We start from the raw sequence: 113,463 nt of genomic DNA on the forward strand, positions 1-113,463 counted from the left end.
CCGAGGACCACCGGGCCACGGCGGAGGCTGCCCTGACCCGCCTCGGCGCCGACCTGCGCGCCGCCGTCGAACGGCAGGAGGCCGGATCCCGTGCGTGACCTGCACCTGACCCGAGGCCGGGTCGTCGGCCTCGGCGTGGCCGGCGTCGCGCTGGTCGCGCTCGTCCTCGTCCGCGGCGTCGTCGTGCTCGCGGCGGCCGCGGCGGTCGTCCTCGTCGTCTCGCTCATCGGGCTGCTCGTGCCCCTGCAGCGCGACGACGGCGTCGACTGGGACTGGCTCCCCCGCCGGGCCGACGAGGTCCCGCCCGAGCCCGGGATCGGTGCCCTCCGCCGGCTGCTGGCCCCGAACCGGACGGACACGAGCGCCCCGGCCGAGCTCCAGGAGCTCGTGCGCTCGTTGACCGCCGAGCGGCTCGGCGCAGCCGCGGGCCGCCCCGTGACCCCGCCCGACGGAGCCCTCGCCCGCTACCTCGCGGCGCCACCGCGCCGCCTGACCCCCCAGGACGCCGAGGCGGTCATCGCCGACCTCGAGTCGCTGCGCCCGACGCAGACCGTGACCCCGACGAAGGAGACCGCATGACCGACCTCGCCACGACCCACCGACGCGCCGTCGCCGTCCTCGACGAGGTCGACACCGTCGTCGTCGGCAAGCGGGCGGCCACCGAGGTCGTCGTCGCGGCGGTCCTCGCGGGCGGGCACGTCCTCCTCGAGGACTACCCCGGGCTCGGCAAGACGCTCGCGGCGCGCACCCTCGCGCAGGCGCTCGGCCTCGACTTCACCCGGGCGCAGTTCACCCCCGACCTGCTGCCCTCCGACCTCACCGGCAGCTTCGTCTACGACCAGGGCGAGCGGCGCTTCGAGTTCCGTCAGGGCCCGGTCTTCACCGGCCTGCTGCTCGCCGACGAGATCAACCGGACGCCCCCGAAGACGCAGGCCGCGCTGCTCGAGGCGATGCAGGAGGGGCAGGTCACCGTCGAGGGCCAGACCTTCCGGCTGCCGCGGCCGTTCCACGTGCTCGCGACCGCCAACCCCGTCGAGTACGAGGGCACCTACCCGCTGCCCGAGGCGCAGCTGGACCGCTTCCTCGTCCGGGTCGCCTTCGGCTACCCCGACGCCGACGAGGAGTGGCAGGTCCTCGGCCGTCGCCTCGAGCGACGCCGCGAGGAGCAGGAGGCCCGCCGCGTCGTCGACGCCGCCGAGCTGCTCGAGCTGCAGGCCTCCCTCGAGGACGTCACCGTCTCGCCCGAGGTCGGGCGGTACTGCGTCGCCCTCGCCCGGGCCACCCGTGAGCACGAGCACGTGCTGATGGGCTCCTCCCCCCGTGGCTCGCTCGGCCTCATGCTCGTGGCGCGCGGCCTGGCCGTCGTCCGCGGCCGTGACTACGTCGCCCCCGACGACGTCAAGGCCGTCGCCCCCGCCGTCCTCGAGCACCGCGTCGTCGTCCGGCCCGAGCTGTGGATGGGCGAGGTCACCTCGGCCACCGTCGTCGCGGACGTCCTGCGCACCGTCCGCACCCCGCGCACGACGGCCCGCACGGCGTGACCGGCGGGTGGCGCCCCACCCGAGCGCTCGGTCGGGCCCTGCTCGTCGGGCTGCTCGTGCTCGTCGTGGGCGTCGCGTTCGGGCGCGGTGACCTCGTCGTCGTCGGCGTGCCGCTCCTCGGGGCGGCCGCGTGGTCGCTCGTCACGCGCCCCCGCCGGGCGCCCCGGGTGCAGTCGTCGGTCGACCCGCTCGTGGTGCGCGAGGGCGAGTCGTTCGTGTGGCGGCTGGACCTCGCGCCCGTCCCCGGGCTGCGCGACGTCGTCGCCCACCTGCCCGCCGACCGCTGGGGGCGCTCGACGCCTCGGCACGGTCACGTGGCCGCGGCGACCGAGGGCCTGCAGCCGCACGAGCTGGTGCCGCTCGGGGTCGAGGTCGAGGCGCTGCGGTGGGGCTCGCGCCGGGTCGGACCCGCCCAGGTCGCCGGCTTCGGCGACCTCGGCGGACTCGTGTGGCTCTCGCCCGAGCAGCTGCGCGGGGCCGTGACCGTCGTGCCGCACCCGGGCCGGTTCTCCTCGCGTGCCGGCCTGCCGCACCCGTCCGGCCTCGTCGGGCAGCACCGCTCGAACCGGCAGGGCTCCGGCACCGAGCTCGCCGACCTGCGCCCGTTCCGCACCGGCGACCGGCTGCGCCGCATCAGCTGGCCGGTGTCGCTGCGGACCGGCACCCTCCACGTCACGACGACCCACGCCGACCAGGACGCCGAGGTCCGCCTCCTCGTCGACGCGCTGCGCGACGTCGGCGTGCCCGACACCGACACCGGTCGCCGCTCGAGCCTCGACGTCGCGGTCGACGCCGCCGGTGCGCTCGCCGCCCACTACCTCTCGACCGGCGACCGGGTGGGCGTGTCGGTCCTCGGGGGCGGCGGGGTCGTCGACGTCCCGGCGGTCGGCGGGCACCACCAGCTGACCCGCATCCTCCTCGGCGTCGGCCGGGCCGAGCCCTCCGGCGGCTCGGTCGGTGAGGAGCGCGCCCTGCGGGCCCAGCTGCGCCGGTCGGTGCCACCCGGCGCCGTCGTCGTCATCCTCTCGGCGCTCGTGTCGGCCGAGCCGCTCGCTCACGCCGTCCGCCTGGCCCGCAGCGGGCACGTCGTCCTCGTCGTCGACACCCTGCCGGGGCACCTGGCGACCCCCGACGCCGACCCCGCCGCGCTCGTCGCCGCCACGGGCATCGAGGACCCGCGGCTGGCGTCCCTCACGTGGCGGCTGCGGCTGCTGGAGCGTGAGCGGGAGGCCCACCGCTGCGCGCGGGCCGGGGTGCCGGTCGTCCCCTGGGGCGCCGACGGCGCCCTCGACACGGTGCTGCGCGGCATCGGACGTCGGCCCCGCACGGCAGGAGCAGCCCGATGACCCCCGCGCGCCGCTGGCGGTCGCTCGCCGCCCTCCTCGTCGTCGTCGCCGACGTCCTGCTCCTCGGGCTCGCCGCGCTCTCGACCCCGGTCACGGCTGCCGTCCTCGCGCTCCCGCTCGCCGGCCTCACGTGGTGGGGGCTGCGCCGGCCGGGTCGCTGGGGGGCGACGCTGCTGCTCGTCGGCCAGGTGGTCGTCGTCGGGACGAGCGGCGTGACACCGACGGACGTCGGCGGCTGGGCCGTTGCGGTGCTCGTCGCGACGCTCGTGCTGGCGACACACCTGTGCCTCGCCCTGCTCGCCGCCTTCCCGCCCGGCGCCGGGCTGCCCCGGGCGACCCTGCGCCGCTGGGCGACCCAGGGCGGGCTGCTCGCGACCGCGGGAGCGGGCGCGGCGATCGTCGGGCTCCTCGGCACCCGGACCCCGTCGGCCTGGGGCACCGCCGTCGTGACCCTCGCCCTCGCCGGGCTGGCCGCCACCGCGGTCCTCGCCTGGCGGGCGGCCCGCACCGGCTGACCCGGCCGGCCGCACCGCCCGAGCCCCCGAACGCCCGCGAGCCCGGACCGACCGGTCCGGGCTCGCGACGTGGCGGGGGTGCGCCGTCAGGCGGAGCGCTTGCGCGGCGTGCGCTTGCGGCCGCCCTCGTCGTCGTGGCGCACGATCGTCGGGTTGACGTTGCGCAGGACGACGTCGCGGGTGACGACGACCTTGGCGATCTCGTCGTCGCTCGGCACGTCGAACATCACCGGGAGGAGGACCTCCTCCATGATCGCCCGCAGGCCGCGGGCGCCGGTGCCGCGGGCGAGCGCCTGCTCGGCGACGGCCTCGATCGCGTCGTCGCTGAACTCGAGGACGACGCCGTCGATGTCGAACATCTTCTGGTACTGCTTGACGAGCGCGTTGCGGGGCTCGGTGAGGATGCGCACGAGCGCCTCGACGTCGAGCGGCGCGACCGTCGTGATGACCGGGAGGCGACCGATGAACTCGGGGATGAGCCCGAACTTCATGAGGTCCTCGGGCATCACCTCGTGGATGCTCTCGATGAGGTCCTTCGGCGTGTGGAGCTCGGAGCCGAAGCCGAGGCCCTTCTTGCCGTTGCGCGACTCGATGAGCTTCTCGAGCCCGGCGAACGCCCCGCCCACGATGAACAGCACGTTCGTCGTGTCGATCTGGATGAACTCCTGGTGCGGGTGCTTGCGGCCGCCCTGCGGGGGCACCGACGCGGTCGTGCCCTCGAGGATCTTCAGCAGCGCCTGCTGCACGCCCTCGCCGGAGACGTCCCGGGTGATGCTCGGGTTCTCGGACTTGCGGGCGATCTTGTCGACCTCGTCGATGTAGATGATGCCCGTCTCGGCCTTCTTGACGTCGTAGTCGGCGGCCTGGATGAGCTTGAGGAGGATGTTCTCGACGTCCTCGCCGACGTAGCCGGCCTCGGTCAGGGCCGTCGCGTCGGCGATGGCGAACGGGACGTTGAGCATCTTCGCGAGCGTCTGCGCGAGGTAGGTCTTGCCACAGCCCGTCGGGCCGATGAGCAGGATGTTCGACTTCGCGATGTCGACGTGGTCGGCGTCCTTCTTGGAGCCGGCCTCCCCCGCCTGGATGCGCTTGTAGTGGTTGTAGACGGCGACGGCGAGCGCGCGCTTGGCGACGTCCTGGCCGACGACGTAGTTCTCGAGGAAGTCGAAGATCTCGCGCGGCTTGGGCAGCTCGTCGAGGCCGAGGTCGCCGGTCTCGGCGAGCTCCTCCTCGATGATCTCGTTGCACAGGTCGATGCACTCGTCGCAGATGTAGACGCCGGGGCCGGCGATCAGCTTCTTGACCTGCTTCTGCGACTTGCCGCAGAAGGAGCACTTCAGCAGGTCGCTGGTCTCTCCCACTCGTGCCACGGAACGTCCTCCACCTCGGCTCGACAACGCCCCCGACGCTACCCGCCGACGGTTTCCGCCGCACCCATTGAAGCCCCCGCGGGCCCGGCGCGTCGCGTGGGTTCGCTGTCAGCGCAACGCGAGGTCGGTCCCGGTGGCCCCGGGTCCCTCGTGGTCGGCCCCCGGAGCCGCCACCCGCACGAGCAGCGCGGCCACGCGCAGCTGCTCGCGTGACGGCCGTCGCACACGTGCCGCGGAGGTCAGCGACACGTGTCCCACGACGCCCCGGGGCGAGGTGGCGACGACGGACGTGATGCGGTCGGTCGGCAGCCCCTCGCGCTCCGGCTCCCGCACCCGGCCGTCGACACGGGGCAGGCGGAGGCGGCCTGGGCCCGCTGGCCCCGGATCGCGACCTCGCTCACCGCGAGCCCGACGAGGACGAGCGCCACGACGAGCTCGACGTCGGCCGGTGAGGCGATCGTCGGGCTGAGGAAGGGGCGCGTGAAGAACACGTCGTAGCCGAGCGCCGCGCTGAGGGCGGCGACGACCCCGGAGAGCCGGTCGCCGGCCGCCGCGACCGCGACGACCGCGAGGACGAGCACGAGGGCGACGACGATGGGCGTCAGCGCGTCCCGGGCGAGGCCGAGCAGCGCGGCGAGCAGGACCGGGCCGAAGGCGGAGGCGGCGTGCAGGAGGGTCAGGTCACTTCGGGCGGACATGCCCCCCAGCGCAGCACCCCTGCGCCTCGTGGAGGGGTCGCCAACGCCGTGTTGACGGCGTCCTGACGCCATCCTGACGCCGGGTCAGCGCCCCCCGACGGCGGACGCCCGCGGCGCGACGTCCGAGACCTTCGGCGCCTCGACGGCCGGGCCCTTGACGACGGGCGCGGCGACGGCGGAGCCCGTGGACCCGAGGACGAACGGCACCCCGGCGATCGTGTCGGGGAGCTGGGGGAAGCCCTCGAAGGTGCCCGACACGTCCATCACCGCCTCCACCGAGCCGGAGGCGTTGTGCAGCCTGAACCCGTTGCCGGTGTCGAGCCCGGGCCACGCGGAGTTGGCCCGGGTGGCCCCGCGCATGAGGTTGAGGTTGCTCGCCGTCGGGCGGGCACCGGCGTCCCAGGCCGTGAGGTAGGTGTTCGTCGAGGGGGCGACGCCGGTGAGGTTGCCCACGAGGCTGTAGGTGTCGCGGCCCGCCACGGAGGTCGGCACCTGCACGCGCTGGACCTTGCCCGCCCCGAGGCTCGCCACGCCGAGGTCGCGGCGGGTGTCGACCACGCGGGTCGGCGCCAGGGAGCGGTAGCGCAGGCCGTAGTCACCGTCCTGCGGCGTGGCGAAGAAGCCGACGACGTCGATGACGACGTGGGTGCTCGCGGAGCCGGTGTTGGCGACCCACACGGTCGGCACGCGCAGCGAGGTGGACGTCGCGGCGACCCGGGGCACCACGGCCATGTTCGCGGCGGTCAGGCCCTTCGTGTAGTTGAGGGTCGAGGTCGAGGGCGGCGCGTTGCGCGGCTCGATGTCGGTGGCGCTGAGGTAGGAGGTCCCCGTCGTGCCGGTCGCCGTCACGTTGAGCACGAGCGCCTCGACGCGGCCGTTCATCGCGGCGCCGTAGTCGGCCCGCACGGCGAAGTACTCGTTCGGGCCCAGCCGTTCCTTCCACACCGTGCGCGAGTCGAACAGTCGGGTCGGCTCGTGGGGGTAGAAGTCGGTGGTGCGGCCCAGGCTCGTGAACGGGCCGGTCGAGTAGATGCCGACGAGGTCGGCCACGAGGTGCGCCGACCCCGCGTTGTTGAAGAACGAGACCGAGCCGTTGCTGCCGATCGGGACGGTCACGAGGTTCGCGCCGGTCCAGCCGGTCGGGAAGTTGATGTTCGAGGCGGTCGGTCGGGTCGACCCGGCCGGGTAGGCCGTGACGTGGCCGGCGCGGGTGGTCCCGGTGACGGTGAGGTTGAGGACGGCGGCCGCGGTGCCGCTCGCCGGGACGACGCCCCGGCCGGCGACCTTGAGCGTGACCGTGCCGCCGGGCCCGACCGCCCCCTTGCGCACCCCGAGGCCCTTGCGGGTGTCCATGACCCGCCCCGTCATCGGGGTGTACTGCCCGCGCTGCGACATCGAGACGCCCTCGTCGCGCAGGGACGTCAGGCCGGTCGCCCCGTCGGCCGTGCCGAGGAGGAGTCCGTGGCTCCCGCTGGTGTAGCGGGGCGCCGTGGGGGCGGGTCGCAGCCGGATGGTGCAGGTCTGGAGGTGCGTGAGCGTTCGGCCGGTGCACCCGTCCCCACCGTGGAGGACGACGTACTGGGGCTCCTGGCCCGCCTCCGCGGCCACCGCGACGCTCGTGACGACCGGCGCCTGCGTCCCGCGCGCCCGGACGACGAGGGAGGTCGCCGGCGGGATCTCGCCCATCGTCACCCGCCCGAAGTCCAGCGCCTCGGGGACGTCGAGGCCCCCGTAGGCCACGTCGGAGGCGACCCGGACCTGGCCGGAGGTCGCGGTGCCGCAGCGTCCCTCCCAGTCGACGGCCAGGCTCGTGGGGGCGCCGGTGTCGTCGAAGGCCAGCTGGCGGACGAACACCGTGCCCTCGACGTGGCAGCTCGAGCGCAACCCCTCGCCGACGAGCAGCGAGAGCGGACCCGACGCCGAGACCTCGTGCGTCCCTTCCGTGGGCAGCGCCGCGGCCGCACCCGGCGAGAAGAACCAGGCGTAGCTGTCGTTGCTGCCGTCGGGGTGAGTCCCCGTGACGATGACGGCCGAGCGGTCGCCCCGCCAGGTGATCGTGCTGTTCGAGGCGTCGTCCACCCAGGCGTTGCTGTCGGTGCCGCCGGAGACGACGATCGCGCTGCCGGTCACCTCCTTGGCGGCGGCGCCGGGGGCCGCCCCGACGACGCCTGCCCCGACCATCGCCACGACGACCGCGACGACCCACCCACGACGACGACGAGCCACCACGGCCCCCCTCCTGCTCGGCAACTGCGCGAAGCCTAGGGCCGCGGGCCGGTGCACGCCGCACGTTCTGCGACAACTCGCAGACGGGACCCGGGCGGACGGGCCGAGGCCCCCACGGCCGGGGGCACGACGACGCCGCCCGGTCCTCGCGGAGCCGGGCGGCGTCGGTGGTGCGGGGTGCGGCGGACCTCAGACGGTCGAGGCCTTGCGCGAGGCGAGCACCTCGTCGATGAGGCCGTACTCCTTCGCGCCCTCGGCCGAGAGGATCTTGTCGCGGTCGATGTCCTTGCGGACGAGGTCGAGCTCGCGGCCGGAGTGCTTGGCGATCGTCTCCTCGAGCCACCCGCGCATCCGGATGATCTCGTTCGCGTGGATCTCGAGGTCGGAGGCCATGCCGCCCGTCCCCTCGATCGCCGGCTGGTGGATGAGGACCCGGGCGTTCGGCAGGGCGAAGCGCTTGCCGGGGGCGCCGGCGCCGAGCAGGACCGCCGCGGCCGACGCGGCCTGCCCGATGACGAACGTCTGCACGTCCGGGCGGATGTACTGCATCGTGTCGTAGATGGCCGTCATCGCCGTGAACGAGCCACCGGGGCTGTTGATGTACATGAGGATGTCGCGGTCGGGGTCCTGGGACTCCAGCACGATCAGCTGCGCGATGACGTCGTCGGCGGACGCGTCGTCGACCTGCACCCCGAGGAAGATGATGCGGTCCTCGAAGAGCTTGGTGTACGGGTCGAGGCGCTTCATCCCGTAGGAGGTGCGCTCCTCGAACTGCGGCAGGATGTAGCGGCTGCTCGGGCCGGGCACGTGGAGGCGGCCGGTCAGGTCTGCGTTCATGTCTCTCTCTCGCGTCGTCTCGGCCGGGGTCAGTCGCCGGTCACCGGGTTGTCGGCACGGCGTCCCGCCATGTCGGCCTTGGTGATGACGTGGTCGACGAAGCCGTACTCCTTGGCCTCGGCCGCGGTGAACCAGCGGTCGCGGTCGGAGTCGGTCTCGATCTGCTCGACGGTCTGCCCGGTGTGCTCGGCGATCAGCTCGGCCATCTGCTTCTTGATGTGCAGCAGCTGCTCGGCCTGGATCTTGATGTCGGACGCCGTGCCCCCGATGCCGCCCGAGGGCTGGTGCATCATGACGCGCGCGTGCGGGGTGGCGTAGCGCTTGCCCGGGGTGCCGGCCGACAGGAGGAACTGCCCCATCGAGGCGGCCATGCCCATCGCGACGGTGGCGACGTCGTTCGAGACCCACTGCATGGTGTCGAAGATCGCCATGCCCGCGGTGACCGAGCCGCCGGGGCTGTTGATGTAGAGCCAGATGTCCTTCTCGGGGTCCTCGGCCGCGAGGAGCAGCATCTGCGCGCAGATCGCGTTCGCGTTGTCGTCGCGCACGTCGGACCCGAGGAAGATGATCCGCTCCTTGAGGAGTCGGTTGTAGATGGAGTCGTCGAGGCCGGCCTTCTGGCCCTCGCCCGCGGCGACGATCTCGGTGCTGGTCACGCTGGGATGCTCCTCGCTCGTGGTGGGTCGTTCCTGTCAGTGACCCTAACGCCCGGCCACCCCGCCGCACTCCACTGCCGGTCCCGTGTTCGCCGTGAGCACAACGCGCGAGGGCGGGCCCGCGCACGAGGGTGCGCGGGCCCGCCCCGGGTTCCCCCGGGCCGGGTCAGCCGACCGGGCTGCCCGCGGCGGGGTCGTGGGGCCGCTCCCCCACCGGCCGACCGTCCGGCTCGCGGACGGCGGTGACGACGGAGAGGGCGAGGATGGCCAGCGCGCCGACGACGAGCAGGGCGTGGAGCACGCCGACCCGGTCGCCGAGGAAGCCCAGGAGCGGCGGGCCGGCGATGAAGGCGACGTAGCCGATCGTCGCGACGACGGACATCCGGGCGGCGGCGCGCCGGGGGTCGTCGGCCGAGGCGCTCATCCCGACGGGGAAGCCGAGCGCGGCCCCGACACCCCAGACGGCGGCGCCGACGAACGCGAGCCAGTCGGCCCCGAAGATGACGAGCGCGGCGCCGACGACGGCCAGGCCGAAGCTGACCCGCAGGACCGGGACGCGCCCGTGCGTGTCGAGCAGGCGCGTGCCGAGCAGCCGCCCGACCGTCATGAACGTGAGGAACGTGGCGAACGCGAGGACGCCGGCCCACGTCGGGAGCTCGTGGCCCTCGACGAACGCGACCGCCAGCCAGTCGTTCGCGGTGCCCTCGGTGAAGGCGGCGGCGAGGACGACGACGCCGATGAGCAGGGTGCGCGGCTCGAGCCAGGCCGAGCGCTCGCGCGCGCCACCCGCGACGGCCTCGCCCGGCTCCTCGAGCTCGAGGCCCTGCGGCAGGAAGCGCGGCAGCGCCCACGCGGCGCCGACGACGGTGACGACGACGGCCCCGGCGAAGTGCAGGCTGAGCGGCACGCCGGCGGCCGACATCCCGGCCCCGACGAGGGCCGAGAGCACCGTCCCGCCGGAGAACGCGGCGTGGAAGTGCGGCATGACCGAGGTGGCGAGCTCGCGCTCGACGGCGGCGCCCTCGAGGTTCATCGACACGTCCCAGAGGCCGACGCCGAGGCCGACGAGGAAGAGCCCGACCATGACGAACCCGCGCGAGGCGCCGGCGTCGACGACGGCCCCGGTGCCGATCAGCCCGACGAGCGAGACGGCCATCCCGATCATCACGGTGCGGCCGGCGCCGAGCCGGTTGCTGACCCGGCCGGCGAGCGGCAGCCCGGTGACCGACCCGACGCTCGCGGCGAGCAGCGTCGCGCCGAGCTCGCCGGCGCTGAGGCCGAGCGCGACCTTGGTGTCGGCGATGCGGGCCGCCCACGAGGCGAAGACGAGCCCGGCGAGCGCGAACACGACGAACACGGCCGTGCGGGCGCTCGTGACGCGGGTTCGGGACAGGGGCGGGGCGGTCATGGCGGAGGTCACGGGTCGCTCTCGGGTCGTGGTGGTCGTGGGTGTCCGTGACGCGGTCGTGACCCGCGTCGAATCGATTCGATCGAATCGATTCGATATTGTCGGCCGCATGAGCCAGCCACGTCAAGCCGGGGACCGCCGCCCCACCCTGCGCGACGTGGCCGAGCTGGCCGGGGTCTCGACCTCCACCGCCTCCCTCGTGTTCAGCGGCAAGGGGCCGGTCTCGCCGGGCACCGCCGACCGGGTGCGCGCGGCGGCCGAGGAGCTGGGCTTCGCTGGCCCCGACCCCCTCGCCTCCTCCCTGCGGCAGGGCCGCGTCGGCACCGTGGCGGTCGTCGTCGAGGCCCCGCTGCGCGACGCGTTCCGCGACCCCTTCGCGCTCGCCGTCCTCGACGGCCTCGCCGAGGAGCTCGAGGCCGCCGGCCGCTCGATGCTGCTCGTCGCCCAGCCGGCCGACGACCCGGTCCGGGCCGTCGGGCAGCTCGCAACCCAGGCCGTCGACGCGGCCGTCTTCCCCCTCTGCGGCCTGCGTGACAACCCCGTCGTCGCCCACCTCGGCGCCCGCGGCATCCCGCTCGTCGGCGCCGGCTCGCCCGGCGACCCCGGCGTCGCGCACGTCCGGGTCGACGAGGCCGGCGCGATCGGCCTGACGACCCGGCACGTCCTCGGGCTCGGGCACACCCGGGTCGCGTCGGTCGCGATGGCGCTGCACCCCGCGGCCACGACCCGCGCCGTGACGGCCGCCGACCTCGACGGCGCGCTCTACCCGGACGCCGGCGGCCGCCTGCGCGGCTTCTGGGACCTCGTGGGCCCGGACGCCCCCGTCGTCCAGGCCGCCGCCCTCACCGTCGGCGCAGGCGAGGCGGCGGGCCGCCTCCTCCTCGACCGCCCAGCGGCGGAGCGCCCGACCGCCGTCGTCGTCCAGGCCGACCTGCTCGCGGCCGGCGTCGTCCGCGCGGCCCAGGCCCTCGGGCTCGACGTCCCGGGCGACGTGTCCGTCACCGGCTTCGACGGGGTCGACCTGCCGTGGCTCGACCAGACGCTGACCACCGTCGTCCAGCCCGGGGCCGAGAAGGGCCGCGCCCTCGGCCGGCTCGTGCGCGCGGCCCTCGACGGCGAGCCGGTCGCCGACGTCGACTTCGAGGTCTCGCTGCGGGTCGGCACGACGACCGCTCCCCCGCCCGCCGCCTGACGCCGTCGCGCCGGACCCCCGACGCCCTCCCCCCCGGACGACGCACGGCGCCGCACCCCGGTCGGGGTGCGGCGCCGTGTGGTCGCTGCTGCGGGAGGCGTCAGGCCTTCGCCGACTCCTGCTCCGCCTGCTCGTCCGCGGGGGCCTCGTCGGCCACGGCCTCGGTCTCGTCGGCCGCCTCGTCACCCTCGGCGTCCGGCACGAGCTCGTCGAGGTCGACCGCGTTGCCGCTGGCGTCGGTGACGGTCGCGTCGTCGAGGACGGCCGCGAGCGCCTTGCGGCGGGCGACCTCCTGGACCATCGCGGGGACCTGGCCCTGCTGGTCGAGCGCCTGGGCGAACTGGTTCGGGTCCATCCCGTACTGCTGCGCGCTCATCACGAGGTACTCGATGAGCTCGGGCTGCTCGACGCGGACCTCGAGCTTCTCGGCGATGGCGTCGAGGAGGAACTGGGCCTTGAGCGCCTTGCGGGTCGACTCGTCGACCTCCGCGCGGTGCTCGTCGTCGTCCATCCGGTTCTCGCCCTCGAGGTGGGCGTCGACCTCGGCCTTGACGATGCCCTCGGGGACGGGGACCTCGACGGTCTCGAGGAGGTGCTCGAGGACCTTGTCGCGGGCCTGGATGCCCTGCTCGTACTTCTTGGCCTGCTCGGCCTGGGTCACGACGTCGGCGCGCAGCTCGTCCATCGTGTCGAACTGGGAGGCGAGCTGGGCGAACTCGTCGTCGAGCTCGGGGAGCTCACGGACCTTGACGGACTGGACGGTGACGGTGCACTCGGCGTCCTCGCCCTCGTGGTCGCCGCCGGCCAGCGGAGCGGTGAAGGTCTTGGTCTCGCCCGCGGTCATGCCGGCGAGCGCCTCGTCCATCCCGGGGAGCATGTTGCCGCTGCCGACCTCGTAGGAGATGCCGGTGACGGAGTCGATCTCCTCGCCGCCGATCTCGGCGCGCAGGTCGATGGAGACGTGGTCGCCGTCCTCGACGGCGCGGTCGACGCCGACGAGGGTGCCGAAGCGCTCGCGCAGCGAGGTCATCCGCTCCTCGACGTCCTCGTCGGAGACGGCGACGTCGTCGACGCTCACGGCGATGCCGGTGAGCTCCGGGAGCTCGATGGTCGGGCGCACGTCGGTCTCGACCGTGAAGGTGAGCTCCTGGCCGTCCTCGAGCGGCACGGCGGTGACGTCGACCTCGGGCTGGCCGATGGCGCGGACGTCCTCGGCCTCGGCGGCCTCGGCGAAGAAGCGCGGGAGGGCCTCGTTGACGGCCTCCTGCACGACGGCGCCACGGCCGACGCGCTGGTCGATGATCCGGGCCGGGACCTTGCCCTTGCGGAAGCCGGGGACCTGGATCTGGCCACCGATGGTCCGGTACGCGTCGTCGAGCAGCGGCTTCAGCTCGTCGAACGGGACCTCAACGGTCAGCTTGACCCGGGTCGGGCTCAGGGTCTCGACGGCACTCTTCACTTCGGGCACTCCACCTGGGGTGTCGGGGTTGACGGTCACGGGTCGCGGGGCCGGTCACACCGGCCGCACCCGGGCCGCGCATGGCGCCGGTGCCCGGGGACGACACCAAAGGCCCATGCTAGCGGCCCGTCGCGGCGCGGCCGAATCGCCCTCCGGGCATCCCGGGGGCTCGAGACCTCCCGCCGGACGTCGGGGGCGGGCTGCTCGGCTGGGCGTACTTCCCGAAGGGCTACAACGGGCGCGACCACATCGACGGCGTCGTCATGCTCGACGAGTCGATGCCCGGCGGCACGGCGGGCAAGGACGCCCTCGGCGACACCCTGACCCACGAGGTCAGGCGCTGGCTGATGCTCGAGCACACGTTCACCCACGGGTGCGCGGCCTCCGGCGACCACGTAACCGACACCCCGAAGGAGGCGCAGCCGCAGTTCGACTGCCCGGTCGGGGCCGACACCTGCAGCGCCCCGGGCCCGGACCCCATCCACAACGTCATGGACTGCACGCAGGACTCCTGCATGGACATTTCACCCGCGGGCAGGCCGAGCGGATGAGGGACGCGTGGGTCGCGTTCCGCGCGGGCGGCAACGGCGGCAAGTGACGCGATGACGGCATCGTGCCGGTGCACACTGGCGCGGTGCTGTCACTGCGGATCTCCGTCCCCGGGTCGCTGACCGACGACGTCCTCGCGCTGCTGGAGTCCGACGACTACGTCACCGGTCTCGCCGTGCACCGCGGCGCCTCGCGCATCCCCCCGGGCGACGTCATCACCGCCGACATCGCCCGCGAGGGCGCCAACCCGGTCATCGACGGGCTGCGCGCGCTCGGGGTGCACGAGGAGGGGACGATCCGCGTCGAGACGGTCGACACGTGGCTCTCGCGCTCGGGCCTGGAGGCCGAGCGGCTCGCGCCCGGGGCCAGCGCCGACGCGGTCGTGTGGACCGAGGTCGGCCACCGGGCCTACTCGGAGGCCGAGCTCAACTGGACCTACCTGTCGTTCATGGGGCTCGCGACGCTCATCGCCGGTGTCGCCATCGTCCTCGACTCCCCGATCCTCGTCATCGGCGCGATGGTGCTCGGGCCGGAGTTCGGCCCGGTGGCGGCCATCGGGCTGGCGATCGTCCGCCGCAAGGCGGGGCTGCTCGGCATCGCGACGCGCACGCTCGTGCTCGGCTTCCTCGCCGGGATGCTGGTGACGGCGCTGGCCGGCCTGCTCGGGCGGGCGCTCGGCTGGGTGACGTACGAGGACATCGTCGGTGAGCGCCCGGCGACGGCCTTCATCTACACCCCGGACCGGTGGAGCTTCGTCGTCGCGGTCATCGCGGCGGCGGCGGGCGTGCTGTCGCTGACCTCCGCGCGCACCGGCGGGCTGTCGGGCGTCTTCATCTCGGTGACGACGGTGCCGGCGGCCGCGAACGTCTCGCTCGGTGCGGCGTTCGGCGCCTGGCACGAGGTGACCGGGTCGCTCGCGCAGCTCGGTCTCAACCTCGCGGGGATGGCGGTCGCCGGCGCCCTCACGCTCGCGCTGCAGCAGGCGGTGTGGTCCCGGGTGCCGGCGCGGCGGCGGACGCTGGTGCGCGGTCGCGGGGTGCTCGGGCACCCCGACTACTGAGGGCCCATGTGGCCGTGGAGCGGGCGACGGGAATCGAACCCGCGTAGTCAGTTTGGAAGACTGGGGCTCTACCATTGAGCTACGCCCGCGCACCTCGTCGGCGTGCACCGCGAGGGCACCGCTAGCCTAGGGCGGCTCGCGCAGGATCCGGAAATCGACGAGGACGCCCGCGCGTCACGGGGTATGGCGCAGCTTGGTAGCGCGTCCGCTTTGGGAGCGGAAGGCCGCCGGTTCGAATCCGGCTACCCCGACGCCGAACCGCCCGATGCGCTCCGCGCGTCGGGCCGTTCGGCGTCGACGAGCAGGATGACGGGAGCCGGAGCCGGTCCCGCGACGGAGGAGCGGGAGCGGCGACGGCGGGTGCGGCGACCCCGACCCAGCTCTCCCAGCGCTCAGGGACGCAGGGTGCAGCGGAACTCGTGGACCGACCGCCCGGCCCGCCGGCCCTTGGCCTCGAAGCCGTCATCGGGGCGCCAGTCGGGCCGTTCCCCCTCGACGACGTCGTAGCCGCCGTGCGCGGCGAGCTGCTCGCGGCAGTGCTCGGCGTACGAGGCGATGTCCGTCGCGACGAGCAGGTGACCGCCCGGGCGCAGCCGCGAGGCGACGAGCGTCAGGGTGTGCTGCTGGACGAAGCGCCGCTTCGCGTGGCGGGACTTCGGCCACGGGTCCGGGAAGAACAGGTGCACCGCGTCGAGCGTGCCGGGGGCGATGCGGTCGGTGAGCAGCGGCAGGACGTCACCGGGGTGCACCCAGAGGTTGCGCAGGCCGGCCTCCTCGGCGGAGGCGAGCATCCGGGCGACACCGGGGACGTGGACGTCGACCGCGACGAGGTCGGCCTCGGGGTGGGCGCGGCAGAACGCGACCGCGGCCGCGCCGTGGCCGGAGCCGATCTCGAGGACGACGGGGCCGGTCCGGCCGAACGCGGCGGGCGGGTCGAGCGGGCCGTCGGGCAGCGCCCGGGCGGGCAGCAGGGTTGCCATCCGCTCGTCGGTCAGCGGGCTGTTGCGCCAGCGCGGGGTGAAGGTGCGCACGCCCTCGCGGGGCTCGTGGTCGAGGACCGGGCCGGGTGCCACGGGTCGGGCCTTTCGGGTCGGGGAGGCGGGCCGGCCGCCTGCTCGCCGGGCCTCAGCCGCGGTGGACCGAGAAGGCGGACCGGTCGTCATCCTGCCCCGAACGCGCCATCGCGCACACATCGCGGGCGATGTCGCCACCTCGGACGACGGAGGCGGCGGCGACCCCGAGCATCCGGTCGACGCCGTCGGTGAGGTCGCGTCCCCGGGCCTCGATGACGCCGTCGGAGTACACGAGCAGCGCGTCGCCACGGTCGAGGCGGCCGGTCGCGCGGGGGAAGTCGACGTCCGGGACGACGCCGAGCAGCGGGCCGTGCAGCCCCTCGAGGACGGTCCACCGGCCGCGGCCGGCGGTGAACAGGGCCGGGGCGGGGTGGCCGGCGTTGCCGATCGAGAAGGCTCCGGTTCGAAGGTCGAGGTCGAGGTGCACGGCGGTCGCGAACCCCTCGTCCCAGCCCTGCCGCACGAGGTAGTCGTTGGCGGCACGCAGGAACCCGTCGGCGGAGACCGACCCGAGCAGGCCGCCGAGCGCGCCGGACAGCAGGAGCGAGCGCACCCCGGCGCCCGTGCCCTTGCCGCTGACGTCGACGAGCGCCACCTGGAGCCGGTCGTGCGCCGGCGAGAGGTTGGCGATGACGAAGTCACCCGAGAAACGGTCGCCGTGCGCCGAGAGGATGCTCGAGGAGGCGTGCCAGCCGGCCGGCAGTGCCGGCACGCGCCCGACCTGGTCGATGCGGTCGCGCAGGTCGGCGAACATCCGGTCGGCGCCGAGCCCCCGGGTGCCGACGAGCGCCCGCGAGCGCGAGATGACGACCGTCTGCGCCATGACGAGCGCGACCGCGACGTACACCCCGACGACGCGCGCGACGCTCAGCTGCGCGAGCGGGCCCCACAGCAGGACGACGGCGCCGGCGGCCGCGAGGACGATGCCGTGCCGCTGCGGCTCGAGGACCAGCCCGGAGACCACGATCAGCGGGAAGACGAACGAGATGGCCACGAGCTCGGGGTCGAAGACGACACCGATGCCGAGCAGCGTCACGACGGTGACGAGGCCCCAGGTCAGGGCGCGCCCCTGGTCGACGCCGGAGAACCGGCCGGCGACCATCCGGTGGCGCGTGACCTCGGGGTCGTGGCGCGGGACGCCGGGGAGCTCGACTCCTGTGGCCATGCTCACCCCCTGCGTCGTCGTCCGGGCAGCGCCACAGTAGGCGATCGCCCTGACACGCGGCGACCGTTGCGGGCGACGCGCCGGTCAGGGGGCGGGCGGCAGGGTCCCGTCCGCCTCGAAGGCCTCGATCATCCGCAGGCGGCGCACGTGCCGCTCCTCGCCGCTGAAGGGGGTCGCGACGAAGGTCCGCACCATGGTGCGCGCCAGCTCGGGGTCGGTCATCCGGGCGCCGATCGAGATGACGCGGGCGTCGTTGTGCTCGCGCGCCAGGCGGGCGAGCTCCTCGTCGTAGCAGAGGGCGGCGCGCAGGCCGGGGACCTTGTTGGCCGCCATCTGCTCGCCGTTGCCCGACCCGCCGAGCACGACCCCGAGCGCCTCGGGGTCGGCCGCGACGGCCTGCGCCGCGCGCAGGACGAAGACCGGGTAGTCGTCGAGCGCGTCGTAGGTGTGCGGGCCGTGGTTGGTCACCTCGTGCCCCTCGGCCTCGAGGAAGGCCGCGAGGTCGTTCAGCATCTCGAAGGCCGCGTGGTCGGCGCCGAGGTGGACGCGGGCCACCGCTCAGCCCTCGGTGTCGAAGATCGGGCCCTGCGTCCGCGAGCGCTTGAGCTCGTAGAAGCCCGGGGTGCGGGCGACGAGGACGCAGCCGTCCCAGAGCAGGCCGGCGGCCTCGCCCTTCGGGGCGGGGGTGACGACCGGGCCGAAGAACGCGACGCCGTCGACGGCGACGACCGGCGTGCCCACGTCGTCGCCGACGAGGTCGATCGCGCGCTGGTGGCTCGCGCGCAGCTCGGCGTCGTGCGCGTCGGAGGTCGCGGCGTCCGCGAGCTCCGCCGGCAGGCCGAGCTCCTCGAGCGCCCCGGCGATGGCGGTGTCGTAGTCCTGCTCCTCGTGGTGGATGCGGCTCCCGATCGCGTCGTAGAGCGGCTTGACGACGTCGTCCCCGTGCGCGGCGCGGGCGGCGACGACGACTCGCACCGGCCCCCAGCCCTTCTCCATCAGCGCGCGGTACTCCTCGGGCAGGTCGCGCCCCTCGTTGAGGACCGACAGGCTCATGACCGACCAGGTGACGTCGACGTCGCGGACCTTCTCGACCTCGCCCATCCAGCGGGAGGTCATCCAGGCCCAGGGGCACAGGGGGTCGAACCAGAACTCGGCGGAGGCGCGGGCGGTGGGGGTGGTCTCGGTGCTCACCCGCGTCATCCTGCCACCGCGACCCCGCCGCCCGGTCCAGAGGTGGCGGCCCGTGACAGGATGGTCCTCGGGGCGCCCGTGGACGGGCGCCCTTCCACGCTTGCGAACGACAGGAGCACCCGTGCCCGGCACGAACCTCACGCGCGACGAGGCAGCGGCCCGATCGGCCCTCGTCTCCGTCGACACCCACGACGTCGTCCTCGACGTGGCGTCGAGCGAGGCGACCTTCCCGACCCGGAGCACCATCCGGTTCACGTGCACGCAGCCCGGCGCCGAGACCTTCCTCGACTTCGTCGGTGCCTCCGTCGAGTCCATCACGGTCAACGGCACCTCGCTGGACCCGGCCACCCACTTCGCCGACAGCCGCATCCGGCTGACCGGCCTCGCCGAGCAGAACGAGGTCGTCGTCGAGGCGACCGGGCGCTTCACGAACACCGGCGAGGGCCTGCACCGCTTCGTCGACCCGGTCGACGACGAGGTCTACCTCTACACGCAGTTCGAGGTCCCGGACAGCCGCCGGATGTACCCCGTCTTCGAGCAGCCCGACCTCAAGGCGGAGTTCGCCTTCACGGTCACGGCGCCGGCGCACTGGCAGGTCGTCTCCAACTCCCCCACGCCGCAGCCGCAGCCGGCCGGCGAGGGCACCGCGACGTGGGCGTTCGAGCGCACCCCGCGGATCTCCAGCTACATCACGGCGCTCGTCGCCGGCCCGTACGACGTCGTCCGCGACACCGCCACGACGCGCGGCGGCGAGGTGCCGCTCGGCATCTTCTGCCGGAAGTCGCTGACGCCCTACCTCGACGCCGACAACCTCTTCGCGCTGACCAAGAAGGGCTTCACGTTCTTCGAGGAGGAGTTCGACTGCGCGTACCCGTTCGCCAAGTACGACCAGCTGTTCTCGCCGGAGTACAACATGGGCGCGATGGAGAACGCGGGCTGCGTCACCATCGCCGAGGTCTACGTCTTCCGGTCCAAGGTGCCCGAGGCGCTCGTCGAGCGCCGCGCCCTCACCGTCCTCCACGAGCTCGCCCACATGTGGTTCGGCGACCTCGTGACGATGCGCTGGTGGGACGACCTGTGGCTCAACGAGTCCTTCGCCGAGTGGGCCTCGACGACCTGCCAGGCCGAGGCCACCGAGTGGGTCGACGCGTGGACGACCTTCGGCACGTACGAGAAGGACTGGGCCTACCGCCAGGACCAGCTCTCGACGACGCACCCGATCGTCGCCGAGATCAACGACCTGCAGGACGTCGAGGTCAACTTCGACGGCATCACCTACGCCAAGGGCGCGTCGGTGCTCAAGCAGCTCGTCGCGTACGTCGGCCGGGACGCGTTCCGTGAGGGCCTGCGCACCTACTTCCGCAAGCACGCGTGGGGCAACACGACGCTCGACGACCTGCTCACCGAGCTCGAGGCCACCTCGGGCCGCGACCTGCGCGCCTGGTCGCGCCTGTGGCTCGAGACCGCCGGCGTCAACACGCTGCGCCCGGTCGTCGACGTCGACGAGTACGGCCGCATCACGTCGGCCGTGGTCGAGCAGACCTTCGCCGAGGGTTACGAGACGCTGCGCCCGCACCGCCTCGGCATCGGCCTCTACGAGGAGCGCGACGGCGAGCTGCACCGCACCGACCTCCTCGAGGTCGACGTCGACGGCGAGCGCACCGAGGTGCCCGCGCTCGTCGGCCGGCAGCAGCCCGACCTGCTCCTGGTCAACGACGACGACCTCGCGTACGCCAAGATCCGGCTCGACGAGCGCTCGCTCGCGACGGCGCTGGCCCACCCGCGGGGCTTCACCTCCTCGCTCCCCCGGGCCCTCGTCCTCGCCTCGGCGTGGGACATGACCCGCGACGGCGAGATGGGCGCGCGCCGCTTCGCCGACCTCGTGCTCGCCAGCCTTCCGGGCGAGAGCGACTCGACCCTGCTGCGCACGCTGCTCATGCAGCTGCGCACGGCGGTGCTGTCGTACACGGCTCCCGCGCACCGCGACCCGATGCGTGCCGCGACCCGCGACCGGCTGTGGGAGATCGCCCGCGCCGCTGCTCCCGGCAGCGACGCGCAGCTCCAGCTCGTCACCGCCGCAGCCGGGCTCACCTCCGCCGGCGACGACGCCACGACGCTGCGCGGGCTCTACGAGGGCACCGAGGTGCTCGACGGTCTCGACGTCGACTTCGAGATGCGCTGGACGCTGCTCACCGCGCTGGCCGCGGCCGGGGCGTCGTCCGAGGACGAGGTCGCCGCCGAGCTGCGCCGCGAGGACACCGCGACCGCGCGTGAGCGCGCGGCCCGCACCCTCGCCGCGGTGCCGACGTCCGAGGCCAAGGAGCGCGCCTGGCGCGAGTCGGTCGACGAGACCGGCCGCCCCAACGCGATCGTCGACGCCAGCGGGATGGGCTTCGCCCGCCCCGGCACCCCGGCCGAGCTCCTCGCACCGTTCGTGGAGCGCTACCACGCGATGCTCGACACGGTGCAGCAGAAGGGTTCCCACGCCCTCGTCGAGTCGGTCGTCGCCGGCTTCTACCCACACCCGCTCGTCGACGCCCACCTGCTGGAGGCCACGCAGGCCTGGCTCGACGGCAACCCCGACGCCCCCGCCGCGCTGCGCCGCCTCGTCGCCGAGAACCGTGACCCGGTGGCGCGCGCCCTCGCCGCCCAGGAGCGCGATGCCCGTGACTGACCTGCTCTCCCTGCTCCACGCCGCCACCCCCACCGTCGAGGAGGTGAGCACCTACTGGGACAAGTTCCAGCAGTGGGCGCTCACCAACGGCGTGAAGATCGTCCTCGTCCTCGTCCTCGGGTTCGTCGCCCGCTGGGCGGCGCACCGGCTCATCGGCCGGGTCGTCGCGACGATGACCTCGCGGACCGCCAGCCGGCTGGCGACGGGCGGCGGGGCGGGGCGGGTCCTCGCCAACGCGACCGGCATCGCCAACGAGCGGCACCGCCAGCGCGTGGAGACGATGGGGTCGCTGCTGCGCAGCATCTCGACCTTCGTGCTGGCGATCATCACGGCGCTGACGGTGATGGCGCTGCTCGGGCTCCCGCTCGGCCCGCTGCTGGCCTCGGCCGGCGTCGGCGGTGTGGCCATCGGCTTCGGGGCCCAGAGCCTGGTCAAGGACTTCCTCTCGGGGATCTTCATGATCCTCGAGGACCAGTACGGGGTCGGTGACGTCATCGACACGGGCGAGGCGATCGGCACGGTCGAGGAGGTCACGCTGCGGGTCACCCGGCTGCGCGACGCCAACGGCGTGACCTGGTACGTCCGCAACGGCGAGGTCATCCGGATCGGCAACCTCTCGCAGGGGTACGCGGCGGCGTGGATCGACATGCCCGTCTCCTACCTCGAGCCGATCGAGAAGGTGCTCGAGGTCGTGCGGCGCACGACCGAGGACTTCGGCAACGACCCGGAGTGGGAGCCGAAGATCACCGAGCCGCCGGCCGTGCTCGGCGTCGACGCGATCACCGGCCAAACGGTCACGGTGCGGGTGCTCGTCAAGTGCCTGCCCGGCGAGAACTTCGGGGTGCAGCGCGAGCTGCGGCTGCGCCTCAAGGACGCGTTCGACGCGGCCGGCATCCAGGGCCCGCCGCTGCCGCCGTTCGCGACGGGGGCGCACTCGTGAGCGTCTACGAGGAGGTCGGGGGCGCGCCGACGTTCGAGCGGCTGGTCCACGCGTTCTACGAGAACGTGCGCGCGGACGAGCCGCTGCGCGCGCTCTATCCCGAGGAGGACCTCGCGGCGGCGGAGCGGCGGCTGCGGATGTTCCTCGAGCAGTACTTCGGCGGGCCGACGACCTACAGCCAGGAGCGCGGCCACCCGCGGCTGAGGATGCGGCACGTGCCGTTCGCGGTGACGCTCGACATGCGCGACCGGTGGATGCGGGCGATGCTCGGCGCGGTCGAGGCGGCCGGCATCCCCGAGCCGCAGGCCGAGCAGATGCGCGACTACTTCCTGCGCGCTGCGCACATGCTCGTCAACACCGACGACGGGCACGGGCACCCGCCCCTCACACCCTGACACCGGAGCCGCGGGGCGACGCGTCCACGAACCTGAGAGGGGCCGTGAGACATGTACTCCCCCAGCCTCCTGTCAGTCCGGAAGGTTTCCCTTCCACCCCGCAAGGTTTCCCTTCCACCCCGCAAGGTTTCCCTTCCACCTCGCAAGGTTTCCCTTCCACCTCGCAATCAAGTCACTGCGCCGGGGAAGGGAAACCTTCCAGCAGCAACTGATTCCTTGCGGAGCGCAAGGTAAACCTCGCATCGGCAAGGAGGCTGGGAGAGCACCTACCGCCCGGCCGGACGGGACGGTTCGGCGACCGGGGTGGGGGCGGACCTGGTTCCACCCGGCCCGCCCTGCGAGACACGCCGACCTCGTTTCGCGCCGGCCGCCGCTGTTTGCGAGCATGGGCACGGTGAGCGCGCAGACCTCCCGCAGCCCCCTGACCGCCCCCGGCACGACGGTCCACCCGGCCGACGCCCCCGGCGCCCCGTGGTGGCACGACGCCGTCATCTACCAGGTCTACCCGCGCAGCTGGGCCGACGCCGACGGCGACGGCATCGGCGACCTCCCCGGCATCACCGCGCGCCTGCCCCACCTGCGCGACCTCGGCGTCGACGCCGTGTGGCTCAGCCCCTTCTACGTCTCGCCGATGAACGACGCGGGCTACGACGTCGCCGACTACCGCGACATCGACCCGCTCTTCGGCTCCCTCGAGGACGCCGACCGCCTCCTCGCCACCGCCCACGACCTCGGGCTCAAGGTCCTCGTCGACCTCGTCCCCAACCACACGAGCAGCGAGCACGCCTGGTTCCGCGCAGCCCTCGCCGCCGGCCCCGGCAGCCCCGAGCGCGACCGCTACGTCTTCCGCGACGGCCGCGGCCCGAACGGCGACGAGCCGCCGAACAACTGGCCCAGCGTGTTCGGCGGAAAGGGCTGGACCCGCGTCACCGAGGCCGACGGCACCCCCGGCCAGTGGTACCTGCACATCTTCGACGTGACGCAGCCCGACCTGAACTGGCAGAACCCCGAGGTCCGCGAGGAGCTCGAGTCGATCCTGCGCTTCTGGTGCGACCGGGGCGTCGACGGCTTCCGCGTCGACGTCGCCCACGGCCTGGTCAAGGAGGAGGGCCTTCCCGACTGGCACGGCGCGGTCGGCCTCTACGACGAGGTCCTCACCGAGGACGGCCCGCAGGACGGCGCCGATGCCGACGCCGTCCCCGACGCCGACGGCCCCGTGCTCGACCACACCGGCACCGGCCGCGCCCCGATGTGGGACCAGGACGGCGTCCACGAGATCTACCGTTCCTGGCGCACGGTCCTCGACTCCTACGGCGAGCCCGACCGCATCCTCTGCGCCGAGGCGTGGGTCAAGCCCGAGGAGCGCCTCGCCCTCTACGTCCGCCCCGACGAGATGCACCAGGCGTTCAACTTCGACTTCCTTGAGACGCCGTGGCACGCAGGCGAGCTCGCGGCCGTCATCGAGTCCTCCCTGCGCTCCAACGACGCCGTCGGCGCCCCCACGACGTGGGTCCTCTCCAACCACGACGTCGTCCGCCACGCCTCGCGCCTCGGCCTGCCCCAGGACGGCCCGCGGCCCAACGGCATCGCCGCCGACGACCCCCAGCCCGACGCCGAGCTGGGCCTGCGTCGCGCCCGCGCCGCGACCGCGCTGATGCTCGGCCTGCCCGGCGGCGCGTACCTCTACCAGGGCGAGGAGCTCGGCCTGCCCGAGCACACGACGATGCCCCACGACGTGCGCCAGGACCCGACCTTCCACCACACCAAGGGCGAGGTTGTCGGCCGCGACGGATGCCGCGTCCCGATGCCGTGGACCGCCGACGGCCCGAGCCTCGGCTTCGGCCCGGGTGACCACCCGTGGCTCCCCCAGCCCGAGGCCTACGCCGCGCTGGCGGTGGACCGGCAGGAGGGCGTCGAGGGCTCGACCCTCGAGCTCTACCGGACCCTCCTGCACCTGCGCCGCGAGCTCGGCCTCGGCGGCAACGCCCTCACCTGGGACGACCTGACCGACGGCGACGTCGTGGCCTACCGCTCCGGCGAGGGCGCCGACGCCGTGCTGGTCGTGACGAACACCGGCGAGGCGCCGGTCCCCCTGCCGGACGGCGAGGTCCTCGTCGCCTCCGGTCCGCTCGAGCACCCGGGGTCGCTCCCGGCCGACACGACCGTCTGGCTGCGCCCCACCGCTCGCTGACCGTGCGGGCCGCCGACCACGCCTATCTCTCGGACCCGACGCCCCTGGCGCTGGCCCACCGCGGGGGCTCGCTCCTGCCCGCCAACGTCGGGCTCGAGAACACCCGGGCCGCGTTCGCCCGCGCCGTCGCCCTCGGGTACCGCTACCTCGAGACCGACGTGCACGCCACCCGCGACGGGCAGGTCGTCGCGTTCCACGACACCGTCCTCGACCGCGTGACGGACGCCCGCGGCGCCGTCGCGGACCTGACCTGGGACGAGGTCTGCGTGGCGCGCGTCGGCGGCACGGAGCCCGTCCCGCTGCTGGGCGACCTCCTCGAGGCGTTCCCGACCACCCGCTTCAACATCGACGTCAAGGCCGACGCGGCGCTCGAGCCGACCGTCGCCGTCCTGCGCGAGCACGACGCCCTCGACCGGGTCTGCCTCGGGTCGTTCTCGCCGCGCCGCATCCGGGCGCTGCGCCGCGCCCTCGGCCCCCGCGTCGCCACCGCCGCCGGCCAGGTCGGCACCGCCGCGCTGCGCTTCTCCCCGGCCCTGCTCGCCCGGATGCTGCACACGCCGGCGCCGGTCCTGCAGATCCCGGCCGTGCACCACGTCGCCGGCCGGAGCCTCGTCCTCGTGACGCCCGGGCTCGTCCGGCGGGCGCACGACCTCGGCAAGCAGGTGCACGTCTGGTTCCACGACGGCCGTCGCGAGGACGCCGCCGAGTTCCACCGCCTGCTCGACCTCGGGGTCGACGGCCTCGTGGCCGATCGGATCGACGTGCTCGCCGATGTGCTGGCGCAGCGGGGTTCCCCCCTCCTGCCGCAGGCCGGGGGGCTACTGTGACGACGATGCGCACGACGGGGAGCGGCACGACCACGGGTGGGCCGCTCAGTCGGTCCTACCTCGAGGTCACCCTCGCCGTCCTCGCCCTCGTGACGATCGTCGCGTTCGAGTCGATGGCCGTCTCGACCGCGATGCCCGACGTCGCCCGCGAGCTGAACGCCGTGCGCTCCTACGGCTTCGCCTTCTCGGTGATGCTCACCGCGCAGCTCCTCGGCATCGTCCTCGCCGGCGTCTGGACCGACCGGTCCGGTCCGCTGCCCGGCACGTTCGTCGGTCAGGCGCTGCTCGCCGTCGGCGCCGCGACCTGCGGCTGCGCGACCCGCCTCGACGTCTTCCTCGTCGGCCGCGCGCTGACCGGCCTCGGCGGCGGCCTGCTCGTCGTCATGCTCTACGTCATCGCCGGCCGGATCTATCCCGAGGCGATCCGTCCGCGCCTGTTCACGTACATCTCCGCCGCGTGGGTCGTCCCCTCGCTCGCCGGGCCGCCGCTGTCGGCCTGGCTGACCGAGAACATCTCGTGGCGCTGGGTGTTCTGGATCGTCGTCGCCCCCGTCATCGTCACGGGGATCTCGCTGTGGCGCGCCCAGCGCCGCGTCGACGTCAGCCGGCTCCAGGAGGCGGTGTCCAACCGCGACCACGGCACGCACGTCCGCACCGCCTGGGCCGGCCTCGCCGTCGCCCTGGCCGCCGGCGCGCTCCAGGTCGGCACGCACGAGCTCGTCATCACGTGGTCGTGGAAGACGGTGGTCGCCGTCGTCGGGCTCGTCGGCGTCGTCGTCGTCGCGCCGCGCCTGCTGCCGACCGGCACCTTCGTCATGCGCCACGGCGTCCCGAGCGTCGTCCTCGCGCGGGCGCTGCTCTGCGCCGCCTTCTACGGCGGCATCACCTACGTCCCGCTCTTCCTCGCCGGCCAACGCGGCGCCAGCCTCCAGGTGGCCGGGCTCGCCCTCGCGGTGGGCGCCGTCGGCTGGGCGCTCGGCGCGCTCTACCAGGGCCACGACGCGCTGCACCTGCCGCGCCACCGGCTCATCGAGGTGGGAGGGCTCGTGCTCGCCGTCGGGCTCGGCTGGCTCTCGCTCGTCGCCTGGGTCAACCTGCCGGCGTGGCTCAGCGTCTTCGCGCTGCTGCTCGCCGGCTTCGCGATGGGCACCGGCGTCACGACGACGACCATCCTCGCGCTCGAGCTGAGCCCGGTCGAGGCGCACGGCGAGACCTCGTCGTCCATCCAGCTGTCCGACGTCCTCGGCAGCGTGCTCGGCATCGCGGGCGCGACCGCCGCGTTCGCCGCGGCGCACGACCCCGGCGAGGACAACGCGCTCTTCGGGGCGATCTTCCTCGGGCTGGCGGTCGTCGCCGCGGTGGTCTACCCGACGGGTCAGCGCATCAGGACGTGACCGCCGGCGCAGCTGAGCCGGGTCCACCGGTTCGCGCGCAGCACGAGCACGCTCGACCCGGGCGCGAGGAAGCCGAGCGAGAACGCGGCGAAGGCACCGCCCGCGCGCACGCCCTCGACGTCACGCCCCCACACGCGGTCGCGCACGAAGCCGGCGGCCGCCCCGCGCTCGCGGACGGCCGCTCCGACCTCGACGAGACCGCTGCGGGCGGCCTCGGCGAGGGTGTCGGCCGGCAGCTCGCCGGCGGGCTCCCAGCCGGAGCGCGGCGGGGTGACGGCCGACCAGGCGGCGAGCGCCCGCGTCGGGGGCAGCGGGAAGGTCGCGTCGCGGCCGGGCCTCGAGGTCCGGTCGGTCACCGCCCCGAGCGGGACGACGGCGTCGCACGTGGCGGGCTCGGCGAGGGCGAAGGTCCGCAGCCCGAGCACGGCGCCCTCGGAGAGGATGCCGCTGCCCGGCAGCACGCCGACCCACGCGGCGAGGACGTCGCCGGAGGCCTGCAGCCGCATGGCGCCCTGCTCGTCGAGCGAGCGCGCCCGGCCGGCGAAGCGCCCGAGGTCGCCGAGCGCGGCGACGTCGACGAGGTGGAGCACGTCGCTCATCGGCCACCCCACCGGAAGGCCACCGGCTCGCCGACGTGCCCGGCGAGTGCCTCGCGGGCCGCGGCCTCGAGCCGGCGCGGGCGGGCGGTCGCGAAGTCGTAGAGGACGAGACCGGTCTCGGCGACGGCGTAGACGGCCTCGCCGACCGACGCGGGGTCGCGCACGACGTACCCGAGGTCGAACCCGGCGCCGTGGACGCGGGTCACCCACATGTCGACCTCGACGGGCTCGGGCCGGTAGGTCAGCGGGGCGCGGTACTCGATGGCGTGCCGGGAGACGACGATCCCCTCGTCGAGCAGCGTCGGCCGGTCCGGGAACCACTCGCGGAAGCCGATGACGCGGGCGTCCTCGAGCAGGCGGAGGTACTGGACGTTGTTGACGTGCCCGTAGGCGTCCATGTCGGACCAGCGCAGCGGGACCTCGACGACGTAGCGGTCGGCCATGCGGGCCATCCTCGCAGCCACCGCCCGGGAGCGCGGTCCTAGGGTGGCCGGGTGACCGTCCTCCCCCGCACCGCCGCCCTGCTCGACCACCGCCTCGCGACCGCCCAGCGCGAGGGACGGCTGCCCTCGGTCGCGGCCGGGCTGGTCCGCGACGGAGGGCTCGCGTGGAGCGGTGCCGTCGGCACGCTCGACGGCCGGGCGGACGGCGAGCCGGCCGACGCCGACACGCAGTACCGGATGGGCTCGATCACCAAGACCTTCGTCGCCGTCTGCGTGCTGCGGCTGCGCGACGCGGGGCGCCTGGACCTCACCGACCGCTTCGAGCAGCACGTGCCCGGCTCGGCCCTCGGCGGGGTCACCGTCGAGCAGCTGCTGACGCACGCGGCCGGCACCCAGGCGGAGACCGACGGCCCCTGGTGGGAGCGGACGCCCGGGGGCGACTGGGACCACCTCGTGGGTGCCGGTGCCGGGCAGCGCTTCCGGGCCGGCCGTCGCTTCCACTACTCCAACGTCGGCTACGGCGCGCTCGGCCGCCTGCTCGAGGTGGCCCACGGCACCGGCTGGGCCGAGGTCGTGCGCGCCGAGCTCCTCGAGCCGCTCGGGATGACCCGGACGACGACCCGGCCGGACGGGCGCGCCGCGCAGGGGCTGGCCGTCCACCCCTTCGCCGACGTCCTCCTGCGCGAGCCGGAGCACGACGGCGGGGCGATGGCTCCCGCCGGCCAGCTGTGGACGACGGTCGAGGACCTCGCCCGCTGGGCCACGTTCCTCGGCGGCGACACGGCGGGTCTGCTCTCCGCCGACACCCTCGCCGAGATGTGCGAGCCGCACCACGTCGTCGACGAGCCGGGGCAGCCGTGGACCGGCGCGCACGGGCTCGGCTGGCAGGTCTGGAACGTCGACGGCGTCCGGTACGCCGGCCACGGTGGCTCGATGCCGGGCTTCCTCGCTGGGCTGAGGGTGCGGCTCGACGGCGGCGACGGCGTCGTCACGCTGACCAACACCACCGCGTCCCCGGCGCTCAAGGGCCTCGGGGACGACCTGCTCGAGGTCCTGCGCACCGAGGAGCCGCCGGCCGTCGAGCCCTGGTCGGCCGACGGGGACCCGGCGCTGCTCGAGCTCGTCGGGACGTGGCACTGGGGCGCGTCGACGACGACGGCGAAGGTCGTCGGCGAGCACCTCGTCCTCGGCGAGCCCGGGCAGGGCCGCGGGTCACGCTTCGCGCCGGTCGGGGCCGACGCCTGGGTCGGGCTCGACGGGTACCACACCGGTGAGCCGCTGCGGGTCGTGCGCCGCGCGGACGGCACCGTCTCGCACCTCGACCTCGCGTCGTTCCGCTTCTCGCGCACCCCCTACGCGCCCGACAGCGACGTGCCCGGCGGCGTCGACGACCGCGGCTGGCACTGACCCCCGCCCTCGCCGCGCCCCGAGCCCTCCGCCCTCACGACGCCCCTCCCGCCCCACGCGTATCGGGTGACCCGATACGGGCGCGCTCCACCCGAGTTCGGTACCCCCGCGAAGCGCACACTTCCCGGGTCAAGCCCGCCCGCACGAGCGCCGCCGCCCCGCCGATCCCCACTCGCCCCACGCGTATCGGGTGACCCGATACGGCCGCGCTCCACCCGAGTTCGGTACCCCCGCGAAGCGCACCCTTCCCCAGCGAGGCCGGGTCGTCCCGGTGCGCCGTCATTCGCACGCCGGCCTGTGGACGGCGGGCGACCCGGTGTCGGCCGGGGTGCGTACGGTGGGCGGACCATGACGACACCGGCCCAGGTCCTCGCTCCCCCGTCCCCCGAGGTCGCCGACCGCGCCCGCACGGCGCTGCGGCCGCTCGTCGGCCGCGACGACGTCGACTTCCGCGACGGCCAGCTCGAGGCCGTCTCGGCGCTCGTCGAGCACCGCTCGCGCGTCCTCGTCGTCCAGCGCACCGGATGGGGCAAGTCGGCCGTCTACTTCGTCGCCACGGCGCTGCGCCGGGCCGAGGGTGCCGGGCCGACGGTCATCATCAGCCCGCTGCTCGCGCTGATGCGCGACCAGATCGCCGCCGCCGGCCGCGCCGGCATCCGCGCCGTGACGATGAACTCGGCGAACGCGCAGGACTGGGACGAGGTGCGCGCCGCTCTCGCCGAGGACGCCGTCGACGTCCTCCTCGTCAGCCCCGAGCGCCTCAACAACCCACGCTTCCGCGACGAGCAGCTGCGCGACCTCGCCCGGCGCTGCGGCCTGCTCGTCGTCGACGAGGCGCACTGCGTCAGCGACTGGGGGCACGACTTCCGCCCCGACTACCGGCGCATCCGGGACCTCCTCGACGGCCTGCCCGCCGACGTCCCGGTGCTCGCGACGACCGCGACGGCCAACGCCCGTGTCGTCCACGACGTCGAGGAGCAGCTGTCCACCGGCGGCCGGCCGGTGCTCACGGTGCGCGGCGGCCTGGCCCGCGACTCGCTGCGCCTCGGGGTGCTGCGCTCGATGTCGCCCGAGCAGCGGCTCGGCTGGCTGCTGGCACACCTCGGCGAGCTGCCCGGCTCGGGCATCGTCTACGCGCTGACCGTCTCGGCGGCCGAGGACGTCGCGGCGTCCCTGCGCGAGGCCGGTCACGCCGTCGCGCCGTACACCGGCCGCACCGACCCGGCCGACCGCGAGCGCCTCGAGGAGGCGTTGCGGCACAACGAGGTCAAGGCCCTCGTCGCCACCTCCGCGCTGGGGATGGGCTTCGACAAGCCCGACCTCGGCTTCGTCGTGCACCTCGGCGCGCCGAGCAGCCCGGTCGCCTACTACCAGCAGGTCGGTCGCGCCGGGCGCGCCACCGACCGCGCCGACGTCCTCCTCCTGCCCGGCCCCGAGGACCGCGACATCTGGCGCTACTTCGCGAGCGTCTCGATGCCGCGCGAGGAGCAGGCCGCCGCCGTGCTCACCGCGCTCGCCGAGGCGGGACGCCCCCTGTCGACCGCCGCCCTCGAGACGATCGTCGACGTCCGCCGCACCCGCCTCGAGCTGCTGCTCAAGGTCCTCGACGTCGACGGCGCCGTGCAGCGCGTCTCCGGTGGCTGGGCCTCGACGGGCGTCCCGTGGACCTACGACGCTGAGCGCTACGACCGGGTCGCCGCGGCCCGGCAGGACGAACAGCAGCTGATGGCCGACTACGAGCGCACCGACGCGTGCCGGATGGCCTTCCTCCAGGAGTGCCTCGACGACGACAGCGCCGTCCCCTGCGGCCGCTGCGACGGCTGCGCCGGGCCCTGGTACCCGACCGACGTCCCCGACACCGTCGTCGGTGCCGCCCGCGAGCGCCTCCGGAAGGTCGGCACCGTCATCGACCCGCGCGCCCAGTGGCCCTCGGGGATGGACCGTCTCGGCGTGCCGGTCAAGGGCCGGATCGCCGCCGACGAGCAGCTCGAGCCCGGCCGCGCGCTCGCCCGCCTGTCCGACCTCGGATGGGGGCAGCGGCTGCGCGAGGTGCTCCGCGAGGACGCCCCCGCCTCCCCCGAGCTCCTGCGGGCCTGCGTCCCGGTCCTCGCCGAGTGGGGCTGGGCACAGCGCCCGGTGGCCGTGGTCGCGATGCCCTCGCGCTCGCACCCGCAGCTCGTCCGGTCGCTCGCGGCCGGGCTGGCGCAGATGGGGCGCCTGCGCGACCTCGGCACCCTCGACCTCGCCCACGGTGGGCCGACCGGCGAGATGGGTGGCAACAGCGCCTACCGCTTGGCCGGCGTCTGGGACCGCCTCGTCGTCGGCCCGGACCTCGCGGCGCAGCTGGCCGACTGCCCGGGGCCGGTGCTCCTCGTCGACGACGTCGTCTCCTCGCGCTGGAGCCTCACCGTCGCCGGGCGGGCGCTGCGGCAGGCCGGGGCTCCGGCGGTGCTGCCGCTCGTCCTCGCCATCGACGGCTGAGGCGCCACCCGCACGGGTCCCCCCGATGCCCGGACCCCGCGTCGGTCACACCCCGTCGCCGAGGCGTTCCATCGCGGCCACGAGCTCCTGGAGCGCATCCCGCACCTCCCGTGCGCGCCGCTCCCCCAGCTCGTCGACGAGCCGCCGGGCCGCGGCGCGCTGCTGGGGCGCGATGTCGCGGACGGCCGCCAGGCCCGCCGGGATCACCTCGACGAGCTTGGCCCGGCGGTGCGCCGGGTTGTCGCGGTAGGCGGCGAAGCCACGCTCGACGAGCAGGTCGGCGATGCGCTGGACGCTCTGCCGGGTCAGGCCCATCTCGCGCGCGATCCCGCTGACCGGCAGGGGTGTCGGCAGGACGGCGCCGAGCACCTGCCACCACGCCGCCGTGAGGCCGGCCGGCCGGGCCAGCTCCTCGGCGAGGGCGAGGAACTGGCCGTTGAGCCGGAAGACCGCGAGCGCGCTGTCGGCCAGCAGGGTCTGCTCGGGGGTCGGCTCCGCGCGCCGGCCGCTCACGCGCTCTCCAGCTCGAAGTACCCCGCCGGGTCGTGGTCGGCGTACAGCCGCCCGTAGGAGTCGATCCGCTCCGCGGGGTGGGCCCCGAGCCGCCGGAAGACCGCCATCGCGAAGTGCACCGGGTCGATGCCCGTCGCCGTGACGACGTCGCCGTCGACGACCGCGGGCTCGTGCACGTAGCGCTCGCCGCCGGCGTACCCGCTGGAGGCCAGGAAACCGGGGTCGTTGCTCGTGTGGCGCACGTCGTCGAGCAGCCCCGCCGCGGCGAGCGCCCACGTGGCGCCGCAGACGGCCGCGACGGGCACCCGGGCCGCGAGGTGCGCGCGGGCCGCGTCGACGAACGGGCCGGCGACCTCGGGATCCGTCCAGGTCCGGCCCCCGGGCAGGACGAGCATCGCGGAGTCGGCGGGGTCGAGGTCGGCGAGCACGAGGTCGGGCAGCACCGTGAGGCCGCCCATCGTGCGCACCGGGCCCGGCCGGGCGGCGACGGTCGCGAGGGTGAAGCCGCCGACGGGGCTCTGCCCGCCGAGGTGTCGCAGGTGCGCGGCGAGGTGGCCGACCTCCCAGTCGGCCATGGTGTCGAGGACGGCGAGGTGGACGGTGGTGGAAGTCATGACAGCATCCTGCATTTTTGACAGCCTGTTGTCAATACCTTCCGTGACCTTCGCGCTCCATCCGCTCGCCGCGCACCCGACGGCGTCACCGGCCCCGACGGCCCCTAGCGTGGAGCGGTGAGCCAGGAGACCGAGGAACGCGCCGAGACCACCCGCGACGACGCGCCCGACCCCCGGCGCTGGCGCATCCTCGGCGTCACCCTCGTCGTCGGGTTCATGGTGCTGCTCGACGTGACGATCGTGAACGTCGCCATCCCCTCCATCCGGACCGGGCTCGACACCTCGGCGGGCAGCGTCCAGTGGGTCGTGTCCGGCTACGCCCTCGCCCTCGGGCTGATGCTCGTCATCGGCGGGCGCCTCGGTGACGCGCACGGCCGCCGGGCGATCATGCTGCTCGGCCTCGGCGGCTTCGTCGTCGCGAGCGCGGCCGCGGGGTTCGCGCCGAACATCGGCGTCCTCGTCGCGGCGCGCCTCGTCCAGGGGTTCGCCGCCGGCATCCTCACGCCGCAGAGCTCGGGGCTCATCCAGTCGCTGTTCCAGGGGCGCGAGCGCGGGACCGCCTTCGGGCTGTTCGGGTTCACCGTCTCGGTGTCGTCGGCCGTCGGGCCGGTGCTGGGCGGGCTGCTCATCGCCGCGTTCGGCGAGGAGAGCGGCTGGCGCTGGATCTTCCTCGTCAACGTGCCGATCGGCCTCGTGCTCCTCCTGGGCATCGCCCGGCTCGTCCCCGGCCGCACCGACGACACGACCGGTGACACCCACCTCGACCTCCCCGGCGCGGCGCTCCTCGGGGTGACGGTCCTCGCGCTCCTCTACCCGATCGTCAGCCTCGAGTCCGGCAGCCGCTGGCCGCTCCTGCTCCTCGCCCTCGTGCCGCTGGCCGGCGCCGCCTTCGTCCGCCACGAGCGGCGCGTCGTGCGCGACGGCGGCGCGCCGCTGCTCGACCTCGGCCTGCTGCGCGAGACGCCCGGGTACGCCAGCGGCATCGTCATCGGCAGCCTCTACTTCACCGGGTTCACGGGGATCTTCCTCGTGCTCAGCGTGTTCCTTCAGGACGGGCTCGGGTTCACGCCGCTGCACGCCGGGCTCCTCCTCACGCCCTTCGCCGTCGGGTCGGCCGTCGCGAGCCCGTTGGCCGGCCGGGCGGTCAGCCGCGTCGGCCGCCCGCTGACGGTCGTCGCGCTCACCGTGATGGTGGTCGGCCTCGTCGCCCTCGCGGCCGTCGTCCCGGCGGCCGACCGCGACCTGCCGTGGTGGCTGCTCGCCCTCCCCCTGCTCGTCGCCGGCCTCGGCGGAGGCGCCGTCGTCTCGCCGAACATCACGCTCTCGCTCGCCGAGGTCCCGCCGTCGATGGGTGGTGCCGCGGGTGGGGCCCTCCAGACCGGCCAGCGGATCGGTGCCGCCATCGGCGCGGCCGTGCTCATGACGACCTACCAGGTCGCGGTGGGCCGCACCGAGGACCCCGGTACCGCGCTGCGCTGGGCGCTCGGCGCCTCTGTCGTCCTGCTGCTCACGGCCTGGGCGGCGGCCGTCTGGTCCTGGCGGCGCGAGCCCGACGCCCGGGTCGGCTGACCTGTCGTCCCCGGGTGAGGATGGGGCCATGGCCCACCCCGCCTACACCTACGTCGAGGAGCACGCGCGCCGGTCGCTGACGGTGCTCGTGTTCGTCCTCGCCCTGTCCGTCCTCGCCGCCGGAGCGCTGCTGCGCAGCCGCGACGGCGGGCTCGACGTCACCCCGGACGGCCCGCTCGACTGGCTCGTCGCGGTCCTCGCCCTCGCCGCCGTCCCGGCCTGGCTCGTCCTCGGCGACGGCGCGTGGGGCGACTGGCCACAGCCGTCCGGCCTGGCGGTCGGCGCGGACCGGCTCGTCGTCGACGAGGTGACCTTCGGCTTCGCGGAGCTCGCCGACGGCACGGCCACCCTGCCGGACGCGCCGCCCGGCCGGCGGGCCGTGGTCGAGGTCCCGCTCGCCGCCGGCGGTTCGCTCACCCTGCGCCCGCACGACGCGGGCGCCTTCACCCGCTCCCTCGTCAGCGGGTACCGCGCGTGGGCGGCGGGTCGACCCGCAGCGTGAGCAACGGCAGGAAGAGCTGGACGACCGGCCCGATGAGCAGCGCGTAGACGAGCGTCCCGAGGCCCACCACCCCGCCGAGCAGCCAGCCGAGGACGACGACGGTCACCTCGAGCGAGGTCCGCACGAGGCGCACCGAGCGGCCGGTGCGGCGGGTCAGGCCGGTCATCAGCCCGTCGCGCGGCCCCGGCCCGAGCTGGCTGCCGATGTACATCGCGCCGGCCACGCCGTTGCCGACGACGCCGAGCAGCATGACGAGGACGCGCCAGCCGAGGCCCTCGACCGGCGGGACGACGGCGAGCGTGGCGTCCGTCGCGAGGCCGATGACGACCGCGTTGGCCACCGTCCCGACACCCGGCCACTGACGCAGCGGCAGCCAGAGCAGGAGCACGACGAACGAGGTGGCGATGACCATCTCGCCGTAGGTGATCGGCACGTAGCGAATGAGCCCCGTCGTGAGGACGCCCCACGGCTCGACCCCGAGTCCGGCGCGCAGCATCAGCCCCATCGTCACGCCGAACAGCCCGAGCCCGACGAACAGCTGCGCGAGCCGGTGCGGCAGCCGCCCGGCCCGCAGCTGCTCGAGCGGGGTCATCGGGACGAGGGGGACCCGGCGGGTCATCCCGCGGCGGGCCAGCTGGAGCGGTGACATGCCGCCCATCCTGCCGCGGGATTGGCCTGTGAATCGAGGGCCAATCGTGCGACAGTGGCCACGTGAGCACCGTCCCCAGCGTCAGCGCCGCGCGCACCGCCCGGCTCGTCGGCGACCTCGGGGCCACCCGCCCCGCGTACCGCGGCCTCGCCGACGGGCTGCGCCTCGCCGTCGCCGACGGCCGGATCGCCGTCGGGACCCGGCTGCCGAGCGAGCGCGACCTCACGACCCACCTCGGGGTGAGCCGCACGACGGTGACGCGCGCCTACGACGTGCTGCGCGAGCTCGGCTACCTCACCTCGCGGCAGGGCTCCGGCTCGGTCGCGACCCTCCCCGACGGCGCCCGCCGACGTGGCACCGGGGGCCTGTTCCCGGCCGACGTCGCCGACGACGTCCTCGACCTCACCTGCGCCGCCACCCGCGCGCCCGCCGGGGTGCTCGAGGCCTACGAGCGGGCGCTCGAGCGCCTGCCCTCCTACCTGTGCGGCGCCGGCTACCTCACCTACGGCGTTCCCGAGCTGCGCGAGGCGGTCGCCGACCGCTACACCGCCCGCGGCCTGCCGACGAGCCCCGACGACGTGCTCGTCACCTCCGGGGCCGTCGCCGGGCTCGCCGTCGTCGTCCGCGCGCTCCTGCGGCCGGGCGAGCGCGTCGTCGTCGAGGACCCGAGCTACCCGAACACCCTCGACGCCCTGCGCGGCGCCGGCGCGCGGCTGCGCGGGCTGCCGGTCGACCCGACCGGCTGGGACGTCGACGAGGCGGTGCGCGCGGTCGCGACGGCCGGGGCGCGGGCCGCCGTCCTCATCCCGGACTTCCACAACCCGACCGGCGCCCTGCTCGCCGACGAGGACCGCGCCCGGCTGGGTCGCGCCCTCGCCGCGGCCGGCACGGTGCCGGTCGTCGACGAGACGATCGTCGAGATCGACCTCGAGGGCGGGGCGATGCCGCTGCCCTTCGCGGCCCACGCGCCGACCGCGGTGAGCATCGGCAGCTCCTCGAAGTCGCACTGGGGCGGCCTGCGCACGGGATGGGTCCGCGCCCCCCGCGGCGCGCTGCGGTCGCTCGTCGAGGCCCGGGTCACGAGCGACCTCGGCGCCCCGGTCCTCGAGCAGCTCGTCCTCGTCGAGCTGATGCGCCGCTCCCCCGGTGTCACCACCGAGCGTCGCGACGCGATCGTCGCCGCGCGCGACGCCCTGGCCGCGGGGCTGCGGGCGCACCTTCCCGAGGCGTCCTTCCGGGTGCCGCGCGGCGGCCTCTCGCTCTGGTGCGAGCTGCCGGCCGACCTGCCCTCGAGCAGCCTGGCGGCCGCCGCCGAGGACGAGGGCCTGCTCGTCGCCGCCGGCCCGCGCTTCGCGCTCGACGGAGGCCTCGACCGCTGGCTGCGCCTGCCGCACGTGCTGCCGCCGGAGACGATGGCCGAGGCGGCCGTCCGCCTCGGCCGCGCCGCGGAGCGGGTGCGGGGCGGTCGCACCGGGCGGGCGCGCCCCGGCCGCCCGCTCGTCGCCTGACGCGCGCTGGCTATCGTTTCCCCGTGACCGACCCGCACCCGGACCCGCTCGTCGACCTCCTCCAGACCCTCGACCTCGAGGAGCTCGGCTCGGCGCAGGTGAGCGTGCAGCCGCGCAGCCTCGCGGCGGCGCCCGGCGTCGAGCTGCCCGACACCTTCGCCGAGGACGTCACCCTCTTCCGCGGCTCGAGCCAGAAGCAGCCGCACGGCCGCGTGTTCGGCGGCCAGGTCCTCGCGCAGGGCGTCGTCGCGTCCGGGCGCACCGTCGCCGGGGTCGGTGACGTGCCGCGGCGGCTGCACTCGCTCCACGCCTACTTCATGCGCCCCGGCGACGACACGCAGCCGATCACCTTCAGCGTCGAGCGGATGCGCGACGGCCGCTCGTTCTCGACGCGGCGCGTGCACGCCGTCCAGCACGGGCACCCCATCCTCTCGATGAGCACCTCGTGGCAGGCCCCCGACGGCGGCCTGGACCACCAGGACACCGCCCCGCAGGTGCCCGACCCCGAATCGGTCCCGTCCCTCGCCGAGCTCTTCGCCGGGCTGGACGACCCTCGCGCACAGCACATCTCGCGTCGCGCCATCGAGCTGCGCCACGTCGAGGGCAACCTGTTCGCCGGGCCGCCGGCCGAGCAGGTCGCCGAGCAGCACGTGTGGATGCGCGCGGTCGGCCGCCTGCCCGACGACCCGCTCGTCCACGACGCCGTCCTCGCCTACGCGTCCGACTACAGCCTGCTCGAGCCGGTCCTGCGCCGGCACGGCCTGCCGTGGACGACCCGGGGCCTGAAGATGGCCAGCCTCGACCACGCGATGTGGTTCCACCGTCCGGCACGCGCCGACGAGTGGGTGCTCTACTCGCAGGAGTCGCCGTCGGCGCAGGGCGGCCGCGGCCTCGGCATCGGCCGGATGTTCTCCGCGGACGGCACGCTCGTCGCGACCGTCGCCCAGGAGGGGATGGTCCGCGTCCCCGAGTGACCCTGGGTCGAGGTGATGTCCGACCCTGTCGTGGTCGGGTTTCACCTCCACCCGCTCAGCCGGCGTCGACGAGGTGGCCGTCGGCGATCTCGACCACGCGGTCGGCCACGGCGAGCAGGGCGGGGTCGTGCGTCGTCACCAGCGTCGTCATCGTCCGCTCCTTCGCGAGGCGCGCGATGAGCCGCATGATGTCGCGGCCGGTCTCGGAGTCGAGCTGACCGGTCGGCTCGTCGGCGAGGAGCAGCCCGGGCTCGGCGACGAGCGCCCGCGCGAGGCCGACGCGCTGCTGCTGGCCGCCGGACAGCTCGTCCGGGCGGTGCTCGGTGTGCCCGCCGAGGCCGACGTGCTCGAGCGCCTCGGTGACGCGGCGCTCGCGCTCGGCGGGGTCGACCGCGCGCAGCCGCAGGGGGACGCCGACGTTCTCGCGGGCGGTGAGCACCGGCACGAGGCCGAAGGACTGGAACACGTACGACACGGGCCCGCGGCGCAGCGCGAGGAGGTCGGCGTCGGTCATCGTCGTCACCTCGAGGTCGCCGAGGTGCACGGTGCCGGCGTCCGGCCGGTCGAGCCCGCCGATGACGTTGAGCAGGCTCGTCTTGCCCGAGCCCGAGCGGCCCCGCAGCGCGACGAGCTCGCCCGGCGCGACGTCGAGCGAGACCCCGCGCAGCGCGTGGACGGCCGTCTCCCCCGACCCGAACGTGCGGTGCACCTCGCGCACCCGCAGCGGCTCCCCGGTCATCCCTGCTCCTCGTCCTCGCTGGTCGGTCGCACCGCGATGTGGTCCGGCTCGAGCCCGAGCCGCACGCGGTCACGCATCCCGAGGGCGCCGGTGAATGCGGCGGGCAGCTGCAGGCGCCCGGCGCGGTCGAGCACCGCGAACTCCTCGACGACCCGGCCGGTCTCGCCGTCCGCGCCGACGGCGTCGCGCCGCAGCACCTCCGTGGCCGTGCGGCCGTCGCGGATGCCGACGGTGCGAGACACCTGCTCGCTGACGTGCGCGTCGTGGGTGACGACGAGGGTGGTCGTCCCGAGCTCGGTGTTGGCGCGGCGGATGGCCTCGAAGACCTCGTCGCTGCTGCGGGTGTCGAGCTCGCCGGTGGGCTCGTCGGCGAGCAGGACGCTCGGCCGGTTGGCGACGGCCACCCCGAGCGCGACCCGCTGCTGCTGGCCGCCCGACAGCTCACCGGGCCGCCGGTCGGCGCACTCGGGGATGCCGAGGACGCCGAGGGTCTCGCGGGCCCGGCGCGCGCGCTCCCCCGACCGGACGCCGGCGAGCATCATCGGCAGCTCGACGTTCTCGGCGGCGCTCAGGTAGGGCAGCAGGTTGGCGGCGGCCTGCTGGAAGAGGAAGCCGACCGTCCGCCGCCGGTACTCCAGCCGCTCGCGCCGCTGCATCGCCCCGAGGTCGTGCCCCGCGACCCGGGCCACGCCGGCACTCGGCCGGTCCAGCCCCGAGAGGATGCCGAGCAGGGTCGACTTGCCCGACCCCGACGCGCCGACGAGGGCGACGAGCTCGCCCCGGGTCACCCGCAGGTCGAGGCCCTGCAGGGCGACGACCTCGATGCCCTCGGCCCGGTAGATGCGGACGAGGTTCTCGCAGAGGATGTCCGGGCCGTCCGGGCGGCCGGAGTCGCGGCGGCGGCGGGGCGTGGTGGTCGTGGTCATGCCGTGTCTCCCGTGCGCAGGTGGTCGGCGAGGTGGCCGCGGCGGGCCGCCGCGGCGTCGAGGACGAGGGCGAGCGCCCCCAGGACGAGGACGAGCAGCGCGGCGCCCGCGGCGGCCGGGAGGCTGGGGTCGACCGGCGGGAAGGGCGCGGAGCCCGTGAACGGCGCGAGGTCGACCGCGGGACCCACGAGGGCGGGCGCGAGGGCGCCGGCGGCCGCCCCCGCCAGGGCCGCGACGGCGACGACCGGGAGGACCTCGGTCCAGGCCAGGCGCCGCTCGAGCCCGTGCGGCAGGCCCATCGTCCGCAGCCGGACGACGAGGGCCGCGCGGTCGGGACGCGTGGCGACGAGGAGGAGCGCGAGGGCGAGCAGCGTGAGGACCCCTGCGAGGACGGCACCCACGGAGTAGGTGAGCGCCACGAGCCGGGAGAGCGCGCGGTCGGCGACGCGGTCCTGCGCGGCGAGGACCGAGTCGACGGAACCGACCCGGCCGCTCGGGGTCGCCGCCCCGGGGTCTCGCAGGGCGGTCAAGGCTCGTGCGGCGGACGCGTCGGCCGCGACGAAGGCGGTCTGCGGGGTCGCCGCCGGCGCCAGGGCGGTCAGCCGGTCGAGCGGCACGAGCACCGCCGGGACCTGACGACCGGCCTCGAGCCGCACCAGGCCGGGATCGACCACGGTGCGACCCAACGGGATCCGCTCGCCGCGCACCACCACCTCCGCACCGTCGCCGGCGTCGACCCCGGGGCCCACCACGGCGACGAGCCCCTGACCGGACGCTGCAGGCGGGCTCTGCACGGCGAGCGGCGTGCCGGCGACGAGGTCGGCGTAGGCGCCCGGGTCGGTGGCCACGAGGACGACCGGCGTGGCCCGGCTCCCGGACGAGACGGTGGCGTCCGCGACGTAGGCCGCCACGACCCCCCGGACCCCCGGACGCGCGGCGAGCGCCCGCACGTCGTCGTCGCCGACCCGGACCGCGTCGACCCGCACGTCCGCCCCCACCTGCCGCTGGGCGGAGACCTCGCGCTGGTCCTGCACCGCGAGGGTGAGCGACGCCAGCAGGGCGAGCATCGCCGCGCCGACGACGACCGCGAGGACGGGCGCCGTGGCACTGGCCCCGGTGCGCGCCGCCCGCGCGAGCCCGACGAACGTCACGAGTCCCTCTCTGCGTGAAGCGAACCGGGCGAGCGCGCGCAGCGGGGCGGGCAGCAGGCGGAGGACGAGGAGCGCGGCGACCGCGGCGGCGAGGTCGGGGGCGAGCGCGGCCCACCAGTCGGTCGTCCCCGCCGCGATCTCCGCGCCCCGACGGCGGACCGTCGCGACGGCGGCCACCGCGAGGGCCAGGACCGCGAGCTCGGCGACCACCCGCCGGGCCGCGCGCACGAGCCGTCGCCGGCGGACCGACTCCTCGGACGAGTCGTCGCGCTCGACGGCGCCGACCCGCAGGAGGACCGCCACCGACCCGGCGAGCACGGGGACGAGCGAGACGGCGACCACCTCGAGCCACGAGCCGATGCCGAGCCGCCCGGGGACGAGGAGCACCGCGAGGACGGCCCCGAGCCCGGCGGCGACGAGCGCGGGCAGGGCGCTGCCCGCGACGACCTGTCCGACCACCTGGCCCACGGTCCCCCCACGCGCCCGCACGAGGGCGACCTCGGGTCCACGCCGCGCCACGGCGACGACCGCGGTGAGCGCGAGGACGAGCACGGCCAGCGCGGTGAGGCCCGCCGTGGCGAAGGTCGTCATCACGTCGGTCGCCCGGACCGAGGCCTCGTAGTCGTCGAGCACGGAGGCGAGCCCGGTCGAGACCTCGAGGGGCGAGAGCCCCGGGCGGTCGAGGCGGGAGTCGGTGTCGAGGCGGACGAGGGCGTCACGCAGCGGGGCGACGTCGGCGGCGCGCAGCCGGGCGGCGTCGAGGGGGTAGCGCCACGACGCCGCGAGCACGGTCGAGTCGCCGGCGAGGACCACGCCGGGGACGGGCCGGGCCATCCCGTCGGACACCGCCCCGTAGGAGGAGGCGTCCGCGACGACGGCGCCCTCGGTGACGACGCCGCCCTGCGGGGTCGCGATCCGCGCGAGGCCGGTCATCCGCGGTTCGGCCTGCCAGAAGCCGTCGGTGGGGTCGACGGGGTCGAAGGTGCCGGTGACGACGACGGCGAGGGGCAGCAACCGGTCTCCGGGTTGCACGACGAGCCGGTCGCCGGTGCGGACACCCCAGAAGCGGGCGGTCGCGTCGGCGAGCGCGACCGGGACCTCGGCCGTCACGTGGCCGCGCAGGACGGGCGCGAGGGAGCGCGTACCGCTCGGGGCGCCGGGGGCGGCACCCGAGGTCCACCGGACGTGGGCGTCGAGCCCGCTCTGCACCCGGACGACGGCCCGCGAGCCGTCGGGGCGCAGCGTGGTCCCGTCGGTGCGGGTCAGCGTGGTCGAGCCGCTCTGCGCCGCCCACGTGGGGTCGGCGAGCAGGCGCCCGACCGTGGGTCCGAGGACGCTGCGCACGGCCTCGTCGACCGCGGTGAAGGGCGCCGCCGGCCCGTCACCGGGTGTCTCCGAGGGGGACGGGACGTCGTACGAGGGGGCTGCGGCAGCGCGCACCCCCACCTCGCGCGCTTGGGCCCGGGCGGCCGCCACGGTGTCGCCCACGGCGTCGTCCGTGGCCACCGAGACGGCCCGGGGGGTGGCGACGAGGTAGGCGGCCGTCAGTGCGGCCAGCAGCGCGAGGACGACGGCGGGGGCCCGCGAGGTCGCCAGCGCCCGCAGCGCGAGCGCGCGGGCGCCGAGGGCCGCCACCCCCTCGGCGCGGCCGCCCCGGGTGGTGACGTGCCGGCCCGGTGCCGTGCGGCCGCTCACGGCGACTCCCCCCACCGCAGCTCACCCGCGAGGTCGCGGCTGGTGCTGCGCAGCACGGCGGCGCCCACCGCCGAGAGGGCGAGGACGAGCAGGAGCACGTACCCCGTGAGCAGGCCGGCCGGCAGCTCGACGCGCACCGGCGGCACCTGCGGGTGCCCGTCGCCACCGACGAGCAGCGGCACGACGGTGACGGCCGCGACGACACCCAGCACGAGGCCCACGACGACGGTGACGGCCACGACGAGGACGCGCTCGAGGACGAGCACGGCCCGGATGCGCTCCGGCGGTGAGCCGAGCGCGAGGAGGACGGCGTTCTCGTGCCGCCGGGCCCGCCCGAGCGCCGCGGTGCTCGCCGCGAACCCGACCCCGGCCAAGAGGACCGACGCGAGGGTGACGAGGAGCATCGCCGAGCGCATCCCCGCGTTGACGGGGTCGCGCAGGCGCTGTGCGGCCAGCTCGTCCTCCACCTCGAGGCTCGTCCCGTAGGGCAGCCCGGCGCGCACGGCGGACGCCGCCTGCACTGGGTCCGCCGGGGCGGCCCACCACTCCTGGGGCTCGAGCACGAGCCGGCTGCGGACGTCCGAGCCACCGCCGACGCGCTCGGCGGCCGCCTCGACGGTCGGCAGGTCGAGGAGGACGCCCCGCCCCGGCCGCTGCGCGGTCGGGAGCGAGTCGACGACGGCGACCACCTCGACCGGCAGCTCGCGCAGGCCGAGGGGCAGCGTCACCCGCCCGCCGCGGCCGGTCCGCAGCGCGTCCGCCACCTCGCGCGTCACGACGGCGGGGACGGCGCTCGTCCGGCCGGGCGCGGCGGCGAGCCAGAGCCCGGCACGGTCGGAGTGCGGCGCCAGCACCCGACCCAGCGGCACGTCGGTGCCGTCCGCCGCCAGCGAGGTGAGCACGAGCTCGAAGGTCGGCTCGGGCACGAAGAAGTAGACGAAGTCGGGCAGCGGGACCGACAGGCCCACGACGCTCACGGGGGCGACGAGACCGAGACGGGACAGGTCCGCGGTGAGGGTGCGCTGCTCAGGGCCCACGGCGCCGAGGGGGACGGACGTGACGATGCCGCGCGCGTCCCGCACGGCGAGGGACGCCGCGAACCCCTCGGGGCCGACGGCGCTCGAGCTGCCGGTGGCGACGAACTTCGCCGTGACCGAGACCTCGCGCGGGGTGCCGGGGAGGGCGAGGCCGTCCCCGAGGTCACGCCCGGCGAGGAGGCGACCGGTGACCTCGGCCCACGGCGCGTCGAGCGTGTCCGGCCGGGGCCGGAGGACCCGGGCCGCGGCGCGGGCGTCCATCCCGAGCACGGTGACGCCCTCGACGCTGCCGAGGTCGAGGGACGTGCGCCAGACCGGGGTGACACGCCCCGGGTCCCCCGCGGCGCGGTCGACGAGCGCCCCGGTCGCGCCCGCGGAGGGGCCCGCGACCTGCTGGACGACCCGCAGCGGTGCGCCCGTGTCGAACGCCGACTGGTCCGCCACGGCGCGGCCGACGGTCGCCGAGTGCCCGAAAGCGATCGTGCCCATCGCGACGGCCAGCAGGACGAGGAGGAGCGTGCCAGCCTGGGTGGCCGCGCGACGGGCGAACTGCCATCCGCCCCACGCGGCGTCGAGCCCCGGGCGCCGGGCGCCCCACCGCGCGACGACCCGGGCGAGGAGCGGGAGCAGCCGCAGGGCCAGGACGGAGAGCCCGGCGACGACGAGGGCCGGAGCGATCGTCGTCACGGGGTCGACGCTGCGCTGGCCCACCGCGTCGTAGCGGCGCAGCTGGACGGCCGCCAGCGCGCCGAGCACGACGAGGACGACGTCGAGGCCCGACCCCGCGGCGAGCCGCAGGCCGGCCCGACGGCTGCGCGCGTCCTCGCGGGAGCGGCCGACCCAGAGCGTCGTGGCCACCGTGACGGCCACCGCGAGGAGGGCCGGCGGCACGAGGGCCCGCCAGAGGGTGGCGTCGCGCAGCACCGTCGCCGACCACCACGCCCCGCTGCCCGAGACCGCGCGCGTGACCACGGGGGCGACGAGCACCGCCCCGAGGACGCCGACCACGGCGACGACGACGGCATCACCCAGCGCCAGCCCGGCGAGCCGCCGGGTCGAGGCCCCCCGGACCCGCAGCAGCCGGGTCTCGCCGTCGCGCAGCGTGGCGAGCAGGGCGGCGGCGCCGACGAGGGCGACGCTGCCGAGGAGCACGAGGAGCACGGCCGGGGTGAGCAGCGAGACGCGCACGCGGTCGCCGACGACCGTGGCGCCGTCGACGAGCGCGGGCAGGTCGCTCGCCACCCGCGGGCTGCGCAGGGCGACCGTGGCCGGCCCGGCGCTCGCCTGCACCCCCGCGACGGTCGGCAGCCCGGTGAGGGCGCGCAGCCGGGTCAGGACGTCGTCGGCCCGGGCGCCGGCCCCGGCGAGCCCTCCGGCCCGCACGTCGCCGAGGTCGGGCACCGCCCGCCACGTGACGGTCGAGGTGCCGACGAGGGAGCCGTCGAAGGTGCCCGGGGCGACGACGAAGGGCCCGTAGGACGTGAAGTCGGACGCCACGACGCCGTCGAGCGCCAGCGGCAGGTCGCTCCACAGCCCGTCCTCGGCGTCGCGCGGCCGGAAGGTGCCGACCACCTCGGCCGTCACGCGCGGGGCCTGCGGGTCGACGAGGTCGGTCAGGTCCAGGCTCCCCCCGGGCGCGACGGCCAGGGCCGTGGCGGCCGCGTCGGGCAGCACGACCTCGACCCGCCGGGGGGCGGCCGACGACGTGGCGGGCCGCTGCGGCCAGCGTCCCGCGGTCAGCTCGGCGACCTGCCGGAGCCCCTCGACGTCGGCGAGGGCGGCCCGGTCACCCGAGCCGCGCCCGGCGATGCCCCGCGAGGTCGCGGTGCCGACCCGGGTGACGGTCGCGCCGGCCAGCGGCGCGAGCGCCGCACGGACCGCGGCGTCCGTCGCGCCGAGCTCCCCCGGGCGGAGCGACCCGGTGACGACGACCGACCGGTCGACGGGCGGGACGTCGAGCGCCGAGCGCACGCCCGCGTCGGTGATCCGGGCCGAGAGCAGCTGCAGGGCCGTGACGACGACGAGGGAGGCGAGCACGGAGACCGTGATGGCGGCGACGGCCACCGGGTGGGCACCCAGCCGGCGGCGGAGCAGCCGTGCACCACCCACGCCGAGCGCTCCTCCCGCGGGCGGACCGTCCGCCCCCGCGGCACCTTAGCCGCGGGTCAGGACCGCTCCACGCGCACGACGGACACGCTTCGGCAACGATGCCCGACGCGGTCTGCGTCCACCTCGACCCCGTCGCCCCAGGCGAGCAGGGCCTCGGCGGCGCCGGCGACCGGCACGTCGGCGCCGTCCTCCCCGAGCGTCACGACGACCGCGTAGGGGTCACCGCCGGCCGGGGCGTGGCGCAGGACGAGCCAGCGGGCGTCCTCGTCGAAGGACACCTCGACGTCGGCGAACCGCGTCGGGCCGGCCGGCAGCAGCCCCCGCCGCAGGGCCGTCAGGTCGGTGTACCAGCTCAGCATCCGCGCGTGGTCGGCGTCGTCGAGCTCGCTCCAGCGCAGGACCGACCGGTCGCGGGTCGCGGGGTCCTGCGGGTCGGGCACGGCGTCGGCCGACCAGCCGTGCGAGCCGAACTCGGCCCGGCGCCCCTCGCGCACGGCGTCGGCGAGCCAGTCCTCGGCGAAGCTCGTGAAGAACTGCCACGGGGTCGAGGCGGCCCACTCCTCGCCCATGAAGAGCATCGGGGTGGTCGGGCCGAGAAGGTACAGGGCTGCGCCGGCCGCCTGCAGCGCCGGGTCGGCCACGAGAGCCGAGATGCGTTCGCCCGTGGCCCGGTTGCCGACCTGGTCGTGGGTCTGCAGGTACCCGAGCAGGCGCCGGGCGTCGAGGTGCTCGCGGTCGACGGGAGCGCCCCACGGGCGGTCGCGGAAGGACGAGAAGGTCCCGTCGTGGAGGAAGCCGCGGGTCAGCACTTTGGCCAGCACCGCGAGCGGGCCCTCCTCGCCGCTGCCCGGGGTGCCGCCGAAGTCGGCGTAGTAGCCCTGGGTCTCGCCGGTCAGCGCCACGTGGAGGGCGTGGTGGACGTCGTCGTCCCACTGCGCCGTCATCCCGCGCCCGCCGTCGGCGGTGGGCGTGACCATCGAGGTGTCGTTGAGGTCGGACTCGGCGACGAGCTCGAGCGGGCGGCCGAGCTCCTCCGCGAGCGCGGCGACGGCGTCCGAGAGCTCGGCGAGGTAGTGCCGCGGCGAGTCGTCCTTGAGCTCGTGGACGGCGTCGAGGCGCAGCGCGTCGACGTGGAGGTCGCGGAACCAGCGCAGCGCGTTGCCGACGAGGAAGCGGCGGACCTGCGCGGAGCCCTCGTGGTCGAGGTTGACCGCCGCGCCCCACGGCGTGTGGTGGGCCTCGGTGAAGTAGGGCCCGAAGCGCGCGAGGTAGTTGCCGCTCGCCCCGAGGTGGTTGTGCACGACGTCGAGGCAGACCCCGAGGCCGCGCGCGTGGCAGGCGTCGACGAACCGCGCGAAGGCGTGCGGGCCGCCGTACGCGTCCTGAACGGCGTAGAGGCCGACGCCGTCGTAGCCCCAGCCGCGGTCGGTCGGGAAGGCCGCGACGGGCATCACCTCGACGACGTCGACCCCGAGGGCGACGAGGTGGTCGAGGCGGTCCACGGCGGCGTCGAAGGTGCCCTCGCCCGTGAAGGTGCCGACGTGCAGCTCGTAGACGACGCCCCCGAGGACGCCGGCACCGTCGCGCGGGCCGCGCCAGGCGGAGTCGGTCCACGGGAAGGACGCCGGGTCGACCGTGCGGCTGCGGCCGTGCACGCTCTCGGGCTGCCACGCGCTGCGCGGGTCCGGGAGCGCGGGCTCCTCGCCGTCGAGGACGAAGGCGTAGTCGAGCTCGCCGCTGCCGGACGGCGGCATCCAGCGCCACCACCCGTCGTCGGCGGCCTCCATCGGCTCCCGCCGCCGCTCGGCCTCCACCCGTGCGTCGTCCGACGAAGGTGTCGATTCCTGCACACCGGACCCCTCGTCCGCGTGTGCATCTTTCGACACATTCGTCGGTTCCTGCACACCGTCCGACCCCGGGGCCGGGGACCACTCGATGTCGACGCGGGTCGCGCTCGGCGCCCACACCTCGATGACGTGCTCGCTCACGACGGGTGTCCCTCCGCGGTGTCGTCGTCGGCGCCGGCGTCCTCCACGCCAGCGTCATCGGCCTCGGCCTCCGGGTCCTGCCGGCCGAGCAGGGCGACCGGACGGTCGGCGAGCAGCCCCTCGAGCGGCGCGGCTCCGGCGGCCACGGGACGGCCCGACAGCACCTCGGTCCACTCCCCCGCCGGCACCTCGAGCGCGGCGTCGCCGAACCCGCCGGCGTCGGCGAGCTTGCCCGCGGCGCGGGTGACGACGACGAGCGCGCGGGCGCCGTCGGCGTCGCCGCGGGCGAAGGCCAGCGCGTGCTCGCTGCCGGTGTCGACCGGCTCGTACGTGGCGTCCGGCCCGACGAACGCCTCCGGGTGCTCGCGCCGCAGCCGCAGCGCGAGCGCGGTGAGGCGCATCTTGTCGTCGTCGAGGTCGAAGCAGGGCTCGTCGTCGTCGACCCGCGCGAGCCGCTCGGCGCGGTCGGACCAGTCGACGGGCCGACGGTTGTCGGGGTCGACGAGCGCGAGCATCCCGATCTCGCAGCCCTGGTAGACGTCCGGGACACCGGGCATCGTCAGCTGGACGAGCTTCTGCCCGAGGATGTTCGCGCGCACCGAGGCCTCGTGCGGCCCGGTCCACGCGTCGAGGTGCTCGTGCACGGCGAGGTCGCGCCCGACGGCCCGCGCGAACGCGACGACCTCCGACTCGTAGTCCTCGTCGCCGTCGACCCACGCGGTGTGGACCTTGGACTCGCGCACCGCCTTGAGGAGGTACTCCTCGAGCCGCGCCCCGCTGACCGGCCACGTCCCGACGAGGGTCTGCCAGACGAGGTACTCGGTCGGGGCGTCGACGCGCTCGGTGCGGTACTGCGCCGCGAGCTCGCGGGCGCGGGCCAGCCACTGCTCCCAGCCGCGGGCGTCCTCGGCGAGGACCATGAGACGGGCCCGGGTGTCCTCGGAACGCTTCGTGTCGTGCGTGGTCAGCGTCGTCATCGACGTCGGCCACTCGGCCTGCTGCCGGGCGCACCACGCGTGGAAGGCGTCGACGTCGGAGGCGAGGACCTCCGGGTGGCCGCCGACCTCGTTGGCCCCCGAGAGCCGGAACCACCGGTAGAACGCGGTGTCCTCGATGCCCTTAGCCATGACCGGCCCGCAGGTCTGCTGGAAGCGCACCCGCAGCTCGTCGGCGACCCGGCCGGTGTCGGGGGCGGCCTCGGGGACCTCGCGGTCGAGCACCAGGCGCACGACGAGGTCGAGCGCGTCCTCGTCGCTCGGCGCGAGGATGCCCCGCGCGCGGGCGGCGGCGTCGTCGACGACCGCGGCCTGCTCGGGGTCGACACCCCGACCGGGCACGACGTAGGCGCGGTAGCGGTCCATCGAGACGAGCAGCGCCTCGAGGGCACGGCGGACGGCGACGGCGTCGGCGTCGGGGACGACCCGGCGCGCCAGGCGCATCAGCCGGTCGACCTCGGCGGCCTGGACGTCGTCCACCACCAGGCGCTTGCTCTCCTGGACGACCCTTTCGAGGGACTCCTCCCCCGGGGCGACCTCGGCCCACAGGCGGTCGAGCGTGCCGGTCTCGTCGGCCGGCGTGAGCACCTGCTGGACGCGCAGCAGCGCGTCGTAGCCGGTCGTGCCGGCGCAGCGCCACGCGTCGGGCAGCCGCTCCTCGCCCTCGAGGATCTTCTCGACGACGACCCACGCGTCGCCGGTGGCGTCGGCGAGCCGCTCGAGGTAGCCGCCGGGGTCGGCGAGGCCGTCCGGGTGGTCGATGCGGAAGCCGTCGACCTGGCCGTGCCCGTGCAGCGCGAGCAGCAGGGCGTGCGTCGCGGTGAAGACGACGGGGTCCTCGACGCGGACGGCGACGAGCGTCGTCACGTCGAAGAAGCGCCGGTAGTTGAGGGCGTCGCCCTCGCGCCAGCTCGAGAGCCGGTAGGCCTGCGCCTCGACGAGCTCGGCGAGCGGGAGCTCCTCGGTGCCGGGCGCGACCGGGAACTCGTGGTCGTAGTAGCGCAGCACCGGGTCGGCCCCGCCCGGGCCGCCGTCCGCGGCGAGGACGAGCTCACCACGGTCGAGGACCTGCTCGAGCGACGCGCCGAGCACCGGCATGAGGATGCGGTCGTCCTCGGCGACCCAGTCGACGTCGAACCAGCCGGCGTACGGCGAGCGTCGGCCCTCGCGCAGGAGCGACCAGAACGGCGCGTTGAGGTGCTCCGGCGAGGGCACGGCCATGTGGTTCGGGACGACGTCGACGACGACGCCGAGCCCGGCCCCACGGCACGCCGCGACGAGCCGGTCGAACGCCTCGCGCCCGCCCGCCTCCTCGCTGATCCGCGTGTGGTCGAGCACGTCGTAGCCGTGCATCGACCCCGGCGCGGGCTGGAGGATGGGCGAGAGGTAGACGTGCGAGACGCCGAGCGAGGCCAGGTACGGGACCTGCGCGGCGGCGTCGTCGAAGCCGAACCCGCCGTGGACCTGGAGCCGGTAGGTCGCCGTCGGGACGACGCGGGAGGGGTCGGGGCGGTGGGCCACCACGGGTCAGACCCTCGTCGCGCCGGCCGCTCCCGCCGCGGGGGTGAGCACCTCGCGGGGGTCGCGCAGGACGATGACCGAGCGCGCCGAGACCGTGACCGTGGAGCCCGCGTCGTGCCACTCGGGCTCGACGCTGTCGGCGGCGGTGTCGATCTCGGTGCACCAGCGCTCGCCCCACTCGTCGCCGGGCAGGACGAACTCGTGGTCCTCGTGGTCGGCGTTGAACAGGACGAGGAAGTCGTCGTCGACGACCGGTCGGCCGCGCAGGTCCGGGCTGGGGATGGCCTCGCCGTTGAGGAAGACGGTCATCATCCGCGCCTCGCCGTCGCTCCAGTCGCCGTCGCCCATCCGCTCACCGCTCGGCTGGAACCACGCGATGTCGCCGAGCTCGGACTGGCCGCCGTGGTCGGCGCTGCCGGCGAAGAAGCGGCGCCGGCGGAAGACCGGGTGCTCGCTGCGCAGCTTCGCGACCGCGCTCGTGAAGGCGAAGAGGTCGCGCTGCTCGTCGTCGAGGTCCCAGTCGACCCACGAGAGCTCGTTGTCCTGGCAGTAGACGTTGTTGTTGCCCTGCTGGGTGCGGCCGATCTCGTCGCCGTGCGCGATCATCGGCACGCCCTGGCTGAGCAGGAGCGTGGCGAGGAAGTTGCGCTGCTGGCGGCGGCGCAGGGCGCGCACCTCCGGGTCGTCGGTCTCGCCCTCGACCCCGCAGTTCCAGGAGCGGTTGTGGCTCTCGCCGTCGCGGCCGTCCTCGCCGTTGGCCTCGTTGTGCTTCTCGTTGTACGAGACCAGGTCCCGCAGCGTGAAGCCGTCGTGCGCGATGACGAAGTTGATGCTCGCGATCGGCTTGCGTCCGTTGTGCTCGTAGAGGTCGCTCGAACCGGTGAGGCGCGAGGCGAACTCGCCGAGCGAGCCCGGCTCCCCGCGCCAGAAGTCGCGGACGGTGTCGCGGTACTTGCCGTTCCACTCGGTCCACAGGGGCGGGAAGCCGCCGACCTGGTAGCCCCCGTCGCCGACGTCCCAGGGCTCGGCGATGAGCTTGACCTGGCTGATCACCGGGTCCTGCTGGATGAGGTCGAAGAAGGCCGAGAGCTTGTCGACCTCGTGGAACTGGCGGGCCAGCGTCGCCGCGAGGTCGAACCGGAAGCCGTCGACGTGCATCTCGGTGACCCAGTAGCGCAGGCTGTCCATGATCAGCTGGAGCACGTGCGGGTGGCGCATGAGCAGGCTGTTGCCGGTGCCCGTCGTGTCGTAGTAGTGCTCCTTGGCGTCGTCGACGAGCCGGTAGTACGCGGCGTTGTCGATGCCCTTGAAGCTGATCGTCGGGCCCATCTCGTTGCCCTCGGCGGTGTGGTTGTAGACGACGTCGAGGATGACCTCGATGTTCGCCTCGTGCAGCGCCTTGACCATCGCCTTGAACTCGGTGACCTGCTCGCCGCGGTCGGCGCGCGCGTACGCGTTGTGCGGCGCGAGGAAGCCGATCGTGTTGTAGCCCCAGTAGTTCGTCAGGCCCTTGGCCTGCAGCGAGGTGTCCTGGACGAACTGGTGCACCGGCATGAGCTCGATGGCCGTCACGCCGAGCTTCGTCAGGTGCTCGACGATCGCCGGGTGGCCCAGGGCCGCGTAGGTGCCGCGGATCTCCTCGGGGATCTCGGGGTGGGTCATCGTCAGGCCCCGCACGTGCGCCTCGTAGATGACGCTCTCGTGGTACTCGTGGCGCGGCGGGCGGTCGTGGCCCCAGTCGAAGTACGGGTTGATGACGACGCCGAGCATCGTCTTGCCGAGGCTGTCGTCGGTGTTGCGGACCTCGGGGTCGTCGAAGTCGTAGCTGAACAGGGCGGGGTCGTTCTCGACCTGGCCCTCGACGGCCTTCGCGTAGGGGTCGAGGAGGAGCTTGCTCGGGTCGCAGCGGTGCCCGTTCTCGGGCTCGTACGGGCCGTGGACGCGGTAGCCGTAGCGCTGCCCCGGCTGGATCGCCGGCAGGTAGCCGTGCCAGACGAAGCCGTCGACCTCCGGCAGGTCGATGCGGGTCTCGGCGCCGTCGTCGTCGATGAGGCAGAGCTCGACACGCTCGGCGACCTCGCTGAACAGCGCGAAGTTCACGCCGGAGCCGTCGTAGGTGGCGCCCAGGGGGTAGGAGGTGCCGGGCCAGATCTCCACAGGTGATGCCTTTCGTGGGGTGTCGCTGCAGGGCCAGCGGCGCTGCCGGCGTCGCGCGGCCGACCGGCCGCTGCGGACTACTCAACCTACCGGTGACGTGCGACGCGACGGACCAGGCCGTCGAACCCTCGTCACGGGTCTCGGTTACTGTCGGGCCAGCCCTACCCCCCGACCCCGAGGAGCAACCCCATGTCCGACCAGCGCGTCGCCGTCGTCACCGGAGCCGCCCGCGGGATCGGTGCCGCCACCGCCGAGCGGCTGGCCCGCGACGGGTTCGCCGTGGCCGTCCTCGACCTCGACGAGGCCGCCTGCGAGGAGGTCGCCGGGCGCATCCGCGACGCCGGGGGCCGCGCGCTCGGGGTGGGCGTCGACGTCTCGGACGCGGCCGCCGTCGAGGCCGGCGTGGCGCGGGTGGCCGACGAGCTCGGCCCGCCGGTCGTCCTCGTCAACAACGCCGGCATCATCCGCGACAACCTCATCTTCAAGATGACCGAGGACGACTGGGACTCGGTGATGGCGGTGCACCTCAAGGGCGCGTTCCTCATGACCAAGGCCTGCCAGGCGCACATGACGCAGGAGCGCTACGGCCGCATCGTCAACCTCTCCTCGTCCTCGGCGCAGGGCAACCGCGGCCAGGCCAACTACTCGGCCGCCAAGGCCGGCCTCCAGGGCTTCACGAAGACCCTCGCGATCGAGCTCGGCAAGTTCGGCGTCACCGCGAACGCCGTGGCGCCCGGCTTCATCGAGACCGACATGACGCGGGCGACCGCCGAGCGGCTCAAGGTCTCGTTCGAGGACTTCCTCACCCACACGGCGTCGCAGATCCCCGTCGCGCGCGTCGGGCAGCCCGCCGACATCGCCGCGACGATCTCCTTCCTCGTCTCCGAGGAGGCCGGCTTCGTGTCCGGCCAGGTCATCTACGTCGCCGGCGGCCCCCTCGACTGACCTCTGCTCCCCACCCGTCTCCCCTTTTCGGGGTCACCCCGAAATGTCCACGAGACCCCGGTTCCGAACCGGGGTCTCGTGGACGAACCGGGGTCTCGGCACCACCGGGCCGTCGAGACCTGACCGGACGGACACGACGACGCCCCCGGACCGCTGCGGTCCGGGGGCGTCGTGGTGTCAGGTGCTCAGAGGCCGAGGTCGCGGCCGATGAGCTCCTTCATGATCTCGTTCGAGCCGGCCCAGATCTTCGAGACGCGGGCGTCGCGCCAGGCGCGGGCCACGCGGTACTCGTTCATGAATCCGTAGCCGCCGTGCAGCTGGACGCACTCGTCGAGCACCTCGTTCTGCACCTGCGCCGAGAACCACTTGGCCTTCGCGGCGTCGACCGGGGTGAGCTTGCCCTCGGCGTGCGCGGCGACGCAGTCGTCGACGTAGGCCTGGGTGACCTCGAGCTTGGTCAGCAGCTCGGCCATCTTGAACTTGTTGTGCTGGAACGAGCCGACGGGCTGCCCGAACGCCTTGCGCTCCTTCGTGTACTCGACCGTCTCGCGGAAGATCTGGAAGGCGTGCGCGGTGTTGGCGACGGCGGCGCCGATGCGCTCCTGCGGCAGGCGCTGCATCATCGCGATGAAGCCCATGCCCTCCTCGCCGAGCCGGTTGGCGTCGGGGACGCGGACGTCCTCGAAGAACAGCTCGGAGGTGTCGGCCTCCTCCTGCCCGACCTTGTCGAGCTTGCGACCGCGGGTGAAGCCCTCCATCCCCTCCTCGACGACGAGCAGGGTGATGCCCTTGGCGCCCTTGGACGGGTCGGTGCGGGCCGCGACGATGACGAGGTCGGCCTGGTAGCCGTTCGTGATGAAGGTCTTGCTGCCGTTGAGGACCCAGTGGTCGCCGTCGCGCACGGCGGTGGTCTTCAGCGCCGCGAGGTCGGAGCCGCCGGAGGGCTCGGTCATCGCGATGGCGGCGATGAGCTCGCCGTTGGCCATGCCGGGAAGCCAGCGCTCCTTCTGCTCCTGCGTGCCGAGGTCGACGATGTACGGCGGGCAGACGTCGGAGTGGATGCCGAAGCAGGACGACACGGCGAAGTTGAAGCCGGCGATGACCTCGGCCGCGATCGCGTTGAAGCGGTAGTCCTCGGCCCCCATCCCGCCGAACTCCTCGGGGATGTCGAGGCCGAAGAGGCCCTGCTTGCCGGCCTCCTTCCAGATGTCGCGCTCGACGGCCTTGACCTCGAGCATCTGCTCGGCACGCGGCTTGAGCGTGCGCTCGACGAACTCGGCGACGGAGGCGCGGAAGTCCTCGTGCTCGGCGGCGTAGACGTTGCGGGGCATGCGGCTCCTCGGCTCGGTGGACGGACGGCGGCGGCACGCCACCGTTGACTAAGCGCTTGCTTAGTCTGACGCCGGTGCGGCATGCTGTCAACCGTGCCCGCGACCACTCCTGCGACCGAGACCGCCGTCCTCGCCGCGCTCGCGCCCGAGGGCGGGCGGCCGGGTGGCGCCACCGACGTCGGCGACACCGCGACGCGGGTGATGCTCGCCGCCGCCGACGCGTTCGCCGAGAACGGGTTCCCCGCGACGACGACGCGCGACATCGCCTCGCGGGCCGGCCTCTCCCCCGCCGGCGTCTACGTGCACTTCTCGTCCAAGGAGAAGCTGCTCTTCGAGATCAGCCGGCGCGGCCACGCCCGGGCCCGCGACCTCCTCGTCGCCGCGGCCTCCGACGCCGCCTCCCCCACCGAGGCCCTCCGCGCGATCATCGGCGGGTTCTCGCGCTGGCACGCCGAGCACCACCAGCTGGGCCGGATCGTCCAGTTCGAGTTCCGCCACCTCTCCCTCGAGCACCAGGCCGAGGTCATCGACCTGCGCAAGGAGATCGACCGGGTCGTCGCCGACGTGCTGCGCGACGGCGTCGAGTCCGGCGAGCTCGACGTCGAGGACGTCCCCACGACCGCGCTGGCCCTGCTGTCGATGGCCATCGACGTCGCCCGCTGGTACGTCCCCGGCGGCCGACGCACCCCCGAGATGGTCGAGCGCACCTACGGCGACCTCGCCGTGCGCCTCGCCGGCGGGCGCCGCTGACCCCTCGCCCGCACCGGGCGCCCCGGCCGCTGCGCGGACCGGCCCTCTCCGGCCGATAGCCTGACGCGGTGACGGAGCACGGCCACGGCGGATCCCCCTCGATCGCGACCCCCGACTACTGGTGGTACGTCGCGCGGGCCGACCTGCTCGAGGTCGCCCTGCGCGAGCTCGTCGACGGCGCCGACACCGCCCTCGACCTGGGCAGCGCGGACGGCCCGAGCGCCGCCTGGTTCCGGGAGGCCGTGGGGCGCACCGCCTCCCTCGACATCGACCCCCGCGGCCTCGCCGCGAACGGGGTCTGCGGCTCGGCGCTCGCCCTGCCCTTCGAGGACGCCTCCTTCGACGCCGTCGCCGCCTTCGACGTCATCGAGCACTGCGCCCCCGAGGCCGACGCCCTCGCCGAGGTGCGCCGCGTCCTGCGGCCGGGCGGGCGCTTCCTCATGTCGGTGCCGGCCTACACCTGGGCGTGGTCGGACTTCGACGTCGCCAACGGCCACCACCGCCGCTACACGAGACGGCGCGCGGTCGCGTCCCTCGAGCGGTCCGGCTTCCGGGTCGAGCGCGCGACGTACGGCTTCAGCACCGTCTTCCCCCTCTTCGTCGCCGAGCGCGCGGCCCGCAAGGTGGCGGGCCGCACCGCGGACGGCGCCGCCGACATCGTCGAGGTGCCGCGGGTCCCACGGCCCCTCAACGCGACGCTGCGCGCGATGTGCCGGGTCGACCGGGCGCTCCTGCGGCGGACCGACCTCCCCTTCGGCTCGTCGGTCTTCGTCGGGGCGACGCGGGTCGGCTGACCGCGCCCCCGCCGGGCTCAGCCGTCGAGCGGCCCCCCGGAGACGACCCGGGCGCGGACGTCGGCGGCCGTCGCCGCCAGGCCGGCCGCAAGGGGGGTCGAGGCGAGGACGTCGACCTCGGGCCACGTCACCGACGCCAGCCGTAGGTCGAGGACCTGCCCGGCCCCGCCCGGCGCCATCGCCGTGCGGACCGGCCGGTGGAAGACCCGCCGCGCCTCCGAGACGAGGTGGCCGACGGTGACCGGACGCCCGGAGGCGACGACCTTGGGGACGAGCACGCCGGGCGCCTCCGCCCGGACCAAATCGGCGCAGCGCCGGAGCATCTGCGCGACGTCGGCGACGTAGACGTAGTCGCGGATCGTGTCGAGCGAGACGAAGACCGGCAGCGGGCGGGTCATCGCGTGCGCGAGGCACAGCTGGGACAGCAGGCCCTGCGGCTTGCCGAGCGTCTGGCCGGGTCCGTAGACGTTGGCCAGCCGGGCGGCGACGGCCCTGCTGCCGGTGCGGGCGACCGCAGCGGCCAGCGCCTCCTCCATCGCCAGCTTGGTGCGACCGTAGGGCACGAGCGGGGCGGGCGGGGTGGCCTCCGTGAACGGCGGCGCCCCGGACCCGGCGTAGAGGCCGCCGGCCGACGACGCGAGGACGACGACCCCGTCGCCGTCCGGGTCCTCGGGCAGGAGCGCGCAGAAGCGCTCGAAGACGCGCAGCTCGGCGGCGAGGGCGTCCGCGCCGGTGGCCACCACCCCGGCCCCGGCGCACCACGCGAGCACCCAGGGATCCCCGTCGGCACGCCGGACGAAGTCGTCGAGGTCGTGGCGCAGCACCTCGAGGGAGCGCTCCTCGTCGGCCCACGGGACCCGCGAGGTGGCCACCTCGTGGCCGGCCGCGCGCAGGGCGCCGACGAGGTGGCGCCCGACCAGCCCGCCGGAGCCGACCACCCAGGCACGCGGCGGCCCGGACGGGCCCGGGCTCACGCCTCGTCCCGCCCGAGCGGACCGTCGCGGCGGTCGCGGACCGGCAGGTACAGCGGCTTGCCCATCGCCATGTTGACCGCCATGCCGACGTACTCGGCGATCACGCCCAGCGCGAAGAGGATGGCGCCCGTCGAGGCCATGAGCAGGACCATCGTCGAGGTCCAGCCGGGCGCCTCCCAGCTGCCGGACACCCGCCCGACGACGAGCACGAGCGCGACGAGCGGGGCGAGGACGACGGCGGCCGCGCCGGTGACGCTGACGAGGCGCAACGGGGTGGTGCCGCTGCTCAGGACGAGGCGCCAGAAGTGCGAGGCGAGGCGGCGCAGGTCGTAGCCCGAGGGGCGCCCGCCCTCCTCGCGCATCGGGACCCCCGCCGTCGTGGTGCGGCGCGCCACCCACGAGATGGCGACGTCGAGGTAGATGCCCGGCCCGGCGTACGCCGCGACCGAGCGGGCGACCTCCCCGAGGACGAGCCGGAAGCTGTTGAAGTCGGCGGCCGGGGCGCCCTTGGCCATCCGCCCGACGATCCACTTGGCCGACCGGGAGGCGAAGTTGCGGGCGGCGCCGTGCGGGGGCTGGTTCGACGGCCTGGCGTAGACGACGTCGGCCTGCTCGGACATCGCCGCGTCGAGCAGGACGCCGATGTCGGCCGGGTCGTGCTGACCGTCCTCGTCCATCGTCACGACCCACTCGCCGCCCGAGGCCGAGATACCGGCAAGCGTCGCCGCGTGCTGGCCGAAGTTTCGGCTCAGCCAGACGGCGCGCACCCAGTCGTGCGCGGCGGCCAGCTCGCGGACCACGACGTCCGAGCCGTCCGGGCCGCAGTCGTCGACGAGCACGAGCTCGTCGACGACGTACGCGCGGCCGGCCGGTGTGGTCCCGACGCTCGTCAGCGGCTCGAGCTCCGTGACGAGCGCGCGCAGCGTCGAACGCCCTTGGTACACCGGGACGATGACCGAGATCCGGTGCGGGAGTTGCTCATCGGACGGCACGGCTGCTCCGGAGGGCTCGGGCGACACGGGTCGCGACGTCGGTCAGTCGCGGGTCAGCTTGCGGTACGTGACGCGGTGCGGGCGCGCCGCGTCCTCACCGAGGCGCTCGACCTTGTTCTTCTCGTACGCCTCGAAGTTGCCCTCGAACCAGTACCAGCGCGACGGGTTCGCCTCGGTGCCCTCGTAGGCGAGGATGTGCGTCGCGACGCGGTCGAGGAACCACCGGTCGTGGCTGATGACCACGGCGCAGCCCGGGAAGTCGAGCAGCGCGTTCTCGAGCGAGCCGAGGGTCTCGACGTCGAGGTCGTTGGTCGGCTCGTCGAGGAGCAGCAGGTTGCCGCCCTCCTTGAGCGTCAGCGCCAGGTTGAGGCGGTTGCGCTCACCACCGGAGAGGACACCGGCCTTCTTCTGCTGGTCCGGGCCCTTGAAGCCGAACTGGCTGACGTAGGCGCGGCTGGGGATCTCGACCTGGCCGACGTTGATGTAGTCGTGGCCGCCGGAGACGGTCTCCCAGAGGTTCTTCGTCGGGTCGAGGCCACCGCGGCTCTGGTCGACGTAGGAGATCTTGACGGTCTCGCCGACGTCGACGCTGCCGCCGTCGGCCTCCTCGAGGCCGACGATCGTCTTGAAGAGCGTCGTCTTGCCGACGCCGTTCGGGCCGATGACCCCGACGATGCCGTTGCGCGGCAGGGTGAAGGAGAGGTCCTCGATGAGGACGCGGTCGCCGAAGCCCTTCGTGAGGTTCTTGACCTCGATGACCTTGCTGCCCAGGCGCGGCCCCGGCGGGATCTGGATCTCCTCGAAGTCGAGCTTGCGGGTGCGCTCGGCCTCGGCGGCCATCTCCTCGTAGCGGGCGAGGCGCGCCTTGGACTTGGTCTGCTTCGCCTTCGCGTTGGAGCGGACCCACTCGAGCTCCTCGGCGAGGCGCTTGGCGAGCTTGGCGTCCTTCTTGCCCTGGATCGCCAGGCGGGCCTGCTTCTTCTCGAGGTAGGTCGAGTAGTTGCCCTCGTAGGGGTAGGCGCGGCCGCGGTCGAGCTCGAGGATCCACTCGGCGACGTTGTCCATGAAGTACCGGTCGTGCGTCACGGCGACGACGGCGCCGTGGTAGCTCGCGAGGTGCTGCTCGAGCCAGAGGACGGACTCGGCGTCGAGGTGGTTGGTCGGCTCGTCGAGGAGCAGCAGGTCGGGCTTCTGCAGGAGCAGCTTGCAGAGGGCGACGCGGCGGCGCTCACCACCGGAGAGGACGGTGACGTCGGCGTCCGGCGGCGGGCAGCGCAACGCGTCCATCGCCTGCTCGAGCTGGGAGTCGAGGTCCCAGGCGTCGGCGGCGTCGATGGCCTCCTGCAGCTGCCCCATCTCGGCCATCAGCGCGTCGAAGTCGGCGTCCGGCTCGGCCATCTCGGCGGAGATCGCGTTGTAGCGGTCGACCTTCGCCTTGATCTCGCCGGCGCCCTCCTCGACGTTGCCGAGGACGGTCTTCTCCTCGTTGAGCTCGGGCTCCTGCATGAGGATGCCGACCGTGTAGCCCGGGGTCAGGCGCGCCTCGCCGTTGGACGGCTGGTCGAGGCCGGCCATGATCTTGAGGACGGACGACTTGCCGGCGCCGTTCGGTCCGACGACGCCGATCTTGGCGCCGGGCAGGAACGAGAGCGTGACGTCGTCGAGGATGACCTTGTCGCCGTGCGCCTTGCGGGCACGCGACATCACGTAGATGAACTCGGGCATGGGCCCCAGCCTAACGAGCCGGGACCCCCTGCCCGAATCCGCGGCGCCCGCCGCCGCGCCCTCAGGCGGCGTCCTCCCGGGCCGGGGGCACGAGCGGCCCGGTGTCGGCCGCCGCGGCCCGGTGCCCGTCGTCCTCGCCGACCACCTCGTAGGCGTCGCGCAGCGCGTCGCCGAACCCGCTCGCCGGCAGGGCGGGCGCGAGGTCGCCGTTGCGGGTGTAGCTGGTGCTGCCCCACCGCAGGTCGTGCCCGAGGGCGTCTGCGGCGATCTCGACGACCGCGCCGGACGAGCCGTCGTCGCGCCGGAACTGGCGCACCCGCTGCCGGCCGGTGACGACGACCGGGTGCCCCTTGCGCAGCGACCGCGACGCGTTGTCGCCCATGGTGCGGTAGGCCGTGACGTCGTAGTAGCTGGGCTCGGAGTCGGTCCACCGCCCGGGCTCGGAGCGGTCCTGGTGCCGCTCGGACTGGGCGATGCGGAAGACCGTGAACGGCCCGGCGCGGCCCTGCTTGACGACGGGGTCGGCCACGAGGCGCCCCTGGACCGTCACGTGCGTCTCGTACATCGTGTGCTCCTCCCCGGGTCCCGTCCGTCGGGACCTCTCGGGACCACCCTCGGCTCCACGGTGCACGGCGACAACGGGTCGCGCACGATCTGTGGACGACGGTGGTGAACGGGCGCGTCTGTGGACGACGGCGACCACGAGGCACCGGGGCACCGGGCGCCAAGACCGCGAGCGGGCCGGCTCAGACCTCCGCGGCCCGGCGCAGGGCCGTGCGGGTCGCGGCGTGGCGCTCGAGCACCAGCCGCACCGGGGCGAGGACCTCGGCGTCGGCGACGCGCGCGATCGACGCGCGCAGCCGCGCGTCCATCACCGCACCCCGCCGTCGGGCCCCCACCGCCGCCAGCCACGCCGCGAGCAGCGCGAGGAGCGGCCCGAGCAGCAGGCCGCCGAAGAGCAGGAGGAACGGCACCGGCAGCGCCCCGACCCGCGGCACGTCGGGAACGACCGTGTCGAGCTGCAGCCACCCGGCGACGACGTACGCGGACAGCCACAGCAGGCCCACGAGGGCGGCCGCGGCCAGCAGCGACTGCAGGACGCCCACGACCCGCCACCAGACCGGGGGCCGGGCGTGCAGCGAGGTGCCGACGACGGCCTGGTCGAGCGCGTCACCGATCTCGGGGCCGGCCGGCGTGGCCGCGCGCTCGACGGCCTCCGACCACGGCACGGGCAGGTCGCTGCCGGCGCGGTCCGCGACCCGACGGGTGGCGAGGGCGACCGCGGCCCGGGCGGCCGGGGTCGGCGGGGGCAGCGACGAGCGGCCGAGCACGGAGCGCACGTCGGACTCGGTGACCCGCACGTCGCGGCCGTCGAGCCGCAGCCGACGCAGCGGCCGGGCCCGCAGCCGGTGCACCCAGCGGCTGAGCGGCCACCCGGTGCGGGACGCGGCCTCCATCCGGTAGTCCCGGACGACGGCGTCGACGACCGTGGGCACGCCCGCCGCCCGGGCCAGCGCCTCGAGCAGCTCGGCGCGGGTCGCGTCGTCGACCTCGGGCTCGGCGTCGGCCACGGCGCCCCCGAGGGAGCCGGCCACCGTGCGGACGTCGGCCGCGAGGCGGGCGCGGGCGGTGGCCCGGCTCGCGACGGCGTTGGCCAGCCGCTGGCGCAGCTCGTCGAGGCCGGCGCCGCTGGCCACGGAGGTCGCGAGCACCGTCGCGCCGGGCACGCCGTCGCGCTCCATGAGGCGCACGAGGTCGGTGCGGCAGCGCGCGACGTCCTCGGCCGCGAGCCGGTCGGCCTGGTTGAGGACGACGACCGTCACGGCCTCGTGGGCCGCCAGCGCGGCGACGTGGTCGTCGTGGAGGCGGGCGTCGGCGTACTTCTGGGGGTCGGTGACCCAGACGAAGAGGTCGACGAGCTCGAGCACCCGGGCGGCCTCGTCGCGGTTGCTGCTCTCGCGGGAGTCGACGTCGGGGAGGTCGAGGAGCACGAGGCCCTCGAGCGTGCCGAGCTGGCCGCCGGGCCCCTCCCCCTCGACGAGGTGGCGCGAGCCGACGCCGAGCCAGTCGAGCAGCTCCCCGGCGGGCTCGTCGCCCCACACGGCGGCGGTCGGGGTCGAGGTCGTGGGGCGGCGCACCCCGACGGTCGCGACGTCGGCACCGACGATCGCGTTGAAGAGCGAGGACTTCCCGCTACCGGTGGCGCCCGCCAGCGCGACGACCGTGTGGGCGCCCGCGATGCCCGTGCGCTGCCCCACCTTGGCGACGACCTGCGCCGCCCGTGCGGACTCGGTCGCGGGCAGCTCGCGGCCACCGGCGTCGACGGCCGCCGCCAGCGCGTCGGAGGCGGCGGCGAGGCGCTCGGGCGACACCGTGGCGCCGTGCGCCCGGCCCTTGAGGAGGGGGCTCACGGGCGTGCCGTCCGCAGGCGCGCCGCGGCCGCGGCGATGGCGTCGGCCTGCCCGGCCGGCGCGGCGTGCGCGGTGAGAGCGGCGGTGAAGCGCTCGCGCTCCTGCGCGAACTGGTCGTCGGCGAGCTCGAGCAGCCGGGCGCGCGCCTTGGCCGCCATGTCGCGCACCGCCTGGTCGCCGAAGATGGCCTCGAGCACGCGCTGGGCCAGCACCGACGTGCCCCCGGCGATCCCGATCTCGGCCCCGACGAGGCCACCGGTCTGCGCGAAGGCGACGAGCATGAGGAACAGGCCGATCGCGTTGACGCCGTAGGCCGCGATCCGCGCGTTGGTGCGCCGGCCCTTGCCCTCGGTGCGGACGAGCTCGAGCACCTCGCCCTGCCAGTCGCGCACGAGGCGCTCGACGGCGGAGGCGTCGCCGCCCGCGCTGGACCCGGGAGGGACGTCGGCGAGGACCGCCGGGCCGCCCGGCAACCGTCGCCAGGTGCGGGCGGTGTCGGCCTGCGCCGACTCGAGGTTGGCGAGCAGCATCGCGGCGACCCCCGTGTGCAGGGCCTCGCCCAGCCCCTCGGCCGGCGCGGTGCGGCCGGTGACGGCGGCGGTGATGCGGTCGCGCCAGCGGCTGACCGTGGACTCGACCTGACGGAAGAACTCGCCCGTGCCCACGAACTCCTGCCAGCGCGCCAGCACCTCGCCGCGCAGCAGCGTGCCGTCGGTCATCCCGTCGGCGACCCGGCGGTGGCCGGCGCCGAACGCGTCGACGGCGGCGGCCTCGAGGGCGTCACGGGCGGCGTCCTGCTCGCGGCTCGCGGCCACGAGCTCGTCCGCGCGACCGGTGAGGGAGGCGACGGCGCCGCGCAGCGTCTGCGACACGACGATGTCGCGGGCCCGGGCGTCACCGGCGAGCGCCTCGAGCCAGGAGCGCAGGCGGGCGAAGGACTCGGCGGGCAGGCGGCCGGCGTCGTCGAGGGGCGTCTCGGGGACCGTGAACACCGGTGCGGTCGGCAGGCCCTGGTCGCGCAGCATCGACGCGAGGTGCGGCCGGATCTCGTCGACGGCCTCCGGCGGCACCCGGTCGAGCACGACGGCGACGGCGGTGCCGCGGTCGGCCGCGGTGCGCAGCAGGTCCCACGGCACGGCGTCCGCGTAGCGCGCGGCCGTCGTGACGAACAGCCACAGGTCGGCCGCGCCGAGCAGCTGGGTCGCGAGCTCGCGGTTGGCCGAGACGACGGAGTCGATGTCGGGAGCATCCAGGAGCGCGAGACCGGGCCGCAGCGCCGGCGACGCGACGAGGCGCACGGTGCCCGGCTGGTCCTCTCCGGGGTCGTGGCCGGTCACCCGGGCGAGGCCCGGCAGGACGCGGGCGTCCTCGAACCAACGTCCGTCGTCGGGGTGGTGGACGAGCACCGGCGAGGTCGTCGTCGGCCGCAGCACGCCGGAGCGGCTGACCGCCTCGCCCACGACGGAGTTGACGAGCGTGGACTTCCCGGCGCCCGTCGAGCCGCCGACGACGGCGAGCAGCGGGGCGTCGAGCGAGCGCAGGCGGGGCAGCACGTAGTCGTCCAGCTGGTCGAGCAGCTGCCGCCGCGTGACCTCGGCCTCGGCCCTCCCCGGGACGTCGAGCGGGAGCGTCGCCGCGTCGACAGCGGCCCGCAGCCCCTCGACGGCAGAGACCACGCCCTCCACGTCCCGGTCCGCACCCACCCCCGAATCCTATAGAGGCTTCCGTGTCCGGTCGTCCATTCGCCGTGCTCGCGGACGATGATGTCGCTCGTGCGCGTCTTCGTCGCGGTCCTGCCGCCCCCCGAGGTCGTCGAGGACCTCGACTCCTTCCTCGAGCCCCGCCGTGACGGCGAGGGCCCCCGGTGGGGGTCGCCCGCCCAGTGGCACCTCACGCTCGCGTTCGCCGGCGGGATGCCCGCGCACGTGCTCGAACCGCTCGTCGACGCGGTGGAGTCCGTTGCGGCAGAGCGCTCCCCGCTGTCGTTGCGGCTGGCGGGCGGAGGGTGCTTCCCCGACCCGACGCGCGCCCGCGTGCTGTGGACCGGTGTGGAGGACGGCGGTTCGCTCGAGCCCCTGTCGCGCGCCGTGCGCTCCGCGGCCGCGGTGGTCGGTGCTGCACCCGAGGGCGGTCCCTTCGTGCCGCACCTCACGCTGGGGCGCTTCCCGCGGCCGGTCGACCCGACGCGCTGGCTGCGCGTCCTCGACACCTACCGCGGGCCGCAGTGGGTCGCCGACGAGGTCGTCGTCGTCCACTCGCACCTCCCGACCGAGCGCGGCCACCGGCCCCGGCACGAGGTCGTGGCCCGGTGCGCCCTCGGCGCCCAGACCGCCGGCTGACCGCCCGCTTCGCCCCGCCCGCTCCGGTCCTCTTGGCATCTCGGTCGTCCTCCGCGTCTCCTTCCCCACTTCTTGCGAGTTCCGCCGCCGACACGCCGCGCGGACGGCGCGTCGACCGGCGGAACTCGCAAGAAGTCGGTGATGGGGTTCCACCCGGGGCGGTCCCTACACTGTGGGCCGGCGCCTCGACGGCGCCCGGCCCCCGTAGCTCAGCTGGATAGAGCAAGAGCCTTCTAATCTCGAGGTCGCAGGTTCGAGTCCTGCCGGGGGCGCCGGTCCGGATGCGCGGAGCGCATCGGAGCGGGCGACCCCGGCGGGACGACGGGAGCCGGAGGGCTCGCCGCGACGAAGGAGCGGAGAGCCCGACGGCGGATCCTGCCGGGGGCGCCCCAGCGACGGGTCGAGGTATCCGGCCGATGCCTCACCACGGCGGCATACCTCGACCCGATGCGCCCATCATCCGCGTCGAGGTGAAAGGAGACCGGCTGCTGGTCGGGTTTCACCTCGACCCGTCCGGCGGGTCAGCCCCGGGCGAGCATCCGCGAGCGCCGCAGCGCCATCTCGGCGAGCGCGGCGGCGACGTCGGGCACGACCGAGTCGTCGAACGCGGCGCGCGGCGAGTGGTTGTCCTCGGCGAGGGTGTGGTCCTCGAGCGCGCACGCCGACACGTTGAGGTACGCGCCCGGGACCTCCTCGAGGACGAACGACATGTCCTCCGAGCCCGCCTCGGGGTTGGCCATCTCGGCCCACCGGTCGGCGCCGAACAGGTCGAGCACCACCGAACGCGCGACGTCGAACTCGGTGTCGTCGTTGACGGTCACGGGGTACCCGTTGGCGATCGTCACCTCGGCCCGCAGCCCGTGCGCGGCCGCGACCCCCTCGGCCAGGCGCGAGAAGACCGCGTGCGCCTTGGTCCGCTGCTGCGGCGAGAACGTCCGCAGCGTCGCCTCGATGCGGGCGTCGTCCGGGATGATGTTGTCCTTCGTCCCGGCAGCGACCTTGCCGACGGTGAGCACCACCGGGTCCCAGATCGAGAACTGCCGGGTCAGCGCGTTCTGGAACGCGAGGACGATCTCGCAGGCCACCGGCACCGGGTCCTTGGCCCGCTCGGGGGCCGACCCGTGCCCGCCGACGCCGCGGACGTCGACGAACAGCTCGTCGGCGGCCGCCATGAGCGGCCCCGGCCGCCCGAACCACGTGCCCCGCGGGTGGTCGGCCGAGTAGACGTGCACCGCGTAGGCGGCGTCGACCCGACGGCCCGCGGCCTCGAGCAGCCCCTCGGCGATCATCGGCTCCGCGCCGCCGGGACCCTCCTCGGCGGGCTGGAACATGAGGACGACGTCGCCGACGAGCTCGTCGCGCAGCTCGTGCAGCACCCGTGCCGCACCCACGAGCCCGGCGACGTGGAGGTCGTGGCCGCAGGCGTGCATCGCCCCGACCCGCTCGGAGCGGTAGTCGACGTCGACCTCCTCGGTGACCGGCAGCGCGTCCATGTCGCCGCGCAGCAGCACGACCGGGCGCTCCCCCGCGTGCGGCGCCCGCCCGCGCAGCACGGCGACGACGGACGACAGCCCCTCGCCCGTCGTCACCTCGAGGTCCAGCCCGGCGAGCTCCTCGAGGACGACCGCCTGCGTGTCGGGCAGGTGCAGCCCGATCTCCGGCATCCGGTGCAGCCGGCGGCGCAGCGCGACGAGGTCCGGTCCGAGGCGGTGGGCGGTGTCGAGGGAGGCGGTCACCCGACCCACCCTGCCATCACCAGCCGGCCGTGCCGACGAACTCGCCGCGCCGCGCGGTCAGCGCGCCGAGCAGCTCGCGCTCCTGCCCGAGGGCGTGGTCGTCGGCGGCGTCGTGGTGCATCCGGCGCCGCAGCAGCGCGAGCTCGCTCGCGGTGTCCTGGAAGGCGCGCATCGCCGACAGGCCGCGCGTCCCGGCGTTGGCGCGCGCCCACAGCCGGGCCTCGCGCCGACGCGTCATCGACGAGAGCATCGACACCTCGGACCGGGTCAGCCACCCCGCGTCGGCGTACGGCCGCAGGTACTGCCCGATGAGGCGGCCCTCCCGGCGTCTCGCCCAGACGACGAACGCGACGTAGGCGAGGAAGACCGGCACCTCGACGAGGACGTAGACGGTGACGAGCCCGGCGCCGCCCGAGACCGCCGCGAGGTTCCACAGCCCGTGCGCGACGACCGCCAGGAGGTAGCCCGCGACGGGGGCCAGCAGCCGCACCCCCCACGAGCGGCTCGTCGCGGCGACCCCGATCCCGGCGCCGGTGAGGATCGTGAACATGGGGTGCGCGAACGGCGACAGCAGGCAGCGCGCGACGAACGTCGCCGTCAGCGCCTCGCGCCCGCCGTCGGTGTACGCCTGGGCGAGGTACTGGATGTTCTCGGTGAAGGCGAACCCCGCGGCCGTCACGCCGGCGTAGACCATCCCGTCGGTCACGCCGTCGAACTCGCGCCGCAGGAACCACCACACGAGCAGGACGAACGCCCCCTTGAGCGCCTCCTCGACGAACGGGGCGACGAGCACCGCCGTCGTCGCGAGGGCCGCGTCGGGGTCGGTCGCGCTGCGCAGCACCATGATCGCACTCGTGTTGAACACCGCAGCGACGAGCGTCGCCACCAGCGCTCCCCAGAGGAACGCGGCCACGAGGTAGCGCGTCGGCTCGGACTCGAAGCGGTCCAGCCAGAGGAAGGTCGGGATGACGATGCCGAGCGGCACGACCGCGACGGCGAGGGCCAGCAGCACGGTCTGGACGCCGAACGTCGCTCCGAGGTAGGCGGACACGACGAGGGCGGCGACGAGGAAGCCCACGCCGGCGACGCTCGCCACGACCCAGGACCGCAGCGCCGACCGGGTCGTCGGGTCCTCGCGCCGCGTGATGACCGGCGCCGCCCGCAGGTCCTCGCTCATGCGCCGAACCCTAGCGGGGATGCGGGGTTCGGGGCCCTGACCACGGTCGGGTCGGCCTAGCATGGCCCGCATGTCCGCCACCACCGACCGCACCCACACCGACCGCATCGTGTGGATCGACTGCGAGATGACCGGTCTGTCCCTCGAGGCCGACGCCCTCGTCGAGGTGGCGGCGCTCGTCACCGACTTCGACCTCACCGTCCTCGGTGACGGCGTCGACGTCGTCGTGCGCCCCCCGGACGCCGCCCTTGAGCAGATGAACGACTTCGTGCGCGGGATGCACACCACCTCCGGGCTCCTCGACGAGCTCGCCGCGGGCGTCTCCCTCGAGGACGCCGAGGCGATGGTCCTCGACTACGTGCGCCAGTGGGTGCCCGAGCCGGGCCGGGCACCGTTGGGCGGCAACACGGTCGCGACCGACCGCGCCTTCCTCGCCCGCGACATGCCGGCGCTCGAGTCGCACCTGCACTACCGGATCATCGACGTGTCCTCGATCAAGGAGCTCTCGCGACGCTGGTTCCCGCGGGCCTACTTCTCGGCGCCGACCAAGAGCGGCGGCCACCGCGCGCTGGCCGACATCCGCGAGTCCATCGCCGAGCTGCGCTACTACCGGGAGGCGGTCTTCGTCGCCCCGCCCGGTCGCTCGAGCGAGGAGCTGCGCGAGCTCGCGGCCCGGCACGTCGTCGACCACTCCGCCCCGGTGTCGGCCGCGAGCGGGGCGCCCGGCGCCACCGCGTCGGACGCCTGAGGGGCGCCGGTCCCGGGGGTGGTCACGACCACCCCCGCGGACCCGGTACGATAACTGCGCCACGGGCTCACGGGGCCTCTTCGCAGGTCCGGATCCCGTCGTGGTGGGCGTAGCTCAGCTGGTAGAGCATCGCGTTGTGGTCGCGAGGGTCGCGGGTTCAAGTCCCGTCGCTCACCCCACGAAGCCGCAGGTCAGAGCGGTGAAGAGGGCCCGGTGCCCCCCGAGAGAGGGGGCGCCGGGCCTTCATCGTCACCACATCGACGCCGCCGACCCTGACCGACGGCCTTCATGTGCGAGTGCCGCGGAACCTGCACGCCCGCACGGTGCGCCGTGTCCACCGACACGACACCGCAGGAGCACCCACCCATGTGGTACGAGATGCGCAGCCAGACCCAGCACCGCGTCTATTGGCGCGAGGCAGGCAAGAAGAAGTACGAGGCGTTCGCCACCGAGGCCGAGGCCCGCGCCTTCCTCAAGCACTGCCGCACCCACGGTGTCTCCGTCGTCCTCGCGGCGATGGCGAGCTCGCGGGAGGCCGTCCCGGCCAGCACGCCGGCCCCGACAGCACCGACCGAGGTCCCCAGGCTCGCAGGGTCCCTACGGGCACCGGAACTCACCGGCATCACGCTGAAGTGGCTCGCGACCCACTACGTGACAAACACGACAGAGGCCAACGAGGTGACCAAGGACGGCTACCTGCGGGACATCGAGCGCTGCATCCTCCCGTACTTCGGCGACATCGACATCGCACTGGTGCAGACGCACTCGCTCCCTCTCGCAGACGGTGGCGAGTGGCCTTTCCCCACCGTGGTGGCGTGGAAGCAGGAGCTGGCAGGCATGCCCAAGGCGAACGACCCCGGTGCCACGATTGCCGACAAGACCCGCCGCAACATCGAGGCCCTGCTGGCGCAGATCTTCTCCTCAGCGGTCGACTTCGCGCCGGCGCCGCTCCTGCAACGCAACCCGTGCGCGGGCCTCACCCTGGCGAAGGTCGAGGACCTGGAGTGCGTGTTCCTGAGCCGCACTCAGGCACGTTTCCTCCTCGAGCAGCTCGACCCCCGCTCGCAGCGACTCGTCCGCTTCCTGCTGGGCACCGGCGAGCGATGGGGTGAGGCGAAGGCGTTGCAAGTCAAGGACTTCCACGCCGGCGACGGAACCGACCTGGACCCGGCCTACATCCACGTCCACAAGACCTGGAAGAGGCTGACCAAGCGCAAGACAACCTCGGCGCCCGACGCCAAAGGCTGAGCGCGCCGCGGCCACGCCGGCACAGCGCGTCGACCTGCCGAAGGAGATGCCCCCGGTCAGGCCGCACGGCTTCCGGCACAGTCACGCGGCCTGGCTGCTGAGCGCCGGACGACCGGTGCTGGGGTCCAGCGGCGTCTCGGGCACGCCGACCCCGCCACGACCACTCGCATCTACGGCCACCTCACGCCTGAGGTCGGGGGGAGACGGTCTCGGTCATCGACGCCCACCTGAACGAGCTGATGACGGTCGGCGTGGGCAGCGTCGTGTCTGCTGCGGAGGACTCGACAGTCGACGATGTCGACGCCATCGACGCGACCCTGCCGTTCGTCAGCGACGACGACGACGAGGAGCTGGCCGCCTGACCGATGACGGTCCCCTCGTCCCAACAGGACGAGGGGACCCGTCGTCATGGGCGACTGCGCACGCGGCGCGCACACGAACGGTCCGGCGCATGACCCACGACATCGAGTACGACATGGCCGAAGCGGCCGCCCTCTTGGGGTGGTCGCGCTACACGCTGCGCGACAGGTGCAGCCGCCGCGTGGTACCCCACCATCGTCGCCACTCGACGCGCGGCATCTACTTCACCCCCGAGGACATCGCGGCCATCCGAGCGGGTCGAACCCGCGATGCCGTGAGGACGCCCCCTTCGGTCCCGTCCGAACTCCTGCGAGATCTGCGTGGCCTGACACCGACGCGTCGACGCAGAGTCGGCTGAGCGCCTGCAGAGTGTGACCGAAGTCAGCGTGGGCACCCTGTCGCTCTCGGCTGCGCGTGAACCGGGGGTTGCTGAGGTCCGTCGACACATCGCGGAACGGTGATGGGCGCGGACCCGGTGCTGGTGGCCCTGTATTGCGCTCCCTCCGGATCCGCGAGCTGAGCCCGGACAAGGCGGCCGACGCCCTCGATGCTCGGGGCGCTCACTCGGTGCGGCTGCGCCTGGTGTTGAAGCTCCGACACCGACACCCCTAGGGCACCTACACCGCCCGGGCGCCGGACCAGTTCGTTCGCCGGACGGTGACCGACTCGCCCACGGCGACTCCGCCGACGTTGCGGACGACCGCTAGCCCGTTCGAGCCCACGAGGGAGCGCACGCCGTGGGCGCGCTCGCCGCCGGTGGGGGTGGCTTGCCACCGCCCGTCGTCAATGCGCTCCAGCCGAACCCGGACGAGCGACACGCGTCCGTCCGCCCCCGGGAGCCGCTCCGCAGCCGTCGCTTCCACCTCGTGGGCCACGCCGGACCGTTCTCCGAGCAGGGCGATGGCAGGGACCGCGAGCATCTCGAACGCCACCATCGCCGCCACCGGGTTGCCTGGCAGCCCGACGAACCCGACCGGGCCACCACCCGGTCCCGGCTCGAGGTCCAGCACTCCCAGCACGGCCGGCTTCCCGGGCTTCATCCGCAGCGAGACGGCCTCGACCGGGTGCCGCCCACCGTCGAGGCGGGCGACGAGGTCGGCGGCGCCACCCGAGGCGCCACCGGAGGTCAGCACGAGGTCGACCCGGCCGGACAGCGCGTCGAGCGCCTGCAGCAGGGCCTCGGGGTCGTCGGCCACCAGGGGGAGTCGGAGCGGCACTCCTCCGGCGCGGCGCACGAGCGCCTCGAGCACGGGCCCGTTGACGTCGGGGACGCGCGCGCCCCGCAGGTGGCTGCCCGGCGCGACGACCTCGTCCCCTGTGGACAGGACCGCGACGACGGGAGCCCTGGTCACCCACAGCGTGTCGCGACCGGTGGCGGCCGCTAGGGCGATCTCGGCAGGTCCGACGACATCGCCGGCCGCCGCGAGGAGGTCATCCGCGTCCAGGTCCTCACCGCTGCGCCGCACGTGCTGTCTCGGCCGAGGCGCGTCGTGGACCTCGACCCAGGCGGGGACGTCGTCGTGCAACTCCCCTACTGGCGAGCCGCCGGTCTCGGGGGTGCCGGTGAGCTCCCACGGAACGACGGCGTCCGCCCCCGGCGGCAGCGGAGCCCCCGTCATGACGCGGACGGTTGCGCCCGGAGTGACTGGGACAGCGGCCGGTTGCCCCGCCCGAACCTCGGCAAGGACGCTCAGGCGTGCACCCACCGTGACGTCGGCGGCGCGCACCGCGTAGCCGTCCATCGCCGAGCAGTCGAAGCGTGGAACCGGGATGCTTGCCCGCAGCGGCCGCGCCAGCACCCGGTCCAGGGCGTCGCCGAGCGGCACCTCCTCCGGGCGGAGCGGGTGGAGCCGGCCGAGCAGGCGCGCGAGCGCGACCTCGGGGTCGAGCGCCTGCCGGGTGGTGGGCAGGACGGTCGTCACGAGGTGGTGGGCACTGTCGTGCGCAGCGCCTCGAGCAACTCGTCTTGGGAGATCGCATGCCCGCTCGCGCCCCGAGCGCCGACCGCGAGGCCGAGGATGAACGACCCGACCGGGGCCATGGGGCGGGCGAGGTTGTGGGCAATGTCCTTGGTCAGCCCGTGGATGCCGGTGACGTCGACGTCGGAGGGGTCAACCCCCACGGACGCGCAGGCGTCGGCGATCCAGGCACGCCACTCCTGCTCGGCGGCGGTCAGGTCGGTCATGGTGCTCTCCTTGCGGGTCGTGCATCGGGGTTGCCGGGTCACTTGCGGGTCAGCTCGGGGCGGTCCCACCCGCGCTGCGGCGCACGGTTGCCCGTCCCCCGCCCCGGCCGGGCATCCTTCGAGCGGTACACGAGGTAGGGACGGGTGAGGTAGCCCAGCGGGGCCGAGAAGACGTGGACGAGTCGGGTGAAGGGCCACATCGCGAAGAGGAGGAAAGCCAGCAGCGCGTGCAGCCGGAACCCCATCGGCGCGTCGGCCATGAGCTCGGGACGGGGCTGGAGGAGGAAGATGCCGCGGAACCACGGGCTGACGCCCTCGCGGTAGTTGTACTCGCCGCCGAACTGGAGCAGGCTGCCCGCGACCGTGTTCCACATCCCGAGGACGACCACGGTGCCGAGGACCGCGTACATGACCTTGTCATTGAGGGTCGTGGCCCGGAAGACCGGGCCGGTCGTCCGGCGGCGGTAGACGAGGATGACGAGTCCGACGACGGCGGCAATGCCGGCGGGGATTCCGCCGGCCAGGGCGATGACGTGGTACGCGTGCGGACTGAGACCCAGCGCGTTCGTCCACACCTGCGGGATGACGAGGCCGATGACGTGGCCGGCGACGACGCCGAGCATCCCGACGTGGAACAGCGGGCTGCCCAGGCGCAGCAGCCGGCTCTCGTAGAGCTGGCTGGAGCGGGTGGTCCACCCGAACTTGTCGTAGCGGTAGCGCCAGACGTGACCGACGACGAAGACGGCGAGGCAGACGTACGGGACGATCACCCACAGGACGGTGGTCATCGGGGAGCTCCTACCGGGATGGTCGGGCCGAGCAGCGCGGTGGTGTCGGCGGGTTCGGGGCGAGGGTTCAGGCGGGGGTCGACGGCGTAGGGCTCGAGCCCGACGTCCTCCTGCGGCGGTCCGTCGGCGACCAGGCGCAGCAGCGCGGTCTCGTCGTCGCCGTCGAGCTGCGGGAGGGTAGTGCGCAGGGCCTCCAGGGCGGGCAGCCAGGGCGAGCCACGTCGTGCGAGACCGGCTCTCAGGACCTCGATGCCGACGCGGTGGGCGGTGAGCAGGTGCCACGCGGTGGCCCAGTCGTGGACGGCGCCGAACTCGAGGACGACGCACAGGTGGTCGGGGAGCTCGGAGTCGACGTCGAACTCGACCCCGGCCTTCCGGTAGGCCTGCTTGAACTCGACGAGGGCCACCCCTCGTCGGCGGGTGTCGCCGTGGGAGAAGTAGGTCAGGTGCAGCGAGCAGCGCCGGGTGACGTCGAAGGTGTCGACGTACTCGCGTTGCAGCGCCCCGAGATCGGTCCGCTCCAGGGTGTCGAGGGCGACGTCGAGCGGGTCGCGTTGCGCCGCAGGCAGGGCGGCGACGACCCTGCGCAGCATCGGCACCCGCGCGAGCAGCGTCTCGTCGGGGTAGTCGAGCAGGAGGGAGACGACCTGCCAGGTGTGCACGAGGTGGTGCTCGGACAGGCCCGGCTGCGTGCCCCGATGCCGGCGCCACCTCATCGGTCGGCCTCCTGGCCGGTCGGGAAGAGTCCGTCGGGCATCCCGCGGCCGTCCCAGGTGAGGAGGTTGACGCGACCGCGCAGCGGGTTGTCACCGGCCAGCTGCTCGAGCGAGTCGGCCGACTGGGTCTGCTGGAGCACCCGGAAGTTCTCCACCGCGACCGGCGTCGGCGCAGCGCCGGACCCCTCACCGAAGACGTCGCTCTGTCCCCCGCCGTACTCGGAGACAGCGCACTCGGTGGCCAGCTCCTCGAGGGCGTGGGCTTGCTCGGCGTGGGCCGGGGGGATGACGTAGCGCTCGGAGTACTTGGCCAGCGCCAGGAGGCGGAACATGTCGTACATCGCCTCCCCCTCCATCCCGACGGCTGCCGGGATCTCGTCCCGGGGGTCGCGACCGAGGTTGATGTCGCGCATGTACGAGCGCATCGCGGCGAGCTTCTTCAGGACACGGTCGACCGGGGCGACGTCGCCGGCGGTGAAGAGGTTCGCGAGGTACTCGACCGGGATGCGCAGCGTGTCGATCGCGCCGAAGAGGTTGTCGACGTCCTCGGCGTCGTGGCCGGTGTCCTTGACGACGTCGACGACGGGCGACAGTGGCGGGATGTACCAGACCATCGGCATGGTGCGGTACTCCGGGTGCAGCGGCAGCGCCACCCGGTGGTCGAGGATCAGCTTCTTGACCGGGCTGCGCCGGGCGGCCTCGACCCAGTCGGTGGGGATGCCCGCCGCCTCGGCCTCACGACGCACGTCGGGGTCCTCGGGGTCGAGGAAGCACCCGAGCTGTGCCTCGTAGAGGGCGTGCTCGTCCTCGACCGAGGCCGCCTCAAGGACCTTGTCGGCGTCGTAGAGCACGAGTCCGATGTAGCGCAGTCGCCCGACGCAGGTCTCGGAGCAGACGGTCGGGATGCCGACCTCGATGCGGGGGTAGCAGAAAGTGCACTTCTCGGCCTTGCCGGTCTTGTGGTTGAAGTAGACCTTCTTGTAGGGGCAGCCGGTGATGCACATCCGCCAGCCGCGGCAGCGGTCCTGGTCGACGAGGACGATGCCGTCCTCCTCGCGCTTGTAGATCGCGCCGCTCGGGCACGAGGCCGCGCAGGAGGGGTTGAGGCAGTGCTCGCAGATGCGCGGCAGGTAGAACATGAAGGTCTTCTCGAACTCCATGCGGACCTTGTCCTCGATGCCCTTGAGCATGGGGTCCTTGACGGCGTGCTCGCGCGAGCCGCCGAGGTCGTCGTCCCAGTTGGCGCTCCACGAGACGTTGATCGGCTTGCCGGAGATCAGTGAGTGCGGGCGCGCGACGGGGAAGGTCTTCTGCGCCGGGGCGTTGAGCAGTGTCTCGTAGTCGTAGGTCCAGGGCTCGTAGTAGTCCTGGATGGAGGGCATCTTCGGGTTGCTGAAGATGGTGGCGAGCTTCTTCAGACGACCTCCGGCCCGCAGCCGCAGGCGTCCGTTCTTGACGACCCAGCCGCCCTGCCACTCCTCCTGGTCCTCGTAGCCGCGGGGGTAGCCGAGGCCGGGGCGGGTCTCGACGTTGTTGAACCAGACGTACTCGGTGCCGGCCCGGTTGGTCCACGCCTGCTTGCAGGTGACCGAGCAGGTGTGACACCCGATGCACTTGTCGAGGTTCATGACCATCGCCATCTGCGCCATGACCCGCATGTCAGTACTCCACGTCCTGGTTGGTGCGACGGCGGATCATCGTGATCTCGTCGCGGTTGTTGCCGGTGGGCCCGATGTAGTTGAAGAAGTACGACAGCTGTGCGTAGCCGCCGATGATGTGGCTCGGCTTGATCATGATCCGGGTGAGCGAGTTGTGGATTCCGCCTCGCTTGCCGTCGCGCTCGGTCAAGGGCACGTCGATCAGCCGGTCCTGCGCGTGGTGCATGTAGACGGTGCCCTCGGGCATCCGGTGCGACACGATCGCGCGGGCCGCGACGACGCCGTTGCGGTTGACCGCCTCGACCCAGTCGTTGTCGTGGACGCCGATCTTCTCGGCGTCGAGGTCGGACATCCAGATGGTCTGCCCGCCCCGTGAGAGCGAGAGCATGAAGAGGTTGTCCTGGTACTCGCTGTGGATCGACCACTTGTTGTGCGGGGTGAGGTAGCGCACCGAGACCCCGAGGGCGTTCTGCTCGCCGAGGGCGGTCTCGCCGAAGAGCTCGGTCATGTTCAGCGGCGGCCGGAACACCGGCAGCGCCTCCCCCATGCCGAGCACCCAGTCGTGGTCGACGTAGAACTGCTGGCGCCCGGTGAGGGTGTGGAAGGGCTTGTGCCGTTCGATGTTGATGGTGAAGGGCGAGTACCGCCGCCCGCCGGACTCCGAGCCCGACCACTCGGGTGAGGTGATGACCGGGACGGGCGCGACCTGGGTGTCGGCGAAGGTGATCTGCTTGCCTTCGTGCTCGGCCGCGAGGTCGTGCAGCAGTGTGCCGGTGCGCTTCTCGACGTTCTTGAAGCCGTGGGTCGCGAGGTGCCCGTTGGTCGTGCCGGACAGGTGCAGGATCGCGTCGGCGACGTGGATGTCGGTCTCGAGGCGTGGCTGGCCCTCCCCGGCCCCGCTCGGGACCACCCCGTTGCGTCGGCGCAGGAGGTCGACCTCCCGCCCCACCTCGTAGGGCACGCCCTTGGTGAGCATCCCGACGGACTCCATCAGCGGTCCGATGGACGTCATCTTGTCGTACACCGCCGGGTAGTCGCGCTCGGTGACGACGAGGACCGGGAGGGTCTTGCCGGGCACCGGCTCGCACTCCCCCGCGCGCCAGTCCTTGACCACGCCGTGCACGGTCGCCATCGCCTCGGGGGTGTCGTGCCACAGGGGCTTGGCGACAACGTCTCGGCGCGTGCCGAGGTGGTCGACGGCGAGCTCGGAGAACCGCTTCGCGATCGCCTTCCACGCCTCCCAGTCGGTCTTGGACTGCCACGGGGGTGCGATGGCCGGGTTGAAGGAGTGCACGAACGGGTGCATGTCGGTGGTGTTGATGTCGTGCTTCTCGTACCAGGTGGCCGCCGGCAGCACGACGTCGGAGAACAGGGTCGAGCTGGTCATCCGGAAGTCGATGGTCGTCAGCAGGTCGAGCTTGCCCTCGGGCACCTCGTCCGGCCAGGCGATGCCCGCCGGCCGCTTCTCCGGCGGTGCCTGCTGCGCGGTGACCGCGTTGTCCGTGCCGAGGAGGTGCTTGAGGAAGTACTCGTTGCCCTTGGCGCTGGAACCCAGGAGGTTGGCTCGCCAGAGGCTGAGGATACGCGGGTGGTTCTCCTCGGCCTCCGGGTCCTCGACGGCGAACTTCAGTGCGCCCGAGCGCAGCTGGTCGACGACGTAGTCGGCGGGAGCCATCCCGGCGGCGTCGGCCTCGTCGGCCAGGACGAGGCTGCTGCGGTCGAAGGTCGGGTAGCTCGGCGTCCAGCCCAGGCGCACCGACTGGGCCAGCAGGTCCATGACGCCCTTGCCGGCGAACACCCCGGTGCCGGCGTCGACGTCGTCGGCGGTGAAGGTGTCGTAGCGGTACTGGCTCGTGTTGACGTACCAGTACGCGGTCTGGTTCATGTGCCGCGGCGGCCGGTGCCAGTCCAGGGCGAAGGCCATGTGCTGGAAGCCCATGATCGGGCGGACCTTCTCCTGGCCGACGTAGTGCGCCCAGCCGCCGCCGTTGCGGCCCTGGCAGCCGGTGATCGTGGTCAGGACGAGCATCGCCCGGTAGATCTGGTCGGAGTGGAACCAGTGGTTGGTGCCGGCGCCCATGAGGATCATCCCGCGCCCCTGGGTGTCGACGGCGTTCTGCGCCCACTCGCGGGCCAGCCGGACCACCTGCTCGGCGGGCACGGAGGTGATCTCCTCCTGCCACGCGGGGGTCGCCGGGGTGGACGGGTCGTCGTAGCCGGCCGGCCAGGTGCCGGGCAGCCCTTCGCGGGCGACGCCGTACTGGGCGAGCATGAGGTCGAGGACGGTCGTCACGAGGCGGTCCCCGACGCGGCGCACGGGGACCCCTCGCTCGACGTGAGCGACCTTGCCGTCGGGGGTGTCGAAGCGCGGCAGGACGACCCGGACCGACGCGGTCGCGGTGTCATGCACCGACAGCGCGGGCTCGAGGTCGCCGAGCTGCAGGTTCCACCGACCCAGCCCCTCGTCACCCCACCGGAACCCGAGCGAGCCCTGCGGCACGGCGACGGTGTCGGTGCGCGCGTCGAGGACGACCGGTTTCCACATCGCGTTCTCGGAGGTGGCCTCGGCGACGTCGAGGTCGCCGGCGACGACGTACTTCCCGGGGCGGTAGGCCGCCTCGCCGTCGGCACCCACCGGGGCGGAGCCGTCGACTTCGAGGGAGACCAGGAAGGGCAGGTCGGTGTACTGCCGGTTGTAGTCGGTGAAGAAGTCGACCTGCCGGTCGACGAAGAACTCCTTGAGGATCACGTGCCCCAGCGCCATCGCGAGGGCGCCGTCGGTGCCGGGCGCGGCCGCGACCCACTCGTCGGCGAACTTGACGTTCTCGGCGTAGTCGGGCGAGACGGCGACGACCTTCTGGCCGCGGTAGCGCGCCTCGGTCATCCAGTGCGCGTCGGGGGTGCGCGTCATCGGGACGTTCGAGCCCCACATGATGAGGTAGCCGGCGTCCCACCAGTCCCCGGACTCGGGGACGTCGGTCTGGTCGCCGAACATCTGCGGGGAGGCGTTGGGCAGGTCGGCGTACCAGTCGTAGAAGGAGAGCATCGGGGCGCCGATGAGCTCGAGGAAGCGGGCGCCCGAGGCGTACGACACCGGCGACATCGCAGGGATCGGAGAGAAGCCGGCGATCCGGTCCGGCCCCCAGCGCTTGACCGTGTAGACGTGTGCGGCGGCGACGAGGTCGACGACCTCCTCCCAGGTGGAGCGCACCAGCCCGCCCTTGCCGCGGGCGGACTTGTAGCGGCGCGCCTTCTCCGGGTCCTGCACGATCAAGGCCCAGGCCAGCACGGGGTCACCGCCGACCGCGCGGCGCGCCTCCCGGAACATCTCCAGCAGGACGCCACGCACGTAGGGGTAGCGCACCCGGGTCGGCGAGTAGGTGTACCAGCTGAAGGCGGCCCCGCGCGGGCAGCCGCGGGGCTCGTACTCCGGGCGGTCCGGCCCGGTGGAGGGGTAGTCGGTCTGCTGCGCCTCCCACGTGATGATGCCGTCCTTGACGTACACCTTCCACGAGCACGAGCCGGTGCAGTTGACCCCGTGGGTGCTGCGCACGACCTTGTCGTGCGACCACCGGTCACGGTAGAACGCGTCCCCCGCCCGACCGCCCTCCCGGTGCAGCGCCCGACGGTCCGGCGAGACCTCACCGCGGGTGAAGAAGCGACGAGTGCCGACGAGGGCCTCGGTGAGGGGTCCGTCGAGTCCGGGGGTCGTGGCCATGGGTCGTCTCCGAGGGATGAAGGGCCTACGAGGCCCGGAACGGTGTGGTGGTGCGGATGTGCGCCACGCAGCGGGTGTCGGTGACGAACGGCTCGAGCGCCACCTGAGCGCCGCTCTCACCGGACATGACCATGGACTCGGCGACCAGGCCGCGGTGCACGCCGCAGACCACGGCCTGGTTGTCGCGCGCGAGGTCGAGGAAGGGGCAGTCGCTCAGCTCGACGCGGGCGGCCCGACCGCCCTCGGAGGTCGAGACCTCCGGTTGGTAGCCCCAGTCCTCCAGGACGTCGATGACCTCGCCGACCCGGCCGAGCCAGACGCCGGCGCTGTCGGCCGGGGTGCGCTCCGGGTGGTCGGTCAGGTGCTCGCGGGCCCAGCGGCGACCTGCCTCGTAGGGCGTGATGCGTTCGCCCTGCACCGAGGCCGTCATCGCCTCGGTCAGCAGCGTCGTCAGCAGGCGCAGGGGCTCCGGGTGGCCGGCCCCGGTCGGGGTCGCGGGCGGGAGGGGTCGGTAGACCTTGCGCGGCCGGCCGGCTCCCCCGGTGCGGACGAACTCGCTCTCCAGCACTCCCGCGGCGACGAGCTGGTCGAGGTGGAAGCGCACCGTCGTCACGTGGAGGTCGGCCTGCGGCGCGAGCTCGGCGGCGGTCAGGCCCTGCGGGGAGTCCGCGGCGCTCGTCTCGAGCACGTCGACCAGGAGGCGGCGGACGGGGGAGGCGAGGAGCGCGGCGGCGTCGTACTGCTGCGGAGTGGTCACCGGACGATCCCCCTCCTCCTATTTGCCGGACTCTGTCGCTCCATATAAGCACATGCCGGGACCGGGGGTGAAGTGCCCCGGATGATGCAAATGCACTGTTTCTGAGCCGTTCTCAGCATTTACTACGCCAAGTAGTTGTCAGGACGGCGGGGCGGGAGTAGCGTCCGCGTCGGCAGTTTTAACGGATGATCTTCCTTCCAAACTGGAGGACATATGGCATCGCCCGCCACCACCCTGGGCACGTCCCCGACGAGGGGTATCGCCCACCCTGTGGGCGCCCCGGGCGCCCGGCGGGTGCTCGTCCTGTCGAGCGCCGCGTTCACCCTGATGTTCGCGGCGTGGCTGATGTTCGGCATCCTCGGGGTGCCGATCCAGAAGGAGCTCGGCCTCTCCGACCCCGAGCTCGCCTGGGTGAGCGCGGTGGCGGTGCTCAACGGTTCCCTGTGGCGCCTGCCGGCCGGGATGCTCACCGACCGGTTCGGCGGTCGCCGCGTGATGACCGTCCTCCTGCTCGCCACGGCCGTCCCCGCCTGGTTCGTCGCGCACGCGCAGAGCTACGGCGCGCTCCTCGCGCTGGCCTTCCTCGTCGGCTTCGCCGGCAACTCCTTCAGCGCCGGTATCGCCTGGAACGCCGCCTGGCAGCCCCGCGAGCGCCAGGGCCTGGCCCTCGGGGTGTTCGGTGCCGGGAACGTCGGGGCGTCGGTCACCAAGTTCATCGGCCCTCCCCTCGTCGCGGGCACCGCCGGCGCCGCGTGGTTCGGCGGCACGGTGCAGGGCGGCTGGCGCCTGGTCCCCGTCATCTACGCCGGGCTCCTGCTCGTCATGGGCGTACTGGTCTGGGTGGGGACCCCCTCCCGCGACCGGATGCCGGGCCGCTCGGCGACCATCGCCTCCCAGCTCTCCCCGCTGCGGCAGGTCCGGGTGTGGCGCTTCAGCCTCTACTACGTCGCCTTCTTCGGCGCCTACGTCGCCCTGGCCGCCTGGCTGCCGAAGTACTACGTCGACAACTACGGCGTCTCGCTCACCGTCGCCGGTCTCCTGACCGCGCTCTACATCTTCCCCGCGTCGCTGCTGCGGCCGCTCGGCGGCTGGTTCTCCGACCGCCTCGGTGCCCGCCGCGTCATGTACGCGACCTTCGCGGTGATGCTCCTGGCCTCGGGGCTGCTCATGATGCCGAACGGCCACCTCGTCATCCAGCACGCGGACGGCTCGCAGTCCTCCCACCTCGCCTACAGCCTCGGCATCGTCCCGTTCACGGCCCTGCTCGTCGTCCTCGGCAGCGCGATGGGCATCGGCAAGGCGGCCGTATACAAGCACATCCCCGAGTACTTCCCGCACGCCGTCGGCTCCGTCGGCGGCCTGGTCGGGATGCTCGGCGGCCTCGGCGGCTTCGCCCTCCCGCCGCTGTTCGCCTACACCAAGGCGTGGACGGGCTTCCCCACCTCCACCTTCTTCGTCCTCTTCGTCCTCGTCGCGCTCAGCGCGCTGTGGATGCACCTGACCGTCGTGCGGATGCTGCACGAGGAGTCCCCCGAGCTCGCCCACCGTCTCGAGCCGGCCGCGGCCGCGCACTGAGCACCACCTCCGAGGAGAACGTCATGTCCACCACCACGACCCGCCCAGAGCAGAAGGGCGAGTGGCTCACCGCCTGGGACCCCGAGGACGAGCGCACCTGGGACAAGGGCCTCGCCTGGCGCACCCTGTGGGTCACCACCTTCTGCCTCACCCTCGCCTTCGCCGCCTGGTACCTGCCGAGCGCCGTCATCCCCAAGCTCAACGCCCTCGGCTACGACTTCACCAAGGGCCAGCTCTACTGGATGGCCGCCATGCCCGGCCTGGCCGCCGGCCTCTTCCGGCTCGTCTGGATGGTCCTGCCCCCCGTCCTCGGGACCCGACGGCTCGTCACCCTGACCAGCCTCCTGCTCATCGCCTCCACCCTCGGCTGGGGAGTGCGCGTCCAGAGCCCCACCGCCCCCTACTGGGAGCTCATGGTCCTGGCCTTCCTCGCCGGCATCGGCGGCGGCGCGTTCTCCGGCTTCATGCCCAGCACCTCCTACTTCTTCCCCAAGCGGATGCAGGGCACCGCCCTCGGACTCCAGGCCGGGCTCGGCAACTTCGGCGTCTCCCTCGTCCAGCTGCTCACGCCCTACCTCGTCGCGATCTCCGCGCTCGCGGCCTTCGGCGGCGGCCAGCAGCTCACGGTCCCCGGCAAGCCCGAGAAGACCGTCTGGTTCCAGAACGCCGCCTTCGTCTGGATCCCCCTCATGGTCCTCGGCGCCCTCCTCGCGTGGACCCTCCTGAAGTCGGTCCCGGTCAAGGCCGACATCCGCCAGCAGTTCGACATCTTCCGCAGCCAGGACACCTGGTGGATGACCGTCCTCTACATCATGACCTTCGGCACCTTCTCCGGCCTCGCCGCGCAGTTCGGTCTGCTCATGACCAACCTCTACGGCAGCGGCAACACCGACATCGTGCGTGGCACCGGCGCCTCGGCCACCGTCCTCGTCGCCGGCTACGCGGTCCCCGACGCCGTCAAGTACGTCTTCCTCGGCCCCCTCGTCGGCGCCGGCGCCCGCGTCCTCTTCGCCCCGCTGACCGATCGCACCGGCGGCGCCCCCTGGACCCTCGTCTCCGGTGTCGGCCTCGTCGGCTCGATCGCGTACACCATCCCCACGCTCACGCCCGACACCTCGTCGGCGGCGGCCCTCCAGGGCGGGTTCACGCACTTCCTCTGGGGGATGCTCGCGATCTTCCTCTTCAGCGGCATCGGCAACGCCTCCACCTTCAAGCAGATGCCGATGATCTTCGAGCGTCGCCAGGCCGGCGGCGTCATCGGCTGGACCGCGGCGATCGCCGCCTTCGGCCCCTTCTTCTTCGGGGTCGGCGTCACCACCCTCGGCCCGGTCGCGTTCTACGGCGTCGGCATCGCCTGGGCCGTCCTCTGCCTCGCGATCACCTGGTGGCGCTACGCCCGTCCCGGCGCGCCCCGCCCGAGCTGACCCCGGCACCGCCGAACCGGCGGCCCCGTCGTACCCCTGCCCGGCAGGGCCGCCGCCCGACCACCGACCACGCACCGTCGCCGAGAGGAGCGCCCCCGATGTCAGCGTCCGCGCCGCACCCGCGCCAGGTCCTCCGGGGTGTCGACGTCGCGCGCACGCACCCCCGGCACCGGGACCTCCTCGTGCTCCAGCTCGAGCAGCCGCTTCGCGCGGCCACCCGTCACGGGGCCGGGCAGGAGGCGCCGCACGGCCGGCGTGCGGTAGAGCGCGAGCAACGGGTTGGCCTGGCCGTCGTCGTCGACCGCCACCGCAGCCTCGGCGCCGGAGGACAGCAGCACCGAGCGCAGCTCCGCCAGGACGGGGGCCGCGAACGGCATGTCACCCGCGACCACCCCCACGAGCGGGCCCTCCACGAGCGCCACACCCGCCACGACGGCGGCGAGCGGTCCACCCCCGGGCGGCTGCTCACGGGTCCAGCGCACACCCGGTCGCCGCACCTCGCGACGGGGCCCTACGACGACCACCGGCCAGCCCGCCGGGAGGGCGTCGAGCAGCCGGTCCAGCACCGTGCTCCCGTCCAGGTCCGCGGCGAGCTTGTCGCTGCCGAATCGGGTCGAGCCCCCGCCGGCCACGACCACCACCGGCAGCGCGTCGTCATCCACGTCCACACTCTCCCATCACGCCACCACCACCACGACCCTCAGGAGCAGTCCCCATGTCCCGCACCGACCTCCCCGTGACCCCCGTCCAGCACGCGTGCGGCTGCGGCGACGCCGACCACGGCGTCCCCGAGCTCGACGTCCGCCCCATCCCGCACGCCATCCGGCACGCCACCGTCTTCGGCGCCATGTCGGCGATCCCCCACGGCGGCTCGCTCGTCCTCGTCGCCCCCCACGACCCCAAGCCGCTCCTGGCCCAGCTCGCCGACCGCGAGGGCCCCATCACCGTCACCTACCTCGACGAGGGACCCGAGGCCTGGCGGCTGCGGGTCACCCGCGCCTGACCGGGCGGAGGAGAGTCGTGTGCTCGTACTGCGGGTGCGAGAGCATCACCGTCATCGGCCGCTTCATGGCCGAGCACGAGGCCGTCATCGACGCCTGCGGTGACCTGCGCCGCGCCTGCAGCGGAGGGCCCCTCGACGTGACCACGGCGGCCCGCCGACTCACCGCCCTCCTCCGCCCCCACACCGCCGCCGAGGAGGCGGGCCTGTTCGCGCTCCTCGGCGAGGACCCGGAGTTCCGCGACCACATCGCCACCCTCTGCGATGAGCACCAGGCGCTCGAGGACGCCCTGGCCGCCGTCGCCGCCGGGGACGTGGCCCGGATGCCGGCCTTCGAGCTCGCGCTGCGACGCCACATCGACCGTGAGGAGAACGGCCTGTTCCCGGCCGCGGCGGTGCGCTTCGCCGGACCCGAGTGGGACCAGGTCGTCCTCCTCACCCCGGCGGCCGGACCCCCCGCATGACGAGCTCCCGCCGCACCTGGCTCCTGCTGCCCGCCGGTGTCGGCCTGCTGGCCGGCGTCTCTGCCGGGCTCGCCCGGCTCGGCCTCCCGACACCGGCCGGCCGGGGCATGATCGACGCGCACGGGCCACTCATGGTGCTGGGCTTCCTCGGCACACTCGTCGCCCTCGAGCGGGCCGTCGCCCTCCGGCGGTCGTGGGCGCTCGCGGCGCCCGTCCTGCTCGGCGCCGGCGGGGTCACCCTCGCGCTCCCCCTCCCCCGCCCCTGGGGTCAGGTCCTGCTCTTCGACGGGACGGTCGTGCTCGTCGCGGTGCTCGTCGCCCTGTGGTCACGTCGTCGCGACGACACGGTGGCCGTCGAGACCCTGGCAGCAGTCCACGCCGTGATGGCCGCACTGCTCTGGCCCCGGCTGGGCGCGGCCGCGGTCGTGCCGCTGCTGGCCGGCTTCGTCGTCCTGACCATCGCCGCCGAGCGCGTCGAGCTAGCCGCGGTCCACCTGCCCCGCAGCGCACCTCGAACCCTGGTCCTCGGGGCGGCGGCGACCAGCGCGTGCACGAGCGCGACGCTGCTGTGGCCCGACCTCGGCCTGCGGGCGACCGGCGTCGTCCTCCTCCTGCTCGCGGTCTGGCTGGCCCCGCGCGACGTCGCCGTCCGCACGGTCCGGTCGCGGGGGCTACCCCGCTTCGCCGCCGCCGCGATGCTCGCCGGGTACGCCTGGCTGGGTGCCGCGGGCCTGCTCTGGGTCGCGGTCGGCCCCACGAGCTCAGCCGGCCCCCACGACGCCCTCGTGCACGCGGTCTTCCTCGGCTTCGCGACGAGCATGGTCATGGCGCACGCGCCGCTCATCCTCCCCGCTGTGCTGCGCCGCGCCGTGCCCTACCGGCCGCTCTTCTGGCTGCCCCTGCTGACCCTCCACGCGGCCCTCGCCCTCCGGGTCGCCGGCGACCTCCTCGGGAGCTCCCCTGCCCGCGTCGCGGGCGCGCTCGGCACGGCCGCCGCCCTGCTGGCCCTCCCCCTGACGGCGGCGGCGAGCGCGCTGGTCGCCGCCCACGCACTCCCCAGCCGTCGCGAGGCGGCCCCAGCCGCCGAACACGACCACCCAACCCGTCCACCGCACTCCATCCGGCCCGAGAGGACCCCCGTCCCGTGAGCGCCCAGCCCACCCCCCGCCGCGCCCGCTTCCCCCTGCGCGACCGTCCCGGCCTGGTCTGGCTCACCCTCGCCGCGCTCGTGGCGCTGGCGCACCCGTTGGTTCCCGCCGCGTCGTGGCTCGTGGTGCACCTGGTCCTGCTCGGCGCCGTGACGCACTCGGCGATGGTGTGGAGCACGCACTTCACCCAGGCCCTGCTCAAGACCCCCGACTCGCTCGATGACCGGCGCCGCCAGAACCGGCGCATCGTCGCCCTCCTCGCCGGGACGGCGCTCGTCCTTGTCGGGGTGCCCGCCGGGTGGTGGCCCCTCACCGTCACGGGGGCGGCGCTGGTCTCGCTCTCGGTCGCGCTGCACGGGCTGGCCCTGCGGCGGCGGTTGCGCCACGCCCTGCCCGGCCGCTTCCGGATCACCGTGCGGTACTACCTCGTCGCCGCGTCGTGCCTTCCCGTCGGCGCGGCCCTGGGGGCGTGGCTCTCGCACGGTCTCGACGACGAGCAGCACGGGCGGGTCCTCGTCGCCCACTCGATGATCATGGTGCTCGGCTGGCTCGGCCTGACCGTCACGGGGACGCTGGTCACCCTGTGGCCGACGATGCTGCGCACGCGGATGGACGACCGGGCCGAGCGCCTGGCCCGCCAGGCCCTTCCGGTCCTGGCGGGAGCAGTCAGCCTGCTCGCGGCGGCGGCGCTCGCCGGGCATCGCGGTGTCGCCCTCCTCGGGCTCGCGGTGTACGTCGCGGGCCTGTGCTGGTGGGGTAGAGCCCTGCTGGCCCCGACCAGGCAGGCACCTCCCCGGACGGTCGCCACCGTGTCGGTGCTCGCGGCCGCTGCCTGGGGCCTGGTGGCGGTCGTCCTCGTGGGTGTGCGTCTCGCGACCCGCCCGTCGTGGTCGGCCGTCGCCGACGGCTACGACGTCGTCGCCGCCGTCGTGGCGGTCGGGTTCGCCGGGCAGCTGCTCACCGGCGCCCTGGCACACCTCATCCCCGTCGTCCTCGGCGGGGGCCCGTCGGTGGCCCGCGCCGCGTCCCGGCGGTTCGACCGCGCCTGGGTGGCGCGCGTCGTCGTCGTCAACGTCGGGTTGCTCGTCTGCCTCCTGCCCGTGCCGGCGGCGGTCCGGGTGTCGGTCGCGGTGCTCGTCCTCGCCTCCCTCGCAGTCTTCGTCCCCCTGCTGATCTCCGCCGTCCGCGCCGCGGTCGCGGCACGCCGGGCCCTCCTGGAGCGCGTCGCGGACGGACCGCCTACCCTGCCCGTCGCTCCCGGACTTCCTGCTGTGGCCGCGACGGGGACGGGCGGGCAGGTGGTGGCCGGGATGGCGCTCGTGGCCCTCGCCGTCTCCCTCGGTGTGGCGGCCGGTCCTCCGTCCACGGGTTCGAAGCCGGGGCCGGCGGTCGCGGTCCAGGCCACCGGGCACACCACCCGGGTCCGGGTGGAGGCGCACGACATGGCCTACTCGCCCTCCGCGGTCACGGTCCCTGCCGGCGACCGCCTCGTCGTCGACCTCGTCAACGTGGACCCGGGCTCCCCGCACGACCTAGTCTTCGAGGACGGCAGCGGGACCTCGCGCGTCATGCCGGGCCGTTCCGAGACCCTCGACGTGGGCATCCTCGGGGCGGACACGGACGGCTGGTGCAGCATCGTCGGCCACCGCCAGATGGGGATGATGCTGCACGTCCGGGTCACGGGCGCTCCCCCGCCTTCCACGTCGGCCGCGAGCGAGCTCGCCCTGCCCGGGCCACAGACTCAGGTGGACCTGACGCACGACGTGGACCCGGGGTTCCGAGCGGTGAACGCCACCGTGCCGCCGCTCGAGCCGAGCAGGGAGCATCGGGTCACGCTCCACGTCCGCGAGAGCGTGCTCGACGTGGCGCCCGGTGTCCGCCAACGACGGTGGACGTTCGACGGCGGCGTCCCCGGCCCCACCCTGCACGGCCGGGTCGGAGACACCTTCGTCGTCACTCTCGTCAACGAGGCCACGATGGGCCACTCGATCGACTTCCACGCCGGCGAGGCCCTTCCCGCCCGGGTGATGCGCACCATCCCACCGGGCGGCCGGCTGACCTACCGCTTCACCGCCGACCGAGCCGGGCTGTGGATGTACCACTGCTCGACGATGCCGATGACCGCCCACATCGCCGCCGGGATGTTCGGGGCCGTCCTCATCGAGCCGCCAGACCTACCGGCCGTCGACCACAGCTACCTCCTCGTGCAGTCCGAAGCGCACCTCGACGGTGACGGACGGACCGTGCCCGCCGGTGTCGACGCCGCCTCGGCCAGCGCTGACACCCCCGACCTCGTCACCTTCAACGGCATGGCCGACCAGTACCTCGCCCGCCCGCTCACGGCCCGGCAGGGCCAGCGGGTCCGCCTCTGGGTCCTGGCCGCCGGACCGAACCGCGGCAGCTCCTTCCACGTCGTCGGCGCCCAGTTCGACACCGTGTGGAGCGAAGGCTCCTACCTGCTCCGGCATGGGCGAGGCGCCGGCGGAAGCACGCACGGCGGCGCGCAGACGCTGGCCCTTGCCGTCGCCCAAGGTGGGTTCGTCGAGATCACCGCGGGCCGGCCCGGGGTGTACCCCTTCGTGACCCACCAGATGTCCGACGCCGAGCGCGGCGCGAGAGGGGCCATCGCCATCACTCCGTGAGCAGGCCGACCGAGCTCCACCACGCCAACCCACGCGCCGAAGATCACGAGCAAGAGTGACGAGCGGGACCGACCAGCTGCTCAAGATCGCCCGACCAGGAAATCTGGTGATCTGCGTCCTAGGCACCCACGACCCCGTCCCGGACACTGGATTCAGCACGCTCGGGCCAGGTCGCAGCGCCCGACCCAGCGGCCGGTTCTCCCCCTCCACCGAGCTGCTGCGGTCGATGAGCCCACACGAGGAGCTCGGTCATGCGTTCGTCGTACTCCGGGTGCGATCGAGCGATCTCGTCCTCGACGAGCAGCTGCTGCTCGAAGAGTGACTGGGCGTCCGGCAGCCGGTGGGCGTTGCTCTCGGCGACCTTGAGTGCCAGGTCGCACCAGAGGCTGACCAGAGCGGCTGCGTGGAGCTGCGGGGGACGTGGGGTGGTGCTGGCTGCCGAGGGCAGCGGCTGGATGGTTTGTGACACGGGTGTTCTCCAACGGGACGGCCGCGGTGCGAGGGGGGATTCCCCCGCCATCTACGCGGGGGCCTCTCCGACCCACCGACACCCTTCGGCGCCGCGTCACCTGACACAACTAGCCCGTCCGGGGGACGGGCTACCGGCGACTCGGCCCGAGCGCCGGAGGCAGCTGTGAGGTCCGCGAACTGGCGGCGAAGATGACGCTCGCCCAAGGTGCGCGCACCCGTCACACGCCGTCGAGGCCGGGGGGCAGGAGGGGGCAGGGGGCAGAAAGGGGGCAGCCCCGACTGACTTCGACGGAGATCGACTGATCTCCACTGAGGACGCGGGTTTCGGCGGCCCGGAACGCTGGTCAGGCTGGGCTCGCCCAGCCGGCCTAGCGCAGCCTGCTCGGGCTGTCGGAACCGCGCTCGACGACGTGGCCGCCCAGCCACACCGTGCCGGCGCCCAGCCCGGCGGACAGCATCGCGACGACCACCCAGCCGGCCAGGTACTGGGTCGCGAGGACGTGGGTCCCGGCTGCTGCGAGGCCGACCATCGACGCGAGGGTGGTGGCGAGACCGACGCCGACGGCAGCGACGATGACGTCGGCCTCGCGCCGCCTCTCGAGCGCCACCAGCAGCCCCGCGCCGAGCACCGAGGCGACGACAGTCGCCACGAACGGGAACACGACGAGGAACCGCTGCAGCACGACGACCCCGACCGTGGCCAGCAGCAGCGCCGCGAGGACGGAGCGCGCACGCACGGCCGTCACTGCCCCTGGGTCTTCGTGAACTTCAGCGTGTCCACGACGTGCTGCACGACCTGCGGGTCGAGCGTCTCGCCCGTGATGGTCACCGCCGCGGTGCTCGGGTACGGGTACTGCCCGGCGACGACCCAGACGCCGTGGCGGGTCGCGCCGTCCTGGGTGAAGGTGAAGTCGCTGCGCACGGCGCTGTCCGCGCCCTCGACCGTCGCGTTCTGGACGGCACCGCCCTCGTAGCCCGTCAGGCCCACGGTCGCCGGGAGGTCGAGCCGGCTGAGCGCCGCCGAGGCCGTCGGGTCCTCGCTGAAGGCGCCGGAGACCTGGATCTCCATCGAGTCACCCACCCAGCGCTTGGTGAACAGGTCCCCCGTCGGCGCCTCCTCGCGCCAGTCCGAGGGGTGTTCGAGCGTCAGGTGGCCGACCTCGGCCGAGGCCCAGCCGGCGTCCGGCCCACCGCAGCCCGCGACCCCGAGCGCTCCGGCCCCCAGGACGGCGAGCAGGATCGTGCGTCGCATCAGCATGGATGTCCTCCCTCGTCGCGTCGTCACTCTACGCACGCCTCGTACGGGACCACCGGGCGTGTGCCGTCGGGGCGGGGCGCCCCGAGGTAGGCGGCCTCGGTGGCCGTGGTCTCCGAGCTCTCCATCGAGAAGTCGGCCCCGAAGGCGAGCCCGAACTTGACGTTGAGCGCGAAGCCCTGGACGTCGGTCACCTTGTCGTAGGCGACGGTGCTGCTCGTGGCGTCGGTGTGCATGAGCATCGCGAACGGGTCGGACGGGTCGGCCACCGACGGGTCGACGGCGCCCAGCGAGACGAGACCGGGCCACTCGTAGTTGCCCGAGCCACCGAGCCAGTCCGTGACGACCTGCTGCGTCGCGGCGTCGGAGGGGTCGAGGGCGAGCACGTTCTCGGTGACGACCACGTCACCGTCGGTCGTCCCTCCGCTGATGCTGCCGCCCCCGCTGGTCTTGTCGTCGCCGGAGCCGTTGCTCACCGTGCCGCCGCCCTTGCCGCCGCTGCTGTCGGTGACCTCGCTCGTGGAGACGATCTTCACCTGGGTGATCTTGCCGTCGGCGTTCTTCGTGATGGCGAGGGACATGCCGACCATCGAGCCGTAGCCGCCGGTGGCCAGCCCGATCTGCGCCGTCAGCTTGGGGTTGAGCGTCATCGCGGTGACGTAGGTACGGGTGTCGTCCCGGGCGTCGTCGGGCGTGCCCTTGTTGTCGTTGGTCACGGTCCACTTGGAGTCGGCGCTCAGGGCCCCGGAGACGTTCTGCTCGGTCATCTTCGCCTCGGTCAGCGGCGCCGTCCCCGTCGTCGCGGAGATGCCCAGCTGGGCGTTGACCTCGCCGGTGACGGCGATGCCACCGAAGGTGGTCGACGGCACGGGCGGCGGCTTGACGCCCTTGACCGGGCGCGGCACGCAGACGCCCATGCCGCACACCGGATGGGTCATCGACCACTGGTCGAAGAGGTAGTCGTCGAGCTGCTTGCGGAAGCTGTCGGCCTGCGCCTTGGACTCGAAGTTCCACGTGCTGCCGTAGTCGAACTTCAGGCCGCCCCCGAAGTCGATCTTGGCGCCGGCCTCGAGCTGCCCCCAGGCGGCGTCGGCCCCGAAGCCGCCGGTGGCCCCGATCTCCGAGCCGTTGGTCGCCATCATCGTCACGGTGCCGTCGCTGTACTCGGTGACGACGAAGCCGGCGTTCTCGCCGATCTTGATGAAGCCGATCTTGATGACCGAGCTGTACTTGTCACCGGTCTCGTGGATGCGGCACTTGTCCGGCTCGAAGTCCTCGTCGGTCGGCGTGTCCTCCGGGCCCGCCTCCGTCGAGCCGCCGTCGCAGCCACCGCCCCCCGCCCCGGTGATGAGGCACCAGGCGCGGCGGATCTCGGGGTTGACCGCGGAGGAGTTGACCGTGAGCGCCAGCGCGGCGATGACGACACCCACGAGCAGGACGATGCCGACGTACTCGGCCGCGGTGGCTCCGCGTTCGCCGCGACGCCGCACCGCGCCCCCCGCGTCTCGCTGGTCCATCCGACGGCCCTCCCCGAAGCTGCACTCGTGTCGGACGCCACGCTATGAGGCCGGCACCGTTGCGCCACAGGGTCCGGGGGCCTGCCCGGGCCCGGGCCCGAGGGCCTCAGTCCTCGCGTCCCCGGAGCCCGAGCAGCACCGCGCCGCACACGACGACGAACCAGACCACGACGTCCAGGACCGTTCCGAGAGAGGTCGATCCGGTCAGCCACACGCCGAACAGAGGGCCGCCCGCAGCGGCCGTGGCGGTCCACGTGAGGGGGTCGAGGACGACCGCACCGGTCAGCAGCGCGACGGGGACGACCGCCGACCACCACGGGCCGCGTCGGCCGACGACGAGGGCGACGACGGCCAGCCCGACGAGCGTCAGCACGCTCCGACCGACGACGGACGCCACCACGCTCGTCGTCGACGCACCCACCGCCAACCCGAGCACCCCGAGGAGCCCCGCCCCCAGACCGCCGAGCAGGCACAGGCCGGACCATCCCGTCGTCCGCACGTCGGCACCCCTCTCCCCGTCCGCTGTTCCTGCGGGCCGATCCTGTCACGCGCCCTCGTCGAGAACGTCGACGCCGCCCCGGCGCCGTCGGCGCGAGGTAGTCTCGGGCGCGTGGGAGGAGGACGGACGGGGGCGCTGGCCGCATGCGTGGCGACTGCCGCCTGCGTGGCCCTCGCGCTCTCCGTCCCCGCGTCCGCCGTCCCGCGCGACGTCCCGGTCGGCACCGGGGTGCCCGTCCTCGGGCAGGTGCTCGTCAGCGGGCTCGGTCAGGGCGAGGAGCGGCCACCCTCGATGGTCGTCACGGTGCACGCCGTGCGACGGACCGAGGGAGCCACGATCCTCTACTACTCCGTGGGGTTCGCCGGCGAGGCGCCGGACCCGGAGGTCCTGCCGGTCACCGCGTACGGCTCCGGCCTCGACACCTTCGGCACGCTGCAGGCCTCCTCCGGCGCGACGTTCATGGACACCGCCGCCCTCGTCGACGGGCCCGGGAAGCGCTCGTACGGCGCACTGCGCACCGCGGCCGGCCGCGCGGTCGCCGCACCGCCCCCGGTCGCGGGGACCGACCGCGTCCGCCTCTCCGGCCGGGCCGTCATGCAGTGGGTCGCGCTCGCCCCGGTCCCGGCGAAGGTCAGGACGGTCGACGTCCTCGTCGGCAGCGCCTTCGTCCCGGGCATCCCCGTCGGCGACGGGCTCCTGGAGCCGACCGTCGAGGACCCGGCACCGGTGGTGGGGACGGGATGGCCCCGCGTCGACACCGTGGCCATCGGCGGGGCGCGCGCGGACGCCACGATCAAGACCCTCCAGGTGCACGTGGCCCGCCGCCCCGTCGCGAGCCCGCCCCCGGAGCCGACCGCCAGCCCCGGCGCGTCTCCCTCCCCGACGGCGAGCCCCGCCCCGTGAGCCGCCGCCCCACTCTGCTGCGCACAGCCGTCACCGCCCTCGCGGCAGCCCTCGCCCTCGGCGGGTGCACCGCCGACGAGGGGACCCCGGCGCCCGAGCCCAGCCTAACGCTCGCCAAGAGCCCCACCCCCACCGACGTCGGCCCCACCGCCGACTTCCTCGACGTCGAGGAGGACCGCCCCCTCGCGACGACCCCGGCGCGCGACGACTCCTCCTACTCCGGGGCGACCTTCGCCATCCTGGAGGTCCGCAGCACCGAGCGCTCGACGCTCGTCGTGTGGTCAGCCACGCACCCCCGGACGCTCTCGGCCGGGTCGGACTTCGACGTGACGGCGTGGCGCAACTTCCCGGTGCTCTCCACGAAGTCCAGGGCGTACTCGGTGCTGACCTACGAGGCCACGACGGGGCAGGTGGAGTGCGCCTGCGTCGACATGCGGGCGATGCGCGCCGAGCCGAACCCCCAGGGCGCGCTGTACCCGCCGCTGCCCGCGGACACCGCGTCGGTGACGCTCACCTCCCCCTGGTTCCGCGACGTCACCGTGCCGGTCACCCACGGGTAGCCGGGACCCGTCCGGTCCGGAGGCTGGCCCTTCCGTTCTCGGCCCGGGTCAGTAGGGTGGCGACGGATCCATTCGCCATCGAGGGGGAACCGCCGCGATGAAGACCCTTGCCACCGTGCTCGCCACGGCCGCCGCGCTGGCGTGCGCGGTGCCGGCCGTGGCCGCCACCGCGCCGCCGTTGCCGAGCGTGCCCGACGTCCCGGTCCTGGGTCAGGCGTGGATCGGCAACGTCACCGACCAGCGCCTCGCCGTCCTCTCGGTCCACGGCGTGCGCCGGGTCGAGGGGGCGACCGTGCTCTACTACTCGCTCGGCCTGCGCAGCGAGGACCGCAGCGGCGCCGACGCGGCGTTCTTCAGCTCCTACGGCAACGGGAACTACTACGCGCTCAACCAGAACGGGTCCAGCGGGCTGCAGTGCACCGCCGCGGCCATCGACGTCTCCGGGGGCCTGGCCTACAGCGCCCTGAAGACCGACGAGGTCGGCCGGTGCATCTCCACCAACAACCTCGAGCTCGAGGCCCCGCGCGACCAGCTCGGCCGCGCGACCGTGGGCTGGGTGCTCCTCGCGCCGGTCCCGCAGGACGTCACCACCGTCGACGTGCTCGTCGGCTCCTCCCTCGTGCAGGGCGTGCCCGTCGAGGACGGCGCGCTCGAACCCACGGTCGCCGAGCCCGCCCCCGCGGTCGGGACCGGCTGGCCGACGGTCGACACCTCGCGGGTGGCCGAGGCCGTCGACCCCGAGGGCGCGGTCTTCGACCTGCGCAGCCAGGTGCAGGACGTCAAGAAGAAGGTCACCCAGGCCAAGCGCGACGGGCGGGAGGAGCTCGAGCTCGACGCCTCGGTCCTGTTCGCCACCGACAAGGCGACGCTGACCAAGGCCGCGACCGGCATCATCGCCGAGGTCGCGAAGCAGATCACCGCCGCCGGCAGCACCGGCACGATCACCGTCACCGGCCACACCGACAGCAACGCCGGCGAGGCCTACAACCTCGACCTGTCGAAGAGGCGCGCGGCCGCCGTCGCGAAGGCCCTCGCCCCCCGCATCCCCGAGGGCATCAGGATCACCCCCGTCGGCAAGGGCGAGAGCGAGCCCATCGCCGACAACGGCAGCGCCGAGGGGCGCGCCCTCAACCGCCGCGTGACGATCACCCTGCCCCAGTGAGGAATTCGATGACCCGCCGCCCCCTCGCCGCACTCGCCGGCGCCACGCTGGTCGCCGCCGTCCTCGGCGGGTGCACCGACGACCCGGCACCCACCGACCCCAGCCCCTCGGGCACCGGCACGGCATCCGGCGGCCCGAGCGCCAGCGCCTCCCCGACCCCGCAGGACCGCTCCGCGGCCGTCGTCGACGGCGCCGCCCCCCTGGCCGAGATCGCCACCACCAAGGCCAAGGCCTCCTCCTCCTTCGAGGGCGCGACCTTCGGCTTCTACCGGCTCACCCGCTCCGACTCCTCGACCCTGCTCGTGTGGCGCGTCACCGGCGGTGACGGCTCCAGCAGCGCCCGCGACGCCAACATCCGCTTCTGGGAGAAGTACCCCGTGATGGTGACCGGCGGCAAGAAGTACTCCGTGGTCACCTTCGACAAGCAGGACGACGGCTGGTCCGCCCTCTCCGACCCCGCCCTGCGCCTCTCCCAGGGCGTCGAGAGCCCCCCGGTCTCCGCCCTCTACCCGCCGCTGCCCGCCGGCACCACCGAGGTCACCCTGACCAGCCCCTGGTTCGACGACGTCACGGTCCCCGTCACCGACGCGGCCACGACCGGCTGAGCCGGCGGCTTCCGGCGCACGACAGCGGCCCCGGCCTCCGTGAGGAGGCCGGGGCCGTGACGCAGGCCGCGCGTCCCCTACTCGCGCAGCGTGACCCGGAACATCTTCTTGACCTCGGCGACCGTGGTCAGCAGGGTGACGTTCCCGGTGGTGTCGACGTACACCCGGACCGTGACGTCGCCGCAGTCGGCGGTCGTCTCGTAGCCGGTGGTCGAGCCGGGCACCGCGACGACGATGCACGGCCCGAGCCGGCGACCGGTCTGCGCGACGGCGTCGGCGCTCTCGCGCCGGCCGGTCTCGGTGACGAAGTCGCTCCGCACGCTGACCTCGACGCGGTCGGCCAGCGGGTAGTAGCAGTACGTGGTGACGTCGGTCGAGTTGCGGGACGCGAAGGACTGCGCGCGCCCTTGGCCGTCGCCACAGCTCCAGAAGCCGCGCGGGACGCGCGACTGGAGCGAGCGCACGATGTTGTCGTAGGCGTCCTCGCGCACCTGCTGGGCGCCGGCGAGGGCGGCCGCGTCGGCGCCCGACTGGATCTTGCTGACCTCGCTGCTCACCTTGCCGGTCCGGAACACGATGCCGAGGGCGGCCGCGACGAGGACGAGCACGACGACGATGGCCACGGCCGTGACGGCCTGGCCCTCCTCACGACGACGGCGGCGCTCCTGCACCATGCCGGCCTCCCCTCGAACGGTGCGGGTGGTGTCGACCCCGGACGCGCGGATCGCCGGGGCGGGTCCTGAGACCCCGCCCCGGCGACCCGCTCACATCACTTGGCGCCGGTGATGTTGTCCCAGGCGCTCTTGATCTTGGTGCCCACGTCGGCACCGGTCACGACGCCGTAGATGGCGGCGATGACGACACCGGCGACGAGGGCCATGCCCAGGTACTCCAGCGAGTTCTGGCCGGCCTCGCGGCGGTCCTTGAGGGTGGCGGCGAGGGTGGTGTAGCGAGCGGCGAGCTGGTGGGTCATGGCGTTCTCCTTGGTCCTGATCCCCGGTGTCCGAGGGCCTGCGGTCCTCGTTCTTGACACCCTGAACGCTACGGACGGGCGAGGGACGGGCACAGGGTCCGCAGGCCCAGCACCGGGCCCAATCCGTCCCGGTCAGGGCCCGGGCCGGGTCCCCAGCCAGGCCACGATCGCCTCGGCCCGGGTGGTCACGGCCAGCCGCGGGAAGATCTGGTTGATGTGGTTCTTCACCGTCTTCTCGGAGAGGAACAGCTCGCGGGCGATCGCCCCGTTGGTCTTGCCGGCGGCGACGAGGTCCATGACCTCCGCCTGCCGCTCGGAGAGGTCGAACCGGGCCCGCCCGGTCGGTCCCGCGACCGGTACCCGGCCTCCGCGCAGGGCCGCCAGCGCGGGCCCCGACAGGCTGCCCGTCCCCTCCGCGGCGGCCCGCACCATCGCTCCCAGGCGGTCGGCGTCGAAGGTCCCGTGCACGAGGTAGCCCACGGCGCCCTCGTCCAGGGCGGCGAGGACGACGTCGCTCTCGTCGGAGAAGGTGAGCATGAGCACGTGCGAGACCTCGGAGATCTCGCGCACGACCGAGACACCGTCGCGCACCGGCATCCGCACGTCGAGCAGGACGACGTCGGGTCGGGTCTCGCGGACCCGGGCCAGGGCCTCGACGCCGTCCCCGGCCTCGGCGACGATCTCGAGCTGGTCGTCGGTCTCGACGAGCGAGCGGATCCCCCGCCGCATCACCGCGCTGTCGTCGACGATGCACACCGTCCAGGCCATCAGGCCACCACCTCTCGTTGGTCCTTCTCGACGAGGCCTCGGCGGTTGACCTCGAAGGTCACCGTCGTCCCCTGCCCCGGTCGGGTCTCGTGGCGGAAGCTCCCGCCGACCCCCGCCATCCGTTCCGCCATGCCGACGACCCCGAAGTGCCCGCGCGCGGGAGAGGCGGCGACGAACGCCGGCTCGCTGCCGGCGCCGTCGTCGCTGACGACGAGCATGAGCCGGTCGGCACCCGCGGCCTCGAGGACCACCCGGACGGTGCACCGGCCGGCGTGCTGCCGCACGTTGTCGAGGGCCTCCCGCAACCCCATGAGCAGCTCGTAGCGCACGTGCCCGTCCGTGACGTCGACCGGGGCCAGCCGGGTGACGCAGCGCCGGCCCGTCGAGGACCGCCACTCGTCGACGACCTGGGCCACGGTGTCGCTGAACGACAGCTCGGCGACCGGGGTCCGCAGCTCACCCATGAGCTCGCGCACCTGGGCGATGACGAGGGTGCAGTCCTGCTCGAGCTCGCGGGCCCGGGCCACCGCGACGTCGGTGTCGCGGTGCAGGTGGTGCGGGATGCTCGACGCGGTGAGGGCCATCGCCTGGAGCGACTTGGCGATGGTGTCGTGCATCTCGCGGGCGATCCGGCCGCGCTCCTGCGAGGTGGCCGCCGCCGACATCGCGTCACGCAGCGAGGCCTGCGCCCGGGCCTCGGCGTGCCCGGAGCGCCGGATGGCCAGGCCGAGCAGCCAGAGCGTGACGAACACCGCCGGCACGACGACCACGTAGGCGACGAGACCTGCGTCGTCGATCGGCCGGCCCGTGAGCAGCACCAGGTCGATGGCCACCGTGAAGAGCACGACGAGCAGTCCCGGCGCCACGGGCAGCCAGAGACCGACGAGCAGCGCAGAGGTCGCGAGCGCGAGGACGAAGGGGGTGTCGACCCCGACGAGCGCCACGACGACGGCGACGAGGACGACGTCGAGCAGGACGAGCAACGGGTGCCGCATCAGCAGCACCCGGACCCGCGGCGAGCTGAGCGCGAGGTAGGACACGCCCGCGGCCGCGACGACGCCGAGGGCCCCCAGGCCGTCGCCGCGCGCGACCCACGCGAGCTCGAGGAGGAACAGCAGCGCGAGGCGCACGAGGAGGGCCACCTGGGCGACCCGCAGCTGCAGCCGCGTCGGCGGCAGCGCGCCCTCAGAGACCACCGAAGGACCCGAGGTCGAGGTCGGAGCCGATGTACAGGCCGACGATGAGGAGGATCATCGCGCCGGGGACCATGACGACGGTCGTCAGCAGGGTGACCCGGGGCGCGATGGCGGCGGCCTTCTGCCGGGAGCGCTGCGCCGAGGCGCGGCGCATGTCGGTGGCGATCTGGTTGAGCGTGTCGACGAGCGGCGCGCCGAGCTCCTCGGCCTGGAGGTAGGCGGTCGTGAACTCCTCGATCGACTCCGAGGTGTTGCGGTCCCGCATGGCCCGGAAGGCCGAGCGCACGCTCGCGCCGTTGGTGATCTGGTGCAGCGTCGTCATGACCTCCTCGGACAGGGGCCCTCCGAACCGTTCGGACACGACGCCGAGGGCCTGGCGGAAGCCGATGCCGGCGCTGACGGTGACGGCGAGGACGTCGAGGAAGTCCGGCAGGTCGCGGTCGATGCGCTCGCGCCGTCTGCGTCCCATCGCCGACAGGCGCGCGAGCGGCATGACGACGATCGCCGCGAGCGCCATGAGGACGGGCAGGAGGCGTCCCTGCAGCACGAAGATGACGACCGCCGGGGAGACGATGAGCATCCAGAGGACACCGCGGGCGATGACGGAGTCGACGTCGATGCCCTCCGGGCGCCCGGCCTGGTCGACCTGGCGGCGCACGAGCGCGACGGCCGACGACGGCAGGAGCCGGCGGACCCGCGGGGCGAGGCGGTAGGCCACCGCCGACACCGGCCCCTGCGAGCGGGCCCGCTTCTGGGTCGCGCCCTGGAGGATGGCGATGTCCTCGACCGCGAGGTCGCTCGCCGGGTCGGTGCGCAGCATCCGGTAGCCCCGGAGGAAGAGGTAGGCGGCGACCGCGGCGACGACACCCGGGACCGCGCCGACGAGCCAGCTCATACGTCGAACCGCGTCATCTTCCGGATGGCGTAGAAGCCGGACCCGAAGATGGCGAACGCGAGGAGGAGGGCGACCTGGCCCAGTGGCTGACGGGTCATCTTGTCGACCGTGCCGGGCTGCATCGCGTTGAGCATGAGGAGCATGACGACGCCCAGGACGATGACGAAGTACGACGTCACGACCGGCTGCGCGAGCACCGTCCGGACCTCGCGCCGGGTCTCCTTGCGCTGGTCGAGGGTCTCGGCGATGTCGCGCAGGGCGGTGACGAGCGAGCCACCGCTGCGGGAGGCGACGACGAGGGTCGAGATGAGCACCGAGGTCTCGCGCGAGCCGACCCGGTCGCGCAGCTCCTCGAGCGCGCGCTGCAGCGGGGCCCCGAAGCGCAGCCGGGTGGCGACCCGCGAGAGCTCGGTGCGGGCCGGCTCGGCGAGCTCGTCGCCGGCGATGGCGATGGCGGTCGGGAGCGAGAGCCCGGCGTAGCTCGCGTTGGCGAGCACCCGGGCGAGCTCGGGCAGCTGGGCGACGAACGCCTCCCGGCGGCGCTCCTTCGCGCGGCGCAGGTACGCCCGCACGGCGAGGACGCCGAGCAGGCTGCCGACGACCCCGAGGAGCGGGGCGAGCAGCGTCCACAGGGCGATCGAGCCGACGGCACCGACGGCCAGGCCGGCGACGAACACGACCGACGGGCGTCGGTTGATGCCGGCGACGTCGAGCTCGCGCACGAGCCACCGCCCGGGCCGCGTGCGACGGAAGCGTGCGTCGAAGACGTCGAGCAGGCTGGGCGCGTCGTCGTCGAGGCCGCTCTCGGCGCCGCTGATGGCGACGTGCCGGTCGCGCGCCGCCCGGGTGAACTCCCGGGCCCCGAGCAGGGCGAGGAGCGCGGCGAGCACGGCCCCGCCGAGGATCGCGAGGATCATGACGCACCCTCCATGAACGCGGGGAGCGCGACCCCGGCCTCGGCGAGCCGGCGGCGCAGCGCGTCGGGCACCGGGTGGGTGACGAAGCGACCGCGGGTGCGGGCGACGTCGTCGACGTGCATCGGGTCCCAGGTGACGAGCGGGACGAGGTCGAACTCCTCCTGCCGGCGCGAGGCGAGGAAGCAGGTCTCGACGACCCGGCGCGCCCCGTCGGAGTGCCGGTTGAGCTGGACGATGACGTCGATGGCGGAGTTGACCTGGTCGCGGATCGCGTGGAAGGGGACCTCCACGTCGCTCATCGACGCCAGCGTCTCGAGGCGGGCGAGCGCGTCACCGGGGGTGTTGGCGTGGACGGTCGTCAGCGATCCCTCGTGGCCGGTGTTCATCGCCTGGAGCATGTCGAGCGCCTCGCCGCCGCGGCACTCCCCGACGATGATGCGGTCGGGCCGCATGCGCAGCGAGTTGCGGACGAGGTCGCGGATGGTCACCTGACCGCGGCCCTCGACGTTGGGCGGCCGGGTCTCGAGCCGGATCGTGTGCGGCTGGTCCAGGCTCAGCTCGGCGGCGTCCTCGATCGTGACGATCCGCTCCTTCGGGGAGATGAAGCTCGAGAGCGCGTTGAGCAGCGTCGTCTTGCCCGAGCCCGTGCCCCCCGAGACCACGACGTTGAGGCGTGCCTCGACGCAGGCCTGGAGGAGGGCGGCGAGCTCGGCGTTGAGGGAGCCCCACTCGATGAGCCGGGGCAGCGAGATCGCCGTCGGGAAGAGGCGGATGGTGACCGTGGGCCCGTTGAGGGCGAGCGGCGGCAGGACGACGTTGACGCGCGCGCCGCGCGGCATGCGGGTGTCGGCGGGCAGGCGGGCGTCGGCCATCGGGCTGGACTCGTCGACCCGGCGGTTGACCGTCGAGACGATGCGGTCGATCGTCTGGAGCAGCTGCTCCTCGCTCGTGAACCCGGCCGGCCACAGCTCGAGGCGGCCGCTGCGCTCGACGTAGATCGTCTCGTGGCCGTTGATCATGATCTCGCTGACCGTGGGGTCGGCGAGGATCGGCTCGAGGACACCGAGACCGACGGCCTCGTCGACGACCCGGCGGACGAGCAGGTTGCGCTCGCTCGTCGAGAGGATGACCCCTTCACGTGAGACGAGGTGGGCGATGACGCGTTCGAGGCGCGCGCGGCGCTGACTCGGCTCGAGCTTGCTCAGCTCGTGCAGGTCGACCTCCTCCAGCAGGAGGCGCCGGAAGGTGGTGATGAGCGAGTCGTCCTCGGTGCCGAGCCGGCCGAGGGTGGCGGAGTCCCCGATGAAGGAGCGGTAGGACCTGCTCACGGTCGCTCCGCCGGCATCTCGACCGTCCGGCTCACCGGGTCGAGCCCGATCGCCGAGAACGTGGGCACCTCGACCCGCACCGTGTAGCGGAAGCCGTCGCCGGAGCGGCCGCCGACGAGCGTGTGCCGCCGCAGCCCGTCGGGCAGCGCCCGGGCAGCCGCGCTGCCGGGGTCCTGGCCGAGGCTCGCGGCCCGGGCCGCGGCGCGCGCCGCCTCGTTGGCCGAGGTCGCGGCCCAGGCCCCCACGGCCAGCTGCCAGACCATGAACCCGACGAGCAGGACGAACGGGGCGAGCGCCACGAACTCCAGCGAGGCGGTGCCGCGCTCGCGCCGGCGGCTCATCGCTCGCTCACCACGGACCGGGTCGACGTGAGCTCCTGGGGGAAGTGCAGGTTGGCGGGGCCGGAGGCGGGGATCTGCATCCGCACGGTCACCCGGTCGCCGTCGACGGAGACGGTGAGGTCGTCGAAGGCCCACGGCGACCGGTCGCGGGCGGCGGCCTGGGCACTGGCCTGGCTGCCGGTGACCGAGTACTCGCGGGCGGCGACGCGGGAGGCGTTCCCCGACATGACGAACGTCAGCCCGATCGTCACCACCTGCCACGCGGCGAGGGCGATGAAGAGGATGAGGGGCAGGAGCACCACGTTCTCGAGGGCCACCTGCCCGCCTTCCCGGCGCCGCCGGCCACCGACCTCGGCGACCTCGGGGGCGGGGTCCTCCGTGACCGGGGCGTCGTCGTCCACCCTCGCGTCGACCACGTCGGTCGGTGCGGGCCGTCCGCGCCCGCGCCCACGACGGCGGCCGCGTGCCGGCACCTCCGCGGCGTCGGTCGTCCCGGGCTCCGGGGTGCGGCGTGGCCGCCCCTTCCGGGGTCCCTTCTCGACCGGTCGGGCGTCCTCGAGGTCGAGCTCACGGCGCAGCTGGGTCATGAGACGCCACCAGGCGACCTCGGTCACCGCCCGCGGGTCGCGCTCGTTCATCGCGGGCTCGAGCGCGCGCGTCGACAGCGGCACCACCGCGTCCAGCACCTGCGCCGAGGTCAGCTGCGCCACGGCGCTCGCCGGGAAGATGCTCGTCCGGTCGACCTTGTTGACGATGATCCGCAGGGAGCTCTCGTCCGTGACACCGAGCGCCTCCCACGCGAGGATGCGCTTGCGCATGGCGCGGACCGCGAGGACGTCGGCCGTCGTCACGACGACCGTCTCGTCGGCGAGCTCGACGACGGACGCCTGCGCGGGTGACACCGACCCGCCGCCGTCGACGAGGACGAGGTCGAACTCGCGTCGCAGCAGCGCGAAGATCGGGCGGAGCGCCTCGGCGGTGATGAGCTCGGTCAGCCGCACGTCCGCCGGGCCGAGCAGGAGGTTGAGCCCGCACTCGTGCTGGACGACCGCGTCGTTGACGGTGCTGCCGGAGAGGTCCTGGTGGACCTTGGCGAGATCGGCGATGGAGACCGCCTGGCGCACGTCGAGGACCGCGCTGACGTCGCCCTTCTCGAGGTCGAGGTCGACGACGCAGACCCGGCGGTTCGGGTTGGCCGTCAGGTGGTCGAGCGCGAGGTGCGTCGCGAGCGTCGTCGTGCCGACGCCGCCCTTCGCGCCGACGACAGCGAGGACCTTGCCCCGCGCCGAGCTGGCCTGGGCGATGGCGCCGGCGAGGATGCGCTTCATCTGGCGCGACCAGTCGTTGGCCGAGGTCACCTTGGCCGAGAGGTCGTCGAAGGCGAAGGGATGCGCGATGACCCCCCGCGCGCCGGCCTCCATCGCGCGGATGACCGTGGCCGAGGTGCGCTCGGCCGAGACCTCGAGCACGGCGACGCTCGGGTGGCGCGCGCCGAGGTCGCGGATGGTCTGGAGCACCGGGTCCGGCCCGAGCTGCTCGTGGAGGACGACGATGTCGGGGTCGAGCCGCGAGGCGAGGTCGAGGACCATGCTGCTGGACTGGGCCACGCCGATGACCTGGGCCTCGTCGAGCTCCTCGAGGAGCGAGCGGAGGTCGGACTCGATGGTCCCGTTCGACATGCCGATGAGGATCTTCATCACTTGGCCTCCTCGAGCACGGCCTTGCCACCGAGCTCGGACGCGTCGTACTCGTTCGGTTCACCCTGCCGGTTGGTGCCGACGTCGTTCGGGAGGGCGACGAGACGGACCTCCGCGGCGAAGGCCGCCGCGTAGGAGACCGAGAGGGCCTGGTCGGGCTCGAGGGCCAGCGTCACCGGCAGCACCTTCTGCTCGGAGGTGCCGCCCGCGGCGCTCTGCTGGGTGACCGTCTGCTCACCGGCGATCGACACGATGCGGACGTCACGGACGAGGATCCGGACGGACTTGGCGAGCCCGGGGACGTCGGCGAAGACGGCGTAGATGTCGACGCGGTCGCCGGGGCGGACGCGGCCGGCGACGCCGGTCACGGAGTCGACGTTGATGGCGACCTCGCGCTCGGTCGACGAGAGCGAGCTGCTCGGGATGAGCATGTCGGAGCTGACCGTGGTGCCCGGGTTGAGCCGGAAGCCGACCCGCCGTCCCTGGAGCTCGTCGAGCGAGAGGACCGACGACTGCGAGACCCACCGCTCCGGGACCTCGACCGCCTCGATGTTGTCCGGGCCGAGCGGCGTGTAGGCCTCCACCGCCTGCCGCGCCTGGTACACCGTGACGCGTGAGCCCACCTGCGAGTTGACGTTCGCCACGTACGCGGACACCGCGAGGAAGGTGCCGACCGCGACGACGAACGAGACGAGGACGAAGAGCAGCCCTCGTCGTTGACGGGGGTTCATGCGGAGGTCTCCTCGACGAGCCGGGGATGGACGTGGCAGAAGGGGCAGACGTCCCCGTGGAGGACGTCGCCGCAGACCGGGCAGGCACCGCGAGAGGGCCCTGCCCCGGCGAGCGAGTCGGCGACGACGATGAACTCGGCCCCGGGGTTGCCGTAGAGCGCCCGGGCGTCGGCGACGACCGGCGGGACGTGGATGACGTCGTCGGACCCGTACCAGGCCCGCAGCCGCTGGGACGCCGTCGACTCCGGCGGCGCGGCGATGACGAGCTGGCGGGTGGGCGGCCCGGCGTAGCCCTCGGCCGCGGCGCGGACGACCCCGGCGTCGGGGCCGAGGAGCGCGAGGAAGCGCGGGCCACCGGGCAGCAGGGACCGCAGGTGCTGGCCGAAGCTCGGGCTCGGCACGGACAGCCGCGTGACCCGCGAGAGCCACGCCCCGCTCGTCGTGCCGCCGAGCGTCCCGGCGAGGCGGGCGAGCCGCGTGCCGTCGTCCTGGTTCTCGATGTGCGCCGCCTCGAGCCCGATGACCGCGGCGCCGAGGAGGCTCGACCGCACGGCCAGCCGGGAGACCGCGAGATGCGGCAGCGCCCCCGAGACGACGTTGGTCACGAGGGCGGCGGCGTCGAGGTCGGCGGGGCGGTGCAGCACGACGAGCCGGGCGTCGCCGCCGAGGTCCTCACGCAGCCGGGCCGCCACCTCCGGCCCGCCGAGCCGCCCGGTGACGAGGGCGACCTCCGAGCCGAAACCCCACTCCTCGACGGCCGTCGAACGACGCGAAGGGTCGACGACACACACGGACAACGACATACGAGAGCTCCCCCAATTTCGCCCCGGCGTGGACCGCGGCCCTGTCCTCGTGCTGGAGTTTAGCCAGAACCGTCCCGCACCGACCTCGGAAGAGACCATGCTGAACACGACGAAGCGACCGGCCCGACGCCGCCGGACCGACAGCCGCCGATCCCACACCGTCGCGCTGTTCCTGGGCACCGTGTGCGCCCTGCTGGGGCTCGGCGCGGTGGTCGTCGGCGTCATCGCCTGGTCGATGGACCGGCCGGAGCCGCGGCAGCTCCTGGCCGGCGAGACGGCCCTCGCCGGCCGCACGCCGTGGTTCGACGCGGGCACCACGCTGTTCGTGGCGCCGCTGCGCGACGGCAGCGTCCCCGGCCCGGCGGACCTGGGGTGCTCGCTCTTCACGACCGAGGGCACGCGGACGCTGCGCGTCGCGTCCGACACCGACGTCCTCGGGACCCGCGTGGTGGCGCAGACCTCGCTCGAGCCGAGCGTGCAGGTCGGGCCGACCACCGGGACCGACCGCATCATGTGCAGCGGGCCGCGGATGCAGGACGCCGTCGTGTGGGCGCTGCCGACGAACGCGGGACCCTCGAGGTACCCGCTCTCGGTCGTCGTCGCGGGGGTCGCCCTGCTCGGCCTCGCCGCGCTCCTCGACCCCAGGGCCAGGGGGCTGCGCCGCGGGCTCGCGTGACGCCGGCCCACGCCCCTGGCGCGGCCGACCCGGGCCGGCCCCCCTGCGATCGCCATGCGCGCCACGCTAATCGGGCGACCGGGTCCCGCACCCGGGCCTTGGGGCCCAAAGCGGACCCATCACCGTGGGCCTGCGTGCCACCTCTCGCCCCGGGGGTCCCGGTGGCCAGCCCAGCCCCATCCGTCACGCGGAGGGCGGACGTCAGCCGACGGTGAGCACCGTGCCCGGTCGCACGCCCCACCGGGCCAGGGACCCGGCAGCGGCCTCGACCGTCGCCGAGGCCCGCAGCCGAGGTCGCGTCATGCCCGTCCAGGGGCGGAGGGTGGCGGTCCGGAGCACCCGGCCGCGGCGGTCGACCACCGCGACGTCGATGGCGTAGCGCATGCCGACCATGTGGACGCTGGGACAGCGGGTGATCCACAGCGCTCCCTCGACGCCCCTCGTGCCGAGGAGTCCGTGGCGCCGCTCGGCCGGGGTGTCCGCCACGGCCAGCGGTGCGACGTCCCGTCCGTCGGCCAGCAGCCGGTGGGGTCCCGGTCCGAACAGCGGGCGGTCCGCGCTCACGGCGCGGCCCCCACGAGGGCGGCGACACCGGGCGCGGCGAGCACCGCGACCGCGGCCCCGGCGAGGTGCGGGCCGAAGGCGAGGTGCGAGCCCCGCCCGGACCGCCGCACGAGGACCATCCAGCCCCCCTGCACGCCCGCCGCGACGAAGGCGAGCACGGTCGCGACGACGACGTGCGCCGCCGACAGGGGGCCGAGGACGAGGCCGAGCGGGACGGCGAGCTTGGCGTCCCCGAGGCCCATGCCGCCACCGCTGCCGACCATCTCACCGATGACCACGTTGACGAGGTAGAAGCCGCCCAGGGCGACCCCGGCCACCGCGCCGGCCACGAGGGGGGAGGCCGTTCCCTCGACGACGGACACGGCGGCGATGCCGACGAGCGCCGTTGCGGCAGAAGGGAAGACCCACCGGTCGGGGAGCCTGCGGGTGTCGAGGTCGATCGCCGACAGCACGGCCAGCACCGGCACCGAGGCCGCGAGCAGCACACCGAGGGCGGGGCGGTGCGGCACGTGCCCGGCAGCCACCAACCCGGTGGCCAGCGGCGTGACCAGCAGCACCCACCGGGTGTCGCGCACGGGGAGGTCGGCCTCGTCGGGGTACCGGTAGCGGCGGGTCCTCAGGTAGCGGTGCGCGACGACGCCGGCCACGCCACCGGCGAGGGCCCCGAGGAGCCCGGCCGCGAGCGCGGCGGTCACGAGGCGCAGCCGGCCGGGCGCGGCCCCCAGCCGGTGCCGTCCCAGGACTCGGGGGCTGCCGACCGCATGACGCGGGCCACGCCCGCCGTCAGGGGGTCCGCGTTGGGGTCGTCGACCACGACCTGCCCGGCGGGCGCCTGCCGGGTCACGTACCCGGTCGCGGTGGCCGCCCCGACGAAGGCGGGACCGCTCTGCGAGAAGGGAGTCGGCGCCTGGCCGGCCGTCGCCCCCAGGTTGGTCGCCCCCACCGTGGAGGCGAGCATCGAGACGACCGGGGAGTCCGACCCGGTGACGTCGAGGTGGGTCACGTAGAGGGAGCCGGAGCGCGTGGTGGCACCGGTCGACGTGATGTCGCGGTCGGTGACCGTGCGGACCGACGTGACCTCGCCGGTGGGGCCGCGGTCGACCTCGAGGAGCATCGGGACGAGGTCCGACGCCCGGGCGACGCCGGCCGTCGGCGTCTCGCTGACGCCGACGTACTCGGTGCTCGACCCGTCGGCGTACCGCAGCGTGCCGACCGCCTCGCCCCCGGCGTCGAGCGCGAGGGTCTGGTCATAGGCGTTGAGCGAAAGTCCCGCCTCGGGGCTGGTGTCGGTGTAGACGGCGGTGGGCGCGGGCAGCCCGTCGCGGGCCCCGACGAGACCGGTCACGGCGTCCGCCGCGCGGGACACGACGGACCCACCGTCGCCGACGAGCGAGTCGCTCCACGTCTCGGCCCGGTCCGCGGTGAGCAGCTCGGCGAGGGCGGCGGGCTCGGAGGCCGACCAGACCCGGGGGTCACCGCCGGTGAGGAACGGCTCCGCCCCGGCGGCGGCGCTCCCGAAGGTGCGTCCGACCCACGTCGTGTCGGCCGGACGGCTGCGGCCGGCGCCGGACATCCGGTACGTGCCGTCGCCCATGACCGACACCACGGGTCCGGCCGCGGGGTCGGCCCCGTCGACCGGCACGAGCCCGCGCACGGGCCCCGCCGCCCCGCTGGGCGCTCCGACGCAGCGCGCCCCCACCGGGGGCGCACCGGCGCCCGGGTCACCCCCGACCGACCGGCATCCCCCGCCGCCGGTGATGGAGCACAGGGCCGAGGCGGTGCCGTCCGTCACCCGTTGGCCGTTGACCGCGAACGCGATGGCGGCGACGACCGTGCCCACGACGAGGAAGATCCCCACGAACTCGAGCGACGTGACGCCGGCCTCGGAGCCCGGGCGGCGACGACGGTGGCTGCTCACCCCGCCATGGTCGCCGAGGGGCGGGACGCGGCGCGAGGGCCCGTGGGCCCAGCCGGTCCTCACCGCTGGACCTCGACCGTGCCCATGACCTCGGGGACCCGGGAGGCGCCGAAGCCGTCCTCGGGAGCGAAGCCCACGACGTTGACGATGCTCGTCCCCGGCCCCGCGAGGAACAGCTGCCAGACCTCGCGGCGCTGCTCGTCACCCCGCGAGTTCTCGGTCCACTGGACGAGGACCCCGGGGCGCGCCGGGTCCGCCCCCGGGACGGTCGAGCGCTGCGGGCGGAGGTCGTTCTCGCGCAGCCGCTGCTCGAGGCGGTAGCTCTGCTCGAGCAGGCTCGTCGTCGGCTCGGTCTCGACGACGACGGACACCGCCACCTGTGTGCTTCCCGCCGATGCCGGCTCGCTCCAGCGGGCGACCTCGCCGGACGACACCGTGCGCCGCCGCTCCTCCCACTGACCCGGCACGGCCATCGTCCACCCGCGCCCGGTGACCTCGCGGCTGCCGACCGGGCGGCTCGGGACCGGCGTCACCGTCGCCGACGGGGACGCGGTCGGCCGGATGTCCGAGCCGGCGAACGGCTCGTCCGACGAGCACCCCGACGACCCGACCACGAGGACGAGCGCGGCCGTGCCGGCAGCCGCCCCGCGGACCGCGCGCCCCCCCGTCGCCATGCGCCGAGGATAGCCACGGACCGTCGCCCCCGGGGCCGGTGCCCCGCGACCGGTCAGGACACCCGCCGCATGACCGACCGGTACCCGGTGGCCTCCTGGGTGAAGCGGTCGCCCGAGCAGGTGAAGGTCACCGACCCCGTCCCCGGCTTCAGGTCCTCGGTGCGCGGCTCGGTCCCCGCGCCGCCCACGGTGATGCTCCCGTCGGCCGAGCGCAGCGTGAACGCCATCGTGTCGCCGGAGGTCGTGACGCCGTAGACGACGGTGCCGGCGTACGTCACCTCGGCCTCACCCCCGTCCGTCACGGCCCTCGCAGGGCGGGTCCCGTAGGTCACGGTCTCGACCCCGTCGCGGGTGATGTCGAGCGTCCGGTCCACCCCCGAGATCGTCAGCCGACCCTGCTCGGTCTCGGCGCTCTCGGAGTGCTCGGTGGTCTGCCACCGCCCGACGAGGCAGGGGTCCAGACCACCTCCGGCCTCCGCCTCCCCACCGGGAGCGGAGCCGGCGGTCGCGTCCTGCGAGGTCGTTGCCGGTGCCCGGTCCGAGATCACCACCCCGACCACCACCCCGGCGACGAAGACCAGTGCCGCCACCACCACGGCGCCGAGGGTCGACGCGACGACCACCCAGGTGCGCGGGCCCCGTCGGGCCTGCGGCTGCTCCATCCCGGTCCTCCTCGCTCGGCGGCTGTCGGCGGCCACGCTCGCACACCCGCGGCTCCGGCGGCAGGGCCCAGGGGCCCGGAGCCGCACGGGTCCGGGCCTCTCGGTCCCCCGCAGCACGGTCTGGGAGACTGGTCGCCATGTTCTCCCGCAAGGCGTCCGTCGTCGTCACCGTCCTCCTCGTCGCCCTCGTGACGATCGGGCTGGTGGCCTCCGCCCTGCCGACCTTCGCGAGCAGCGCGAGCGCGCTCCCGATGCACGCGCAGCTGCTGAAGACCTCCCCCGAGGACGGCGCGAGCGTGAAGACCGCGGACGCGGTGACGATGACCTTCAGCGAGGACGTCAACGAGGAGTTCCTCCAGGTCAAGGTCGAGGGCCCCGGTGGTGACGAGGCCGACGGCGCCCCGACGGTCGACGGCTCGACGGTGACCCAGGCGCTGCCCGCCGACCTCCCCGCCGGCGAGCACGAGGTCACCTACCGGGTCGTGAGCGTCGACGGCCACCCGGTCTCGGGCTCGCTCACCTTCACGACGACGCAGGAGGCCGCCTCCGCCGCACCGACGCCGAGCACGTCGCCGACGGGGTCCGCCTCGGCGAGCGCCACGCCGACCGGCACCGCCAGCCCCTCCCCGAGCGCCACGGACGTCGCGGCCGGCGAGACCTCGTCCGGCGGCGCGGGGTGGCTCCTGCCGGTCGGCCTCGTCGTGCTCCTCCTGCTCCTCGTCGGCGGGGGCGTGCTGCTCGCCCGGGGTGGTCGCGGAAGGGCGGACGGCCCCTCCGACCCGGTCGCCTGAGGTCGATTTCGCTCCGACGCACGGGGGCTGCTAATGTCTCCGACGCGCGCCATTAGCTCAATTGGCAGAGCAGCTGACTCTTAATCAGCGGGTTCGGGGTTCGAGTCCCTGATGGCGCACCACGCACGACGACGAAGGCCCCCCGGTCAGCCGGGGGGCCTTCGTCGTGCAGCGACCGGTCGGCGCTCGACCACCGCGGGTCACAGATAGAGGCCGGGGCCGCCCTCCGCCGTCGGCTCGGCGGGCTCGGCCGCGACGGCGTGCAGGTCCCGCTCGCGCAGGAGCACGTACTCCGCCGCGCCGAGCTCGACCTCCGCGCGGTCCTCGGGGTCGAACAGCACCCGGTCGCCGAGCTCGACGTGACGGACGCCCGGGCCGGTCGCGACGACCGCTCCCCACGACAGCCGCTTGCCGACGTTCGCGGTCGCCGGGATGACGATGCCCCCACCGGAGCGCCGCTCCCCCGCCTCGCCCTCGAGGCTCACGAGCACCCGGTCGTGGAGCATCCGGATGGGCAGCCGCGACCGGCCGCCGGACGCAGCGGACACGTCAGCGCTTGCGGAGCTGCCGCCAGGCGACGAGGCCGCCGACAACGGCGACGACCGCGACGACGGCCGCGAGGCGCTCGACCCGCAGCTCCCCCTCGGGGGTGGTGGCGACGTCGGCGAAGCGGGCCCGGGCGGCCTCCTTCTGGCGCTGGAAGATCGCCTTGGGGGTCGCGCGGCCGACGAGCTCGTCGACGGTGTGGGCGAGGCGCTCGCGGCGGGCGACGACCTCGGCCTCGAGCTGGCTGATCGACGGGGTCTGGCTCATCGGGTCGCTCCCTCGAGCCCCAGGTCGCGTCGCAGCTTGGCGACGTGTCCCGTGGCCTTGACGTTGTACCAGGCGTGGGTGACGGTGCCCTCCTCGTCGAGGACGACCGTGCTGCGGATGACGCCCTGCACGACCTTGCCGTAGAGCTTCTTCTCGCCGAAGGCGCCCCAGGCGGTCATGACGGCCTTGTCGGCGTCCGACAGGAGGGTGAGGGTCAGGGCGTCCCGCTCGCGGAAGCGCGCGAGCTTGGCCGGTGCGTCGGGCGAGATGCCGAGCACGGTGTAGCCGTCGGCGGCGAGGGAGTCGAGGGACTCGCTGAAGTCGCAGGCCTGCTTCGTGCAGCCGGGGGTCATGGCCGCCGGGTAGAAGTAGACGATGACCTTGCGGCCGCGCAGGTCGCTCAGGGTCACGTCCTTCCCCGTGTCGTCGGGAAGGGTGAAGTCGGGGGCGGCGTCGCCGGCCTCGAGCCTCGCGCTCATGTCCTGCACTCCTGCGGTGGGGGAACGGGTCCGTTGCGGCCAACCTACCGCGCCGTAGCGCTCCGCCGTCGAGGAGAGCCGCGTGGACCACCCGCCACCGCCCACCGCGCCGGGTCGACGCGGTGGGCGGGAGCGGGGTCGGGGTCAGCGCGTCGGGGCGAAGGCCGCCGCCGCGAGGCCGGGCACCGCGAACCCGCCGCCGAAGACCGCGTCGACCTCGGCGGACTCCTGGGCGTTGGGGTACGGGTTGGTGCACGAGGGGCCGGGGCCACCGCCGGACATCAGCTCGCTGCACGGGCCGGAGTAGTTGTCCGGCAGGCCGAGGATGTGCCCGGTCTCGTGCGCGGTGACGCGCAGGCTGTCGTAGGTCTGGTTCTGCGCGTAGTCGAGGAAGACGGAGCCGCTGCCCGGGCCGTAGACCTGCGCGTAGGAGCCGCGCGGGTCGTTGCCCTCGCGGTAGACGAGGTCGGCGCCGCTCGAGGTGGGCTGCAGCGTCACGTTGCCCACCGAGGAGTTCCAGATCTGCGCGGACTGCGAGATCTCGGTCCGGAACGACGGGGCACCGCTCGTCGAGTAGTAGACGACCGTGGCCGCGACGCGGTCGCTGATGCCCTTGCGCACGTCGTTCTCGCGCTGCTCGAGGGCCCGGTCGACGATGGCCTGCAGGCGGGCGTTCTGTGCGTCGTCGGCGGGGCTCGGGGTGTATCCGGAGGTGCCGCCGGTCGAGGGCGCCGGCGCGGGCCGGGTGTCGGCCGCGGCGACGGGGCCGAGGGCCAGGGCCGCGGTCGCGGCCAGGACGCCGATGACGGTGGTGCGGTGCTTCACGGTGTGCTCCTGAGGGGTCGGCTGCACCGGGGGTGGCCGGTGCTCTGACAGGGCCCGCGAGGGGCCCGACCTCCACCGTCATCACGGGTCGGGCTCTGTCGCAACGCGACCGGACCAACCTGACCGACTCTTTGAGGTCCCGTAGGGCGGGCTTGACCCGACCCGGGCGTGTCTCGGGGCGGTCTTGACCCCCGGTTGGGACGAGGAGCGTGGTGCGCGAGGCGGGACTCGAACCCGCACACCCGAAGGCACCAGAACCTAAATCTGGCGCGTCTGCCAGTTCCGCCACTCGCGCGCGGGCACCACTGTATCGGCGCCCCCGACCGCCGTCGGGGCGCCCTGCCGCTGCCGGGATCAGGCGGGGCCGTCGGCGGCCAGCAGGCCGCGCAGGACCGGCTCGAGCGCCCGGAAGGCGTTGCCGCGGTGCGAGATCGCGTTCTTCTCGACGTCGGTGTACTCGGCGAGCGTCCGGGTGTCACCGGTCGGCACGAAGACCGGGTCGTACCCGAAGCCGTTCGTGCCGCGTGGCGCCCGGACGATGGCGCCCTCGATGCGTCCCTCGACACCCTCGACCCGGCCGTCGGGCATCGCGACGACGGCCGCGCACACGAAGGCGGCCGACCGGTGCTCGTCGGGCACGTCGGCCACCTGCTCGAGCAGCAGCGACAGGTTGGCGCGGTCGACCTCCGCGCGCGCCGCCCCCTCGCCCGCGTGCGTGCCGGACCAGCGGGCCGAGAACACACCGGGCGAGCCGCCGAGGACGTCGACCGCGAGGCCCGAGTCGTCGGCGACCGACGGCAGGCCGGTGGCCTCGGCGAGCGCGACGGCCTTGAGGCGCGCGTTGCCGAGGAAGGTCACCTCGGTCTCGGGGACGTCGGGGCCGTCGACCTCCGCGGCCGAGACGATCTCGAGGTCGAGCTCGTCGACGAGCCCGGCGAGGATCTGCCGCAGCTCGTGGACCTTGTGCTCGTTGCGGGTGGCGAGGACGACGCGGCGGGTCACAGCACGCGCTCGCGGGCCGGGGCGTCGAGCGCCGCGGACTGGGCCCGGGTCAGCTCGGCGCACCCGGTCGTCGCGAGGTCGAGGAGGCGGCCGAGCAGCTCGCGGTCGAAGGGCACCCCCTCGGCGGTGCCCTGCACCTCGACGAAGCGGCCGTCGCCGGTCATCACGACGTTCATGTCGGTCTCGGCGGTGGAGTCCTCGGGGTAGTCCAGGTCCAGCACCGGCTCGCCCTTGACGACGCCGACGCTCACGGCGGCGATCGACCCGGTGAGCGGCTCGGCGCCGGCGGCGATGAGCCCCTTGGCGCGCGCGTCGGCGACGGCGTCGGCGAGCGCGACGTAGGCGCCCGTGATCGCGGCGGTGCGCGTGCCGCCGTCGGCCTGGAGGACGTCGCAGTCGAGGACGATGGTGTTCTCGCCGAGCGCGGCGGTGTCGATGACCGCGCGCAGGCTGCGGCCGACGAGCCGGCTGATCTCGTGGGTGCGGCCGCCGACCTTGCCGCGGCGCGACTCGCGGTCGCTGCGGGTGTTGGTCGAGCGCGGGAGCATC

At 74.1% G+C, this 113,463-nt stretch carries 106 protein-coding genes and 6 tRNA genes (2 of these 112 only partly in view); 44 read left to right on the plus strand and 68 right to left on the minus strand.

Annotated features, from left to right (window positions below):
* The 5 genes in view from IG69_RS0106790 to IG69_RS0106810 are tightly spaced (each overlapping or abutting the next) and all read left to right on the plus strand, a layout consistent with a single transcriptional unit that may run on beyond the window.
* Positions 1-98, plus strand: partial view of a DUF4129 domain-containing protein gene (locus IG69_RS0106790; RefSeq protein WP_030527416.1) — the 3' portion only. The gene continues 640 nt to the left of window position 1, outside the view; 98 of the gene's 738 nt are visible here — the last part of the coding sequence; its start codon lies beyond the left edge, outside the window; it ends in the stop codon at positions 96-98.
* Positions 91-579 carry a hypothetical protein gene (locus IG69_RS0106795; RefSeq protein ID WP_030527417.1) on the plus strand — a complete coding sequence of 163 codons (489 nt, stop codon included), beginning with the start codon at positions 91-93 and terminating at the stop codon, positions 577-579. Before IG69_RS0106790 ends, IG69_RS0106795 begins: the two co-directional genes overlap by 8 nt.
* Positions 576-1,541, plus strand: a complete 966-nt coding sequence (locus IG69_RS0106800; protein WP_030527418.1) for an AAA family ATPase — start codon at positions 576-578, stop codon at positions 1,539-1,541. The genes IG69_RS0106795 and IG69_RS0106800 overlap by 4 nt, the downstream gene beginning before the upstream one ends.
* A complete protein-coding gene (locus IG69_RS0106805; RefSeq protein ID WP_051750322.1) occupies positions 1,538-2,887 on the plus strand; it encodes a DUF58 domain-containing protein in 1,350 nt (449 codons plus the stop codon). The genes IG69_RS0106800 and IG69_RS0106805 overlap by 4 nt, the downstream gene beginning before the upstream one ends.
* Positions 2,884-3,402, plus strand: a complete 519-nt coding sequence (locus IG69_RS0106810; RefSeq protein ID WP_030527420.1) for a hypothetical protein — start codon at positions 2,884-2,886, stop codon at positions 3,400-3,402. Before IG69_RS0106805 ends, IG69_RS0106810 begins: the two co-directional genes overlap by 4 nt.
* An 86-nt stretch (positions 3,403-3,488) precedes the next feature.
* On the opposite strand, the gene clpX is transcribed toward IG69_RS0106810, so the two are convergent.
* From clpX to IG69_RS0106845, 6 genes are all read right to left on the minus strand, one after another.
* Positions 3,489-4,772 carry an ATP-dependent Clp protease ATP-binding subunit ClpX gene (gene clpX / locus IG69_RS0106815; RefSeq protein WP_030527421.1) on the minus strand — a complete coding sequence of 428 codons (1,284 nt, stop codon included), beginning with the start codon at positions 4,770-4,772 and terminating at the stop codon, positions 3,489-3,491.
* Between the two features lie 239 nt (positions 4,773-5,011).
* Positions 5,012-5,470 carry a DUF4118 domain-containing protein gene (locus IG69_RS0106825; RefSeq protein ID WP_051750323.1) on the minus strand — a complete coding sequence of 153 codons (459 nt, stop codon included), beginning with the start codon at positions 5,468-5,470 and terminating at the stop codon, positions 5,012-5,014.
* Between the two features lie 84 nt (positions 5,471-5,554).
* On the minus strand, positions 5,555-7,699 hold the full coding sequence (locus IG69_RS20075) for a hypothetical protein (protein ID WP_036829370.1): 2,145 nt from the start codon (positions 7,697-7,699) through the stop codon (positions 5,555-5,557).
* Positions 7,700-7,885: 186 nt separating this feature from the next.
* Positions 7,886-8,533 carry an ATP-dependent Clp protease proteolytic subunit gene (locus IG69_RS0106835; protein WP_030527423.1) on the minus strand — a complete coding sequence of 216 codons (648 nt, stop codon included), beginning with the start codon at positions 8,531-8,533 and terminating at the stop codon, positions 7,886-7,888.
* Between the two features lie 29 nt (positions 8,534-8,562).
* Positions 8,563-9,189, minus strand: a complete 627-nt coding sequence (locus IG69_RS0106840) for an ATP-dependent Clp protease proteolytic subunit (protein ID WP_036829374.1) — start codon at positions 9,187-9,189, stop codon at positions 8,563-8,565.
* A gap of 166 nt (positions 9,190-9,355) precedes the next feature.
* The gene (locus IG69_RS0106845; RefSeq protein ID WP_342666153.1) at positions 9,356-10,609 is read right to left on the minus strand and encodes an MFS transporter; all 1,254 of its coding nucleotides are present in this window, start codon (positions 10,607-10,609) and stop codon (positions 9,356-9,358) included.
* Positions 10,610-10,706: 97 nt separating this feature from the next.
* Here IG69_RS0106845 and IG69_RS0106850 point away from each other — a divergent pair, with 97 nt between their 5' ends.
* The gene (locus tag IG69_RS0106850) at positions 10,707-11,789 is read left to right on the plus strand and encodes a LacI family DNA-binding transcriptional regulator (RefSeq protein ID WP_030527426.1); all 1,083 of its coding nucleotides are present in this window, start codon (positions 10,707-10,709) and stop codon (positions 11,787-11,789) included.
* 100 nt (positions 11,790-11,889) lie between these two features.
* Here IG69_RS0106850 and tig read toward each other — a convergent pair whose 3' ends face one another.
* Entirely contained in the window at positions 11,890-13,248 is a 1,359-nt protein-coding gene (gene tig / locus IG69_RS0106855) for a trigger factor (protein ID WP_030527427.1), read from the minus strand.
* A gap of 263 nt (positions 13,249-13,511) precedes the next feature.
* On the opposite strand from tig, the gene IG69_RS20080 reads away from it, so the two are divergent.
* Together IG69_RS20080 and IG69_RS0106865 are read left to right on the plus strand one after the other, a co-directional pair.
* Complete coding sequence (locus IG69_RS20080; protein ID WP_245616101.1) at positions 13,512-13,799, plus strand: M43 family zinc metalloprotease; 288 nt, start codon at positions 13,512-13,514, stop codon at positions 13,797-13,799.
* A gap of 83 nt (positions 13,800-13,882) precedes the next feature.
* Entirely contained in the window at positions 13,883-14,857 is a 975-nt protein-coding gene (locus IG69_RS0106865; protein WP_030527428.1) for a DUF389 domain-containing protein, read from the plus strand.
* A 15-nt stretch (positions 14,858-14,872) separates the two neighbouring features.
* On the opposite strand, the gene IG69_RS0106870 is transcribed toward IG69_RS0106865, so the two are convergent.
* Positions 14,873-14,946 (minus strand) — tRNA-Gly (locus tag IG69_RS0106870).
* 88 nt (positions 14,947-15,034) lie between these two features.
* Here IG69_RS0106870 and IG69_RS0106875 point away from each other — a divergent pair.
* Positions 15,035-15,108: transfer RNA gene (locus IG69_RS0106875), tRNA-Pro, on the plus strand.
* A 141-nt stretch (positions 15,109-15,249) separates the two neighbouring features.
* Here IG69_RS0106875 and trmB read toward each other — a convergent pair.
* The 4 genes from trmB to IG69_RS0106895 all read right to left on the minus strand — a co-directional run bounded on the left by trmB (position 15,250) and on the right by IG69_RS0106895 (position 18,286).
* Positions 15,250-15,930, minus strand: a complete 681-nt coding sequence (gene trmB / locus IG69_RS0106880; RefSeq protein WP_036829376.1) for a tRNA (guanosine(46)-N7)-methyltransferase TrmB — start codon at positions 15,928-15,930, stop codon at positions 15,250-15,252.
* Between the two features lie 52 nt (positions 15,931-15,982).
* On the minus strand, positions 15,983-17,095 hold the full coding sequence (locus IG69_RS0106885; protein ID WP_157577400.1) for a PP2C family protein-serine/threonine phosphatase: 1,113 nt from the start codon (positions 17,093-17,095) through the stop codon (positions 15,983-15,985).
* An 84-nt stretch (positions 17,096-17,179) separates the two neighbouring features.
* The gene (locus IG69_RS0106890; protein WP_030527431.1) at positions 17,180-17,650 is read right to left on the minus strand and encodes a ribose-5-phosphate isomerase; all 471 of its coding nucleotides are present in this window, start codon (positions 17,648-17,650) and stop codon (positions 17,180-17,182) included.
* Positions 17,651-17,653: 3 nt separating this feature from the next.
* The gene (locus tag IG69_RS0106895; protein WP_030527432.1) at positions 17,654-18,286 is read right to left on the minus strand and encodes a mycothiol-dependent nitroreductase Rv2466c family protein; all 633 of its coding nucleotides are present in this window, start codon (positions 18,284-18,286) and stop codon (positions 17,654-17,656) included.
* A gap of 121 nt (positions 18,287-18,407) precedes the next feature.
* Between IG69_RS0106895 and pepN the strand changes: the two genes are divergently transcribed.
* The 6 genes from pepN to IG69_RS0106925 all read left to right on the plus strand — a co-directional run bounded on the left by pepN (position 18,408) and on the right by IG69_RS0106925 (position 26,707).
* Positions 18,408-20,960 carry an aminopeptidase N gene (gene pepN, locus IG69_RS0106900; RefSeq protein WP_030527433.1) on the plus strand — a complete coding sequence of 851 codons (2,553 nt, stop codon included), beginning with the start codon at positions 18,408-18,410 and terminating at the stop codon, positions 20,958-20,960.
* Positions 20,947-21,900: a mechanosensitive ion channel family protein gene (locus IG69_RS0106905; protein WP_084696641.1), complete on the plus strand. Its 954-nt coding sequence runs from the start codon at positions 20,947-20,949 to the stop codon at positions 21,898-21,900. Before pepN ends, IG69_RS0106905 begins: the two co-directional genes overlap by 14 nt.
* Positions 21,897-22,295 (plus strand): globin, encoded by a 399-nt coding sequence (locus IG69_RS0106910; RefSeq protein ID WP_030527435.1) that lies wholly within the window; start codon positions 21,897-21,899, stop codon positions 22,293-22,295. The genes IG69_RS0106905 and IG69_RS0106910 overlap by 4 nt, the downstream gene beginning before the upstream one ends.
* A gap of 385 nt (positions 22,296-22,680) precedes the next feature.
* Positions 22,681-24,486 carry a glycoside hydrolase family 13 protein gene (locus tag IG69_RS0106915; protein ID WP_030527436.1) on the plus strand — a complete coding sequence of 602 codons (1,806 nt, stop codon included), beginning with the start codon at positions 22,681-22,683 and terminating at the stop codon, positions 24,484-24,486.
* Positions 24,487-24,488: 2 nt separating this feature from the next.
* On the plus strand, positions 24,489-25,313 hold the full coding sequence (locus IG69_RS0106920; protein WP_036829379.1) for a glycerophosphodiester phosphodiesterase family protein: 825 nt from the start codon (positions 24,489-24,491) through the stop codon (positions 25,311-25,313).
* A 5-nt stretch (positions 25,314-25,318) separates the two neighbouring features.
* Positions 25,319-26,707 (plus strand): MFS transporter, encoded by a 1,389-nt coding sequence (locus IG69_RS0106925; protein WP_157577402.1) that lies wholly within the window; start codon positions 25,319-25,321, stop codon positions 26,705-26,707.
* On the opposite strand, the gene IG69_RS22070 is transcribed toward IG69_RS0106925, so the two are convergent.
* On the minus strand, positions 26,689-27,306 hold the full coding sequence (locus IG69_RS22070) for a DUF8185 domain-containing protein (protein ID WP_030527438.1): 618 nt from the start codon (positions 27,304-27,306) through the stop codon (positions 26,689-26,691). The genes IG69_RS0106925 and IG69_RS22070 overlap by 19 nt on opposite strands.
* Positions 27,303-27,749: an acyl-CoA thioesterase gene (locus IG69_RS0106935; RefSeq protein ID WP_030527439.1), complete on the minus strand. Its 447-nt coding sequence runs from the start codon at positions 27,747-27,749 to the stop codon at positions 27,303-27,305. Before IG69_RS0106935 ends, IG69_RS22070 begins: the two co-directional genes overlap by 4 nt.
* A 51-nt stretch (positions 27,750-27,800) precedes the next feature.
* On the opposite strand from IG69_RS0106935, the gene IG69_RS0106940 reads away from it, so the two are divergent.
* Positions 27,801-29,156, plus strand: a complete 1,356-nt coding sequence (locus IG69_RS0106940) for a serine hydrolase domain-containing protein (protein WP_030527440.1) — start codon at positions 27,801-27,803, stop codon at positions 29,154-29,156.
* A 348-nt stretch (positions 29,157-29,504) separates the two neighbouring features.
* A complete protein-coding gene (locus IG69_RS0106945) occupies positions 29,505-31,637 on the plus strand; it encodes a RecQ family ATP-dependent DNA helicase (RefSeq protein WP_030527441.1) in 2,133 nt (710 codons plus the stop codon).
* Between the two features lie 45 nt (positions 31,638-31,682).
* On the opposite strand, the gene IG69_RS0106950 is transcribed toward IG69_RS0106945, so the two are convergent.
* A complete protein-coding gene (locus IG69_RS0106950) occupies positions 31,683-32,150 on the minus strand; it encodes a MarR family winged helix-turn-helix transcriptional regulator (RefSeq protein WP_030527442.1) in 468 nt (155 codons plus the stop codon).
* Positions 32,147-32,764: a DJ-1/PfpI family protein gene (locus IG69_RS0106955; RefSeq protein WP_030527443.1), complete on the minus strand. Its 618-nt coding sequence runs from the start codon at positions 32,762-32,764 to the stop codon at positions 32,147-32,149. Before IG69_RS0106955 ends, IG69_RS0106950 begins: the two co-directional genes overlap by 4 nt.
* A 117-nt stretch (positions 32,765-32,881) precedes the next feature.
* On the opposite strand from IG69_RS0106955, the gene IG69_RS0106960 reads away from it, so the two are divergent.
* Both IG69_RS0106960 and IG69_RS0106965 read left to right on the plus strand, forming a co-directional pair.
* Positions 32,882-34,333: an MFS transporter gene (locus tag IG69_RS0106960; protein ID WP_030527444.1), complete on the plus strand. Its 1,452-nt coding sequence runs from the start codon at positions 32,882-32,884 to the stop codon at positions 34,331-34,333.
* Positions 34,334-34,361: 28 nt separating this feature from the next.
* Positions 34,362-34,835 (plus strand): hypothetical protein, encoded by a 474-nt coding sequence (locus IG69_RS0106965; RefSeq protein ID WP_030527445.1) that lies wholly within the window; start codon positions 34,362-34,364, stop codon positions 34,833-34,835.
* Here IG69_RS0106965 and yczE read toward each other — a convergent pair.
* Positions 34,792-35,484, minus strand: coding sequence for a membrane protein YczE (gene yczE / locus IG69_RS0106970; protein ID WP_245616102.1), 693 nt, complete (start codon positions 35,482-35,484; stop codon positions 34,792-34,794). The genes IG69_RS0106965 and yczE overlap by 44 nt on opposite strands.
* 62 nt (positions 35,485-35,546) lie before the next feature.
* On the opposite strand from yczE, the gene yczR reads away from it, so the two are divergent.
* Both yczR and IG69_RS22075 read left to right on the plus strand, forming a co-directional pair.
* Positions 35,547-36,992: a MocR-like transcription factor YczR gene (gene yczR, locus IG69_RS0106975; protein WP_036829383.1), complete on the plus strand. Its 1,446-nt coding sequence runs from the start codon at positions 35,547-35,549 to the stop codon at positions 36,990-36,992.
* 23 nt (positions 36,993-37,015) lie between these two features.
* Entirely contained in the window at positions 37,016-37,966 is a 951-nt protein-coding gene (locus IG69_RS22075) for an acyl-CoA thioesterase (protein WP_030527448.1), read from the plus strand.
* 55 nt (positions 37,967-38,021) lie between these two features.
* On the opposite strand, the gene IG69_RS0106985 is transcribed toward IG69_RS22075, so the two are convergent.
* From IG69_RS0106985 to glgX, 7 genes are read right to left on the minus strand one after another with little or no spacing between them, the layout of a single operon-like run.
* The gene (locus IG69_RS0106985; protein ID WP_030527449.1) at positions 38,022-38,705 is read right to left on the minus strand and encodes an ABC transporter ATP-binding protein; all 684 of its coding nucleotides are present in this window, start codon (positions 38,703-38,705) and stop codon (positions 38,022-38,024) included.
* Positions 38,702-39,631 carry an ABC transporter ATP-binding protein gene (locus tag IG69_RS0106990; protein WP_036829493.1) on the minus strand — a complete coding sequence of 310 codons (930 nt, stop codon included), beginning with the start codon at positions 39,629-39,631 and terminating at the stop codon, positions 38,702-38,704. Before IG69_RS0106990 ends, IG69_RS0106985 begins: the two co-directional genes overlap by 4 nt.
* A complete protein-coding gene (locus IG69_RS0106995) occupies positions 39,628-42,477 on the minus strand; it encodes a hypothetical protein (RefSeq protein WP_157577404.1) in 2,850 nt (949 codons plus the stop codon). The genes IG69_RS0106990 and IG69_RS0106995 overlap by 4 nt, the downstream gene beginning before the upstream one ends.
* Positions 42,474-45,623 carry an FtsX-like permease family protein gene (locus IG69_RS0107000; protein WP_030527452.1) on the minus strand — a complete coding sequence of 1,050 codons (3,150 nt, stop codon included), beginning with the start codon at positions 45,621-45,623 and terminating at the stop codon, positions 42,474-42,476. Before IG69_RS0107000 ends, IG69_RS0106995 begins: the two co-directional genes overlap by 4 nt.
* 56 nt (positions 45,624-45,679) lie before the next feature.
* Positions 45,680-47,611 (minus strand): malto-oligosyltrehalose trehalohydrolase, encoded by a 1,932-nt coding sequence (treZ, locus tag IG69_RS0107005; RefSeq protein WP_281174722.1) that lies wholly within the window; start codon positions 47,609-47,611, stop codon positions 45,680-45,682.
* Complete coding sequence (treY, locus tag IG69_RS0107010) at positions 47,608-50,130, minus strand: malto-oligosyltrehalose synthase (RefSeq protein WP_169742045.1); 2,523 nt, start codon at positions 50,128-50,130, stop codon at positions 47,608-47,610. Before treY ends, treZ begins: the two co-directional genes overlap by 4 nt.
* A 3-nt stretch (positions 50,131-50,133) precedes the next feature.
* Positions 50,134-52,284: a glycogen debranching protein GlgX gene (glgX, locus tag IG69_RS0107015; RefSeq protein ID WP_030527455.1), complete on the minus strand. Its 2,151-nt coding sequence runs from the start codon at positions 52,282-52,284 to the stop codon at positions 50,134-50,136.
* 189 nt (positions 52,285-52,473) lie between these two features.
* On the opposite strand from glgX, the gene fabG reads away from it, so the two are divergent.
* Complete coding sequence (gene fabG, locus IG69_RS0107020; protein WP_030527456.1) at positions 52,474-53,229, plus strand: 3-oxoacyl-ACP reductase FabG; 756 nt, start codon at positions 52,474-52,476, stop codon at positions 53,227-53,229.
* A 185-nt stretch (positions 53,230-53,414) separates the two neighbouring features.
* Here the strand turns inward: fabG and IG69_RS0107025 are convergent, their stop codons facing one another.
* Positions 53,415-54,560: an acyl-CoA dehydrogenase family protein gene (locus tag IG69_RS0107025; protein WP_030527457.1), complete on the minus strand. Its 1,146-nt coding sequence runs from the start codon at positions 54,558-54,560 to the stop codon at positions 53,415-53,417.
* A 93-nt stretch (positions 54,561-54,653) separates the two neighbouring features.
* Here IG69_RS0107025 and IG69_RS0107030 point away from each other — a divergent pair, with 93 nt between their 5' ends.
* Together IG69_RS0107030 and IG69_RS0107035 are read left to right on the plus strand one after the other, a co-directional pair.
* Positions 54,654-55,310, plus strand: a complete 657-nt coding sequence (locus IG69_RS0107030; protein WP_030527458.1) for a TetR/AcrR family transcriptional regulator — start codon at positions 54,654-54,656, stop codon at positions 55,308-55,310.
* Between the two features lie 68 nt (positions 55,311-55,378).
* Complete coding sequence (locus IG69_RS0107035; RefSeq protein ID WP_030527459.1) at positions 55,379-56,104, plus strand: class I SAM-dependent methyltransferase; 726 nt, start codon at positions 55,379-55,381, stop codon at positions 56,102-56,104.
* Positions 56,105-56,121: 17 nt separating this feature from the next.
* Here IG69_RS0107035 and IG69_RS20085 read toward each other — a convergent pair whose 3' ends face one another.
* From IG69_RS20085 to IG69_RS0107065, 6 genes are all read right to left on the minus strand, one after another.
* On the minus strand, positions 56,122-57,078 hold the full coding sequence (locus IG69_RS20085; RefSeq protein WP_036829387.1) for an NAD-dependent epimerase/dehydratase family protein: 957 nt from the start codon (positions 57,076-57,078) through the stop codon (positions 56,122-56,124).
* A complete protein-coding gene (locus IG69_RS0107045) occupies positions 57,075-58,097 on the minus strand; it encodes a glycosyltransferase family 2 protein (RefSeq protein ID WP_342666154.1) in 1,023 nt (340 codons plus the stop codon). The genes IG69_RS20085 and IG69_RS0107045 overlap by 4 nt, the downstream gene beginning before the upstream one ends.
* Positions 58,098-58,112: 15 nt before the next feature.
* Positions 58,113-59,795 carry an energy-dependent translational throttle protein EttA gene (ettA, locus tag IG69_RS0107050; protein WP_030527462.1) on the minus strand — a complete coding sequence of 561 codons (1,683 nt, stop codon included), beginning with the start codon at positions 59,793-59,795 and terminating at the stop codon, positions 58,113-58,115.
* A 61-nt stretch (positions 59,796-59,856) separates the two neighbouring features.
* The gene (locus tag IG69_RS0107055; protein WP_051750326.1) at positions 59,857-60,360 is read right to left on the minus strand and encodes a single-stranded DNA-binding protein; all 504 of its coding nucleotides are present in this window, start codon (positions 60,358-60,360) and stop codon (positions 59,857-59,859) included.
* 181 nt (positions 60,361-60,541) lie between these two features.
* Positions 60,542-62,206 carry a GTPase gene (locus tag IG69_RS0107060; protein WP_051750327.1) on the minus strand — a complete coding sequence of 555 codons (1,665 nt, stop codon included), beginning with the start codon at positions 62,204-62,206 and terminating at the stop codon, positions 60,542-60,544.
* Positions 62,203-63,909 (minus strand): dynamin family protein, encoded by a 1,707-nt coding sequence (locus tag IG69_RS0107065; RefSeq protein WP_030527465.1) that lies wholly within the window; start codon positions 63,907-63,909, stop codon positions 62,203-62,205. The genes IG69_RS0107060 and IG69_RS0107065 overlap by 4 nt, the downstream gene beginning before the upstream one ends.
* Positions 63,910-63,978: 69 nt before the next feature.
* Here IG69_RS0107065 and thpR point away from each other — a divergent pair, with 69 nt between their 5' ends.
* Together thpR and IG69_RS0107075 are read left to right on the plus strand one after the other, a co-directional pair.
* Entirely contained in the window at positions 63,979-64,545 is a 567-nt protein-coding gene (gene thpR / locus IG69_RS0107070) for an RNA 2',3'-cyclic phosphodiesterase (protein WP_036829507.1), read from the plus strand.
* Between the two features lie 198 nt (positions 64,546-64,743).
* A tRNA-Arg gene (locus IG69_RS0107075) sits at positions 64,744-64,817 on the plus strand.
* Between the two features lie 249 nt (positions 64,818-65,066).
* Here IG69_RS0107075 and IG69_RS0107080 read toward each other — a convergent pair.
* Together IG69_RS0107080 and IG69_RS0107085 are read right to left on the minus strand one after the other, a co-directional pair.
* Positions 65,067-66,281 (minus strand): M20 metallopeptidase family protein, encoded by a 1,215-nt coding sequence (locus IG69_RS0107080; protein ID WP_030527467.1) that lies wholly within the window; start codon positions 66,279-66,281, stop codon positions 65,067-65,069.
* 16 nt (positions 66,282-66,297) lie between these two features.
* Positions 66,298-67,458 carry a PrsW family intramembrane metalloprotease gene (locus tag IG69_RS0107085; RefSeq protein ID WP_084696644.1) on the minus strand — a complete coding sequence of 387 codons (1,161 nt, stop codon included), beginning with the start codon at positions 67,456-67,458 and terminating at the stop codon, positions 66,298-66,300.
* 70 nt (positions 67,459-67,528) lie between these two features.
* Here IG69_RS0107085 and orn point away from each other — a divergent pair, with 70 nt between their 5' ends.
* The 5 genes from orn to IG69_RS0107110 all read left to right on the plus strand — a co-directional run bounded on the left by orn (position 67,529) and on the right by IG69_RS0107110 (position 70,172).
* Positions 67,529-68,206 (plus strand): oligoribonuclease, encoded by a 678-nt coding sequence (gene orn / locus IG69_RS0107090; protein WP_051750328.1) that lies wholly within the window; start codon positions 67,529-67,531, stop codon positions 68,204-68,206.
* A gap of 103 nt (positions 68,207-68,309) precedes the next feature.
* A tRNA-His gene (locus IG69_RS0107095) sits at positions 68,310-68,385 on the plus strand.
* Positions 68,386-68,536: 151 nt separating this feature from the next.
* Complete coding sequence (locus IG69_RS0107100) at positions 68,537-69,454, plus strand: site-specific integrase (RefSeq protein WP_157577408.1); 918 nt, start codon at positions 68,537-68,539, stop codon at positions 69,452-69,454.
* A 239-nt stretch (positions 69,455-69,693) separates the two neighbouring features.
* Positions 69,694-69,816 carry a hypothetical protein gene (locus IG69_RS23090; protein ID WP_281174723.1) on the plus strand — a complete coding sequence of 41 codons (123 nt, stop codon included), beginning with the start codon at positions 69,694-69,696 and terminating at the stop codon, positions 69,814-69,816.
* 89 nt (positions 69,817-69,905) lie between these two features.
* Positions 69,906-70,172 carry a hypothetical protein gene (locus tag IG69_RS0107110; RefSeq protein ID WP_030527471.1) on the plus strand — a complete coding sequence of 89 codons (267 nt, stop codon included), beginning with the start codon at positions 69,906-69,908 and terminating at the stop codon, positions 70,170-70,172.
* Positions 70,173-70,431: 259 nt separating this feature from the next.
* Here IG69_RS0107110 and IG69_RS20090 read toward each other — a convergent pair whose 3' ends face one another.
* Genes IG69_RS20090 through IG69_RS0107145 form a run of 7 tightly spaced genes read right to left on the minus strand, consistent with a single transcriptional unit; the run spans position 70,432 to position 79,636 of the window.
* Positions 70,432-71,736 (minus strand): molybdopterin molybdotransferase MoeA, encoded by a 1,305-nt coding sequence (locus tag IG69_RS20090; RefSeq protein WP_051750329.1) that lies wholly within the window; start codon positions 71,734-71,736, stop codon positions 70,432-70,434.
* Positions 71,733-71,999, minus strand: coding sequence for a DUF6457 domain-containing protein (locus tag IG69_RS0107120; RefSeq protein ID WP_030527473.1), 267 nt, complete (start codon positions 71,997-71,999; stop codon positions 71,733-71,735). Before IG69_RS0107120 ends, IG69_RS20090 begins: the two co-directional genes overlap by 4 nt.
* 38 nt (positions 72,000-72,037) lie before the next feature.
* The gene (gene narI, locus IG69_RS0107125; RefSeq protein ID WP_030527474.1) at positions 72,038-72,787 is read right to left on the minus strand and encodes a respiratory nitrate reductase subunit gamma; all 750 of its coding nucleotides are present in this window, start codon (positions 72,785-72,787) and stop codon (positions 72,038-72,040) included.
* Positions 72,784-73,503: a nitrate reductase molybdenum cofactor assembly chaperone gene (gene narJ / locus IG69_RS0107130; protein ID WP_036829389.1), complete on the minus strand. Its 720-nt coding sequence runs from the start codon at positions 73,501-73,503 to the stop codon at positions 72,784-72,786. The genes narI and narJ overlap by 4 nt, the downstream gene beginning before the upstream one ends.
* Positions 73,500-75,161 carry a nitrate reductase subunit beta gene (gene narH / locus IG69_RS0107135; RefSeq protein ID WP_030527476.1) on the minus strand — a complete coding sequence of 554 codons (1,662 nt, stop codon included), beginning with the start codon at positions 75,159-75,161 and terminating at the stop codon, positions 73,500-73,502. The genes narJ and narH overlap by 4 nt, the downstream gene beginning before the upstream one ends.
* 1 nt (position 75,162) lies before the next feature.
* Positions 75,163-78,879, minus strand: coding sequence for a nitrate reductase subunit alpha (locus IG69_RS0107140; protein WP_030527477.1), 3,717 nt, complete (start codon positions 78,877-78,879; stop codon positions 75,163-75,165).
* 25 nt (positions 78,880-78,904) lie between these two features.
* Entirely contained in the window at positions 78,905-79,636 is a 732-nt protein-coding gene (locus tag IG69_RS0107145; protein ID WP_030527478.1) for a helix-turn-helix transcriptional regulator, read from the minus strand.
* 270 nt (positions 79,637-79,906) lie between these two features.
* Here IG69_RS0107145 and IG69_RS0107150 point away from each other — a divergent pair, with 270 nt between their 5' ends.
* Entirely contained in the window at positions 79,907-81,211 is a 1,305-nt protein-coding gene (locus tag IG69_RS0107150) for an MFS transporter (protein ID WP_245616104.1), read from the plus strand.
* A gap of 23 nt (positions 81,212-81,234) precedes the next feature.
* Positions 81,235-82,635: an MFS transporter gene (locus IG69_RS0107155; RefSeq protein WP_030527480.1), complete on the plus strand. Its 1,401-nt coding sequence runs from the start codon at positions 81,235-81,237 to the stop codon at positions 82,633-82,635.
* Between the two features lie 101 nt (positions 82,636-82,736).
* On the opposite strand, the gene mobA is transcribed toward IG69_RS0107155, so the two are convergent.
* Entirely contained in the window at positions 82,737-83,297 is a 561-nt protein-coding gene (gene mobA, locus IG69_RS0107160; RefSeq protein WP_051750330.1) for a molybdenum cofactor guanylyltransferase, read from the minus strand.
* A 53-nt stretch (positions 83,298-83,350) separates the two neighbouring features.
* On the opposite strand from mobA, the gene IG69_RS0107165 reads away from it, so the two are divergent.
* From IG69_RS0107165 to IG69_RS0107180, 4 genes are read left to right on the plus strand one after another with little or no spacing between them, the layout of a single operon-like run.
* Positions 83,351-83,638: a DUF2249 domain-containing protein gene (locus IG69_RS0107165; RefSeq protein WP_030527482.1), complete on the plus strand. Its 288-nt coding sequence runs from the start codon at positions 83,351-83,353 to the stop codon at positions 83,636-83,638.
* Positions 83,639-83,655: 17 nt separating this feature from the next.
* Positions 83,656-84,099 carry a hemerythrin domain-containing protein gene (locus tag IG69_RS0107170; RefSeq protein ID WP_030527483.1) on the plus strand — a complete coding sequence of 148 codons (444 nt, stop codon included), beginning with the start codon at positions 83,656-83,658 and terminating at the stop codon, positions 84,097-84,099.
* Positions 84,096-85,247, plus strand: coding sequence for a hypothetical protein (locus IG69_RS22080; protein ID WP_211250979.1), 1,152 nt, complete (start codon positions 84,096-84,098; stop codon positions 85,245-85,247). Before IG69_RS0107170 ends, IG69_RS22080 begins: the two co-directional genes overlap by 4 nt.
* Complete coding sequence (locus tag IG69_RS0107180; RefSeq protein ID WP_030527485.1) at positions 85,244-87,889, plus strand: multicopper oxidase domain-containing protein; 2,646 nt, start codon at positions 85,244-85,246, stop codon at positions 87,887-87,889. Before IG69_RS22080 ends, IG69_RS0107180 begins: the two co-directional genes overlap by 4 nt.
* Before the next feature lie 839 nt (positions 87,890-88,728).
* On the opposite strand, the gene IG69_RS0107195 is transcribed toward IG69_RS0107180, so the two are convergent.
* The 4 genes from IG69_RS0107195 to IG69_RS0107210 all read right to left on the minus strand — a co-directional run bounded on the left by IG69_RS0107195 (position 88,729) and on the right by IG69_RS0107210 (position 91,631).
* Positions 88,729-89,106, minus strand: a complete 378-nt coding sequence (locus IG69_RS0107195; RefSeq protein WP_030527487.1) for a hypothetical protein — start codon at positions 89,104-89,106, stop codon at positions 88,729-88,731.
* A complete protein-coding gene (locus tag IG69_RS0107200) occupies positions 89,103-89,612 on the minus strand; it encodes a hypothetical protein (protein ID WP_157577410.1) in 510 nt (169 codons plus the stop codon). Before IG69_RS0107200 ends, IG69_RS0107195 begins: the two co-directional genes overlap by 4 nt.
* A 29-nt stretch (positions 89,613-89,641) precedes the next feature.
* Positions 89,642-91,132: a hypothetical protein gene (locus tag IG69_RS0107205; protein ID WP_030527489.1), complete on the minus strand. Its 1,491-nt coding sequence runs from the start codon at positions 91,130-91,132 to the stop codon at positions 89,642-89,644.
* 106 nt (positions 91,133-91,238) lie between these two features.
* The gene (locus IG69_RS0107210; protein WP_030527490.1) at positions 91,239-91,631 is read right to left on the minus strand and encodes a hypothetical protein; all 393 of its coding nucleotides are present in this window, start codon (positions 91,629-91,631) and stop codon (positions 91,239-91,241) included.
* Between the two features lie 147 nt (positions 91,632-91,778).
* Here IG69_RS0107210 and IG69_RS0107215 point away from each other — a divergent pair, with 147 nt between their 5' ends.
* The 4 genes from IG69_RS0107215 to IG69_RS0107230 all read left to right on the plus strand — a co-directional run bounded on the left by IG69_RS0107215 (position 91,779) and on the right by IG69_RS0107230 (position 94,861).
* Positions 91,779-92,534 (plus strand): hypothetical protein, encoded by a 756-nt coding sequence (locus IG69_RS0107215; protein ID WP_157577412.1) that lies wholly within the window; start codon positions 91,779-91,781, stop codon positions 92,532-92,534.
* Positions 92,531-93,094 (plus strand): hypothetical protein, encoded by a 564-nt coding sequence (locus IG69_RS0107220; protein ID WP_030527492.1) that lies wholly within the window; start codon positions 92,531-92,533, stop codon positions 93,092-93,094. Before IG69_RS0107215 ends, IG69_RS0107220 begins: the two co-directional genes overlap by 4 nt.
* A 97-nt stretch (positions 93,095-93,191) precedes the next feature.
* Positions 93,192-94,256, plus strand: coding sequence for an OmpA family protein (locus IG69_RS20915; RefSeq protein ID WP_051750331.1), 1,065 nt, complete (start codon positions 93,192-93,194; stop codon positions 94,254-94,256).
* A gap of 8 nt (positions 94,257-94,264) precedes the next feature.
* Positions 94,265-94,861, plus strand: a complete 597-nt coding sequence (locus tag IG69_RS0107230) for a hypothetical protein (RefSeq protein WP_030527494.1) — start codon at positions 94,265-94,267, stop codon at positions 94,859-94,861.
* Between the two features lie 77 nt (positions 94,862-94,938).
* Here IG69_RS0107230 and IG69_RS0107235 read toward each other — a convergent pair whose 3' ends face one another.
* From IG69_RS0107235 to IG69_RS0107285, 11 genes are all read right to left on the minus strand, one after another.
* Positions 94,939-95,535, minus strand: a complete 597-nt coding sequence (locus IG69_RS0107235; protein ID WP_030527495.1) for a pilus assembly protein TadG-related protein — start codon at positions 95,533-95,535, stop codon at positions 94,939-94,941.
* Positions 95,536-95,630: 95 nt separating this feature from the next.
* Positions 95,631-95,834 carry a hypothetical protein gene (locus tag IG69_RS0107240; RefSeq protein ID WP_030527496.1) on the minus strand — a complete coding sequence of 68 codons (204 nt, stop codon included), beginning with the start codon at positions 95,832-95,834 and terminating at the stop codon, positions 95,631-95,633.
* A gap of 132 nt (positions 95,835-95,966) precedes the next feature.
* On the minus strand, positions 95,967-96,602 hold the full coding sequence (locus IG69_RS0107245; RefSeq protein WP_030527497.1) for a response regulator: 636 nt from the start codon (positions 96,600-96,602) through the stop codon (positions 95,967-95,969).
* Positions 96,602-97,798, minus strand: coding sequence for a sensor histidine kinase (locus IG69_RS0107250; RefSeq protein ID WP_030527498.1), 1,197 nt, complete (start codon positions 97,796-97,798; stop codon positions 96,602-96,604). The genes IG69_RS0107245 and IG69_RS0107250 overlap by 1 nt, the downstream gene beginning before the upstream one ends.
* Entirely contained in the window at positions 97,788-98,693 is a 906-nt protein-coding gene (locus IG69_RS0107255; protein WP_030527499.1) for a type II secretion system F family protein, read from the minus strand. The genes IG69_RS0107250 and IG69_RS0107255 overlap by 11 nt, the downstream gene beginning before the upstream one ends.
* Positions 98,690-99,610 (minus strand): type II secretion system F family protein, encoded by a 921-nt coding sequence (locus tag IG69_RS0107260; RefSeq protein ID WP_030527500.1) that lies wholly within the window; start codon positions 99,608-99,610, stop codon positions 98,690-98,692. Before IG69_RS0107260 ends, IG69_RS0107255 begins: the two co-directional genes overlap by 4 nt.
* Positions 99,607-100,938: a TadA family conjugal transfer-associated ATPase gene (locus tag IG69_RS0107265; protein WP_211250980.1), complete on the minus strand. Its 1,332-nt coding sequence runs from the start codon at positions 100,936-100,938 to the stop codon at positions 99,607-99,609. Before IG69_RS0107265 ends, IG69_RS0107260 begins: the two co-directional genes overlap by 4 nt.
* Positions 100,935-101,279: a TadE/TadG family type IV pilus assembly protein gene (locus IG69_RS0107270; protein WP_030527502.1), complete on the minus strand. Its 345-nt coding sequence runs from the start codon at positions 101,277-101,279 to the stop codon at positions 100,935-100,937. Before IG69_RS0107270 ends, IG69_RS0107265 begins: the two co-directional genes overlap by 4 nt.
* Entirely contained in the window at positions 101,276-102,976 is a 1,701-nt protein-coding gene (locus IG69_RS0107275) for a CpaE/TadZ family protein (RefSeq protein WP_051750332.1), read from the minus strand. Before IG69_RS0107275 ends, IG69_RS0107270 begins: the two co-directional genes overlap by 4 nt.
* Positions 102,976-103,707, minus strand: coding sequence for a Flp pilus assembly protein CpaB (cpaB, locus tag IG69_RS0107280; protein WP_030527504.1), 732 nt, complete (start codon positions 103,705-103,707; stop codon positions 102,976-102,978). The genes IG69_RS0107275 and cpaB overlap by 1 nt, the downstream gene beginning before the upstream one ends.
* Positions 103,704-104,498: a hypothetical protein gene (locus IG69_RS0107285; protein WP_030527505.1), complete on the minus strand. Its 795-nt coding sequence runs from the start codon at positions 104,496-104,498 to the stop codon at positions 103,704-103,706. Before IG69_RS0107285 ends, cpaB begins: the two co-directional genes overlap by 4 nt.
* 109 nt (positions 104,499-104,607) lie before the next feature.
* On the opposite strand from IG69_RS0107285, the gene IG69_RS20100 reads away from it, so the two are divergent.
* Positions 104,608-105,186: a hypothetical protein gene (locus IG69_RS20100; protein WP_036829394.1), complete on the plus strand. Its 579-nt coding sequence runs from the start codon at positions 104,608-104,610 to the stop codon at positions 105,184-105,186.
* Between the two features lie 201 nt (positions 105,187-105,387).
* On the opposite strand, the gene IG69_RS0107295 is transcribed toward IG69_RS20100, so the two are convergent.
* The 5 genes from IG69_RS0107295 to IG69_RS0107315 are packed head-to-tail and all read right to left on the minus strand — an operon-like array spanning position 105,388 to position 109,004.
* Positions 105,388-105,750, minus strand: coding sequence for a DUF192 domain-containing protein (locus IG69_RS0107295; RefSeq protein ID WP_084696647.1), 363 nt, complete (start codon positions 105,748-105,750; stop codon positions 105,388-105,390).
* On the minus strand, positions 105,747-106,445 hold the full coding sequence (locus IG69_RS0107300) for a prepilin peptidase (protein WP_030527507.1): 699 nt from the start codon (positions 106,443-106,445) through the stop codon (positions 105,747-105,749). Before IG69_RS0107300 ends, IG69_RS0107295 begins: the two co-directional genes overlap by 4 nt.
* Complete coding sequence (locus tag IG69_RS0107305) at positions 106,442-107,668, minus strand: hypothetical protein (RefSeq protein WP_030527508.1); 1,227 nt, start codon at positions 107,666-107,668, stop codon at positions 106,442-106,444. The genes IG69_RS0107300 and IG69_RS0107305 overlap by 4 nt, the downstream gene beginning before the upstream one ends.
* Before the next feature lie 59 nt (positions 107,669-107,727).
* Positions 107,728-108,342, minus strand: a complete 615-nt coding sequence (locus IG69_RS0107310) for a hypothetical protein (protein WP_030527509.1) — start codon at positions 108,340-108,342, stop codon at positions 107,728-107,730.
* Between the two features lie 53 nt (positions 108,343-108,395).
* Positions 108,396-109,004, minus strand: a complete 609-nt coding sequence (locus IG69_RS0107315) for a hypothetical protein (RefSeq protein ID WP_030527510.1) — start codon at positions 109,002-109,004, stop codon at positions 108,396-108,398.
* Positions 109,005-109,141: 137 nt separating this feature from the next.
* On the opposite strand from IG69_RS0107315, the gene IG69_RS20920 reads away from it, so the two are divergent.
* Positions 109,142-109,795 (plus strand): copper resistance CopC family protein, encoded by a 654-nt coding sequence (locus IG69_RS20920; RefSeq protein WP_051750333.1) that lies wholly within the window; start codon positions 109,142-109,144, stop codon positions 109,793-109,795.
* A 46-nt stretch (positions 109,796-109,841) separates the two neighbouring features.
* Positions 109,842-109,917, plus strand: a tRNA-Lys gene (locus tag IG69_RS0107325).
* Positions 109,918-109,995: 78 nt separating this feature from the next.
* On the opposite strand, the gene IG69_RS0107330 is transcribed toward IG69_RS0107325, so the two are convergent.
* The 7 genes from IG69_RS0107330 to rph all read right to left on the minus strand — a co-directional run.
* Positions 109,996-110,301: a GroES family chaperonin gene (locus IG69_RS0107330; RefSeq protein WP_051750375.1), complete on the minus strand. Its 306-nt coding sequence runs from the start codon at positions 110,299-110,301 to the stop codon at positions 109,996-109,998.
* A 43-nt stretch (positions 110,302-110,344) separates the two neighbouring features.
* Positions 110,345-110,608, minus strand: a complete 264-nt coding sequence (locus IG69_RS0107335; RefSeq protein WP_030527513.1) for a DUF3618 domain-containing protein — start codon at positions 110,606-110,608, stop codon at positions 110,345-110,347.
* Positions 110,605-111,087 carry a thioredoxin-dependent thiol peroxidase gene (gene bcp / locus IG69_RS0107340; protein ID WP_030527514.1) on the minus strand — a complete coding sequence of 161 codons (483 nt, stop codon included), beginning with the start codon at positions 111,085-111,087 and terminating at the stop codon, positions 110,605-110,607. The genes IG69_RS0107335 and bcp overlap by 4 nt, the downstream gene beginning before the upstream one ends.
* Positions 111,088-111,231: 144 nt before the next feature.
* Positions 111,232-111,912: a snapalysin family zinc-dependent metalloprotease gene (locus tag IG69_RS0107345; RefSeq protein ID WP_051750334.1), complete on the minus strand. Its 681-nt coding sequence runs from the start codon at positions 111,910-111,912 to the stop codon at positions 111,232-111,234.
* A gap of 210 nt (positions 111,913-112,122) precedes the next feature.
* Positions 112,123-112,207: transfer RNA gene (locus IG69_RS0107350), tRNA-Leu, on the minus strand.
* A gap of 59 nt (positions 112,208-112,266) precedes the next feature.
* Positions 112,267-112,914 (minus strand): RdgB/HAM1 family non-canonical purine NTP pyrophosphatase, encoded by a 648-nt coding sequence (gene rdgB / locus IG69_RS0107355; RefSeq protein WP_030527516.1) that lies wholly within the window; start codon positions 112,912-112,914, stop codon positions 112,267-112,269.
* Positions 112,911-113,463: the 3' portion of a ribonuclease PH gene (rph, locus tag IG69_RS0107360; RefSeq protein ID WP_030527517.1), read on the minus strand. The gene runs 194 nt beyond the window's last position; the window shows 553 of its 747 coding nt (coding positions 195-747); its start codon lies off the right edge, out of view; it ends in the stop codon at positions 112,911-112,913. The genes rdgB and rph overlap by 4 nt, the downstream gene beginning before the upstream one ends.

The organism is Phycicoccus jejuensis (genome assembly GCF_000720925.1).
In the GTDB taxonomy this organism is placed as follows: domain Bacteria; phylum Actinomycetota; class Actinomycetes; order Actinomycetales; family Dermatophilaceae; genus Phycicoccus; species Phycicoccus jejuensis.

Excerpts from the sequence above, each read along its gene's own strand:
- IG69_RS0106800 (WP_030527418.1), top strand. The coding sequence starts at position 576 with ATGACCGACCTCGCCACGACCCACCGACGCGCCGTCGCCGTCCTCGAC.
- IG69_RS0106810 (WP_030527420.1), top strand. The coding sequence starts at position 2,884 with ATGACCCCCGCGCGCCGCTGGCGGTCGCTCGCCGCCCTCCTCGTCGTC.
- IG69_RS0106825 (WP_051750323.1), bottom strand. The coding sequence starts at position 5,470 with ATGTCCGCCCGAAGTGACCTGACCCTCCTGCACGCCGCCTCCGCCTTC.
- IG69_RS0106835 (WP_030527423.1), bottom strand. The coding sequence starts at position 8,533 with ATGAACGCAGACCTGACCGGCCGCCTCCACGTGCCCGGCCCGAGCAGC.
- IG69_RS0106850 (WP_030527426.1), top strand. The coding sequence starts at position 10,707 with ATGAGCCAGCCACGTCAAGCCGGGGACCGCCGCCCCACCCTGCGCGAC.
- IG69_RS20080 (WP_245616101.1), top strand. The coding sequence starts at position 13,512 with ATGCTCGACGAGTCGATGCCCGGCGGCACGGCGGGCAAGGACGCCCTC.
- IG69_RS0106885 (WP_157577400.1), bottom strand. The coding sequence starts at position 17,095 with ATGGCCACAGGAGTCGAGCTCCCCGGCGTCCCGCGCCACGACCCCGAG.
- IG69_RS0106905 (WP_084696641.1), top strand. The coding sequence starts at position 20,947 with ATGCCCGTGACTGACCTGCTCTCCCTGCTCCACGCCGCCACCCCCACC.
- IG69_RS0106915 (WP_030527436.1), top strand. The coding sequence starts at position 22,681 with ATGGGCACGGTGAGCGCGCAGACCTCCCGCAGCCCCCTGACCGCCCCC.
- IG69_RS0106925 (WP_157577402.1), top strand. The coding sequence starts at position 25,319 with ATGCGCACGACGGGGAGCGGCACGACCACGGGTGGGCCGCTCAGTCGG.
- IG69_RS22070 (WP_030527438.1), bottom strand. The coding sequence starts at position 27,306 with ATGAGCGACGTGCTCCACCTCGTCGACGTCGCCGCGCTCGGCGACCTC.
- IG69_RS0106935 (WP_030527439.1), bottom strand. The coding sequence starts at position 27,749 with ATGGCCGACCGCTACGTCGTCGAGGTCCCGCTGCGCTGGTCCGACATG.
- IG69_RS0106945 (WP_030527441.1), top strand. The coding sequence starts at position 29,505 with ATGACGACACCGGCCCAGGTCCTCGCTCCCCCGTCCCCCGAGGTCGCC.
- IG69_RS0106955 (WP_030527443.1), bottom strand. The coding sequence starts at position 32,764 with ATGACTTCCACCACCGTCCACCTCGCCGTCCTCGACACCATGGCCGAC.
- IG69_RS0106965 (WP_030527445.1), top strand. The coding sequence starts at position 34,362 with ATGGCCCACCCCGCCTACACCTACGTCGAGGAGCACGCGCGCCGGTCG.
- yczE (WP_245616102.1), bottom strand. The coding sequence starts at position 35,484 with ATGTCACCGCTCCAGCTGGCCCGCCGCGGGATGACCCGCCGGGTCCCC.
- IG69_RS0106985 (WP_030527449.1), bottom strand. The coding sequence starts at position 38,705 with ATGACCGGGGAGCCGCTGCGGGTGCGCGAGGTGCACCGCACGTTCGGG.
- IG69_RS0106990 (WP_036829493.1), bottom strand. The coding sequence starts at position 39,631 with ATGACCACGACCACCACGCCCCGCCGCCGCCGCGACTCCGGCCGCCCG.
- fabG (WP_030527456.1), top strand. The coding sequence starts at position 52,474 with ATGTCCGACCAGCGCGTCGCCGTCGTCACCGGAGCCGCCCGCGGGATC.
- IG69_RS0107025 (WP_030527457.1), bottom strand. The coding sequence starts at position 54,560 with ATGCCCCGCAACGTCTACGCCGCCGAGCACGAGGACTTCCGCGCCTCC.
- ettA (WP_030527462.1), bottom strand. The coding sequence starts at position 59,795 with ATGCCCGAGTTCATCTACGTGATGTCGCGTGCCCGCAAGGCGCACGGC.
- IG69_RS0107055 (WP_051750326.1), bottom strand. The coding sequence starts at position 60,360 with ATGTACGAGACGCACGTGACGGTCCAGGGGCGCCTCGTGGCCGACCCC.
- IG69_RS0107085 (WP_084696644.1), bottom strand. The coding sequence starts at position 67,458 with ATGAGCGAGGACCTGCGGGCGGCGCCGGTCATCACGCGGCGCGAGGAC.
- orn (WP_051750328.1), top strand. The coding sequence starts at position 67,529 with ATGTCCGCCACCACCGACCGCACCCACACCGACCGCATCGTGTGGATC.
- IG69_RS23090 (WP_281174723.1), top strand. The coding sequence starts at position 69,694 with ATGACGGTCGGCGTGGGCAGCGTCGTGTCTGCTGCGGAGGACTCGACA.
- IG69_RS0107110 (WP_030527471.1), top strand. The coding sequence starts at position 69,906 with ATGACCCACGACATCGAGTACGACATGGCCGAAGCGGCCGCCCTCTTG.
- IG69_RS0107120 (WP_030527473.1), bottom strand. The coding sequence starts at position 71,999 with ATGACCGACCTGACCGCCGCCGAGCAGGAGTGGCGTGCCTGGATCGCC.
- narI (WP_030527474.1), bottom strand. The coding sequence starts at position 72,787 with ATGACCACCGTCCTGTGGGTGATCGTCCCGTACGTCTGCCTCGCCGTC.
- narJ (WP_036829389.1), bottom strand. The coding sequence starts at position 73,503 with ATGAGGTGGCGCCGGCATCGGGGCACGCAGCCGGGCCTGTCCGAGCAC.
- narH (WP_030527476.1), bottom strand. The coding sequence starts at position 75,161 with ATGCGGGTCATGGCGCAGATGGCGATGGTCATGAACCTCGACAAGTGC.
- IG69_RS0107140 (WP_030527477.1), bottom strand. The coding sequence starts at position 78,879 with ATGGCCACGACCCCCGGACTCGACGGACCCCTCACCGAGGCCCTCGTC.
- IG69_RS0107155 (WP_030527480.1), top strand. The coding sequence starts at position 81,235 with ATGTCCACCACCACGACCCGCCCAGAGCAGAAGGGCGAGTGGCTCACC.
- IG69_RS0107165 (WP_030527482.1), top strand. The coding sequence starts at position 83,351 with ATGTCCCGCACCGACCTCCCCGTGACCCCCGTCCAGCACGCGTGCGGC.
- IG69_RS22080 (WP_211250979.1), top strand. The coding sequence starts at position 84,096 with ATGACGAGCTCCCGCCGCACCTGGCTCCTGCTGCCCGCCGGTGTCGGC.
- IG69_RS0107200 (WP_157577410.1), bottom strand. The coding sequence starts at position 89,612 with ATGCGACGCACGATCCTGCTCGCCGTCCTGGGGGCCGGAGCGCTCGGG.
- IG69_RS0107205 (WP_030527489.1), bottom strand. The coding sequence starts at position 91,132 with ATGGACCAGCGAGACGCGGGGGGCGCGGTGCGGCGTCGCGGCGAACGC.
- IG69_RS20915 (WP_051750331.1), top strand. The coding sequence starts at position 93,192 with ATGAAGACCCTTGCCACCGTGCTCGCCACGGCCGCCGCGCTGGCGTGC.
- IG69_RS0107230 (WP_030527494.1), top strand. The coding sequence starts at position 94,265 with ATGACCCGCCGCCCCCTCGCCGCACTCGCCGGCGCCACGCTGGTCGCC.
- IG69_RS0107235 (WP_030527495.1), bottom strand. The coding sequence starts at position 95,535 with ATGGTGCAGGAGCGCCGCCGTCGTCGTGAGGAGGGCCAGGCCGTCACG.
- IG69_RS0107240 (WP_030527496.1), bottom strand. The coding sequence starts at position 95,834 with ATGACCCACCAGCTCGCCGCTCGCTACACCACCCTCGCCGCCACCCTC.
- IG69_RS0107245 (WP_030527497.1), bottom strand. The coding sequence starts at position 96,602 with ATGGCCTGGACGGTGTGCATCGTCGACGACAGCGCGGTGATGCGGCGG.
- IG69_RS0107255 (WP_030527499.1), bottom strand. The coding sequence starts at position 98,693 with ATGAGCTGGCTCGTCGGCGCGGTCCCGGGTGTCGTCGCCGCGGTCGCC.
- IG69_RS0107260 (WP_030527500.1), bottom strand. The coding sequence starts at position 99,610 with ATGATCCTCGCGATCCTCGGCGGGGCCGTGCTCGCCGCGCTCCTCGCC.
- IG69_RS0107270 (WP_030527502.1), bottom strand. The coding sequence starts at position 101,279 with ATGAGCCGCCGGCGCGAGCGCGGCACCGCCTCGCTGGAGTTCGTGGCG.
- IG69_RS0107275 (WP_051750332.1), bottom strand. The coding sequence starts at position 102,976 with ATGAAGATCCTCATCGGCATGTCGAACGGGACCATCGAGTCCGACCTC.
- cpaB (WP_030527504.1), bottom strand. The coding sequence starts at position 103,707 with ATGAACCCCCGTCAACGACGAGGGCTGCTCTTCGTCCTCGTCTCGTTC.
- IG69_RS20100 (WP_036829394.1), top strand. The coding sequence starts at position 104,608 with ATGCTGAACACGACGAAGCGACCGGCCCGACGCCGCCGGACCGACAGC.
- IG69_RS0107310 (WP_030527509.1), bottom strand. The coding sequence starts at position 108,342 with ATGGCGACGGGGGGGCGCGCGGTCCGCGGGGCGGCTGCCGGCACGGCC.
- IG69_RS0107315 (WP_030527510.1), bottom strand. The coding sequence starts at position 109,004 with ATGGAGCAGCCGCAGGCCCGACGGGGCCCGCGCACCTGGGTGGTCGTC.
- IG69_RS20920 (WP_051750333.1), top strand. The coding sequence starts at position 109,142 with ATGTTCTCCCGCAAGGCGTCCGTCGTCGTCACCGTCCTCCTCGTCGCC.
- IG69_RS0107330 (WP_051750375.1), bottom strand. The coding sequence starts at position 110,301 with ATGCTCCACGACCGGGTGCTCGTGAGCCTCGAGGGCGAGGCGGGGGAG.
- IG69_RS0107335 (WP_030527513.1), bottom strand. The coding sequence starts at position 110,608 with ATGAGCCAGACCCCGTCGATCAGCCAGCTCGAGGCCGAGGTCGTCGCC.
- bcp (WP_030527514.1), bottom strand. The coding sequence starts at position 111,087 with ATGAGCGCGAGGCTCGAGGCCGGCGACGCCGCCCCCGACTTCACCCTT.